This is a genomic window from Rhodococcus opacus (assembly GCF_012396235.1).
Lineage (GTDB): Bacteria > Actinomycetota > Actinomycetes > Mycobacteriales > Mycobacteriaceae > Rhodococcus_F > Rhodococcus_F opacus.
In genome coordinates this window covers 1-88,584 of sequence record NZ_JAAXPA010000035.1, presented here as the reverse complement: position 1 = coordinate 88,584, position 88,584 = coordinate 1, and the positions used below count along the sequence as shown (strand labels likewise).

Below are 88,584 nucleotides of genomic sequence, written 5' to 3'. Positions count from 1 at the left end.
GTCGGCGACGCAGGCGAAATCGTCTCCATCGAGCACTTCGGCGCCTCCGCCGACTACAAGACCCTGTTCCGCGAGTTCGGCTTCACCGCCGAAGCCGTCACCGCCGCCGCACAGCGCTCACTCGCACACGCCAAGCGCTCTCTGCACGCTCCGCCTCCGCTGACGAGCAGTCCTACCGCAGCGACCAGAGCGAACTGACTACGCACACAGTGCCTGACCCCACACGCAAACCTCTCAGTTCTGGTCCGTTGGTCGTGAATGTGACTTGGTGGAGCGGGGCTCCATCGAGATGCTCGGGGCGGAATCAGAGGTGATGAAAGGCCCTCGAGCGTGATTACCTGCCCGTTCAGTTCGTGGTGGTACCAAGGACCACATCATTGCTCGCCATGGGTGAACACCCTCGCACTGGTTCCGGACCCGCCGGGAACCCGTGAAGGCCGGCCCGCTGTTCCGTACCCAGCAAGCACCGTCAGGAATACCCTGGCAAGTACATCCCCTTTGCACCTCCCGGAATCTGCACCGCCCGGAATCGGACCGCCATGAACGATCGCCCGCCGAGTGATTCGACGGTCGCGTCTGGGCCGCCCACCGAACTGGGTCAGGACACTCAGCTGCCGTCGACGACGACGTCGGGCGCCGAATCGGTGTTCGTCGTGGAAAGCGGGGTCGAGCGCCTGGTCGCGGATTGGGAGTCTTCCGGTTCGCCGGCCGAGCTCACCGAATATCTCCCCGACACGGCTGCGATCAGGCGGGCCGCGCTGATCGAGCTGATCAAGGTCGACCTCGAGTACCGGTGGCTGCGGTCGGGGAGCCCGAAGCGCATCGCCGACTACTGCCTCGAATTCCCGGAGCTGCTCGCGGAACCACTGCCACCGGAACTCGTCTACCTGGAGTACCGGGTCCGCCGTCAGAGTGGCGCCGACGTCGATCCCGCCGAGTACGTCGCCGAGTATCCGCAGCAGGCGGCCCGGTTCGAGACCCTCCTCGAACACGACCGCCGCATGGACCGGCGGACCATCACCGCGGAACTCGGTCCGGGCGACGACCTCGACGTCGGTGAGCGCCTCGACGATTTCGACCTGATGATGGAACTCGGTCATGGCGCGTTCGCGCGGGTGTTCCTCGCCCGGCAGCGTTCGATGCAGCGGTGGGTGGCGTTGAAGATCTCCCGCAACATCGGCAACGAGCCGCAGACACTCGCGCAGCTCGACCACCCGTACATCGTCCGCGTCTACGACCAGCGGGTGCTGGAGGACCGCCGGCTGCGGGTGCTGTTCATGGAATACGTCCCCGGCGGCACGCTCCTCGACGTGGTGCGGCTGGTCCGCAAGACCCCGCCCGAGCAGCGATCCGGACAGCTGCTGCTCGATTCGGTCGACCGGATCCTCGAGGAGAGAGGCGAGATCCGGCCCGAGTATTCGAGTGTTCGAGACGAGATCGCCGCACTGTCGTGGCCGGAGACGGTCGCGTGGATCGGGTTGCGGCTCGCCGACGCACTCGACTACGCCCGGGCGCACGGCGTCCTGCACCGCGACATCAAACCGGCGAACGTACTGCTGGGACTCGAAGGCATCCCCAAACTGGCCGACTTCAACGTCAGTTCGAGCGACAGCGTCGAGAATCGCGGCGCCGGAGGATTCATCGGCGGCTCCGTCGCGTACATGTCGCCCGAACAGCTCGAGGTCATCGACCCGGGCACCCACCGAACCGCGTCCGACCTCGACACCCGCAGCGACATCTTCGCGTTGGGCGTCATGCTGTGGGAAATGCTGACCGGGGCCCGGCCCTTCCCGGACGACGACGGGACCACGTCCCCGCCGACGCCTCAGGCTCTTCTCGAGTCCCGACGCCGGGGCGTGGACCCGGAACGATCCGCGCTCCCCGAGGACTGTCCCGCCGCGCTGCGGCGCATCCTGGTGAAATCGCTCGCACCCGACCGGGACGACCGGTGGTCGAGTGGCCGGAAGCTGACACGGCAGTTCGCGCTGTGCCTCGACCCGCACGCCCGCGATCTCGTCGACCCGGCACCGGGAAGCCTGCGGTCCAAGATGTGGCGGTGGGCGCTTCCGATCGTGATCGCCGCCGTCGGCATCCCGAACCTGCTGGCAGCCGGATACAACTACTACTACAACAAGGTGCTGATCATCGCGACGCTGCCCGTCGAGGCGCAGCAGGATCTCGAGTTCGTGCACCTGGTGATCGGCGGGATCGCATTCCCGCTGGGCGCAGTGCTCATCGTCTACTGGTGTCGACTCGCGCTCACGGTGCCGCGAGGACTCCGAAACGGCAGAACCTACAGTTCCGAGGTGCTGGAGAAGGCGCGAGCCACGACGCTCGGACTCGGCCATCGCGCGGTCGTGGTCAGCTTCGGGTTGTGGGTCGTCGCCGGCGTCGCCTACCCGGTCGCCCTGGAGATCACCGCCGGCGGGATTTCGTTGGGCGCATACACGCAACTCCTCGCGTCCCTCGCCGTGTGCGGGGCGGTCGCGCTCGCCTACCCCTTCTTCATCCTGACGTTCTACGCGGTGCGGTGCCTCTACCCGATCCTGCTGTCGCACGGCGAGTTGCGCGGAAGCGACGGCCGCAACATCCGGGCCCTCGGCCGAGGCATGCCGCGGTACCTCGCCGTCGCGGCGGCCGTCCCGTTGATCGGGGTCGCCGGACTCAGCTTCGTCGGTGGAAACACCGGCGACGCCGTGAACGCGACGGTGCGCGCGCTGTGTCTGGGCGGCATCTTCGCCTTCATCGCCGTGTACCAGTTGTTCCGGCGGATCGAGAGCGATCTGCGCGCGCTCGAAAGGGTCGTGTGGCTGGAGGTGCCGGGTCGCCGACCGGGCGGCGGCGGTAGGAGCGCAAAAAGAAGGCCCCTGACGCTGCCGGGTCGGGGTCCGACAGCGCCATGGGCTCACTAGGTATGTCTCCCGAAGCCCCCTCCGCGTTACACCCCGCGTGTCGCACGCCCGGCGAGGCCGCCCATCGTCATGTCGTAGAGGACGGTGGCCAGCTCGTTTCGCCGGTCGCGGAGGTCACGGCGGAGGTATTCGAGGCTCACCTCCCGGTAACTGACGGTGAGCACCAGCAGCAGCGCGTCGAGGTCGACCCCCGGACCGATCGCGGACGGATTCAACGTCACATACGTACGCAACAGGTCGCGGCACCGTTCCTCGATGCGGACCGAACGGTGAGCGGTGAGGGCCACGTGCGGCGCGTCGTTGAGCAGCGAACCGAGGATGTCGCGATACCTGTCCAGGACTGCCAGAAGCTGGGACTGCAGGGCCGCGTCCTTCAGGAACGTGCCCTTCGCGACGGCGTGCTCGAGCTGCGTCCCGAACGTAGCCGTGGTTTCCTCCATGATCTTGTCGATCAGGACCTCGATGATCTCGTCCTTGTTCGCGAAATACTGGTACACCGACCCCTTCGAGATGCCGGCGGCCTCCGCGATGGCGTTCGTGCTGCAGCCGGTGTACCCCTTGGCCCGCAAAACCTGACCAGTTGCCGACAAGATGCGCGCGACCGTCTCCTGCGACCGCTGCTGAGAGGGGTCTTTTCGCTGGCCAGTGCCCATTCGCTGAACCCTCCCGATCTGCCCCACAATGCGACTTGTACCCGTCCGATTAGGTGGGGTGAACTGTAACTCACAGCCCCTCGAGCGGGGGCTGAGGCACAAAGACGCCCCCCTTCTCGACTACCGAATCGAGTGCACCGCAATGACAGAAACCCAGTCCCGGGAGTCGGCGCCCGGCTTCTCCGACTTCACGCCGCCGCGGCGGTTCGACATGGACTCGGAGTGGGGTCGCCGCTCGATGCGGACGCTGTCGCGGTTCGTGCACGGCGACCCGACGCCCACCCCGGCGGAGCGGGAACTTCACGCCCGGGCGGTGGTCCGTCAGGACGAGATCGGTGCCGCACTGGCGCGGGCCGTCCTCGTCGACAAGACCGTGACGATGGCCCAGTTCTCCCAGGCACTCTCCGACGGCATCGGCAGCGTGCCCGACGCGGCGCCGCCGCTGGTCGCCTTCTTCGACGCAGTGGACCGTCGGCCGTCGTGGGTCGACGACCGGCGCCTCGAGCACGGGGCCGCCGTCTGCCTGCGCAGCGGAATGACCGGACTCGACCTGCTCGCGACCGGTTCGCTGATGAACGGCTACCGCAGCGCCGCCACCTCCCGCCAACTCGTGGCCACCGGCAGGTTGGTCGGGGACGGCGCCGGTCAGCGCGTGGCCGAGACCGTGCGGTGGTGGTACGAGTGCGTCCTGCCCGGCGGCATGGATCGCGACCGCCGGGGCTGGCAGTTGTCCGTCCACGTGCGGTTGATGCACGCGTTCGTCAATCTGACCCTGCTGCAGGACGAGAGCTGGGACGTGTCCGACTGGGGCATGCCGATCAACCAGTCGGATCAGGCCGGGACGCTCGCCCTCTTCTCGACGACGTTCCTCGTCGGACTCCGGTCGCTGGGGGTGTGGGTCTCCGCCGACGAGGGCCGCGACGTCATGCATCTGTGGCGGTACATCGGCTGGCTGATGGGCATCGACGAGCACTGGCTGGTCGACGACGAGAACACCGGACGCCGCAACATGTGCCAGATCGGGATGTTCGCTCCCGGCCCCGACGAGAACTCGAGGGTGCTGGCCGACTCACTGCAGAAGTCGTGGGCCACGTTCCACTACCCGCACGCAGAGTCCCTGCGACGCCGGTTCAACCGCCAGCGCCTGCTCAGCATCCAGCGGATGTTCTCCGGCAAGCGCGGCATGCGAGAACTCGGATTGCCGGTCGTGCCCGCCTGGTTCGCTCCGCTGGCGCTGGTGGGGAACGGGACGCTGCACGGTGCGGCCCGAGTGAGTCCGGCCGTCCGCGAACGCGTCGGCCGACGCTCCCGGCGGCGAGTGGAGGCGTGGCTCGCCGCCAACGAGACGTCGTCGCGGGTTCAGCGGCGCTCGTAGATGCCGCGGACGTACGCCGCCTGCCCGGCATGCTGCAGATCGTCGGAGACGACGCTGATCAACCGGACACCGAGAGTGACTGGCGGATCCCAGTTCTCGTCGACGATCCGGTCGAGGTCGTCCGGCCCGATCGACTGGACGTAATCGACGGTGCGGTCGTGTACGGCATCGTGATACCCCCGCAGGAGGTCGGCGCCGGTCCGCACCTTCGCCACCTCGTCCGCGGAGTGCCCGTAGCCGATGTCGGCAACCGGGAACGGGAGGTCGAGGCGCTCCACCCACCCGCCGGACGTCCACACCTGCGCGGTGCCCGCGACACCGGCGACGTGGTCGTCCTGCACTCGCGTCAGATGCCAGATCAGCCAGGCGATGGTGTTCGCCTTCGCGTCCACCCGAAACGTGAGGGCGTCGGCGGGGAGATCGGCCAGCGTGGAATGCACGGTCTCCTGAATGCGATCGAAGGCGTCGGTCAACAGCGCGCTATGGTCCACGATCTTCCTTTCGTCGTGTTCACATCACGTTCCACTATGACCCCCCTCGGGCTCACAGAACCGGCACGACATGTCCCCAGTACCCCGGGCGGCCGCTGACCACCACGGCCGGGCTACGCCGGTGACGATCCGAACCGCCGAGCGTCACGGCTTCCGGAGAACGCGAGATCGCCCCCGCGAGCGGGAGGTACCCCCAGGATTGTGGGCCGGCGACGGCGGCGAGGGATATGGAACGAGCACAGGTTCCTTTCCGGAGTTTCGTGCTGCTGCCTGAGGTTTTCCCACTGATCGGCGTGTCGTTGATCTTCGACGTGTAAGCCCGCTGTCGCCGTGTCCGCGGGGGTCGATGTGCAGATCCCGAAGGCAACCCCGGCACCGGGTGTGGTGACGTGGTGGCGGCGATCGATGTCGCGGCTGCCGCGGTGGTGGATCGGTTCGGTGTGGGCGGGTTGGGCGGAGGTGTGAGGGTGTCGGCTGTGGTCGGCTTCTGTGTTCGGCCTCGAGTAGGGAGCTGAAGGCTCGGCTGCGGAGGAGATCGTGGCGGTTCCGTTTTCATGACACGGACCTTGCGATCACGGCGTCGAGGTACCGGCTCGCGGCGCCCTCGACGCGGGCGCCCTCGGCGACCATCGGCCACGCGCCGTCCATGCCGCCGACAATGGCCGCGCGGGAGAGGAACCCCTCCCAGAACGCCGGTGACCCGAACTCGCCGCGCCACTGCAGGGCGGGAAGGGTGACCCGGTGCAGGGTGTGCTCGTGGGTGGTCCCGATCGCGCCGTGCACCTGGTGGACGTTGCGCACCGCCACGGCCAGGGCCTGCGAAACGACGCTGCGCGCGACCGCAACGCGGAACTGGGACAGCTCGCCGTCGAGGTCGTCGGTGAGGGCGTCGGCGAGCGCGGTGTCCACGGCAGCGCGGGCCAGCACGGACTCGGCGGCGATGTCGACGACGAGGTTCTGCACGGACTGGAACTTCGCCAGGGCGCGACCGAACTGGCTGCGGGCGGTGGTGTGCTCAATCGCCGAGGCGAGCATGCCGTCCATCGCGCCGACGCACTGCAATGCGCGGGCGAGCGCGCCGCGCAGGACGTACGCCTCGACGGCCGCGGTGGATACGGGTGACCAGGAGATGCCCTCACCGACGGTGACAGAGCCGGTCGGCACTGCCGAGATGCCCTCAATGGTAGTGATCGTCAACCGGTCGGTTGGCACGTCCGCGAGCTCGTGGGTATCGCCGGCGGGGCGCACGCACACGACGGTGGCGGTGGCACCGGCCCACGGGACACCGTGCGCGGTCCCCGAGGAATCGAGCAGCGCGACGGTGGCGGTGGAGTCGGACGAGTCGTCGATCCCGGCGGCGCGCCGGAGCGGCCCGGCCAGCAGGTCAGTCTCGGCGTACGGGACGGCCACACCGGCGGAAGCCGCGGTGCGCAGGAGCGCGGCGGCTTCGGCCCAGCCGGCTCCGCTGCCCCCGGCGTCCTCGGGCGCGGTGAGCCGGGCGACGCCGACCTCCCGCAGTGTCGACCACACGGCGTCGGCGTCGGGCCGGACGTCGGGGCCGGAGAAACCGGAGACGACGTCGGAGAGCATCGCCTGCAGGTCCTCGTCGACGGAGAGGTCGACGGTCGTGGCGGTGGTCATCAGCGCATCCCCAGTCCCCGCGCGATGACGCCGCGCAGAATCTCGTTGGTGCCGCCGCGGAGCGTGAAGCCCGGGCGCTGGTGGAGGCCCGCGCGCAGCAGGCCGTGGATCTCGGCGACCGCGGCGGTGCCGTTCGTGCCGGCGAAACCGGGTGCCAGCTCGTCGCCGAGCCGGGTGGAGGCGGTGTCGACGATGTCACCCTCGGTGGCGGTGCCGAGCAGCTTGACGAGGGCTGCCGGGGTGTCGGCGGGTTCACCGCGCTGCAACGCGCCGGCGATGTTCTGGCTGAGGTTGTGCAGTCCGGCCATCCGGGCCACGGTCCGGCCGAGGTCGCTGCGCTCGGGCAGGGCTCCGGTGGAGATCGCACCGATCTCCGCGGCGAACAGGCGGAACGAGGAGAGGAACCGTTCAGGGCCGCTGCGCTCGAAGGCGAGCTCGGAGTTGACCTGTTCCCAACCGTTACCGAGGGTGCCGAAGACCATTGAGTCCGCCACGAAAACGTCCTCGAGGACGACCTCGTTGAAGTGGTGGTCCCCCGAGAGGGAGACGATCGGCCGGATGGTGACGCCCTCGCTGCGCAGGTCGACGATGAACTGACTCAGACCCGCGTGACGGTGCGAGGGGTCGAGCGGTTCGGTGCGGCACAGCGCGATGAAGGCCTCCGCGTGCTGGGCCCCGGAGGTCCACACCTTGGTCCCGGTGATCCGCCAGCCGCCGTCGACCTGAACGCCCTTGGTGCGGACACTGGCCAGGTCGGAGCCGGAGTCCGGTTCGGACATGCCGATGCCGAAGCAGCACTCGCCGGCGGCGATGCGGGGCAGGTACTCGTGCTTCTGCTCCTCGGTACCGTAGCGAAGCAGGGACGGGGCGATCTGTCGGTCGGCGACCCACTGCGCGGCGACGGGGGCGCCCACGGAGAGCAGTTCCTCGGTGACGACGAAGCGCTCGAGGTGGGTTCGGCCGCGGCCACCGAACTCCGTGGGGATCGTCATCCCGACCCAGCCGCGTTCGGCGAGGCGTCGGGTGAAGTCCTCGTCCCAGCGGGTGAGCCAGGTGTCGATCCAGGGTATGAGCCGCCCGGCGTCGACCTCCTCGGCGAGAAACGCGCGTACCTCGGCACGCAGGGCGTTCATCTCATCGGTCGCCACCGTGGTAGGTGGCGCGAGAGTCGAACTCATGGGACCTCCTGATGAGTCCTGCCCGGGCGGCGCCCGGGCGATCGGGGTCGACTGTGCCGCTGTTCGGGGAGTGCGCACAGTCAAATCAAGGGTCAGTCCAGACCGCGGGGTCGCCCTGCCGCGGAGGATGCCCCGCATCACTTGGAAAGTGTCCCAGAAACGCCAGAGATACACAATAGCGAAGCAGACTACGTATATACGCTATCTATTGAGCTCGGATGCCATTGCTACGCTTTCGCAATGACGGAAACTTCTCCGGCCGCCGGAGCCGTACCTTTCGAGCAGGTTCCCGAGCGTCCCCGCCATCGCATGATCGACCGGGTCGCGGCAATCCTCGAGCTCGTCGCCCGCTCCGGTGCCGGTCTCACCCTCACGGCCGTGGCAAAGGCTCTCAACGCCCCAGTGAGTTCGGTGCATGGGCTGCTCAACGGTCTCGTCGCCGTCGGCTACCTCGACGAGCGCGACCGTATCTACACCCTCGGTACAGCGCCCTACCTGCTCAACGTCATCGCGGGACGCCCCCCGGTCACGTCGATAAGTCACGAACAGCTCCAGCAAGTGCACGCCGAGGCCGGACTGACCATCGCGCTGTCCACCTCGGTGGGCGACGACCTGTTCTACGTTGACCACGTCTCCTCTGAACCGGAGTACGCGTACCTGGCGGAGAACCGCCTGCGGCGCTCCCTGCTGCGCACGTCCGCGGGGTGGCTGCTACTGGCCGACCGCGAGCAGCGCGACATCTGGGCCTACCTCAACTCCCGCCCGGTGGCCGACGCCGACTACATCGAGCAGTTCCTCTACGCCCTCGAGGCACTACGGGCCACCGGCGTGTGTGCAGCCCCGGGCGTGGCTGTCGAACGCGGTGACGGCGTGTCGGTGGCTCTCCGGGAACGCGGCCGAACCATCGCCACACTCGGTGTGGTCGGCGTTCGCGAGACGATCATAGAGCGGCGCGACGAGCTCGCTAAGATCTGTCTCCGGCACGCCGAGGAGTGGGGCTTTCGCTGACCGCTAGGCGCGCGACTCCGTGCGAATGCCGAGTGCACGAACGTTCTCACACACGTAGGACGAACGCGATCTCTCGTGTCGACGCCCCTGATACTTGCCGGCGCGTTTGCCCGGTGGACCTCGGTGTGATGCGCGAGCGCCCACAGAGCGGCCGACAGCTCGAGAGCAGTGACTCCAACGGCTGGTGCTGGGGCTCCCCCAACAGGAGAGCTTCGTGCCACTGAGGTCGTTCCCGGTGCGGCGAAGAACGCGCGGGGCGAGGCGACCCGCAGGTTAGTCGAGCACATCGGGTTCGCTCATACCGAGGGCGATCTCACGACGTTGATGGCGGTGACCAGGGGCAGGATCGACGCTGATCAGACGCGTCTCGAGCTGGAGCCGGAGTCGCAGGCCCGCGCGGCGGGGATGCGGTGGTGCGCTCGCGCTCCAGCGAGGTCCTGTGGGCCGACCTGGCCGGGACGTACTAGGCGCTGGGGTTCGATGAGATCGGCGATGAGACATTCAAAGTCGCTAGTGTGCGCCCGGACTGATCGAGCCGAACAGCAAACTCGACACGACCGGGCGCTCGAAGACATCGGCGTCCAGGCACCCCCCCGAAACACGATCAACGCCAACCTGCGGGGCTGTCGTTCATCGTCGCCTCCCGAACCTCCAAGGCCACCAGGGAACTCGAGGATCACTTCGGCCGCCGCGGTAACACTATCGCCGAAGGTGACACCGCGGAGCTGACCCGCTCGATGGGCCAGGGCCCTGACCGGCGCGACCGCAGGGTGGTGTGGCACTAAAAGTGGCAGCGCGCCAACGCGACCGGCGCACCACTAACGCGCAGATCGACCGCACCCAGTGCGTAGGCGACCGGGCAGAACCACTACGAAGGTAACGATCCGTCAAGGTCACCGGACAGAGCGTCATCCTGGATGAGGCATCAATCGAGCGGGCCCGCCAGTCCGCCGGCCACAAGGGCTACGTCACCGACATCGAGCCGACCGCGATGGTCGGAAAGGCGGTCGTGGCCGCCTATCACACCCTGCGGAAAGTCGAGCAGTTCTTCCGCCTCGCCAAGTCCGAACTGAAGGCCTGACCGGTCTTCCACCGCACCCGCGAGTCGATCGAGGCGTACCCGACCATCGTGCTCGCCGCTCCAGCCATCGCCCGCCCGCGCCGCGCGGCCAACGCAGCAAAACACTACTGAAGCGTCCGTGTTTTACGTAGTTATGAATTATTCTCTTTAGTTGCGGACTTGAAGGCTGAAGCCTATGGTGTACACCACATCCCAAGCGAGACTTGGTCGCAGTCACACAGGTTCCAGGTCTCGCTCCCCTCCAGCTCGTTCGGTCCTCTAATCACCTCCGATCAGAGGGCTACAGCGAGCGGCAACCCTGCCCCATCTCAGCGTTCGAAAGGTCCAAATCGATGACCGCAATCCACGCTCCAAAGAACGACCTGGCACAGTCTGCGGAAACACCTACCTATGACGTCATCGTTGTCGGTGGTGGTTTCGGTGGCATCTATCAGCTACGCCATCTTCGGGACCGGGGATTCTCTGTGATCCTCCTTGAAGCCAGTGGCGGTTTCGGCGGGGCATGGAGCCTCAATCGCTATCCGGGAGCAAGGGTGGACAGCCACGCACCGGTATATCAGTTCACTGACGAATACCTCTGGAAGGATTGGGACTTCTCGCAGATGTACCCCGATCATGAGGAAATGCGTAGCTATTTCAATTATGTTGATTCCAAACTGGACCTGAGCAAGGACAGTCGATTCAACACTAAGGTCGTGGGCGCGACGTTCGACGAAGAGCAGCGGATGTGGAACCTCGAAACACAGGACGGAGCCACTTTCCGGGCAAGGTTTGTGGTGTTCGCGACAGGGTCGACCACGGAACCCTACACACCATCCATCCCAGATATGGATGCGTACCAAGGAGAACTGGTTCACACCGCCCGATGGCGTTCCGATCTGGACATGACGGGAAAGCGCGTCGCGATTATCGGAACTGGCGCAAGCGCTGTTCAGGTAGTGCAGGAAGCAGGCCCAGTAGTCGAAAACCTCACGGTTTTCCAGCGCACTCCGAATATTTCGTTGCCTATGCAACAGAAGTACTTGGATGATGAGGAACAAGCCGCCCTCAAGAACAAAATGCCCGAGGTTGCCGCGAAATGTCGCGAAACCCACGCAGCGATCGACTACGACTTTGACCCCCGGAGCGGTGTCGAAACCCCAGAGGACGAGCGCAATGCTGTCTTTGAGCGCCTATGGAATCAGGGCGGATTCGCATTCTGGCTGGGAAATTTCTCGGACTATCTATTCAATGACAAAACAAATGCGCTGACATATGAGTTCTGGAAGAACAAGATCAAGCCCCAGATCAAAGACCCAGTCAAAGCAGAGCTGCTGGTCCCAGAAATCGCCCCTCATCCCTTCGGAGCCAAGCGGCCGGCCCTCCATCAAAACTATTATGAGGTGATGAATCAGACGAACGTCTCTCTTGTCTCCACCAAAGAGACCCCGATCGTCGGATTCACCGAAACTGGGATTCGCACAGCCGACGGAGTCGAGCACGGCGAGTTTGACATTATCGTTCTCGCTACAGGCTTCAACAACAACACCGGCGCACTAACCTCGATCGACGTTCAGAACGCGAATGGCGTCACTTTACGTGACAAATGGAGCCAGGGCGTAGACGCGTACCTCGGAGCAGTCACAGCCGGGTTCCCGAACGCCATTTTCGTCTACGGCCCCCAGAGTCCTGCTGCATTTGCGAACGGGTCCACGAACGCCGAGCTTCAGGGCGAGGTCATGGTCGACTTTTTCGAATTTCTTCGGTCAAACGGACTCACCCGTTTCGAATCGACAGTTGAAGCGGACAAAGCTTGGACCGCGCACATCAACGAGACCGACGACACGGCGCTATTCAATCGGGCGAAGTCTTGGTATAACGGGGGCAACATTCCGGGCAAGAAAATGCAGATGCTGCAGTATCTAAACGGCGTGCCGACATACTTGCAGTTCTGGCAGAAGGAAAAGGAGTCCGGATATACCGATGGGCTGACCGTGTCATGACTTTTCATCACTTGGTCGCTATATCATGGACCCGGCCGATCGATGACTCGAATATATCGGCTTTCGCAATTGCGCTTGATCAGCTGTCCGCCGAATGTGCAGAACTGCTACATGCCTACGCTCATGGAAGAGACATCAGTTCGCGCGACGTGAGCAGCGACTACGGGATTTCCGCTGCGTTTCATGATCCAACAGGCTATGCCGAGTACGACGTGCATCCTGCTCATATTCGCGCAAAGGAGCTGCTCTCCAAGTTCGCGGCGAAATACACCGTAGTGCAATTTGAGGCGTGACTAGCGCCTAGGTCTACCACCGAAAGGACAGGCAATGAAGAACCATTCACTGCAGACAATATCCAGTGGGCATGGCTACCTCGAAGCACCACGCTGGCACGATGGTCGACTATGGGCCAGCGACTTTTTTGGCAAGCACGTCCTTCATTTCGAAGAGGACGGCAGCCACACTGCATTCGCGACGCTCGAAGAGTCACCGTCTGGGCTCGGTTTCCTACAGGATGGATCGGTCTTAGTGGTCCTCTTGGATCCGACGAAGAAGAAGGTTGTGCGAATCGCGTCCGACGGATCCGTCAGCGAGTACGCCGATATCGCGCATATCGCCCGCGGAATGGCAAACGACATGCTGGTATCGCCGTCCGGACATGCCTACATTGGTAACTTTGGCTTTGACCTCGGGGCTGAGGATCCGAAGGCAACAACTTTGGCCCACGTAACACCCGAGGGCAACGTAAGCAGAGTTGAAGGCGATGCGACATTCCCGAACGGAGCTGCTCTTAGTGCGGACGGTCGAACTTTGCTCCTCGCGGAGACTTTCGGTCACCGGATTGATGCTTTTGACGTAAACGCCGATGGTTCTTTGACTAATTTCCGAGTGTGGGCACAACTCGACGAGAGCATGCACCCTGACGGGATTGCACTGGACACCGAAGGTGGCGTCTGGTTCGGCAATGGCCTGACCAACGGTCCGGAGAGCGGCTTCTATCGCGTTGAGGAGAGCGGCGAGATCACCGATTCCGTTCTGGTGCCTGACGCCTGGGCTGTTGCGTGCACGTTCGGCGGATCAGACCTGGATGTGCTGTACATGTTTTGCAATGCGACCACTCTCGAGCAGTTCGGTGAAGGTAAGTCACAAGGCACCGTCCGCACCGCGCAGGTGAATCGACGTGGCGTCGCACAGTAGGCCGGCCTGATCTCCCTAGATGTGGGCCGTCCGTACGGAGTTCGATCGGGCCCGAGACGGTCCGATCGGTACGGTGCCGAGCAGTCATCTAGTCATTCGCTTCAACTGTAGACGCTCCAGCGCTTTGCCCTTCGTTTGGCTGCCGCAGCGTATTGACCGTAATCGTCTTTCGCAAGCAACCTTGGAAGACAAGGTATATGACCACTTTAGAGAGGTTACATTATGCCCCCAGCCGGTGGCGCCGACCGCAGACAGTTTTATATTAACGGTCAGTGGCGAGAAGCTGTCGACCCAGAATTATTTACTATTGCAGAAGCAGCAACCGAGCGGCCGCTGGGCGTTGCCGCAATGGGTGGTCCTTCGGAGATTGACGAAGCTGTTTTGGCCGCGCGGGCGGCACTCGACAACGGCCCCTGGGGGCGTTCCACCCCGCACGAACGGGCCGAGACTATGCGGCGGTTCGCCGATAGCCTCGAGCGCCGAGGAGAATCCACCGCGCGCTTGGTCAGTCAGCAGAATGGCATGATTAGGCCTTTATCGATTATCAGTAACGCTGCGGCCCCGGTAGCGATACTGCGTTCAATGGCTGAGCTCGCCGAGGCACGGCCTTTTGAGACTCGCCGCCCCAGCAAGAAGGGGCACACCATTGTGCGGCAAGAGCCAGTCGGTGTTGTTGGTGCAATCGTTGCGTGGAACTATCCTCAGTTGCTGGCTATGGCCAAGATCGCTCCTGCTCTCGCCGCTGGGTGCACTATCGTTTTGAAACCAGCCCCCGAAACTGCGCTTGACGCCTACGTGCTCGGGGAAGCAGCGGAAGATGCAGGTCTGCCGCCTGGAGTCCTCAACATTGTTGCTGGTGGCGTCCGCGCGGGCGAGGCCCTTGTGGCTCATCCGGGTGTGGACAAGATTGCATTTACCGGGTCAACGGCTGCAGGGCAGGCGATAGGCGAGGCGGCAGGCCGGTCCCTTAAGAGGGTATCGCTCGAGCTCGGTGGCAAGTCGGCGGCCGTTGTGCTCCCTGATGCGGATCTGGATGTCTTCGCTAGGAGCCTGGACGACGCTGTGTTCAAGAACGGGGGGCAGACGTGCACCACAAACTCCCGTATCTTGGTTCCCCATAGTCGTTCCCGGGAAGTTCTAGATGTCCTGGCTGCCTATGTGGATGATCTGGCGATGGGGGACCCGCTTGACGACGCGGTCACTTTGGGCCCGATGGTGAGCGATCAACACCGAGAGCGAGTTAGAAACTATATCCGGCTTGGGGAGTCTGAGGGATTCCAGCTTGTCCGTGGCGGCGCCGAGCCGCCTGATGGCCTAACGCGAGGGTGGTTTGTTTCGCCTACTATTTTTGGAGGCGTGGACAATAACAGTCGACTGGCGCAGGAGGAGATATTCGGTCCTGTCATCTCCGTTATCCCGTACGAGTCCGAGGATGAGGCCGTTCGTATCGCAAATGACACCGTCTTCGGTTTGGGCGGGGTCGTCTTTACTGAGGATCACGAGCATGGCCTAGATATCGCGTCACGTATCAGGTCTGGCACAATGGGGATCAATTATTTTTCGATGGACATGGGCTCCCCCTTCGGTGGCGTGAAGCACAGCGGAATTGGGCGAGAATTCGGCCCTGAGGCGCTGGATTACTATCTTGAATACAGGTCCATCTATGTCTAGTCGCCTCGGAGCCTTCCGACCCCACTCCCTGTTCAATTGGATGCCTAGAGGCGTCATGATTTACCTTCCCCCTCGGCCGGCCCGACCCTTCAATACCCACCAGAATGAGCAGCCATGACCAACTCGACAGTCAACGCCCTTTCGGCCGACGCCTGGGACGCCTCTTCCAATTCAGCCGCGCTGCCTCCGCGGACTGGCGCGCTCACAGACATTCGCGTCGTCGACCTGTCGCGGGTGCTCGCCGGACCACTGTGCGGGCAGATGCTCGCTGACCACGGTGCGGACGTAACGAAAGTAGAGCCACCAGCCGGCGACGAAACCCGCGGTTGGGGCCCGCCGTTCGTCAGAGAAGACCACAGCACGTACTTCGACGGGCTCAACCGCAACAAGCGCAACATCAGCGTCGACCTACGAATCGAGGAAGGACAGCAACTCCTGCGCCGAATGCTCGCCGAGGCCGACGTCGTGATCGAGAATTTCAAGGCCGGGACGCTCGAGAGGTGGGGCCTGGGCGACGAAGTACTCGCCGCGGAGTTCCCGCGCCTCGTACACTGCCGGATCACCGGGTACGGTACCGACGGGCCGCTTGGTGGCGCGCCCGGGTACGACGCAGTGCTTCAGGCACTGTCCGGGCTGATGAGTATCAACGGCGAAGCTGACGGCGAGGCGATGCGGATCGGGATCCCGCTGGTGGATATCATCACCGGCCTCAATGCGATGAACGGCATCCTCATGGCGCTGCACGTGCGGCGCGAGACCGGGCGCGGGCAGCTTGTCGACCTCGCGCTGCTCGACAGCGCGGTGTCGATCCTGCACCCACACGCCGGCAAATGGTTCGCTACCGGCGTCGCGCCGGAACGCACCGGCGTCGCCCATCCCACCATCTGTCCTTACGAGACGTTCATCTGCAGTGACGGACCGTTCTTCATTGGTGCCGGCAACGACCGGCAGTTCCGGTCGCTCGCCAACGCGTTGGACGCGCCCGGGCTCGCCGAGGACCCACGGTTCACGACGAATACCGATCGTATGGCGAACGCAGTACAGCTGCGCAAGGTCCTCGGCGGACTCATCGGCGGTTGGCAGCGCGAGGCCCTGGCCGCCGCACTTCGACTGGCCGGTGTTCCCTCGGGGGCCGTGAACAACGTCGGGGAGGCACTCAACCTTCCGCAGGTGCGGCACCGAAAGATGGTGATCGAATGCGACGGGTACCGAGGCATCGGCGTACCAGTAAAGCTGTCCGAGTCCCCCGGTTCGGTGCGATTCGGCCCTCGCCACCGCGGCGCCGACACCGACGCTGTTCTCGCCGAGCTCGGACTTTCCGAGAACGAGGTTGCGTGTCTACGCGGCTCCGGGGTATTGCCGGAGTAGCGGGGCCGATTACTCGACGAGGGGAGCCCGCTGGCACCGTTCCCCAATGCGGGCCCTCACCGGTGAGCTCGCAAGGTCGGTGGGCTTCACTGACATGGTCGCCGCCCGAACGGTCCTAGCGTCCTTGAAGTCTCCGATCACGACCCTCGCTTCGAGCTGACTCGTCCAGTGATTGCGGTTGAGGCATTCCTTCCGCAGTCGGTTGTATAAGGATTCGATGTGTCCGTTGTTCCACGGTGTCCCTGGCGAGATCTAACAGGTACCGATCCGATCGGCAGAACTGTTGCAGCACAGTGGATACGAACTCCGGTCCGTTGTCCATCCGCAACACCAGCGGGGGTCCGCCCCACAGCGCGAACGCCTTGTCCAACTCGATCCAAGCGAGCCATCGCACCGGCCTGGAAGGTAAGCGATCATTGAAACCTTCGTCGCCCCGCACTGCCCATTCGTGGTCCCCGTCGAAGACACCGAGCAGCACCGCATGCTCGGGAGGCTCGAAGTAGCGGTCGGAGCCCGGTTCCAGCAGCACATGCTTCTCCGTGAGACGAACCTGCCCGAGCCCGTTGACTCGCAGAAGTCGCGCCGTCGGCCACCCCTCCCGCAGCGCCTCGGCGTCGTCGCGCAGTGCGGCGGGGCGGTCGAGGCCACCACGTGGAGCCGCGGCCAGTCGCGATCGAGTTCGATCATAGATTCACGCCCAATCTCGTAATGGTGTTTCACAATTGCTCAGACAACTCATGTTCGTACCGCGCGCTTTCGCCCATCAACCCTGAAGGCCCCGGAGAAGATGGTCTTATCCACAATGAAGAATGGCTATCTGACACTTACTTGACTGCAAGCTAAAGTGACACGACACACCAACCCTGTATCATCATATTCGTTGCACCCCAACCTTTTTAATCGATACTCAAGGCTGTTACCCTTGGCCGTGGCACGGTTCCCGCCGATCAACTGATCTCGATTAGCGAAGTGGTTTGTCGAGTGCCTTTCCCAACAAAAACCCTCAAGGAGCACGCTATGCCGCTGTTGCATGTGACCCAGACCCCCGGCCAATCCGCCGAAGCGAAGCGCGAGCTATTGAAAAAGCTGACCGCTGCATACGTGGATGCGACAGGAGCGAAACCGGCAAGTGTCTGGGTGACGATCGAAGAAGTGTCGAAGGACGATTGGGCCATCGGCGGTGAGACTCTGACCGAACGAGCCTCGAAGCCGGCCTGACTGACGTTCGGCGAGCGACTCCGACTTCTCGTTCGGCCACCTCGGTCGCGCGAGAGGCCGGAACCCACCCTCCGTTCTCACTGAACGTCGGCGCCCCGATCAACTGGACGTGGTGCCCTCCGCTCACCTGCTGAGCGTAGGGCACCACGTCGACTCGGCGGACTGCCACTGCGGCCTGGATCTAGGAGGAGATTCGACCTGAACCGATGAGTAGGTCTCAGCCATCGCCGAGACGAACTCCTCGGCAAACCTCACGTGGTCGGGATGTGTCATTTACGCGCGAAACTCGTCGATGCCATCAAATGTTGCGGAAACGGCGTAGTCGGCGTTGCCGTCCTTGATTCCGAGATCTCGGCCGTGCCGATACTGAACAATCTGCGGACGGCAGCCGAAGTCGGGACCAACAACTATAAGTCAGTCATCGTGACTGATTGACCCTCACACAAGGAGCAACTTTCATGGATGATCCCGTTCTCGTCCAGCGCGACGGTGTTATCGAGACCTGGACAATCAATCTGCCCGAAGAACGCAACCCGATCTCCGGTGAGGACGTGATCGACGCGCTCGTAGCGTGCGTGGCCGCTGTCAATGCCAGCCATGAGACCAGAGCAGTCATCGTGACGGGCGCCGGTTCCGCGTTCTCGGCCGGCGGTAACGTGAAGGACATGGCGGAAGGCCGCGGGCTCTTCGGAGGCAAGCCTCACCAGCAGCGCGAGGGCTATCGGAAGGGAATTCAACGTATACCTCGGGCGATGTACAACTGCGACGTCCCCCTGATTGCGGCGGTGAACGGCCCCGCAGTGGGCGCCGGCTGCGATCTCGCGCTCATGTGTGACATGCGGATCGCCTCCGACACAGCCTTCTTCGCAGAAAGTTTCGTCAAGCTGGGCATTATTCCCGGGGACGGTGGAGCGTGGTTGCTGCCACGCGCGATCGGCGCGGCTCGCGCTGCCGAGATGACGTTGACCGGGGACCGCGTCGACGCGGCGACTGCACTGGAATGGGGGCTGGTCTCCCGGGTCGTCGCCCCGGAGCAGCTGCTCGACGAGGCGCGCGGGCTGGCGGAGCGCGTAGCGGTCAATCCGCCGAACTCGGTGCGGATGGCAAAGAAGCTTTTGCGTGAATCCCAGCATCTGAGTCTCGATAGTTTGCTCGAGTTGTCCGCTGCCATGCAACCGCTGTCCCATCACACCGCCGACCACCGGGAGGCCGTCAGCGCGTTCTTGGAGAAGCGTCCGGGTTCCTTCACAGGTGAGTAGCACCTGCATCGCTCGAGGCTGGGTCGGTATCACCGGAGAATGACCGCCCAGCCGCCCGCGAGCTCAGTATGAGAACCACAACGAGCAGGATCTATCGAGGTTGCCAGGCCGGCTCCCGTCTCCCAGAGCACCTCGTGTTTGAGTAGCGGTCCCGACTTGATGGGCGAGAAGTTGGCGGCGGCCGGGTCGCCGAAGGCCCGCCACACCCAGTTGCGGCACACCGTCATCGGCAGGTGCCTCCCGGGAACGGCAGCGGCCCAGACGTTCCGGACACCGCGCCGGCAACTGATCGGACATCGGGCCGAGGGCATGGGGATCGGCGCTGGCGGTCCTACTACCCGATGAGGTGGTCCCGCTCTCTGTGTCAAAGCCGAACCTGTGGCTCCGGTTGTAGGGTGGAATTTGGTGGGTCAGGGAAGTGACTGGTCCGGTGTGCGGGGTGTCAGCCTGCCGCGCAGGGCGATAGAGCCGCCCCCAAGTGTCCTCCCGGGTCTGCCGCCAACTCTGTCGCCGAGTCGCGGAGAAGCTGCCGACAGGCGACGTCCGAGAGCCGCCTCTTCCAGCAGCGCAACGCTTCCCTGTGACTCTTTCCGGCGGCGCGTTTCCGTTTGGCAATAACGCGCGGCCGGGTGTGTCTCGACCGATCTGCGTAATAGCCATGGTGTGCAGGGCGCAGTTCGGTTGCCGGTCTCCGGCGCGGGAAAGACGGTGGCGCACGACGTCGCCGGAGAACGCCTCGATCGGGGCGGTGCCGGTGTAGCCGGCGAACGTGGCGGCGTGCCCACACAAGGGCTCGGACTCCCAGCTAAAGCTAGAGGGTCCGCCAGACCACCCCAGTTTGCCTCAAGAAGTAGCGAGCAAACGCAGGTCGACAGGTTGTCCGTCTGAGGGGAACGGCAAGGACGTGAAGTTGAGTGGGGCGACGTAGTCGGCGTCGACGTGCCAGTCGAAGCGCAGGAGGAGGTGATGCATGATTGCTTTGATCTCGGCGCCGGCGAAGTGCATTCCGAGGCATTTGTGCACGCCACCACCGAAGGGCTCCCAGGCATATCGGTGCACCTTGTCTTCACGTCGATGTTCCGCGAAGCGTTCGGGATCGAAACGCTCGGGTTCGGGCCAGTACTGCGACATGTGGTGGGTGAAATGTGGCACTACCGCCGCGTAGGTTCCCGCAGGCACGAAGTGCCCTTGCACCTGGGTGTCGTGAACCGCTCGGCGCGCCATGACCGGCACCGGAGAGACGATCCGGAGGCATTCCTTCATGACCAGATCGAGGCTGTCCAGTCCGTCGAGATCGGCATAACTCGGCGCCGGGGTCCCCAACGCGAGCGACTCCGCCCGGCATCTGTCCTGCCACTGCGGGTGTTGACCCAGGTACTGCATCATCGTGGAGATGGTGATCGTGGAGGTGTCGTGCGCGGCCATCAGGAGGAAGATCATGTGATCGACCACCTCTTCGTCGCTGAAGCGTTGTCCTGCTTCGGATTCGATGTGACAGAGCACGGAGAACAGGTCGTCCGTTTCGTGTGATCGACGCGCCGGTAGGTATTGCCGGAAGAAGTCTTCCAGGACTCGGCGTCCGTCTAGTCCTCGCTTCCACCTGGTCCCCGGGACCGGATAGCGGACCACTGAGGTTGCCGCCTGCACGCAATCGACGAAAGCCTTTTTCACCGAGGAAATCTCGCTCTCGGTAGACCCTTCCGCGCCACCCATGAAAATGTCGGTGGCGAGATCGAGAGTGAGCGTCTTGAGCGCCGTGTAGGCGCGGAATCCGTCGGCGGGAGTCCAGGCGTCGAGCGCCGAATCGATCGCCGGGTTGAGAACGTCGACGGTATTCTCGAGGCGCGATCGGGTGAAGGCTTGCTGCATGATTCGACGGTGTCGTAGATGTTCTTCCGAATCGAGAAGCATGAGGCCACCGTGAAAGAAGGGGCCGATCAGCACCGACCAGCCGTCACCGTTGACGAATGCCCGATCTTTGTTCTGCAGCACTTCCTGGCATGCGTCGGGTCCGAGGACTGCGACCCAACGCCGACCGACCATCGAGAACCAGGAGACCTCGCCGTAACGGTCCCAGTTCTTTTGCATCAATGCGAGTGGATCTCGGATGTATTCGAGTACGTGCCCGACGCCGGGCAGCCCCGATCGCCCCGAGACCGGTTGCAACTGCGACTGTGCGGGTGGAACGGCCAGGATCTTGGACATGACGAACCTCAACTCCCGTCTCATCTGACAGCGCGTCCTGTCAGATGAGCGTAGTCTGCGACATCGAGATCACGTCTGTCAATATCGATCCATGACTCCCCCTACGCCCCGTCGATACGCTGGCCTGAGCGGCGACCAACGTGCAGCACTGCGCCGCGAGAGTCTGCTCGAGGCGGGATTGGACGTGTTTGCAGCCACAGGCAAGGGCGGCGCCACCATGACCGCCATCTGCGCGCACGCCAAGTTGACGGAGCGATACTTCTACGAAAGTTTCACCAGCAGAGACGAACTCCTACAGAAGATCCTGGACGGCATCGCCGACGAGGTCCGTCAGGCCGGACTGGATGCGCTTCGAGCGAGCACTGGGACGATCGAACAACGCGTACGAAATGCCATCGCGTCGTTCGTCACCATCCTCACCGAAGATCCACGCAAGGGACGTGTTGCGATGATCGAATCCGCCGCGTCCGAACCTCTGCGCACCCACCGACGCGCAGCACTGCGGGGCTTCGCTCAGATGGTGGCGGACGAAGCCACGCGCATGTACGGAGACCGAGCGTGGCCACCACATCAAGGTGAAATCAACGGACTGCTGTTTGTGGGCGGCTTGGCCGAGCTGGTCACCGCATGGTTGAACGACGAGATCTCCATCACGCCCGGCGAGATCGTCGATGCGGCAACATATCAATTCACCTCCACCGCACACCGATGAGGGCGCGGCGCTTGGGCTCGTAATGTTGGCGACGGGACACAGATTGCGCAATCCGGCTTTACCTATCGAGGCAGACGCCCTCGATGCACAGGAAGGTCAAGGTCCTGACGCTGCGACGAAATGCTGTACACGGGGCTACCCAACACTTGCACTATGCGGCATCGATCAGTGTGCAGGGCCAGCGCTTGGGGCGCACTCGCCGACGGAGGTGCCTTTTCACTCCTTCAGAACGACCGGACCGTAGGTGTCGGCGTATTCGAGCGCGAGTTCCAGCTTCAGCCTGTTCGGTCCGACGGGGCGGCCGAGCAACTCCTCGGCGCGCTGGATGCGGTAACGCACGGTGTTCTTATGCACGCCGAGCGCCCGAGCGGCCGCGTCCGGACTGCGGTTCACGGTCAGATAGCCGCGCAGCGTGCGGCGCAGCATTGCGGAGGCTGCATCGGTACCGTCTAGGCCGCGCAGTTCACGGGAAACCAGCGCCCTCGCCGCGTCGGGATGGCCGTCGAGCAGGTGGACAATTTCGACGTCCGCATAGCAAATGAGGCGAGTCTCGGCCGGTCGAGATTCCGAGATATGTTGAGCAGCAATAGCTTCGGTGTGACTCTGCCGAAATCCCCGAATTCCCTTGCCCGGGTTACCAATCGCGATCCGGATCCCGTCCGGGATATCCGGACCGATGTCCAATGCGGTGAGATCCGGCTCGACTTCCGCCGCCAGCCATGCCCAGAGCCCTCGCGATCCGGACGGCACAGTAAGCATTTGCCGAGCCCCGATCGTGGCCGCAACCGCACGGGCGGCGGAGTCCAGAACGCCGATCCCGTCCTCGGCCTGATTCGACTGTGTGTCCTCGAGCCACAGCACAAGTGCGGTGTTATGCCCGAGCAAGGGGTAATTCAAACGATTCGAGGCTGCCACGGTATCGGCGATCTCGCCTCGGATGATCGCCTGCACCGTTTCTGCCTGCCGGGCGAACGCGCCGCTCAATCCCCGCTCTCGTTCCTCGCTGTAGGTATCCGCGAGTACCTCCAATGAGACGTTGAGCCAGTGATTCGCCCGCTCCAGTAGCCGAATCAGGACTTTCGGTTCCAGTACCGGGTCGGTGATGCGCTCACTTGCTGTTTCCGCGGCGAATCTCAGCAGAGCTTTCTGGCCGACTCGGTAGATCTGCATCAATACCCTCAGATGTAGGCCCCGTCGGGCGATTGTGCGCGCGAGACCATGTGCCGCGGGTGGGAGGTCCACCTCTGCGGAGTCTCCGGTGAGCCAGACCAGCAGTGCGCGCCCTTGGTCACGGGTGCTGGCATCGAGGTCCCGTCGCAACTCTCGGTCCGCGGAAACCTCGGGAACCTCGGCCACTATCACGGCGTCGAACCTCGCGACGAGACCATCCAGGGTGCCGGGCACCAGCGCCTCCGCAGCGAACTCCCGGAGCCAGGCAAGCACCATGTCGTCAGCGGACACGTCGATACCTCCTTCTAATTGGACCCAGAGCACAAATGACGAGGGCCCAATTGGCTGATTTCGCTAAGAAACGTGCGGATTGGTTGTGCAATTCTAATAGGAAGTGTCGTGCATCATAGGAGGCGGGGTTCACATGAGATCCGGAAGCAAGGCGCACACGAGGTGCGACGACATCGACGTGCACTGCCCCGCCGACGGCCGCCTCGTCGCGCGTGTACCGGACGAGAGTTCCGAGGCAGTGACCGATACCGTCCGTCGACTGCGCGCCCACCAACCCGAGTGGGAAGCGCTGGGGCCGAATGGAAGGGCCACGTGGCTGCGGAAGCTGCGGGACTGGCTTCTCGACAATGAGCGCCACCTCATCGACGTGCTGCGGTCCGAGACCGGGAAGCCACGCGCCGAAGCAGCCATCGAGCCTGCGCTCGCGTGCGACCTGATCAACTACTTCGCGGACAACGCCGGCAAGTTTCTCGCCGACGAGCGGGTGAAACCGCACGGGCCGCTGTCGATGACAAAGCGACTGATCAAGACCGTCCGCCCCTACCCGGTGGTCGGTGTGATCACCCCGTGGAACTTCCCGCTCGCGATGCCGGCGATGGACATCATACCGGCGCTGCTCGCTGGTGCGGCGGTGCTGCTCAAGCCGTCTGAGGTAACGCCGTTGTCAGCCGTCGAACTAGCTCGGGGATGGTCGGAAATCGGTGCACCCCTGGTCTTCTCGGTACTCACCGGCCGCGGCGACACAGGTGCAGCGGTAGTGGATTCGGTGGACTTCGTGCAGTTCACCGGCTCCACCCCGACCGGTCGAGCGATCGCCGTGCGGGCCGCAGAGCGGCTGGTGCCATGCAGTCTCGAACTCGGCGGCAAAGATCCGGCCATCGTGCTGGCGGATGCGGACCTGGACCGCGCGGCAGCCGGAATCGCTTGGGGCGGAATGTTCAACGCCGGACAGGTGTGCGTGTCGATCGAACGCGTTTACGTCGAGGCGCCCGTGTACGACGAATTCGTCGCGCGACTGGTGGCACTCGTCGGCTCGCTCCGACAGGGTGACGACGGCGACGGGTACCGGATCGATGTCGGTGCGATGGCTACACATGCCCAGCGTGACCTCGTTGCCCGACACGTCGCCGACGCTGTGGACGGCGGCGCCACGGCGCTGACCGGCGGCAAGGCCGGGAGCGCTGGCACCTTCTTCGAGCCGACGGTCCTCGTCGACGTGAACCATTCGATGGCCTGTATCCGGGAGGAGACGTTCGGGCCCACGATCCCGGTGGTGAAGGTCGCCGACGCCGACGAAGCCGCGCGCCTGGCCAACGATTCCGAGTACGGCCTGTCCGCGACGGTGTGGTGCGGAGATCGGGCCCGCGGCGAGGCGATCGCGCGCCGGCTCGAAGCCGGCGCGGTGAACATCAACGACGCCTTCTCCAACCTGTTCGCGCTGGGGTTACCGCACGGGGGATGGAAGCAGTCTGGTCTCGGCGCGCGATTCGGTGGTGAATATGGAGTTCGGAAGTACACCCGGCAGCAGGCGATCACGGTGCCGCGCGGACCCGCAATGAAGCGGGAGTTGCTCTGGTATCCGTACGCACCCGGCCGCGGTCGTTTCGTCGGCCGGGTGCTGCGCGCCCTCGTCGCGCGCGACCCGCGCCGCCGCCTGTCCGTGACAAGCCGCTCGAATCCCTGTAACGACGACAGAAGGACAGAAGGAAAATGACACAATCTCTGCACGGTCGCGTCATCGCGATCACCGGCGGTGCCCGCGGAATCGGGTTCGCGACCGCCACGGCCCTGACCAGGCTCGGCGCGAAGGTGGCGATCGGGGACATCGACGAGGTCAAGCTGAAGGAGTCCGCGACCGAACTCGGCCTGGTCAGCTACCGGAAGCTCGACGTGACGGACCCCGAATCGTTCGGGGCCTTCCTCGACGACGTGGAAGCAACGCTCGGACCTATCGACGTGCTCGTAAACAACGCCGGCATCATGCCCGCCGGCCGAATCGCGGACGAGCCCGATGCGGTCACCCGCCGGATCCTCGATATCAATGTCCTCGGGGTGATCACCGGTTCCAAACTGGCTGTTCGGCGAATGCTGCCGCGCGGCCGTGGGCACGTGGTCAACATCGCCTCACTCGCAGGCGAAATCTACACACCAGGGCTGGCCACCTACTGCGCCAGCAAATATGCCGTCGTCGGCTTCACGGACGCGGCCCGGGTGGAGCACCGCGGAACGGGAATCGAGTTTTCCGCGGTGCTCCCGTCTTTCGTCAACACCGAGCTGACTGCCGGCACCAAGGGGCTCCCTGGACTCGAGAACGCCGAGCCGGAGGACATTGCGCGTGCCATCGTGGCATTGATCGAATGCCCCAAACCGAAGGTGCGGGTGACCAAGCTCGTCGGTGCCCTCGCCGCGAGTCAGAAGTTCTTCCCTCGTCGGATCAGCGAAGCGCTCACCCGTGCGCTCCACACGGACAGAGTGTTTCTGGAAGACGTCGACATCACTGCCAGGCAGGCCTACGAAGAGCGGGCTCGTCACAGCTGAGCAGAGTTTCGGATGCAGGTCATGCAGGTCTCGAAGCCCCGGCCATGGGACGACTATCGGGTGTTGAGTGTCTCATCCGTCGTCGTCGACGGCCGGGGCGGCCTGGGAAGCCTTGCAGTAGCTCCGAAGCAGTTAGGAGATGCACACCACGGAGGCGGCGATTGGAGGGATAGTTGGCGAAGAAGAGGACGACCGGTCCGGAGCCGCCCGGGCGATCGCCCTCGACACCATCGCCGACCGATCTTCGACACCAACCCGTCTACGTGCGCGTCAACAGCTTCGGCACCGGACGCTCACACCGAGACGTGTCATCTTTCCTGGTCAGCGCGCTCTCCGAGAGCACGGTTTTTGCCGTCCATCCACCCGATCGCATGACCACACGGAGCGCTGAGATCTTTGGGGAGGCCGGCCTCCTTCCGGATCGACAGCAAACCGGCGGCGTAGCGCTGCGTCGTCGGCGCGCAGCGCCTCCCGGACGGGGTTCAGATGTGCTCGCTCAGTGCCCAGGACGGTGCCGTGTGGGGTGGCGACGGTGACGGGGTCGCCGTGGGTCGCAGTAGAGCGCAAGGTCACGTTCACGTCTGTGAGATGCGAACAAACGGCGAGAATGTTCCCGTGCGATCCGTTCGACTCGTGGCGACGCCGCGACTCTCCGGCGCCTCCAGCGCGCTTCCCTGCCGTTCGCGCAGACTTGCGTGACCTACGTAACAAGGGGCCGAAGCGGACTTCGCAAATCTGCCGAGCGGACGCTGACTGGGCGGTGAGCGACACAAGACCCTCGCGGGTTCCGTGTGCCGGCGAGGGGCTTGCAGAACCAGTGTGGTCCTGGCGAACTAGTTGTACTGACCACGGACGTTGGTGACGGCGTGCCGAGGTGACACAGAGTAGACCTCCGAGTGAAGTGCGAGCTGTCTAGGAACGCATCACTCACTCAGGAGGTCTTCGTGGTCCACCGTAATGCCCCGTTGTCCGAAACGGGTCGTCTGCGCCTTGCTCAATGTGTCATTGATGATGGGTGGCCGCTGCGGCGGGCTGCTGAACGGTTCCAGGTCGCGGTCACCACCGCAGCACGCTGGAGCTCTCGTTACCGCGCCGAGGGGCCGGCCGGGATGGCCGATCGCAGCTCACGGCCACATCGCAGCCCGAACCAGACCCCGACGCGCACCGAGCGGCGCATCATCAAAGTCCGCGTCATCCGCCGCTGGGGTCCGGCCCGAATCGCGTATCTGCTGGGTTTGAATGTATCGACAGTGCACAAGGTCCTGAGCCGCTACGGGTTGGCTCGACTGCGGTGGCTCGACCGCCCGACCGGACGGGTGATCCGTCGCATGCACTCACCGCACTGCGGCGATCTCGTTCATGTCGATGTCAAGAAACTGGGCAAGATCCCCGCGGCGGCGGGGATGGCGGAAGGTCGGTCGCTCCGCAGGCAGCCGCAATGCCCGAGCCGACAAAAGCAGCGGCGAGCTCGACAAGTACTACCGTCCGGTCCGCGGCTACCACTTCCTGCACACCGTGATCGACGCACACTCACGGTTGGCCTACTCCGAACTGTTGGGGCGACGAACGCAAAGCCACCGCCGCCGCGTTCTGGCTACGCGCCAACGCATGGTTCACCGAGCACGGCATCACTGTTGAAAAAGGTGTTGACCGACAACGGTTCCTGCTACCGATCACACGCGTTCCGAGACGCACTAGGCGAGATCAAGCATCGCCGAACCCGCCCCTACCGACCCCAAACCAACGGCAAAGTCGAACGCTTCCACCGCACCCTGGCCGACGAATGGGCCTACGCCCGCCTCTACACCAGCGACCTCGAACGCTGTGACGAGTTCCCGCGGTGGCTGCACACCTACAATCACCACCGCGGCCACACCGCACTCGGCGGCCAACCACCCGCCACCCGCATACCCAACCTCTCAGGTCAGTACATCTAGTCGGCACCATGACCATGGTCGTGTCGTGGACGGATCAGCATCATGAGTGGGCGACCGATTTCCGCCCGATCAATCTCCCCTGTGCCTGCCGGGCCTTTCTTCTGCTGTCCCCGGCTTTGGAGCGGAGCGGTCCGTGCTGGGATCGATGGTCAGGTCCGTGGTGTCGGCGAAGATTAGTCGACCATCGTCGAGGGCGATTGCCCATCGGTGTGCCGGCGCCCATTCGTGCCCGCGGCCCCCCGGCTCGGTCAGTGCCGCATAGTCCTCGACGACCTCGCCGGTAACGTCGGCCTCGGCGTTTCTGCGGACAAGCACCCGAGTGCCGATAGCCAGAGTGGGGCCGATCACCAGGCGGTTGCCGTTGTTCGTGGCCATTCTTTCGCACCTTCTGCTCGACGGACCCGGGCGATGGCTACCGCGGAGTCGGTCACAACTCTGATCCTTTGCTCCCACAGCCTATCTTGTGACCTCGAAGTAGTCTGTGGGAGATCGGGAGAGCGGGCATCCCGCGAGCCGATCCTCGCGGGATGCCCGCCGTCTACGGGGCGATCCAGATTGCCGGTCACCCAGCTGGGTCTGCGTCAGGCGATTTCGAATCGGTCGAGGTTCATCACCTTGTCCCAGGCGGAGACGAAGTCTCGCACGAACTTCTGCTGTGCGTCGTCGGAGGCGTACACCTCTGCGAGAGCGCGCAGTTCGGAGTTCGACCCGAACCCGAGGTCGACGCGGGTTCCGGTCCACTTCACCTCACCGGTGACGCGGTCGCGGCCCTCGTAGATCTGCGAGTCCGTGGACCTCGGCGCCCATGTCGTTCCCAGGTCGATCAGGTTCGCGAAGAAGTCGTTGGTCAGCGTTCCCGGCTTCGAGGTGAAAACACCCTCCTCCGACCTGGTGTTGTAGTTCGCGCCCAGCACCCGCAGGCCGCCGACGAGGACCGTCAACTCGGGAGCGGTCAAGGTCAGCAGGTTCGCCTACGATCCCCCCGAAAGTGCGAGCAGAGCAACGACCAGCATCCGCTTCTTGCCGACCTTGTCGCCGATGCGGCCGACGATTGGTGTGCACACCGAGGCGGATAGCAAATATGCAGTGAGAACCCACGTCACTGTGGCCTGGTCGGTGTGTAGCTCTGATTTGATCTCGCTCAGTACGGGCAATACGAAGGATTGCAAGAGCGCGAACACAAGAACTGACACGGACAGGACCACGAATGTGATGCGGTGGCGGGGACTGCTGTCGGCGGTCACGACGCTCCTAAGTACGGCGACAAGTTTTCACCGTACGCCGCCACAGCCTTCTGGCCCAGTACCTTTCGGTTCCGTTGCTGCAATGATCGTCACAGGATCGTTCCATTTCGAGCCGGAGCCAGCCACACCCCGCCGCTCCACCCGTTGGTTCAACTTTTTCGGCAACCAGAAACAGTCGCTAGTCTCGGAACTCACCTCACGGCAATGTGCTCACAGAATATTGCTGGCGTCGGCTGAATCGTGCCCTCAGCACGCCCATACCTTCAGCTCGAGGGTTCTGGCTTCAGGGGCACGCCGCTCGAGAGGATCGCTGAGGTCAGCGCGGCCGCCGGCTGCTCCGGCGCACGAGGATTGGGCAGTAATACCAGGTCGAGAGCAGGCAGCGCCGGAAGCCCGGTCGACGCGGGCAACTCCACAATGTCCGAGGACAGCAGTGACCGCGCGAACACCGCGATGCCGAGCCCGGCCCGAACCGCTGTGAGAATGCCGTTGACGCCTCGCGCCACACAAGTGATCCGACTGCGCATGCCTGCCGCCTCGAGCGCCTGCAGCTCGCCAACGGCCTGAGTCGTTTTCGGGGCCTTGGTGGAGCGGACTGTCGGGCACCGGTGCACTCGATGGCAAGTTCGCGAAGCACGCTTCCACGCGACGGTTGCGACTCCTGCGAATGACGGTCTTTAGCCAACCATGGTTATTCGTCACGCCGCCGACCCGATCGTGCCGATGGCATCGGGGTATTTAGAAGAGCATTCATCGAGCACGCAACAAGCTCGTCGGGGAGCTCGGCGTGTCGTGAAAGGTGCGGAATACGGACAAGATCGTTGAGTGCTGTGCGAACCGCATTCACCAGCGCGAGTGCGTCTGCCTCCGTGACTTCTGAACGTGAGGTTCGTAGCCATTTGACCCATTCGGCGAGGTCGTCCTGGCGGATTCGCCGATCACGCTCGGCAGCACTAGCGGGGAGGTTGAGGGCTTCGGTAACTGAAACCGCGAGCAGATCCGTGGCTTCGGTTGCGATACGAACATAACCTCTCACGAGGCCTTCGATGACCTGTTCATCGGAGGCGCTGTGATGCATGGCCCTGGAGCTCTCCAGGGCCATCCATTCCTGTACTCGGATGATCAAGGCGGAAAGGATGTCGGCCTTGCTGTCGAAGTACCTGTAGACGGCAGGGCCTGCGATGCCGAACTCGTCGAGGCTGACTCCACCGAAACCGCGCTCCCGGAACGCGCGCGCCGCTGCTGCGATGATCTGTTCGCGACGTGATGTACCTGGTCGTTCATTTGCGACTGGAGCCTCCGCCGCTGGCGCATCGCGGGACTCGGGTGACGCTGACGCGCATTCGGGGGTATTGATGGCTGCCAACGCAGCAGACACCAGCAGTGGGGACAGGCGACGCTGTGACAGTGACCGGTCGTAGTGCCCTGGGCTGGTGATGATGCTCACCGCCATCCACGCGCGTACGTCGGCACCGAATCTGCTCTTGGAGGGATCGGCTTTTTCAATGGCCCTTCGCACCGCGCCTCCGATGCGACGAGTACCCTCGCGCACTCGCTCGAAGTCATCGGCGGTGAGGTGCCGTGCTTCTCGCTGCCATAGGGGGCCGAGTCGAAGGCTCTCCAGTGATGCCTCGACCATCCGCGTCAATAACTCCTCTAAGCTGCAGACGCCGGTTTCGGAGCGCTCGGCGGATTGGGCTGCCATGAGCAGTCGGTCCTGGTCTTCGAGGACCACCTGCGACAGTAGATCCTGCTTGTTGGCGAAGTGCCGGTAGATCGCCCGTGCGGTGACGTCGGTTGCCTCAGCGATGTCTTCCATCCGCACGGCGTGAAACCCGTATTTCGTGAACAGTTCACTGGCGTTGTGGAGTATCTGCGCACGCCGGTCACGGGGTCGCCGGCGCGTGGCAGTGGACGCCTTCACAGTTTGCGATGCGGTCACGACGCCCCTTTCCTCCTCGAGGCCCATATGGGATGGACACGATGTCCGGACTGGCGGCGCAGCCGTTTAATACAGCCTTCTGACGATATACCGGCGGCGGACGGTCCCCCGGAGTATCCCGCACTGCCGCCGTTCGAGGGCCGATCGGACACAACGCCTCCTCCCACGCGGGGCGGCGCAGGCGCACTGCGCCCGAGCGTAGGTGAAGTCTCCACTACGGCCACAGTCCGAACAGTACACACAATTTGCGATAAGAGTCATGGACAATTTCCGTTACATGATGCTACCTGCTTGATTCGATGAAAGATACGTTCACCTGACATTTTCGGCTCAACACTCAGCGAAGCGCCCCTCGCGCACTGCCGCGGTTCACTCGCGGATCGGCAGCTCTTCTTGCTTGATCTTTGGGGCCTCAACAGGTCATATGCTTCCGAATGAACGAAAGATCAACCATGCATCCTCTGAGCTCTCCGGCTCTGAGCAGTTTCACATTTTCAGATACGAGCTATTGACATATCTACGGAGTGGGGCCTACTAATGTGAGCAGCAGCACACCAGTTTGGTGAAGCGAACCACTAGGGATCAAGGACATGCCGCCTCACGGAGGCGACCATCCGCACCCGGCCGGTCACAGCTTCTGCTTACGCCCGTTCGAACAAAGGAACTTCGATGAAGGATCTGCAATTTCTGCAATGGAAGACCGATCAGAAGGTAGGCACGGTCTGGCTTACCCGCCCGCCGGTCAACGCGGTCACCCGGGAGATGTACGCAGAGATCAAGTGGTTCTTCACCCACACGGAGGAGTACCTCCCCGAGGCTCGGGCGATCGTCTTGACCGGCGCCGGCAAGCACTTCTGCGGCGGCAACGATCTCACCGAATTCCAGACGATGACGCCGGAAAACGCCGGTGAGCGCATGCTTGCGGTCCGTGAAGCGTTCTGGTCGATCTACGATTGCCCGTTGCCGGTGATCGCAGCTGTCCACGGAGTGGCCGTGGGCACCGGATTGGCCCTGGCAGCGTCGTGTGATCTGGTCGTGGCAGCCAAGGGCGCCACATTCACGCTTCCCGAGGTCAACGTCGGTGTGATGGGCGGCGCCAAACATGCCTCACGCCTGGTACCGCAGCAGTTGGTCCGCTATCTGCACCTCACCGGCGAACCGCTGTCTGCCGAGGAACTCGCGCAGCAGGGCGGCGTCTTGAAAGTCGTCGATCCCGATCAGCTACTCGACGTAGCCTACGACGTGGCGGCCAAGATGGTCCGGCACTCCCCGGTCACGTTGCGGTTCGCCAAGCGCAGCCTCAATGCGATCGAATACCAGGACCTCAAGGGCGGCTACGAGTTCGAGCAGGGTCTTTCCGGCGAGTTGTCCGCTTACTCAGACGCCAAAGAGGCCGTAGCAGCATTCTTCGAGCATCGCGCACCGGCCTACACGGGAGCATGAGATGAATGCTGTTTCACCTATGCCGGTCGAGCAGATCACCGAGATCGCCGATCTGCGGCGCGAGGCTCGGAGGTGGCTTGCCGAAACAGAGATCCCCACCGTGCCGTTGGAGCTGGAGGAACGGTTCAACGTCCTTCGTCGATGGCAGCGCACACTATTCGATGCCGGATGGATGGGGCTGGGATGGTCACGTGAAGCCGGCGGACGTGGCCTCACCGCGCGGCACCAGCAAGTCTTCTCCGAGGAGCTGGCGCGCGCTCATGCACCCGCCCCGATCGGATTGATCGGCCTCGATGTGGTCGGCCCCTCGATCCACCGGTACGGTTCGCCCGAGCAGCGCTCCCGTTTTCTGCCGCCGCTGCTCGCCGGCGAAGACATCTGGTGTCAGGGGTTCTCCGAACCCTCTGCCGGCTCCGACCTCGCATCACTGCGGACCCGCGCTCTTCGCCACGGGGACAAGTACGTCGTCAACGGACAGAAGGTCTGGACCAGTTGGGGCAATCAGGCCAGTTGGTGCGCACTGCTGTGCCGCACCGACCCCGACGCCGAACCCAAGCACGCCGGCATCTCCTACCTCATCGTCGACATGAGTTCCCCCGGAATTACCGTCCGTCCACTCGTCCAGATGACAGGCGATGCCGAATTCTGCGAGGTCTTCTTCGACAACGTCGAAGTCCCGGTCGGCAACCTGGTCGGCAAGGAAAACGACGGCTGGCGAATTGCCCTCGACACCCTGTCTCAGGAACGTGGCAACTATGCAATGCGCCGACAGGTGGAGATCGGCTGGGGTGTCGAGAAGACGATCGACGGACTACGAGGCACCTCCCCGGAATCGACGACCAATCGTCGGATCAGCACCGCCATCGGAGAGTCACACGTGGCGCTGCGGGTATTGGATGCTCAGATCCGCCGAACTGTGCAACGCCTGATCGACGAAGAGGGACCACATCCGCTCGACTCGATCGACAAGCTCGTCCTCAACGACGCAGAGCAGGTAGTCGGTCGCGCCCTCGCCGATCTCCTCGGACCGTTCCGCCTCGACACCGAATCACAACCTCTCGGACTGAACGCCGCGCAGTTGATTCACGATCACTACTTCTCGCGTGCCGCATCGATCTACGGCGGTACATCACAGATCCAACGCAACATCGTTGCCGAGCGGCTGCTCGGCCTACCCAGGAGCTGATGATGAGTCTCACCGCACCTGACGTGGACCTCGTCACCCCGATCCGCGAATTCTTTGACCGCCGTGTCACATCCGACTACCGTCATGCCCTGCTCAGCGGCGGCGGCTGGGACCCGGATCTGATGGCCGAACTCGACGACCTCGGCTGGTTCGAGCTGACCCGCCCCGAAAACCGCGGTGGTCTAGGAATCGACCTGACCGCGGTCGCCGGTCTGATCGCCTTGGTCGGTGATCGGCTCGTACCCGGCCCCCTGGTCGAGCAACTGATCCTGCCGGCGTACCTCGACATTCCCGAAGGTTCGCTCGTCGCCTTCGCCGACCCTGCCGTCACCCTCGACTGGGCATCCTCGATCGGTTCCGTGCACATGGAATCGGGGCAGATCCAGGGAACGATCGAACTCGTACGCTTCGGCGCCGAGGCCGACTCGCTGGTACTGGCAGTCGACGGCCCGGACGGACCGGCGCTGCTGCTCCTACCGGGCAGTGACCCGGCGCTGGCGCTCACGCCGATCACCAGTTCTGATCCCACATCGCATTACGTGCGCCTGGAGATCGCATCGCGAACTGTCACCGACGCCGAGATCCTCGCCACCGGAATCGAAGCGGCCACACTCCTACGACAGATCCGGGCATGGTTCCGGCTTCTCACCGCGTGCGAAATCAGTGGTATCGCCCGCCGTATGCTCGAGAAAACTGTCGAGTACGTCGCGCAGCGCCAGCAATTCGGCAAGCCCGTCGGATCCTTCCAAGCCGTGAAACACATTGCGGCGTCGATGGCACAGGCGGCCATCTCGATGGAGGCACTCTGCGAGGCAACGGTTTCCGATATAGCCTCTGCTGAGGTTGATTTCGACATCGAGATGGCAACGTGGACGGCCAAGGCCTATGCCGCCGGCGCCGGACGACAGGTGGTCGAGGACGCCTTGCAGTTGCATGGCGGGATCGGCTTCACCACCGAATACGACCTACACTGGTACTACCGCCGCGTCCTCGCCCTGCGGACCTGGTATGGGGACGAGCACGAACTCCACGCACTCATCGGTTCGCGGCGCCTGACCGACGGAGTCGACCGATGATCACCGCAACTCACACCGATTCCGCGCGCCGCGACCGCTACCTCACCAGCGGCGAGTGGAGCCACAGCACGATCGATTCTGCTTTGGCCGAGTATGCACACCATCACCCCGATCGGCTGGCTGTGGTCGATGGCGATCGTCAGGTCAGTTATGCCGAACTCGACGCCATGATCCGCAGGTTGGCCGGAGTGCTACTCGAGCGTGGGATCCGGCCGGGCGACTCGGTGGTCTGGCAGTTGCCGAACTGGCTTGAAGCGATCGTCGTACATCACGGTGCGCTGCGGATCGGCGCCGTCTCCACCCCGATCATCCCGATCTATCGACATCGCGAAGTGCAGTTCATTCTGAAGCAATCGCGAGCGCGTATCGCGTTTGTGCCCGGCATGTTCCGCACCTTCGACCACCGCGGGATGTTCGACGAGCTGGCGCCCACGCTTCCCGACCTCGAGCATGTGATCACCGTTCGCGGTTCCGACAACGAGTTCGACCACCTCCTCTCGGGCGCAACTCCACTCGACAATCCCGTCGAGCACGCCAGCACCGATGTCGCATTGCTTCTGTACACATCCGGAACCACCTCCGATCCGAAGGGTGCTCTACACACCCACGAAAGCCTGGATTACGAGAACCGGAGCATCATCGAACTCTTCGATCTGACCGGCGAGGACATCGTGTACATGCCCTCACCGGTCGGTCACATCACCGGCATTCTGTACGGACTGCAGTTGCCGTTCATGCTCGGCAGCCATGTCGTGTTCCAAGATATCTGGGACCCCGGCGCCGGCCTGGAGTTGCTGCAACGCCGACGCTGCACGTTCGTCATCGGTGCCACACCCTTCTTGCACGGACTGGTACACCACCCGGATCGCGCCGAGTACGACATCGCCCTGCGGGTTTTTGGTTGCGGTGGCGCCGACGTACCCCCCGAACTGATCCGGCAGGCCGAGGAGCAGCTGGGCTGCACCGCGACCCGCATCTACGGATCGACCGAATTCCCGACTCTGTCCGGCGGAAACGCGAGCGATCCGCTGGACAAGCGCGCCACCACAGACGGGCGTCCTATCGGGTCCGCAGAAGCGAGGACTGTCGATGAGCACGACACTCCGGTCCCCCCGGGCGCGGTCGGCGACCTGCAGGTTCGCGGCCCTGACCTGTTCACCGGATACCTCGATTCGAGACTCAATGCGGATGCCTTCGCCTCGGATGGCTGGTTTCGGACCGGTGATCTGGCGGTGATCGACGAGGACGGGTACATCCAGATCACCGGTCGGCGTAAGGACATCATCGTCCGGGGCGGGGAGAACATTTCCGCCAAGGAGATCGAAGACCTGCTCTTCGAATATCCCGGTATTGCCGACATCGCGGTGGTCGGCATGCCCGACCCGATCATGGTCGAACGCATCTGCGCCTATGTGGTACCGAGCGACCAGGCGCATCCACCTGCGCTGGACGAGCTTACGTCGTTCCTGCGCGAACATCGGATGGCTACCCAGAAGCTGCCCGAGCGGCTCGAAGTCGTCGAACAACTACCGCGGACGGCGACAGGCAAGATCCAAAAGTTCGTCCTGCGTGACCGAATCCGAGTCGCTCTGACCTCCGACAACGCTGTCTGATCGCACTCCCCCATCTCCCTCGTACCCCTTCCGGAAGGAAATCCCTTGAACACCACACTCCTCGAGGAGCTCGACGTCCTCGTCATCGGCGGCGGCTTCTCCGGCGTCTACCAGCTCGACCGGCTGCGCACCCTCGGCTACAACGTCAAGATCTACGAGGCCGGCACCGGACTCGGCGGCGTCTGGCATTGGAATTCCTATCCAGGTGCACGCGTCGATACCTGGGCGCCGGTCTACCAGTTCTCGCGTGAAGAGCTCTGGCGCGACTGGAACTGGAGCGAGATGTACCCCGGTCGTGACGAGCTGGTTCGCTACTTCGAATACGTCGACGAGAAGCTCGACCTGAGCAAAGACGTCCGCTACGAGACCCGCGTCCTGGCAGGCCGATTCGACGAAGAAACCCATACGTGGACATTGGTTTCCCGCAACGAGCGCACCGGTGAGGAATTCACCACCCAGGCGCGGTTCGTGATCATGTGTCTCGGTGCCGGCTCCAAGCCCCTCTTCCCCAACATCCCTGGCCTCGAAAAGTTCGCGGGCGACTGCTTCCACACAGCACGCTGGCCACTGGAGGGCTACGACCTTGCGGGCAAGCGGGTCGCCGTCATCGGCACCGGAGCCAGCGGCATCCAGGTAATCCAGGAGGCCTCGAAGGTCGCAGATCATCTGACGGTGTTCCAGCGCACCCCCAACACCGCGCTTCCGATGAATCAGCGGGCGCTTGGTGAGGCGGACAATGCCGAGATGAAGAAGACCTATCCGGAGCGATTCGCCAATCGCAAGAACACCTGGGCCGGTTTCGATTATGACTTCCTCAAAGAGAACATCCAGGATCTGACCGAGGAACGTCGCAACGAAATACTCGAGGAACTCTGGACCAACGGTGGACTGCAGCCCTGGCTGGGTGGCTTCCTGAATGTCCTGTTCGACAAGGACGACAACGACATCCTGTACGCGTTCTGGCGGGACAAGACACGTCAACGTATCACCAGGCCGGAGCTGGTGGAACTGCTTGCACCGACCGAGCCGATCCATCCATGGGGCGTCAAGCGTGTCTCCCTGGAGCAGAACTACTTCGAGAGCCTGTGCCGTGACAATGTCGAGCTCGTCGATACCTCTGCCAATCCGATCCGGGAGGTCGCCAGTGACGCCATCGTCACCGCGGACGGTACCCGACACGAAGTCGATGTCATCGTGCTGGCCACCGGCTTCGACTCGGTCACCGGAGGCTTGACTGCCATCGATATTCGCGGCACCAGAAATGAGACCTTCGAGGAGGTGTTCCGCGGCGGCAGCCGGACAGCACTAGGCAAGGCGACAGTAGGCTTCCCGAATCTCCTGTACGTCTACGGACCCCAGAGCCCGAACGCATTCTGCAATGGTCCGACATGCGCCGAACTTGAAGGCGAACATCTGATCCAGATCGTCGAGCACATGCGGAACAACGGCTACACCCGTATCGAGGCCAAGCCGGAAGCCCAGCAATATTGGGGTGCGCATATCGCAGAGCTGACCTCGGCCACCCTGTTCCCGCTGGCCAAGTCTTGGTACATGGGCGCCAACGTGCCCGGCAAAACCGTCGAAATGCTCATGTATCCCGGCGGTCTTTCGGTATACCTCGAGATCCTCGAGAAGGCTGCTGCCGGTGGATATCAGGAGCAGTTCGAACTCGTCTGATCTCACCTGACCAGCCACCCCGATCGGAACCCGAGGGTAGACATGCTCATACATGTCGTGACATTCACCTTCAAGCCGTCCATCTCGACCAGTGAAATCGACGAATTCCAAAAGGATTTCAAATTTTTCGTCGACCAATACCGTACGCGCGCAATGTCCGACACGGTATCGACCTCGAACGCGACCGAACAACGCCAGCTACGCACTGGTTGCCCATTTCCAGGACGAAGCCGACTTCCAGCAGTATCTCGACCACCCTCTCCACAAAGGAGCCGATCCAGTCCACAATCGTGCCCAAGTGTGAATCCTGGCTCGGGACCCAATTCCTGACAGCCGAGTGACAATCACCCAGTACCTCAACCCGCACGGACTAAGGAGTTCACGCGATGGCTACCTACCAACCCACAGTATTCTCGACCGGGCATCAGTTTCTCGAGGCACCTCGCTGGCATGACGGAAAATTCTGGGCCAGCGACTTCTTCAGCGAACAGGTGCTCACCTTCGCCGAGGACGGCACCGCAACGCCGATAACCAAAGTGCCCGGCCGACCGTCCGGACTCGGTTTCCTACCCGACGGGACCCCCCTTGTCGTCTCGCAGAACGAGCGGTCGGTGTATCGCATCACCGCCGGCGGCAAGCTCGAGCAGTATGCCGACTTCAGCGCACTGGCTGGAGGGATCGGCAACGACCTGTATGTGTCACCGGCGGGCGACGCTTATGCCGGCAATTTCGGATTCGCGCTCGGTGAAGAGGATCCGAAGCCGACTCACCTCGTCCACATCCGGGCCGACGGCAGCGTCTCGCAGGTTCCTGGAGATCTGATCTTCCCCAACGGCTGCGCACGTACCCCCCATGGCACCCTGCTGGTCGCGGAAACCTTCCCGCACCGCATCAGCGCGTTCGACATGGCGGAAGATGGCGGTCTGACCAACCACCGAGTTTGGGCGCAGCTCGACGAATCGTTTCATCCCGATGGCATCGCCCTGGATAGTGACGGCGGCCTCTGGTTCGGGAACGCGTTGACCCTCGGCGCCGACAGTGGCTTCTATCGGGTCGTCGAAGGCGGCCAGATCACCGATAAGGTCGAGGTCACCGACACGTGGGCAGTGGCGTGCGCATTCGGCGGAGAGAACCTCGACACCCTCTACCTCTGCTGCAACACAACAACGCTCGAAGAGTTTCACGAAGGACGCTCGACCGCTCATGTTGCCGTCGCGCAGGTCGGGCGCACCGGAGTTCCGGCGTCCATCTGAACGTGAGGAGACAGGCGTGAACACCACGATCGTCACAGAAGGCCGCGGCGGGATCGGGCTTGCGACAGCGCGTACCCTTCAGAAGATTGTCCGAAGCGCCAGGTCGTCCTGGTGGACCTCGACGCTGGCGAGGCCCCCGGCCTACACCGATCGAGTCCTCGCGGCGGCCGGGTTCATCGCGGGCGATCTTTTCGACCGTCGATGCCGCTCACGCCGACCCGCCCGAAGCCCTCTCGTCGGGTATCCACCGACGCCGTCGCCCGATGTCTGCCCTCGAACACCGCCGGAGAAGCGCCGGATTACCGTCCGGCCAGTCAGGCAACATCTCGATCCCGGACGTGGCGGATCAGGCGCCCACGCCGGTCGCCGACGACGCTCGCGAACGAGACGGCGGATGTGATGACAGTTACTTTCGAGCGATACGCTTCGGTATCGTTCGCCATGTCGCTACCATCAATTGCACACCGTTTACAACCTCGTTAGAGGTGACCGAGTGTGGATCATCCGGGTTCGTCCCGGTCCCACCGATGTCGAGCCCAGGCATCAAATACACCGACACGCCCTGCGGACGTGGTGCCGCACCGATCATAGTCCCGGACCCAGGTCTGTCGCTGCCGCTACCCGACTGCCGCCTCCCGGGCATCAGAAGTGACACCGCGATGTGTCGAGGGGTCATGTCGCACAACACCTTCGGATGAAATGAACGACGCCGTGGTTGTTTCCCGGGAGGCCACGCCAACCCACACCGATCCGCCTGGCATACCGCGGCAACAAACCCACGTCCGCCAGCCACACCCGCGCGACCGCCCTTGCCGACAGATTTGGCCCTCCGCTCCACTCCGAAAGCGACCCATCCCGCTGTGCCTGATCATTTCCGCCACTCCCCCGACCGGGACTGGCAGCACCGCGCGTCCTGCCGCAGCACCGACACCAACCTGTTCTTCTCCCCCGACGGTGAACGCGGCCCCGACCGCGCCCGACGTGAGCGCGCCGCCACACAGATCTGCCAGGACTGCCCCGTACTCGCTCAGTGCCGAGCCCACGCTCTCACCGCCACCGAGGCATACGGCATCTGGGGTGGCATGTCCGAAAACGAGCGCACCCGCCACACCCGACGCACCCGCGTCCCAGCCCGCCACCGCGACGCCACACACGCTCCGGCACCACACCACCACCGCTCTCCCTGCTCGTGCACGTGACGAACACGTGCGCGGTGACATCGATCCCCCCGTCACGGCTCCGCCTCCGGAACCTGTGAACGTCTCTCTGCGAACCGGCAGACGGCACTCCTGAAGTCCCTATCCTCGACAAGGGACGTTCTCCCGCAAAGGAGTGACCATGAGCGGATCGATCGAATCATCTCCGCACGACGGTGCCCGTGTGCTCGTCGTGATCCTCTCCGCGGTGGTGGCGGTCGTGGGTTCGATCATCGGCTCAGGGGCGCTGGTGGGAACCCCGATCTCCCAGGTCGCCGACGGCGCCCTCGCCACCGACGCCACCGCAGTGGCCCCCGGCGGGCCCGCCTTCTCCATCTGGACCCTGATCTACCTCGGGTTCCTCGCGCTCGCGATCTGGCAGGCACTGCCCGCGCACCGCACCGATCCTCGGCAACGCCGCGCCGGGTGGTGGCTCGCCGCGGCGATGATCCTGAACGCGGCATGGATAGCCTGCGTGCAGTTCGAACAACTGTCGCTCAGCGTCCTGACCATTCTCGCGTTACTCGCAATGCTGGTCGTCGTGTTCGACATCCTGACCAACACGAAGCCGTCCAGTCGTGTCGAGGCGATCGTGGTCGACGCCACCGCGTTCGTGTACCTCGGCTGGGTGTGTGTCGCGGTGGTCGCCAACATCGCCGCCGCGCTGGCCGCCGCCGAGATCGATCCGTTCGCTCTCGGGGCCGATACCTGGGCCGTGCTCGTCCTCACCGTAGTCGCCGTGGTCGCCGTGGTCCTTGCCGTCGCCGGTCACGGACGCTTCACCGTCACAGCAGCCATCGTCTGGGGGCTCGTATGGATCGCCGTCGCGCGGACCACCGGCGACGGTTCCACCTCACAGCCCGCCGCCATCGCCGCGCTGGCGGCCGCCGCGCTGGCCATCGTCGCCACCGCGATCGCCCGGCTACCCCGCGCACGTTCCGGCGAGCCCACCGTCACGAACCCGTAATCGTGTAGTGCTTGGCAGGTCGACCACGAGCGATCCGTAGTGGCCGACAGGATTCCCCGATCACACCCGTCCTGACCGCCCCACAACTGCGCCCGCATCTTCTCCTCGAAACACTGGTCTACGGACGCCGAACACGGAACGTCCCCGACGAGAACGAAGTCGTCCTGTGCGGAGGTCAACCAACCAGGGGACGGTAACTCTCGAGCTCGAGAAGCGACGGCACGCATCCCGCTTCCGCCACGGCCGTCACCTCATCGAGGTAGGCCAGGACGGGCCGGATCGGCGGTCGAGGTCGTGCCCGGGTCGCAGAACTGGACCTCCAGACGATCACCGGCCGTGGTCGCCTCCCTGCTGACTGCACCGACATTCGAGTTGTACCGCGCAGTCCCGCTGTGCCGTTAATCGAGCCAGGCTCGGCTGCGCGACCATGAGCGAACAGGCAGACATCACGCTTGCGGCATTCGCCGAGCGCGCTCACATACGACTCGAGTCCAATTCCGGCTCCGCAGAGACGTTCTCGTCCGGTTCCGGTGCCGACGCGAGCTTGCTCGGCCACCAGATCTTCTGCCCGATGTCGACGGTGAGGGCGGGCACCAGGAGTGACCGCACGAGGAGTGCGTCGAGGAGCACGCCGAACGCCACGATGAAGGCGATCTGCGCGAGGAAGATCAGCGGAATGACGGCGAGTGCCGAGAAGGTCGCCGCCAGAACCACTCCCGCCGACGTGATCACTCCGCCGGTGACGGTCAGGCCGCGCAACGCGCCGCGCCGGGTTCCGATGCGCCGGGCCTCTTCCCGGACCCGGGTCATGAGGAAGATGTTGTAATCGATTCCGAGGGCGACGAGGAACACGAACGCGAACAGCGGGACCACGGGATCGGCACCCGGGAATCCGAAGATGTGCTCGAAGACCAGGGACGAGACGCCCAGCGTCGCAGCGAAGGACAGCACCACCGTTCCCATCAGCAGCAGCGGCGCGAGTAGCGAACGCAGCAGCAGGCACAGGATCGCGAACACCACGAGGATCACGACGGGGATGATCAGCGTGCGGTCACGCGTCGACGTGGTCTTGGTGTCGAGGTCCGTGGCGGTGGTGCCGCCGACCAGGGCGTCGGCGCCGTCGATCGGGTGGACGGCCTCACGCAGGCGGACGATGGTGTCCTCGGCCGCGAGGGAATCGGCCGGATCGGTCAGGGTGGCTTCGATCGCCACCCGGCCGTCCACCACCAGCGGGTCCTGCGTGCCGGGGGCGGACAGCACGGTGATGTCGCCGACTCCCTCGACCCGGGCAGCGTCGGCTACCGCATCGCGGGAGCCCTCGTTCGCGATGATCACCGCCGGCGAACCGGAGCCGGCGTCGAAGTGGTCGCCGAGAATCTGCTGGCCCGCAACGGAATCGACGTCGAGGAGGAACGTCTCCGACTCGGCGACACCACTCGCTTCGAACTGGGGCATCAGGAGCGCGAAGAGCACCAGCACCAGGCTCGACGCCACCCAGAACCGGCGTGGGTGCGCACCGATCCGTGCCGCGAGCGCGGCCCAGAACTTGTGGTCTGCGGCTTCGTCCTTCTCTGCGTGCCGTGCGTCGAACGCGGGCCGGCTCGGCCAGTACGCCGTCCGGCCGAGGAGTACGAGCACCGCGGGGAGGTATGTCATGGACGCGACGAACGACGCCGCGATGCCGATGGCCGCCACGGGCCCGAGTCCGCGGTTGGAGTTGAGATCGGACAGCAGCAGGCAGAGCACGCCGGCGATGACGGTGCCCGCGGAGGCGGCGACGGGTTCCAGCGTCGCCCGCCACGCGGTCCGCATGGCGCGGTACTTGTCCTGCTCGATCCGCAGTTCCTCGCGGTAGCGGGACACGAGCAGCAGGGCGTAGTCGGTCGCGGCACCGAAGACCAGGATGAACAGGATTCCCTGACTCTGGCCGTTCAGCGCGATCACACCGGCGTCGGCGAGCAGGTACACGAGGAGGCTCGACAGTCCCAGCGCGAAGACGGCGGAGGTGATCACCGCGAACGGAAGGATCGGACTGCGGTAGACGACGATGAGGATGAGGATCACGACGACACCCGCCACCAGGAGCAGCAGTCCGTCGATTCCCGCGAACGCCGAGGACAGATCCGCTACCTGACCGGCGGGTCCGGTGACGAGGACGGTGAGACCGTCCGGTGCGGCATCGAGCGCGTCCCGGAGTTCCGTGACACTGTCGCCGACCTCGCCGGCGCTGTCGACGGGCACGAACAGCTGCAGTGCCCGGCCGTCGGCGGACGGGATCGGCGGTGACACCTCGTCACCGAATCCCTCCGAACCGGCGAAGGAGTTCGCGGTGCCGGCGAGGAACTCGGTGTCGGCCGCGGTGATCCCCGACGTCCGTTCGGCGACGACGATCGCCGGCACGAACTGCGTGTCGGTGAAACCCTTCTGCGGCGCCGAGACCTCCGTGGCCTCGGCCGACGCGGGCAGGAACGACGTGCTGTCGTTCTGCTGGACCGAGGAGAGTTTGCCGGCGAACGGACCACCGAAACCGCCGACGGCCAGCCAGACGATCACCAGCAGGGCTGGCAGAATCCACCGCAGGCGACGAACCGGGCGCGGGCGGGCAGTTGTGGTCACGTGCTCTCCAATGCTGGACAGTTCGACGTCCGGATGTCCGGATTGCGATGTTCCTATTTTGTTCAGCCTGCTGAGCAAATTGCAAATGGAGGCGAAGAAATGACGGGCGACAGCATGGACGAGTGGCCTACCGGACGGCTGTTGTCCACGGCTGCGCGGCTGGTCGAGCACTCGTGGGAGGACATTCTCCGGTCACAGAACATGACCCACGCCGGCCTCATCTGCCTGCACACGATCGCCGACCGGCCTGCCTCGCAGCGGGACATCGCGAAGGTCTCGCGGGTGACGGACCAGACCATCAGCCGCACCATCGACCGCCTCGAACGCGCCGGGTACGTCACCCGGGAAACCGATCCACTCGACGAGCGGCGCAAGCGGGTCGCGATCACCGAGCCGGGCCGCGCGATCTACCGCCGCCTGCTCACCCTGGAGAAGGAGGATGCGGCCCTCACCGCCGCCGTCGGCGACGTGGGGCCGCTGCGCGAACAACTCCTGCTCCTCGTCCGGTCACTGGGACTTCCGCCCCGGGACTGATCGCCGTCGTCACACATTCGCAGGAAGGGCGATGACGACCTCTTGCTCGTGCGCCGGCAGATAGTGGACCGTCACCACCCGGCCGACCTGGACGTGCCCGACGCTGCGCGGCGGCAGGAACTTCTCGACACGGGTGGTGAACGTCGTGCCGTCGGGCCGGGAGACCGCCAGCCCGAGTTCGACCTTCGAATTCCCGTTGCGGATCTCGCCGGGCACGCTGAGCGACTGCACCACCGCCGGCGCGGGGATGCCGCGGGCCGCGATGTCGAGCTTGCCCGGGGTGGTGATCCCCTCACGAATCATGGATCGGTTCAACGCATCCTGGGCCGTCGACATGTCGCCCGAGCGATCGATCTCGACCTTGTCGGTGCGGTCCGGAAGATAGCGGACGGGCAGGACGACCCCTGGACGGAGAAGCGCCAACTCGGTCAGCGGCACGATCATCCTGGCGTGCGATTCGAAGATCCTGCCGTCGGCGCCCTCGACGCCGAGGTCGATCCGCACTTCCGGTTGATCGTTGAGCGTCATGCCGGTCTGGCGCACCGACCGCACCGTCCCGATCCCGACCGCGCCGTGCCGGAACGCGGCACTGTTCCGCCCCGTGAACACTGCCAGCACACTGTCGCCGGTGACGGCGAAACAGACCACGACCACGCTGACCGCGACGATCGGCCAGATCATCTGCGGGCCGACCCACGACAGCGCGTCGATTCCGTAGTTCGTCCGCCCCCGATCGCCGAGGCCGTACCACAGGTAGTAGCCGACCGACCCGACGAGAAACACCAGGGCGGCGGTACGCACGATCTTCTTCACGATGAGTCCTCTCCGTGCCTGAACTGGGTGGAAGAACGGGTGGGACGCGCGCGAACTCGACTCCCGCGCGCGTCCCGGGTGAGCCGGCTCAGCCGCCCACGACGGTCGAGCATGCGAACGTGATGTCGAACTTCGACGAACTCGGCGCGGTCGGGATGCTCATGTCGGGCGCCCCGACGCCTTCGCCGGTGATCGTGTAGGTGTCGCCGTCCTTCACGACCGTCGCGGAGCCACCGGGCATTCCCTGGCCGAAGCCGAGGGCGTACGGGAGGCCGTTCGACCCGCCCTTGCTGCCCGCGATCCCGACGGCCTGCACGGTGTCGGTGCCGGTGACGGTCGCGGAGACCGCCAGGTCGCCGTACGTCGCGTTGGCGGTGTCCGCCAGCGCCAACGCGAGGGTGTCGCCCTGCTTGGCGCAGGTGGCGTCGAAGTCGGCTTCCAGTGCCTTGCCGTCGACCGCGGCCGAGGACGCGCCTGCCTCGGACGCGGCGGCCGGGGACTGTTCGGAGCTTCCACCGCCGGAGTCGCTGTCGCTGGTGTCGCTGCAGCCCGAGACGAGCAGGGCGACAGCGGCCGCCGCCACGATGCCGGCGGTGTAGACGCGCTTCTGAGTCCGAACGATCTTGTTCATGATCCGTCCTTCACGTTTCGTGAGGGGCGCTCGGCGCCCGTCGTCGATTCCTTCGGCTCGCGGACTGGAGCCGATGTGAGAAAGGTAGGAACGTCTCGCGCCCTACCGATCCCAGATTTGTCGACGGGTCGACGGGGCATCCCTGCGGTAACCTGCTCGAATGCGGACTGGATCGAGGAGCTCAACGGCTGCTCGGCGACCGCGCGCGATGGTCCTCGACGAGCTGTGGCGCGAGCTGGACGGCGTCGAACCGCTCAGTGGGCCGGACGGCGGACCACTGAGCCGCACCGTGAAACTGATCCTCGATCCGCTCGTCATCCGCCCGGTGCAGAACCCGCTGTGCGCCGGGCCGATCGTCACGGCCGACGGGGCGCAGCTGCTCGCCACCCGGGTGCACGCCTCCGCCGACGTGCTCCGCGCCACCGCCGCCTGGTTCACGCTGCTCAAGCGGGTTCGCCGAGCGCTGCGCATCACCGACGGCAACCCCCAGGACCTGTACTTCCAACGCTGTTTCGAACTTGCGTCCGGCTCGGGCTCACCCGACCCGTTCCGGGACGAATCCGTCGCCGAGGACACGCTGCGCGACGTGCACGATGTCGCGGCCGGCCGCACCACTCAGGCGTTGAAGGCCCACGTCACCGACCCGGAACGGGCACGGGAACTGAACGCCCTGATCGACGTCGCGTGGGGACGGCGTCCGCTGTCGGGCGCGGCCACCGGCGACCACGCCGCCGCGATCGACGCGGTCCTCGACGCCTGTCCCGGCGCGCGCCTCGAGCAGGACGGTGACGACGGACGGCACGCACTCGACAGCCTGGTCGCCGGGCATGAAGGAACCCACCACGGCATCGCACTCTGGACAATCGAGGTCACGGCCCACCGGCTCGGCCTGACAGCGCATCCCGTGCCCGTGCCGCCGCGGCTGGGGTCATCGGCGTCCACGTCGACCCTCGGACTCCCGTTCGACCGATCCGTCTACGAACGCGTCTTCACGGTGCTCCGCGCGTCGACCGACCGTACGGAACTGCCACCGATCCACGAACTGGTCACCACCGAGATCGCCCGAAGTTGCTCGCCCTGGGCGCTTCTCGACGAATCCTTGCGGGTCGCGGCGACGACGGGTGCCGCGCTGGCGACCGGTCTCCGTCCGATCGGAACGCCGTCTTCTCCCGCGGCCACGGACACCACCGCCGTCCGGGTGATCAATGGTCGCTGGCAACGGGAGGCGTACGTCCTGCAGGCACGCCGCCTCGCGGTGAGGCCCGACGCCGCGTCGCTGCCCGCAGCGAATCCACTGACGGCCATCGCCGCCGAACTCCTCGAGCCGTGGCGGCCCTACCTCCGCCGCCTGTGGGTCCGCCTCCACGGCCGCGACGTGCGCGAGTTCGCCGTCCACGAACCCGACGAACTCTGGGACCTCCTCGACGGCGTGGCGCGATCGGTCATCCTCGACCACCGCACGCGGGTCAAGCAGGCGCTCAGCGCAATTCCGCTCACAGACGCGGCGAATGCTCCCGAATCGAGGGCGAGTTGACTACCGGCACCGTGCGGATCGAGCGCGCGCCCGACGGGGTCTGGATCATCACCCCCGACGACGCACCGAGCGTCCTCGACGACACCGCAGGCATCGACGTGGCAGTGCTGGAAGTCGTCGGCGGGCACCTGTCATGGAGTGTGCTCGCGGACCATACGGTCCCGGTCGCGGTGCTCGACGACGTTGCCTCGGCGCAGGACTGGGTGTGGGCCGTGTTCGGCGAGGAGGTGGCGCTCGCCGTGGCGGCCGGATCCGGACGTGACGTCACGGTTTCCCCGGCGCGCCCTCGGGTGGCCGACGGTGCACGGCGACTCGCGTACGCGCACTGGGCGGCGAGGTGGTGGCCCACCTCGACGATCGACGCCGTCCCACCACTCGACGAGGGGCTGTTGAACGGCGAGATCGCCACGCTCGTCGAGGAATGCGATCTGCTCGTCGACGGGGACGACTCCGTCGCGGCGACCGGCCCGGCGCTCGCCGACCGTCCCGGCCGGGCAGAGGACTACGCCCTCGCGGCCGGCGCCGCGGCGACGCTGCCGAGCACGCTCGTCCTGGCGCGGGGTACCACCGGATCCGACTGGCGCCGGTACCCACCCGGACTCGTCGACGCGTCCGAGCGTGCGGTGTCGTGGGTGATGGTGCGCGCCGCCGGGAACACGACCGTGCGGGTGAGCGTCGTTGCGGCACCGGGCCTCTCCGAACCCGTGCCGGAGCATGTGCGTCCCCACGCGCAGGTCGGCACGGCATCGGGCGCTGTCGATGTCGCGCTGCAACTGTCCGGGGATGCCTGGTTCGGCGAGTCGGCCGCACCGCAGGGCTCGGAATCGGGGGTGTCCGTGGACGTGTATCTGCCCGGGTTCGGTATGGACGGGCGGCCGGACGGTGGAGGTTCGGAGGTCCGGGAGCGGGTTCGGGCCCTGGTCCGCCGGCGGCTACGCCGGGCTGCGGAGACGGCGCCGGACGACGGGCCGGACTCACCTCTGCTCGCGGAGATAGCGGCGGCCGCCTCGGATTCGGACTTCTGACGTGGGAGATCAGACGCTCGGCCCGGACGCGGCGCGCGACCTCCTCGCGGCCGGCGCGGCAGCGTACTCCCGTGGAGAGGTCGCCGAGGCACTCCGGACGTTCGAGCGGGTCGCCCGCTCGACCACCGGCGATCTGCGGACGAGCGCGATCATCAACGCGGCCAGCATGTCCGACGAGCTGGGCGATCACACGAGGGCAGTCGACCTCTACCGGGAAGCCCTCGCGGTGATGCCGGCCGACGCGGCCCGGATGCGTCCCGCGGCGCTGGTCAACCTGTCGCAGGCCTTGCAGCACCTCGGCGACCTCGACGGTGCGCAGGACGCGCTCGAGCAGGCGCGGGGACTGCTCGCGGCAGCCGACGATCAGGGCGACCTGCGGGTCGCGTGCCTGCTGTCACTGACCGCGGTCGCGATGCACCGGCAGCAGTGGGCGCACGCGGCCGACATTGCCACCGAGTCCCTCGACGCGGCGCTGCGTTTCGCCCCCGCGCTGGCGGGCCACCCCCTCATGAACCTGGCCGCCATCCACTTCGAGACCGGGCGCTTCGACCTTTCCGACGACTTCGCCGGCCAGGCGCTCGACGCGTTCGAGACGGCGGGCGACGTCAACGCGGTCGCCGAATCACAGCAGAACCTGGGCATCATGCACGTCCGCTCGGGGCGGCCCGACGACGCCGAACCGCTGCTGCTGTCGAGCCAGACGTATTTCGAGCGCGCCGGGATCAGCCACCGGGCGGGAATCGGGTCGAAGGTGCTGGCCTTCCTCGCCGAGGGCCGCGGCGACACCGAACGCGCGTCGACACTCTATCGCTGCAGTCTCGACTACTTCCGGAGTTCCGGAGCGGTACTCGACGTCGCGGACGTCGAGACCCGCCTCGCCACCGTCGCCTTCGGTGAAGTGCGGCCCGACGAGGGAGAGACACTGCTCGCCGCCGCGTTCGACACGTACCGCGGGCTGGGGCTCGGGCTGCACTGCGCGCAGGTCGACTTCTGGCATGCAGCCCTCCTCGAATCCGCGCTCGCGGTGTCCGGCACCCCCGACAGCGCGGTGCGGGCACGAGCCACCGCGCTCGCGGTGCCCGCGGCGATCGCCATCGACGCCGTGCGGTGCACACTCCCGAACGGGCGTCAGCGCGAGCAGTGGAACCGCGAGATCGCCGATCCGGCGATGCAATTGGCGTTCCGTCTCGCCTACGCGTCTGGTGATGCGCACCTGGTGGCCGAACTCGTCGAAGCGCAGTGCGCGGGGACGACGGTGGACGTCGGCCGGGCCGGGCACCGCACCCCGGCGCGGCTCCCTCTGCAGTTGCCGGACCTTCCCCCGGCAGGCGCGACCGGCACCGAGGGTTCGTTTTTGCTCGGCGCCGCACTGGCCGGGGTCGCGGCCGGTGCCGGTCTGCCGGTGCCCCTTCCTCCGCGACTCGTCACGCCGGATGGACGGAATGTGCTGGGCACCGCAATCGCGGTCGCCGAGGAACGCTATGGGCGCGACGTCCGGGACAGCCGGGTGGTGCCCGCACGGTGACCTCGCCCGGGTGTCACGGTCGTCACACCGCACGTCCGGCGACTACCTCGGGCGGTGTGGGTGGAGTGCGGCACTGACCTGCAGCGCTGCCGATTCGGCGACCATTGATAGCCCCACCCAATCTATGGAATAGGTCTCATAGATTGGACCTATTCCAATGTGCTGGATAGCCTCGTCGTGTCGGCTTCCCCGTATCCACCGAATAGAGGTTTCAATGGCCCTGATCAACACGCAGATCAAGCCCTTCGCCGCCAACGCTTTCAAGGACGGCGCGTTCATCACCGTGTCCGCGGACGACATCAAGGACAAGTGGGCGGTCTTCTACTTCTACCCGGCCGACTTCACCTTCGTCTGCCCGACGGAACTCGGCGACCTCGCCGACCACCACGAGGAACTGCAGCGCCTCGGCGTCGAGGTCTTCTCGGTGTCCACCGACACGCACTTCACGCACAAGGCATGGCACGGATCGTCCGACACCATCGGCAAGATCAAGTACGCCATGATCGGTGACCCGACCCAGGAGATCAGCAAGAACTTCGAGGTCCTCCGCGAGAACGAAGGATTGGCCGACCGCGGCACCTTCCTCGTCGACCCCGACGGTGTCATCCAGTTCACCGAGGTCACCGCAGAAGGCATCGGGCGCAATGCCGCCGAGCTGGTTCGCAAGGTCAAGGCAGCTCAGTACGTCCGGTCGCACCCGGGCGAGGTCTGCCCGGCCAAGTGGGAAGAGGGCGAAGAGACCCTCGCCCCGTCGCTCGATCTCGTCGGCAAGATCTGACGCAGCCCAGTCGTACCGCAGGCACGGGCTCAGGTTTCCTGAGCCCGTGCGGGCGGTTCCCGGTGCTCAGCTCCCGTGGGGGCAATCGGTGTCGCACCAACACCTTCCGGACCACCTGAACCAGAATTTCCGGTTTCCGATCCCTTGTCCTCCCGATCGATGGAGTAGATCCTCATGCTCGAAGCCTCGCTTGCCGGCCAACTGAAGTCCCTGCTCGAAAAGCTGACCCTGCCGATCGAGCTCGTGTCCTCACTCGACGACGGACCCAAGTCTGTCGAACTCGCCGAACTGCTCACCCAGATCGCGGCGATGTCGGAAAAGATCACCTACGAACGCCGCGACGACGACACGAGACGTCCGTCGTTCGCGGTCCGCCGCAGCGGCACCGACATCGAGGTCCGCTTCGCCGGCATCCCCCTCGGTCACGAGTTCACCTCGCTCGCACTCGCTTTGCTCCAGGTCGGCGGCCACCCGTCGAAGGAGGCTCCCGAACTGCTCGAGCAGGTCCGTGACCTCGACGGCGACTTCCACTTCGAGACCTACTTCTCGCTGTCCTGCCAGAACTGCCCCGACGTGGTGCAGGCCCTGAATCTGATGTGCGTGCTCAATCCGCGCATCAGCCACGTCGCGATCGACGGCGCCCTGTTCCAGGACGAGGTCGACGGCCGCCAGATCATGGCTGTCCCGACGGTCTTCCTCAACGGCGAACTCTTCGGCTCCGGCCGGATGAGCCTGGAGGAAATCGCCGGCAAGCTCGACGTCGGTGCCGCCGACCGCGCCGCCGCGGCGATCGCGCAGAAGGATCCGTTCGACGTGCTCGTCGTCGGAGGCGGACCGTCCGGTGCCGCGGCCGCGGTATACGCCGCGCGCAAGGGAATTCGCACCGGCATCGCCGCTGAGCGCTTCGGCGGTCAGGTGCTCGACACCATGGCGATCGAGAACTTCATCTCCGTCCCCTACACCGAGGGGCCCCAGTTCGGGTCGGCGCTCGAGAATCACGTCCGTCAGTACGGCGTCGACATCATGAACACGCAGCGTGCCGCGAAGCTCGTGCCGGCCGCCACCGAGAACGGTCTCGTCGAGATCGAACTGGAAAGCGGCGCTTCTCTTCTCGCTCGCACCGTGATCCTGTCGACGGGTGCGCGGTGGCGTTCGATGAACGTGCCCGGCGAGGACACGTACCGGAACAAGGGTGTGACCTACTGCCCGCACTGCGACGGACCGCTGTTCAAGGGCAAGCGCGTCGCCGTGATCGGTGGCGGTAACTCCGGCGTCGAGGCCGCCATCGACCTCGCGGGCATCGTCGAGCACGTCACACTCGTCGAGTTCGACTCGGTGCTCCGCGCCGACGACGTGCTGCAGCGCAAACTGCGCAGCCTCCCCAACGCCGACATCCTCCTGAGCACGCTCACGACGGAGGTCCTCGGGGACGGTAACAAGGTCACCGGTCTGACCTACCAGGACCGCACGACCGACGCCTCGCACACGCTCGACATCGAGGGTGTCTTCGTCCAGATCGGCCTCCTGCCCAACACCGAGTGGCTGGCCGGGTCGGTCGAGTTGTCCGACCGCGGCGAGATCGCGATCGACGACCGCGGCCAGACGTCGGTGCCCGGCGTGTTCGCTGCCGGCGACTGCACGACCGTGCCGTACAAGCAGATCGTGATCGCCGCCGGTGCCGGAGCAACGGCAGCGCTGAGCGCGTTCGATCGGCTCATCCGAACGGGCGTACCCGCCGAGGATTCCACCGCCGCAACGGTCGGATAGCTCGGCCGAGGTCGACGAGCCGTGCCTGCATGTCAGGCACGGCTTTCGGCTTTCGGCTCGACCCGGGTGCCCGGTACGCACACCAGCGCCCGGGTGGTAAGGGATGCTGTGACAGTGCCGACTCACCTGTCTCACCCGCCGACCGCGATCGTCCGGATGGCCGACGCCGGCGATCTGTACACGTCGTGGCGGTGGACCCACGATTCTCACCCCGGCGGTGTCGGCGTCGCACCCGCCGTGCAGGTGGACGAAGCCCTCGCCGCACTGGCCCGGGCCCTGCCCGACCTCACGGATCCGCAGGGGCTGCACCACGCGCTGACGGCGGGCGGTTTCTCCGCTTACGAGCCGGAGCACGATCTGGCTCAGCTCCTTTCACGCACATTCCTTCCGTTCGGCCTGGCGCAGCAATTGCACGAGCTGTTCACCCGCGGTGTGCGCCCCCACCTCCGGATCCAGCCGTCGCCCCGCGTCGCGCAGGTGCCGTGGGAACTGATCGCACCCGACGCCGGGCTGCGTCTCGTGGACATCGCAGACGTCAGCCTGCTGGCTCCGCTCAGCATCGTCCACTCGCCCGGCCGACCGGTCCGAGCCTGGACGCACACCCGACAACTCCCCGTCGTCGCGGTGCTCGACCCCAGGGTTCCGGGCTTCCGCGCGGATTCGGCGCTCGGCTCGGTCCTGGGACGGATGGCCGCGGACAGTCCGCTGTCGCAGCGGGTCGCGACCTACGCCGGGGAGGGCCGGCTGCTCCCCGCCGTCGACGGACCGACGGAGTGTTTCCGCCGCGAAGACGTGGACCGGGAGTGGCTCGGCGCAGCGTTGCGTGACGGTGCGGGCCGCCTGGTGTACGTCGGACATGTCACCGCGGCGGCACCCGGATCCGGTCAGAGCGAGCACGCCGAACTACACCTCGCCTGCGCCGCGGACTCCGTCGGGTTCGCGGAGCCGACCCGTGCCCACCGGCCGTTGTCCGCGAAGGACCTGCTGCTGGGAACGCACACGCTCACGGCCGAGCCGATCCGCGGCACGGACCTGTGGCCGATCCCGAGCAGGGTTGCACTCATCGCCTGCGAGAGCGGTGGCGACCTGCGGTTCAGCGAGGCACTCGGATTGGTCTCCGCGATGATCGCCGGCGGGGCCGAACTCGTCACGGCCAGCCGCTGGGCCCTGCCCACCGACCTCGCGTTCCAGCGCATCGCCGGCGCCACATCACACTCGTGTCCTCTGCAGGACGCAATCTGCTCGATCGACGCGGCGCACGAACTGCCCGACGCGGTCGGCGCGCTCTGCGACTGGCAACGCGACCGGGTGGCCGCCTGGCAGGACGAGCGGACGATCGAGCACTCGCCGGTGCTGTGGGCGGCGTTCGCGACGGTCTCGACGCACTGATCCGCCTCGGCCGTCCGTTCCCCACAACGTGTCGGCCAGTCGTTGTACCGTCGTTGCTGTCGGTTCCGGCACGAAGAAGGAGCATGTCCCATGACCTCTCGGCTCAACCCCTACATCAGCTTCGACGGCAACGCGCGGCAGGCAATGGAGTTCTACAAGGACGTCTTCGGAGGCACCCTTGCATTGAACACGTTCGGTGAATACGGTGCGCCGGAGGGCGAGGGCGCCGACAAGATCATGCACGCCATGCTCGAGTCGGACAGCGGCTACACGATCATGGGTGCAGACACCCCGCCCGGAATGGAACACAACCCGGGAACCAACATCGCGGTGAGTCTGAGCGGAGACGACGGCGACGAACTCCGCGGCTACTGGGCCAAGCTCGCCGACGGCGGATCCGTGTCCGTGCCCCTGGAGAAGCAGATGTGGGGAGACGAATTCGGTGCCTGTACAGACAAGTTCGGCATTTCATGGATGGTCAACATCGCCGGCACACCCGGCTGATCGCAGCGCCGGGTAGTCCTGCAGATCGATGTCGGTAGCGAAGGAGTCGGTCAGCTTCATCATCAGGCCGAACAGGGTCTTGGAATTGAACGTCCAGTTGCGCAGCCTGATTCGAGTAGCCGACTTCGGCGCGAGAAACGGTCCGGCGCTGCCCTTGCGGGCGATCTTCGCGTACCCGTGCATCTGCTCGTTGTAGCGTCCGAACGCAACGCGGTGGTCGCCGTCGGCGGCGGCAAGCTCACCCGCCAGTACATACGCACCCACGAGGGCGAGTCCGGTCCCGAAGCCGCCCAGCGTGTTTCCGTACGCGGCGTCGCCGACCAGGGCCACGCGGCCGGCGGTGTACGTATCGGTCTCGACCCTCGCGATCGAGTCGAGGTAGAAGTCGGGCGCGTCGTCCAGGTGCGCGAGCAGCCGGGGCACGCGCCACCCCGAATCGGCATACGCGGTGGCCAGCATTCGTTTCTGCTGGGTGAGGTCGCCGCGGTCGTACTCGATCCGGCCGGAGGCGAAGACGAACAATTCCGGAGCCTTCGGTCCGCCGACGACGGCCATCCGTCCCGGCTCGTTGTACATCAGCCCCGTCCCGCGTTCCCGGTCCGGCGAGGTGTCGCTCGCCGAGCCGGTGGTCCCGACGACGGCGTAGTAGTACCCGAGGAATCGGACGAATTCGTCCTCCGGCCCGAACCGGTGACGTCGGACGGCCGAGTGGATGCCGTCGGCGCCGAACACCAGGTCGAACCGGCGTGCGTCCGACTTCTCGAACGTGACCTCGACACCTGACTCCGTGTCGACCAGTGCGGTGACGGAATCGCCGAAGAGGTACTCGCACGAATCCGCGGTGTACCGGTAGAGGATCTCGGTGAGGTCGCCCCGCAGGATCTCGATGTCGCCGCCGACGAATTCGCCCGGGATGGTCGCCAGGTGCTTGTCGCGTTCGTCGACGATCAGGAGGTCGGTCTTTCCGGTCTGACTGCGGAGCACGTCGTCGAGAATTCCCATCCTCTCCAACACTTTTCGGTGAACCTCCCCCTTGAAGTCGACGGCCTGGCCGCCGAGCTGGAGGTCCGGTGCCCGCTCGACGACGGTGACGGCGTATCCGCACCGACTGAGCCAGAACGCCAGGGCGGGCCCGGCGATGCTCGCACCAGAGATCAGGACGGTTCTGTTCGGCATGGGAGGCTCCAACGGATTAATTGTGTCTGACGGACACAATTCAGTGTATGGTAGACACTATTCCGGATCAAGAGTCGGCCGGAGGAGCGCAGATGGTCACCCAGCCCCGTACCGCCGAGCTGCTGTGGGGATCGTCGGAGAGACCGAAGCGGGGTCCGAAACCCGCGCTGAGCCTCGAACAGATCGTCGCCACCGCGATCTCGATGGCGGACGCCGAGGGCCTCGCCACGCTGTCGATGCAGCGCCTCGCCGAAGACCTCGGGTTCACCAAGATGTCCCTCTACCGCTACACCCCCGGCAAGGCCGAGTTGACCGCCCTCATGCTCGATGCCGCTCTCGGACCCGCGCCCGACCCGTCCGGGATCGACGGCGGCTGGCGCGGTGCGCTCCACGAGTGGGCACTCCGGATGTGGGCGGGCCTCCGGCGGCATCCGTGGGTGGTGGACGTCGCCGTCGGTCCGCGTGTGCTGGGCCCGAACGAACTGGACTGGCTCGAAACCGGCCTCGCAGCGCTGCGCGACACGGGACTCACCGGCGCGGAACGGCTGGACGCGGTGGTCCTGATCACCGGACACGTGCGCAGCCTCGTTCAGCAGGCAACGGCACCCGGCGCAGAAACCGACACACCCGAGAAGTCCCTGAACGCGATCATGACGGACATCCTCGCCGACCACGCCGACCGCTACCCCGAGGTGACAGCCGCGTTCGCGTCGGCCGGATCCACCTCCGGGCACGACGACGCGCTCGAGTTCGGCCTGGCCCGGATCTTCGACGGTCTCGCCGCCCTCGTCGCGGCCCGTGCCGAATAGCAGCGCGCGGGGCCCTCAGCTCGCCTGCGGTTTCAGGTCGCCGTAGTGGGTGTGCGCCTTGCCGGCGAGAAGCCACAGAGGCGCCGACGCGTCGTCGTCGGTCAGGTAACCCTTGTCGCGACCGTCGGCCAGGTACTGGGAGCGCACCCATTCCTCCATCGCCTCGTTCGACTGGTCGGGCAGACCGTAGATCTGCGCGACGGCGCGGTGAAGTTGTTCATCGTCGACGGTCATGCCCTGCGGCTGCTTTCGCAGGTTCAGCGCCTTGTCCGTCTCCCCCGCTCGGTGCAGGTGGACGATGTGGAAGGCCATCTCGCACACGAAAGGCTGGTTTCGGTTCACGATGCTCCTCTCCGTTCGTCACCCTCGATCGTCCCGCCCGAGTCCGTCCGGCGCCAGTGCGAACTATCGGCCGGTCCGCGCTCCCCGTCCGCCCCGCCGGTGTCCGGGGCCGAATAACGCGTTTCCACGGCGGATCTCGGTTGTGCTCGTGTGACGCCGACGGCGAATCAACGCGCGCAGTGTGGCCGAGTTCTGGTAGCCCACAGCGGACGCGATCGTGTCGACGCTCTGCTGCGTCGTGCGTAGGAGGAATATCGCCTGGTCGAGTCGGATCTCCTGAACGAACTCCACCGGCGACATGCCCAGCACTGAGGCGGTGGTGCGTTGCAGCGTTCGTTCACTCACCCCGATCGCGTGCGCGACCGAGTTGATCGGCAACGGTTCCGCGAGGTGATCGCGAATCCACCGTTCGAAGGCGGTCATCGTCGGATCGGCGGTGGCGAGCAGGGACGGCACCGCGAAGATCGCCTGCGAGGGCCGGTCGCCGATCAGAAGGTACCGCGCGACGAGATCTGCCAGCGCCGGGCTGTGCTGCTGGACGATCGCCAGCGCGAGATCGATGTGCGCGAACGCCGCCCCGGCCGTCGTCACCCGGTCGTCGTGGATGAGGGTGCGCCGCTCGTCGAGGTCGACGCGGGCATAGCGGGCTCGGAACGCCGGCCCGAGCCACCAACTCGTCGTCGCGGTCAATCCGTCGAGCACCCCTGCCTCGGCGAGGAAGAACGTGCCACTGCACGCCGCGGCGAGGGCGGCGCCGGAACCGCGACCCGCCGCGACCCAGTCGAGGGCGGGATGCCCACGCACCACGTCGACGATCCGATCCGGCGTCTTCACCCCCACGGCGGGCATGACGAGGACATCGGGCGGCACGGTGATCTCCGTCAGCGGGGTGGTGGCCAGCACGAGTCCGTGACCGGTGCGGACCGTCGGTCCGACCGCGACGGGGATGACGGTGAATGCCTGGTCGCCCGCCTCCGCGTCGTCACGCAGGGCATCGGCCGTCGCCAGGACGTCGAGCATGACGCTCAGACCCGAATCGAACATGCCGTCCACGGCGAGCACCGCGACACTCATGACGGAAACGGTAACAAAGGTGGCGCTTCCGCCGCCCCGCGTGCCGCTCGACGCCCATAGCGTCGGAGTTGAACGAAGTCGTACATCGACCGAGGAGGAGACATCATGACGATCGACAGAGGAATACTGGCACTGCTCGAGGCCAAGCCGGGCAAGGGCGAAGAACTGGCCGCGTTCCTCGAGCAGGGGCGCGCCCTGGCGGCGGAAGAACAGGGCACCGTCACCTGGTACGCGTTCAAGGTCAGCGACACGACGTACGGCATCTTCGACACATTCGAGAACGAGGAAGGCCGGCAGGCGCACCTGACCGGAGCCATCCCCCAGGCACTCGGCAAGGTCGGGCCCGAACTGCTCGCCACGGATCCCGACATTCGTCCCGTCGACGTCATCGCCGTCAAGTAGGGACGCCCCCGTCGCACGGTTTGCCTCCATCCCCCGTCGGGCACCCGAACACGGACATCGACCGACGAGAGGTGTGGTTCCCAGTGCGAGCAGTCACGTGGCAAGGCAAACGAAAAGTCAGCGTCGACACCGTCGCCGACCCGAAGATCGAACACCCGACCGACGCCATCATCAAGGTCACGACAACGAACATCTGCGGCTCCGATCTGCACCTGTACGAAACTCTCGGCCCGTTCATGGGAGAAGGTGACATTCTCGGCCACGAACCGATGGGGATCGTCGAAGAGGTCGGGACGGAGGCGGGCGACCTGAAGGTCGGCGACCGAGTGGTGATCCCGTTCCAGATCTCGTGCGGCGACTGCTTCATGTGCAACATGCAGCTGTACACGCAGTGTGAAACGACGCAGGTTCGCGAGCAGGGCATGGGAGCGGCATTGTTCGGCTTCTCCAAGCTCTACGGCGAGGTGCCGGGAGGACAAGCCGAGTACCTGCGTGTTCCTCAAGCCCAGTTCACCCACATCAAAGTCCCCGAGGGCCCGCCGGATTCCCGTTTCGTCTACCTGTCCGATGTGCTGCCGACGGCGTGGCAGTCGGTCGAATACGCCGCGATCCCCGAGGGCGGGTCGGTCACGGTGCTCGGCCTCGGACCGATCGGAGACATGGCGGCGCGCATCGCCCACCACAAGGGCGCCCGGGTCATCGCGGTCGACAACGTCCCCGAACGCCTGGCTCGCGCCAAGGCCCGGGGCATCGAAACCCTGGACCTGGACGAGCACGGCGGCGATCTCGCCGACGTCATCCGCGACGCGACCGACGGTCGCGGCACCGACTCGGTGATCGACGCGGTCGGCATGGAGGCGCACGGTTCACCGATCGGCAAACTCGCCCAGCAGATCGTCGGGTACCTGCCCGATGCGGTCGCGGCGCCGCTCATGCAGAAGGCCGGTGTCGACCGTCTCGGTGCGCTGTACTCGGCGATCGACATCGTCCGCCGCGGAGGCACCCTCTCCATCATCGGCGTCTACGGCGGCATGGCCGACCCGATTCCCATGCTCACCTTGTTCGACAAGCAGATTCAGGTGCGCATGGGCCAGGCCAACATCAAGAAGTGGGTCGACGACATCATGCCGCTCCTCGGCGACGACGACCCGCTCGGCGTCGACACCTTCGCCACTCACGAACTCCCCCTCGAACAGGCACCCCACGCCTACGAGATCTTCCAGAAGAAGCAGGACGGGGCGGTGAAGATCCAGCTCAAACCCTGAACGACGAAGACGCAGGCGGCGATGGCCGGGATCCCGTGACGGGTGGCCCGGCCACCGCCGCCGTTTTGCGCAAACCGGATAGACCTCTCCGTGATAATCCCGCTGACCAGCACGGATGCCGGAGAAATCCGCATCACGCCGGCGCAGAGCGGATTGCTCCTTTTAGCGATGCCCCTCACACTCATAAGCGAGGAAACCTGATATTCAGCGACCAGCTGTCGCAGGTCTTGCGTACGACCCAGCCCCAGTGAGGTGTCAAGGAGAGTCTTCGAACCGTCCGGTCGGGTAGTACCCGGACCGGCGCGTCCGGGGGCATACTTGGCCGACTCGGGGGTGTCCGCAGACGATACGGAGAAACTGATGCTCGACCGGCTGTACGCCGCTGTCCTCGCCGTCGCCGGGCTCGGCTACGGGGGATACATCCTCCTCGACGAGCTGACCGGAGGCTCGGACACCCCCGGAGAGGAAGACCATCACCTCCGCCGAGAACCCTCCGAGCAGGTGTCCACGGCATAACCGCACCTTCGTCACGGAACGCCGATGGACCGCTGCGGCAGGCAGTGGCCGGCTCACTGGTCGACGGTGAGGCCCTTCGCTTCGAGCACCTGGGCGAGATTGCTGACCTGGATCGGGGTTTCACCCTTCTTGTACCGCTCGATGTAGGCTGCCTCGGCGGCGTCGCGCTCACGGGAGGCGTCGATGGCGAACTGGACCTCGTCGCGCCGGACCACCACCACTCCGTCGCAGTCACCCTTGATCACGTCGCCGGGATAGATGATCTGGCCGCCGAACACCAACGGCTGGTTGACGGGACCGAGGGATTCCTTCACCGTTCCCTCGATGCACACGTGCTTGGAGAAGACGGGAAACCCGAGTTCGCGGATCTCCCGACTGTCCCGCACTCCGCCGTCCGTGACCAGTGCGCTGATGCCTCGGGCCACGCACGCGTTGGCCAGCACGTCGCCGAACTGGCCTGCAGGCTGGTCGCCGGAGGACACGATGAGCACGTCGCCGGGTTGCGCGTAGCTGATGGCGACCTGGAGCATGATGTTGTCGCGCGGATGGCAGACGACCGTGAAGGCCGTTCCGCAGAACGACATGTCGCGGTCGATGGGCTTGATCCCCGAATCCAGTGCACCCTTGCGCCCCTGGGCTTCGTGGATGGTGGCGGCCGAGAAGGCGCCCAGTCGGTCGATCGCGGCCTTGTCGGCGCGGTCGATCTTGGTAGTGACGTGAACCATGATGTCTCCGTTGGTCGGGTAAGAGCGGGTGGGATCAGCTGAGCGACGCGACGGCCTTCTCGACCGCGGCGACCGCATTCCGCAGAACGTCCTCGGACGTGGCGAACGAGACGCGGAAATACGCCTGGGCGCCGTACGCGGAGCCCTGAATGGTGGCCACCGACGCGTGGTCGAGGAGGAAGAGCACCACGTCCTGATCGTTCTCGAGCAGCGTGCCGTCGGGAGTCCGCTTGCCCACGAGGCCGGAGCATCCGACGAACAGGTAGAACGCGCCCTGCGGCAGTATGGGTTCCAGACCCTCGATGCGGGAGAACAATTCGAAGACGACATCCCGCCGTGCGCGGTAGCTCGCGACGGACGTGGTGACGAAACTCTGATCGCCGGTGAGCGCCTCGGCAGCGGCGGCCTGACTGATCGACGACGGGCAGGAGGAACTCTGCGACTGCAGCTTGTTGATCGCTGCGATCAGGCCCTTGTTCCCGACGCCGTACCCCAGACGCCAGCCGGTCATCGCGTAGGCCTTCGACACACCGTTGGTCACCAGGATCCGATCGCGGAGGTGCGGCGCGGCCGACAACAGGTTCGGAAGGGGTGAGTCGGTGAAGACGATCTCGTCGTAGATCTCGTCGCAGAGGACGTTCACGTGCGGGTTACGGTCAAGGACAGCTGCCAGGTCCGCCAGTTCCTGCTCGCTGTACACCGAACCCGTCGGATTCGACGGGGCGTTGAGGATCACCCATTTCGTCGCGGGAGTGATGGCGGCGGCGAGCTTCTCCGCGGTGAGCAGGAACCGGTCGGATTCCGGGCAGTCGACGACGACGGGTGTTCCGCCGTGGACGGTCACCATGTCGGGGTACGACACCCAGTAGGGCGCGGGCACGATCACCTCGGTGCCCTCCTCCACCGTCGCCATCAGCGCCAGGAAGATGACCTGCTTGGCACCTCCGCCGACGGTGATCTCGTTGTCCGCGAACTCGACCCCGGTCCGGGCGAGCATCCGCTTCGAGATCGCTTCCCGCAGTGCGGGAATACCGTTGACGGGGGTGTACTTGGTGAGACCGGATTCCATCGCTGCGACGGCTGCCGCCTTGATGTGGTCCGGCGTGTCGAAATCGGGCTCTCCGACCGTCAGGTCGAGGATCTCCCGCCCCGACGCTCGAAGCTCGCGAACCCGTTGCGCAGCTGCCACACTCGGCGACTCACGCATCTGGTCGACTCGTGCTGCAGGGACGAAGGTGGACATTGTTCCTCCTGGTAGAGGGCGTGGGAACGAAAGAAGCCGGGAAGTCGGGCGGTACCTTCACACCCAGGCTATCGGGGGCACATCACGCCTGTACAAGACCGATTACTTGTCGGGTGATAGCCGTTCGACATGGCTGGAATCAGAACGCCAGCAACACCTTCGCGGACGTGGACGCGTCCTTCGCGACGGCGAAGGCCTCGAGGCCGTCCTCGATGCCGAACTCGTGACTGATCACCGGTTCGACGTTCAGGCTGCCGTCCGCCAGAGCGGCGAGCACCGAATCGATCTCGTCGTTGAATCGGAAGGAACCGACGAGTTCGAGTTCCCGCGTGATGACGAGCGAGAGCGGCGCGGGCTGAAGACCGGTGGGGAGCAGTCCGAGCATGACGACTCGGCCGCCGCGCGTCGCGCCGCGAATGGCCGATTCGAGCCCGAAGCGGTTACCGGAGCATTCGACGACGACATCGGCGTCGACGGCCGCGATGCTCTCGGAGTCGGTGGCGTCGAGGGTCCGGTCCGCGCCGAGCGCCCGTGCAACAGTGAGGGGATACTCGTGCACGTCGACTGCGGTGATCTCGCGCGCACCGGCTCGGCGCAGGACCGCCACCACGAGGGCGCCGATGGGTCCGCATCCCACGACGAGTGCGCTCTTCCCCGACACGTCGCCGGCGCGGGCCACGGCATGCCACGCGACGGCGGTGGGTTCTGCGACGGCAGCGGTGCGCAGTGGAAGGTCCGGCGGCAGCGGCCGCAGCATGCGCGAGGGCAGAACTGCGTACTTCGCGAATGCCCCTTCGGTGTGGGGGAATTGCGCCGCACTGCCGAGGTACGTGCATCCCGGTGAGAGGTTCGGGCGGTCCGCGGGGAACCTGGCGCCGCGACCGCCGGGGGTGGCGGGGTGCACGGCGACTCGTTCACCCGCTGCGGGGCCGCCGCCGTCCGCCGCGGCCTGCACCACCGTTCCCACCACTTCGTGGCCCAGCAGCATCGGTGCCTTCAGAATCGACTCACCCGCCGCCCCGTGCGTCCAGTAGTGCAGGTCGGATCCGCAGATCCCGCCGTAGGCGATCTCGACGACGGTCTCGGACGGCTCGGGCCGGCGCAGCGGCACCGATTCGATGCGCAGGTCTCCCGCGGCGTGCGCCACCACCCCGAGGGTTTCGGCCGGAAGCGGGGCGCCGAACTCGCGCTGTGCAGTGTTCACCGCGGGTCTCGATCGTTGCGCCGGATGAAGTCGAGTCCACCCGGTACCTGGAACGTGGGCATGATTTCGATCAGGCCGAGATTGACGTGGCCCGGGGCGTCGATCGCGAACTCGATGGTGTCGGCGATGTCCTTGGTCGTGATGGATTCGAAGCCTTCGTAGTACGTCTCCCACGCCTCCTTCATCGCCTCCGGCGACCCGCCCAGGTTGCGTCCGAAGATCTCGGTTTCGACTCTGCCCGGGCAGATCTCCGTCACGCGGATGCGCTTGCCGATGGTGTCGTTTCGCAGCTGTCGCGAGATCTGGTGCACCGCAGCCTTCGTGGCGTGGTAGGCGGTGTGGCCGTAGAAGTTGTACAGGCCGGCGATGGAGCTGATGTTGACGATGTGGCCGAGGTCCCGCTCGACCATTCCCGGCATCAGCAGCCGGCACAGGTGCAGCACCGCACGGAGATTGACGTCCACCATGGCGTCGACCGAATCCGCGGAGGCGTCCAGGATGTTGCCGGTGGCCGACACTCCCGCGTTGTTGATCAGCACGTCGATCTCGAGCCCCTCGACGGCGGCGCTCAGTGCGTCGATGTCCGTGATGTCGACGGCGAGCGGGATCATTCCCGTCTTGTCCGCGACCTCGTCGAGCCGTTCCTTGTTGCGGGCCACACCGTAGACGGTCAGTCCGCGCTTGGTCAGGATCTCGGTGACCGCGGCACCCATTCCGGTGTTGGCGCCGGTGACCAGTGCCGTCCGGTAGTCGTTGAATGGCATAACGCTCCCTTGCCTTGCTGGTGGTGAAAGTTGGTACAGCCCGGTGGTCTTCGAGTGGTCAGGAGACCACCGGGCCGAGTCTGGATCCGTCAGAGCGTGTCGCGGAGAGGCACGTGCGCCCGGTCGGTGATGGTGCTGACGGCGATGAGGGTGCCCACCGCGGTGACGACGGCATAGACCGCGGGAACGTAGATTCCGAACTGAGGAATCAGCCAGGTCATGAGCAGGGGCGCCGTGCCGCCGAAGACCGCGGAGGAGATGTTGTAGCCCAGCCCGTACGCCGAGTACCGCACCCGGGTGGGGAAGAGCTCGACGATGAGGATGTGGATGACGGCGGTGTGACCGGCGAAGATCACCGCCATGATGCATGCGCCGACCACTGCGAGCACGAAGTTGCCGGTCGCGATCAGGGCGTAACAGGGGATGGCGCCGATGGCCATGGCGATCGCCGCGCCGGCGATGACCTTCTTGCGGCCGACGCGGTCGGAGAGAGCACCCATGAACGGAATGGCGATGCAGATCGCCACGAGGCTCGCCGCGGTCACGAGCAGGGCGGTGCCGGTCGAGAAACCGATGTTGTCGCCCTTGAGGAACGTCGGCATGTAAGAGAACAGCACGTAGTAGCCGGAGCCGTTCATCAGCGGGATGAACAGCGCGAGCAGCATCGCCTTGCGGTGCTCGGGGGTCGCGAACGCTTCCTTCAGCGGGTTGCGGGACAGTCCGCCTTCGGCCTTGAGCTTCTCGAAGTTCGGGGTGTCGCTGATGGCCCGGCGGATGTACCAGCCGATGATGCCCATCGGGATGGCGACGAGGAACGGCACACGCCAGGCCCAGCTGGCCGGTCCGCCGCCGTTGATCGCGGCCTCGTTGAGCCACGGTGACATCGCGAACGCCACGAGCGTGCCGGTGAGCAGGGCCAGGAAGGACGCGATCTGTGCGTAGCTGGTGATGAGTCCGCGCTTGCCCTCCGGCGAGTGCTCGGCGAGGAAGGTCATGGCGCCCGCCGCCTCACCGCCCACGGAGAATCCCTGCAGGATGCGCAGGAGGATCAACAACGCGGGTGCGGCGACGCCGATCGCGGCGTAGGTCGGGAGAATGCCGATTCCCGCGGTGGCGACGCTGATCAGCATGATGACGAAGACGAGCATCTTCTGCCTGCCGATCCGGTCGCCCAGGATGCCGCAGACGACTGCACCGAGAGGTCGCACGAAGAACGAGATCGCGTAACCGGCGAAGACGAGCATCAGCGCGTCACTCGACTTGGAGACGTCGAAGAAGACGATGGCCAGGGCGGTCGCCATGAAGGCGAAGATGCCGTTGTCGTAGAGCTCGACGAAGATGCCCACGCAGCCTGCGAGAACGACTTTGCGTAGCTGGCGGGGTTGCACCTCGTGTTCGGACGTGTGCCCGGCCGTGTCGGGTGAGATCGCGTTGGTCATGCTGACTCCATCTGGGGTACCGAGCTGTGCTGGGCGGATGTCGTTTCTGTGTGAAGGGGGATCCGAAGACTGGCGAACGCGTTCGCCACACGTGAGCGGAGGAGATCGATCGAGCGTCGTTGTGACCGGTACGCGTCCACGGCGTCGGGGACGGTCACCTTCCTGAACCGGACCTCCTGGCCGGGGCGTGCCTGGCCGAGCTGGGACAGAGCGGTGGCGGTCACGACCGCGAGCACCGGGTATCCGGCGGTCACCCCTCGTCCGCGATGCAGAACGAGGATCTCGTCGCCGGCGGGAACCTCGACCGCGCCGATCGGCACGCCGCGGGAGAGCACCTCCGTCGACCGGTCCCGCCGAGGGACGGGGCTGCCCGGATCGGTCGGCGTGAGGCGGAGACCGATGTGGTTCGAGTTGCCGCCGATGACGAAGGGGGTGTCGAACAATCGGGCGGAGGTCGAGCCGAATTCGTGGACGTCGGGACCATCCGTCACGTCGATGGTCCAGCATCCGGTGAAGGCCGCGGGCCGGGCGCCGAGCCGGAACAGCGGCATCCGGAAGTGCGGGTGGTCGATCGGCGGTCCGTCGACGTCGATGGCGACGGACTCGCCGACCGTCAGTTGCCGGCCGAAACCGAGAACCGAGTCGGGGGCGCAACTACCGAGCAGGTAGGGCGCGTCGATCGTTCCGTGCACGGCGAGGTAGACCCTGAGCCCGTCGCGGATTCCGCGGACGGTGAGTTCTTCACCTGCGGTCCACACGAACGGCTCCCACTGTGGGCGGGTGACACCCCCGACCTGCACCTCCGCCGGCGCTCCGGTCACGGCGACGAGCAGGTCGATGCTCGCGACGGCGCCGAAGTCCATGGCGACCAACTCGAGCAGGGGTGCCGTACGCGGGCTTCCGACCAGTGCGTTCGCCACGTCGGCGCTGTACTGGTCCGAGGCGCCGCCGGTCATCTGGCCGAATCGGGATGCTCGGAGCCGGCCGAGGTCCTGGATCGAGGTCAGGCCGGGTGTCGTGACGGTGATCGATTCAGCCATGACGGACCCCCTCGTACGTCGACCACTCGGCGGCGGTGATCGGAACGAAGAGGAACGTGTCGCCGGGCCGGAAGTCGGACAGTGGGTCCGTCGCCGGATCGACGATGGTCAGCGGTGTTCGACCGATCACCGGCCAGCCTCCCGGCGCGGGACGCGCGGACACGACGGCCTGCCTGCCCGCGACAGCGACCGCGCCGGCCGGCACGTGCGGCCGCGGAATCGTGCGGCGTGGGACGGGCCGCGGGAAGGCGGGGCCGTCCAGCATCGGGGCGCCACCTGGGGAACCGAAGCAGCGCATGGTCAGTGGGCCTGCGCCGTGCAGTCGGATCACCTCGGCGGGTGAGAGTTCGAGGTGTGCTGCAACCTCGTCGAGGTCGGGGCCGAATTCTCCCCCGTAGACGACGGGGATCTCGAACTGCCGCGGGCCGCGCGCCGCGGCATCCGCGGGGAGCTCGATCAGCCGTTCGACGTGTGCACGGATGGCGTCGTGGGTGGTTGCACCACAATCGAATTCGACCAACAATGCGTCGTACGTGGGGATGATGCCGGTGACCGCGACCTCGTCGCCGCGTGCGTCGAGCGCGGCGGCAACCGTGTGGACCACATGCCAGCGCTCCTCGGCATCCGCGGACAGCGACGTCAGACGTACCGCGGAGTCTCCACAATCCGAGAGGACGAACTCCCGGTGCGGCCGGATGCACGTCACGCCGGACACGACGCGGACTCCTTCTCTTCCTTGCCTGCGAGGACCTCGGTCACCGGGGCGATGACAACGCCCGCACGCAGGAGCGCCTCCCGGATCGCTCGCGCGTTGCGTACGGCGTCGGCGCCGTCACCGTGCAGCAGCACCGTGTCGGCCTCGATCGGGATGCGGGTGCCGTCGACGGCCTCGACGACACCCTCCGTCACCATCTGCACGGTGCGCGCCACCAGAGTGTCCTGGTCGTGAATCACGGAACCGGGTTCGGATCGCGGCACCAGGGTGCCGTCCGAGCGGTACGCGCGGTCGACGATGGCGACGATCGCGACGCGAACCCCCCGCTCACGGGCGTGGTCGGCGAGTTCACCGTCCTGGGCGAGCACGATCAGCCTCGGGTCGAACGCTTCCACCGCGTCGACGACGGCACGTGCGTAGTCCGCGCGCGTCGCGACGAGGTTTCCCAACCGACCGTGCGGTGCGATGTGCGAGAGCGTCGTGCCGTGTGATGTCGCGAAGGCATGCAGCGCGCCGAGTTGGTACAGAACGTCCGTGCGTACCTCGTCTGCGGTGAGGTCCATCGCGCGCCGGCCGAAGCCTGCCAGGTCGGGAAAGCTGGGGTGCGCGCCGATGCCGATTCCGCGGGCGACGCATCCTCGGACCGTCGCGTCCATGGTCCTGGGGTCACCGGCATGGAATCCGCACGCGACGTTGGCGGACGTCAGCACGTCGAGCAGAGCGTCGTCGTCGCCCATCGTCCATGCGCCGAAGCTCTCGCCGAGGTCGGCGACGAGATCGATCTTGACAGTCACGGTGCCTCCCATGGGGACCTGCAGTGGAACCGCTGGTGCAGTTCCTGTGAACTTTCGATGTAAACGGACGCTACGCAGGATCCGGTTCGGGCGGTTAATACCTGTTTTACGTGAGGCGATAACGAACGTCTATGGTGTTTGAACAGCGGCGATGCAAAAGGGAAGAACAGCGCCTCGCATTTGGCTACGGCGGTGTTTCCGCCCGGCAACCTTGTCGAAACCGCGGCGTGCTTGCGTCGCCGCATCGTCAGAAAGGCAGATCGCTCGTGGATACCCGACGCTTGTTCTCATTCGTCCGCATCGTCGACGCCGGAAGCATCACGCGGGCGGCCGACATTCTGCACATCGCCCAGCCGGCACTGAGCCAGCAGATGACGGCACTGGAGACGCACTTCGGTCAGCAGCTGCTGATCCGCAGCAAGCAGGGCGTGGAACCCACCGATGCGGGGCGCGCGCTGTACCGGCACGCACAGGTGATCCTGCGGCAGGTGGAGAGCGCGCAAGCCGAGGTGAGCGTCGTCGGTCGAGAACTGGCGGGCGGTGTCTCCGTCGGGCTCGCGCCCTACAGTACGGTGAGTTCCATCGCGTTACCGCTGCTCACCGCGGTGCGGTCGCGGTACCCCAGCATCCTTCTGCACATCAACGAGAACTTCGGCGGTGTGCTGAGCGAGGCCATGATGACCGGCCGCATGGACATGGCGCTGCTCTACGACGCCGGGCCGATCAAGGGCGTCAACTTCGAGCGTCTTCTCACCGAGGAGCTGATGGTCGTCGCCCCGGCAGGCACCGGTCTGCCCGGCGACACCGGGACGGCCGTCGCCATCAAGGACCTCGTCGACCTGCCGCTGCTGCTGCCGGGCCCGATGCACACCATCCGCAAAGTGGTGGAGCAGGCCTACGAACACGCCTTCGAGCACGCGCGAGTGGTCGGCGAGGTGGAATCGGTAACCCTGATGGCGCAGGCGGTCCGGAACGGTCTGGGCGCGACTGTATTACCGTTCTCCGTGGCACGCCGCATCATGAATGTGGAGAACCTGGAACTCCGCCGCATCGAACCGACCATCGAAGTCCAGGTCTCCCTCGGAACACCTGCCAATCAGCCGCTCTCGGGACCTGCCGAGGCGGTACGCGAGGTGTTGCGCAGTGTCGTCGCCAACTACATCCGGACCAGTTCGGAAGCCGACCGAGGCCTTCAGTAGCCCCGGCTCGGGTCGATCGGCGCCATCAAAGGCGCTCCGGCAGCGAAGCGTTCGACGTTGGTCGCGACGTGATCGGCAAGCAGCCGCGTCAGACCGGTCGCCGGATTCGCGACGTGCGGGGTGATGATGGCGTTCGGCAGGGTCCAGAGCGGGTGTCCGTCGGGAAGGGGTTCGGGGTCGGTGACGTCGAGTGCGGCCCCGCCGATCGACCCGGCCCGCAGTGCGTCGACGAGCCCCGCGGTGTCGACGAGGGAGCCGCGCGCCACGTTGACGATCCACGCCGTCGATTTCATCTGCGCGAGCGCGTCCTTGTCGACGATCTGCGCGGTCGCCGCCGTCGCCGGTGCGGCGATGACGAAATGATCTGCTCTGGACCAGACTTCCGACGCACGATCGGACGGCAGCGTCTCGACTGCACCCGGGACCGGGGTTCCCGAACGGGTCACGGCGAGCACCTGCGCCCCGAACGCGTCGAGCAGCGGGATCATCGCGCGACCGATGCCCCCGCACCCGACGATGGCGACCGTCGCCCCGCGCAGCGTGCCCACCTGCGGGTCGAATTCGGCCTTGCGCCAGGAGGTCGCGCGCACCTGCTCGGGGAGGGCACGGACCCCGGCCAGGAGCAGCAGGACTCCGTGTTCCGCGACGTTACCGGCGTAGGCGCCGGCCGCGGACGTCCACGTCCGCTCGGTGTCGACGATCCCCGCGGAGATCCACGGCTCCACACCCGCCGAGGGGAGTTGCACCCAGCGCACCGAATCCGGCAACTGCGCCGGGAACGTGTCGGGGCCCTGCGCCCACACCACGGCTTCGGCGTCGTCGAGCGGGGCGAGTATTCCTCCGCCCCGCTCGATCCCGCGCATCAGGGCGGTGTCAGGGTTCGGTCCGAGGTGAATTCGGGGCGTTGCGGTGTTCTGCATCATGGTCTTTCGAGTCGGTCGGGTGGGGATCACACGACGGCGGTCAGGCCGCCGTCGACGTACAGGATCTGGCCGTTGACGAAGTCCGACGCCGGCGACGAGAGAAAGAGCAGTGCGCCCACGAGTTCCTCGGTGCGCCCCCACCGCCCGGCGGGCGTGCGTTTGGTCAGCCATGCACTGAACTCGGCATCGTTCACGAGCGCCTCGGTGAGCTGGGTATCGAAGTATCCGGGCGCGATGGCGTTGGTCTGCAGCCCCAATGGTGCCCAGTCCGCACACATTCCGCGTGTGAGCATCTTCAGCCCGCCCTTGCTCGCGGCGTACGGGGCGATGCCCGCCCGGCCGAGTTCACTCTGGACGGAACAGATGTTGACGATCTTCCCGTGCCCGCGCCCGACCATCGCCCGCGCGAACTCGCGGCCGACGAAGAAGGCGCTGCTCAGGTTGGTGTCGAGCACGCGACGGAAGTCGTCGTCGCCGGACTCGAGCAGTGGGCTGCGGTGCTGGACGCCGGTGTTGTTCACGACGATCTCGACGGGACCGATCTCGTTCTCGACCCGCTGCGCGGCGGCGGCGACCTCCTCGGGAGCGGTGACGTCGAAGGCGCAGGTGTGGACTGTCGCACCGGTGGCGCGGACGATCTCGTCGCGGCTGCGTGCGAGGGCGTCGGCGTCCCGCCCGTTGAGCACGACCTCCGCACCGGCCTCGGCGAGTCCGTTGGCGAGTGCGAAGCCGATTCCTCGACTCGACCCCGTGACGAGCGCGATCTTGCCCTCGACATCGAAACTCCCGTGCGAACTCACTGTGTGACGACCTTTCGTTCTTCGTGCAGGTATTCGACGGCGGCCCGTGCGATCGCGTCCGGCGCCGGAGCGACGTCCAGGACCACTCCGAACTCGTCGGCGTCGAGCGGCTCGAGGAGCGCGAACTGGGAATCGAGCAGGGCAGGTGGCATGAAGTGCCCGTTCCGCGCCTGCATCCGGCCGTGGATGACCTCCCGCTCTCCCGTGAGGTGGACGAACAGTACCGGGTCGGAGACGTCGCGGAGGATGTCCCGGTAGCTCCGCCGTAGCGCCGAGCACGCCACCACACCACGGCGTCCCTGATCGGACAGTTCCCGCAGTCGGTCACGGACGACTGCGAGCCACGGCGCCCGGTCGTCGTCGGTCAGCGGGATACCGGCGGCCATCTTCTCGACGTTCGACGGTGGATGCAGATCGTCGGCGTCGAGGAACCGGTGGCCGGTCAGTTCGGAAAGTTGCTGCGCGACTGTCGTCTTCCCGCAGCCGGTCACCCCCATCACCACGATGTGGGGTCGCTGATCGCCACTCATGAAATGTTCCTGTCCGCCGGTATGGAGAGATGCAGTTCGAACATGCCCGACCGGACAACAGCTTGGCAATGGCGGAGGGGATACCGGTTGACGTTGCCGTCATAGCGAAGCGCGAGGGATACGGATGCTACCGGCTCACGAGTTTGACCGCCGCGGCCTCGATGGTGTCCTCCGAGAGCAGGACCTCGAGTGCGGCATCGCCGAGCGGGATGAAGCTGTCGTCGCTCGTGACGCGTGCGAGCGGCCCGGTGAAGCCGTCGTCGACCAATGCCGCGACCACGCCTTCGGACACTCCCCCCGATGTGCGGGTCTCGTCGACGACGAGCACCCGGCCGGTGGCGTTCGCCTCCCGGAGGATGTCGTGCACGGGTAGCGGTGCGAGCCACCGCATGTCCACCACACGCACGGCGATGTGTGCCTTCTCGAGCCGGCGCGCGACCCGCAGGCTCATCCGGACCCCGTTGCCGAACGTGACGATGGTCAGGTCGGTGCCGTCACCGTACGTGCGGGCGGAGCCGATCGGCACATGGTTCTCGGCCCGCTTCGCCGGATCCGGATACGCGGCCAGCCACTGCTCGTCACCGTCCTCGTACAGATCCCGGGTGTGATACAGCGCAATGGGTTCCAGATACACACACACCGCCCCCGCGGTCCGCGCGGCCGCCGCGCACGTGTGCATCATGGCCGCGGCGTCGTCGGGGCGAGCCGGGGAGGCCACGACGATGCCGGGGATGTCGCGCAGGGCGGCGACGCCGTTGTCGTTGTGGAAATGCCCACCGAACCCCTTCTGATACCCGTATCCCGCGACCCGCACCACCATCGGATTGCGGTACTGACGGTCGGAGAAGAACTGCAACGTCGCACCCTCCCCGCGGATCTGATCGGCGGCATTGTGTAGATACGCCAGGTACTGGATCTCCGGGATCGGCAACAGTCCGGACACCCCCGCGCCCAGCGCGAGTCCCAGGATCGCCTGCTCGTCGAGGAGCGTGTCGAACACGCGCGCCGACCCGGCCCTCTTCATCAGACCCCGGGTCACCCCGTAGACCCCGCCCTTGCGGGCCACGTCCTCACCGAACACCAGCGCCTCGGGGTAGCGGGCCAGCACGTCGAGCAGTGCGCGGTTGATCGCGAGACCGGTGGTGAGCCGACCTTCATCCTCGGGAAGCGGGGATCCGAAGAAGTGCGCGCGACGGTCCGAGTCGACGCGCTCCGGCACGGCCGCGGCCGCCTCGACGGCACTGTCGGTGAGCGGTTTCATCACCGCCGCGGGACTGTCCAGTTGAGGTAGCTCACCGACCTGCTCGGCCAGTTCGAGGACCTCGGCACGCTTCTGCTCGTAGAGGTCGAGGGCATCAGTGGGGCTCAGGTGTCCTCGCTCGACCAGCAGTTTCGCCGTGCACAGCACTGGGTCGCGGTCGAAGTCGGCGGCGATCTCCGCTGATGTCCGGTACGCGGTCTCGACATCGGAGCCGGCATGCCCCATCAACCGGACGGTGCGCAGGTGCAGGAACGCGGGCTTCCGGTGCCTGCGGACCCAGTCGGCGGCATCTCTCGCCGTCGCGTACGCCGCCGGCAGGTCGGAGCCATCCGCCTCGAAGTACTCGAGCCCTGCCCGGTCACCGAAGTTCGCGGCGATCCAGCCCTGCGGAGTCCTGGTGCTGATCCCGATTCCGTTGTCCTCGCACACCAGCAGCAGCGGCAACGGCAACCCCTGGTAGGCGGCGTGCACTGCGGTATTGATGGCACCGACGGCGGTGGAGTGGTTCGCGGACGCGTCCCCGAAGCTACAGACGGCGACCGCGTCGGCCGACCACGGCGAGGGCACGTGCAACTTCTCCGAGCGGGCGATGGAGAAGGCGACACCGACAGCGCGCGGGAGATGCGAAGCGATGGTCGAGGTTTGGGGAATGATGTTGAGGTCGCGGCGGCCGAACACCTTGTGCCTACCACCCGAGATCGGCTCCTCCGTCGCGGCCACGAGTCCGAGGAGGACGTCGCGCAGCGGATCGCTGCCATCCACCTGCTGCGCCCGCGCCAGGAAGAAACCGCCCGAACGGTAATGCAGCAGAGCGGGATCGGTGGGCCGTAGCACAGCCGCGACGGCGGCGTTGCTCTCGTGCCCGGACGAGCCGATCGTGTAGAAACCCTTGCCCCGCGACCGCAACCAGCGGGCCGCCAGATCGAGATGCCTGCTGCCGAGCTGGGCGTCGAAGAGGTCCAGAGCGCCCCGCACCGACAACGGGAACGGCGGCTGAATCGGATCCTCCGGACCGACGCCGGGGCGGCTCTCCCCGGGGATCAGCCCCGACACGACAGAGGTGAAGTAGTCGTCGATCTGTTCGGCCATCCCTAGATCATCCTGTGGCGCGGATCAGCGGGCAAGAGTCGCAGAATCAGAGTCTCGATGCCTCACCGAAAGGTCGACTGGTCCTTGCGCCGGGTCGCGACCGTCACCATGACGAATACTGGGGTCGCGGTGTCTCTGCGGGCGCTCCGCCTCCGGCTCCGATGTTCGAGCACATGACGTTCGGCGACACTGGAGTGGAGTCGCGGGATGGCAACATGTCATCGGCAGGTAGTGGGCGCGCGACGGCACCACTATCTGCCGGGACAGACCTCCGGGTCCGACTCCGCGAACCTACTGCACATTCGAGAGGCCACTGTGATCATGACCAATTCCCCCGCTGGTGAATACACGCTGGTGCGCGGTCGATGATCACGACGAGAACCAATGTCGCCGTAATCGGTACCGGCACCATGGGCTCCGCAATCATGTGGCGACTGTCGGAGCGCGGTATTCCTGCCGTCGGTCTCGAGCAGTTCACTCCCGGGCACGATCGTGGCTCCGGACACGGCGAGTCGCGCATCTTCAGAACTGCATATCATGAGGATCCCGCGTATGTCCCGATGCTCCGAGCCGCACTCCGAGGTTGGCGGGAACTCGGTGAGCAAACCGGCGAACCCGTCCTGACGATGACCGGGGGCCTCAGTATCGGCCCGTCGACCGGCGTGATTGTGGGTGGCTCCCTCGAAGCGGCCAAGGTGCATGCCCTCACACAGGAGATTCTCGACCCGGCCGAGTTCAGTGCCCGGTTTCCCACTCAGCGATTGCGTGAGGGAGATACGGCCATCTGGGAGAAGGACGCCGGCGTGATAAGGCCGGAGTTGGCAATCACCGGTGCCGTGCGCCGTGCGTGCGAACTGGGTGCCTCCGTGCGTCCCGAGAGCCGCGTCCTGGGTATCGAGGACGGTCCCGGTGACACGGTGCTCGTGCGGCTCGACGAAGAAGTCATTCGAGCCGACCGCGTCGTGGTCGCGGCCGGCGCCTGGATTCCCGGCCTTCTCCCAGAAGCCCAGCTCCCCATGACTGTGGAGCGCAAGATCCTCGCATGGTTCCCAGCCGAAGATCCGACGCAGTTCGGGCCGGACCGGTTCCCAATATTCCTGAGGGACAGCCCGGAGGGTACGTGGTACGGCTTCCCCACCATGGACGGCAAGACGGTTAAGATCGCGCTCCATCTCGGCGGGCGCGAGACCGACCCTGACGAGCTGGATCGGGTGGTCCATGACGAGGACACCGCTCCGTTGCGGGACCTCGTTCGTCATTACCTGCCGGGATTGAGTTCACGCCCCGTTCGGGCCGCGGTGTGTATGTACACGAACACACCCGACGGGCACTTCGTCATCGGAAATCCACCCGCCTACAGGAACGTGACAGTCGTTTCCGCGTGCTCTGGTCACGGTTTCAAATTTGCACCGGTGATCGGGGAGATCGCCGCCGATCTCAGTTGTGGCTCGACCCCCGAATTCTCCTTGGAGCTGTTCGACGTCAACCGATTCGCGGATTGACGCACCGGAATCAGGCGTTCGCGCGGTTGCGATCGAGGGGGGAGGGCCGTCGGCCCTCCCCCCCTCGCCGGCTAGGCGGAGAAGTACACCGGGGGTGTCGTCGAGTCGAGTGCCAGTGCCACAGCCGCGCGGGCAGCGACGGGACCGACCAGGTTTCCCGTCCCGTTGTACCCACCGATGGCGATGACACCGGGAAGAACCTCGGAGCAGAGGGGTCGACCGTCGGTGGTGTAACTCACGGACGCACCCCATCTCCGAACGACGTCGACGGGCTTGCCCGCCATACGTTCCGCTACTCGTTCGATGTAGCCCTGGACATCCGGAGTGGGTGAAGTGTCGAATGTCCACTCGGTGTCGACGAAACGGTCTCGCCCGCCCCCGACGAACAGGCGCCCATCCTTCGCTTGCTGCGCGTAGTCGTATCCCCAGCGTCCGTACACAGGACACGGCAGGCGTTCGGGCAGCCCCGGCGCCGTCCCGAGCATTTGCAGGCGTGCCGTCCGGACGCGCCCCTGCAAGACCGGGAGGACCTGTTCGAGTTTGCCGTCCACCGCGACAATGACGACAGGCACACTGACCGAACCGTGTTCTGTTGTCACCCTTCCACTTTCCACGGCGGTGACAGCCGAATGCTCGTACAGGTCGGCCCGCCCCCGAAGGAGTGACGCCAACCCCAGAGCTCGACGGGAGGGGTTCATTGCCGCGTCGTCGGGCAGAAACAGGCCGCGCCCGAGCTCGCCGTCGTATTCTTCGACAGCGATGTCGTTGTCACGCAGCACCGTTTCCAGTGCTGCGCAATCCGCGAGTTCCGCCACACGGTCGGCGGCCTCGGCGTCGTCGACAGGTTCGCCGGGCAATCCGGCGAGGCGAATGGAACCCGTCCGTGCGATGACCTCCGGACCCAGCAACTCGGCAAGCCGGTCCAACTCGAGAAGAGTTGCGCGATAGAGATCGACCGACGACGTCCCCCAGGTCGTGAGGGACGAGTGGAGGAACGTCGCCGGGCCGCCCAGGAGGAAGCCGCCGTTGCGCCCCGCCGCGCCTGCCGCGACCCGCCCGGCGTCGACGCCGACAACCTGCAGCCCCCGTTCGACCAGGGCGCCGATCGCCGCGAGACCCGACCCGCCGAGGCCGACGACACACACGTCGGCCGTGACGTTCTGTTCCAACACCGGAAGACCGTTCCACGACGCGACCACCGGGTCGTCGTCCCAGGCGCTCACCGAGTCCCACTGGGTGACGGGTCGAAAATTCATCATCGCATTCCCTATCCTTCATCTCGCGACGTTCCGATGTCCGAGGAAGTTGACGCCTTGCGCGAAGCCACGACCGGGCAAGTCTATGTGGCACTGCGGGCGACGAGATAGTCACAGACGACTTTTCCAGCGGGGCAACGGTCGCAGCCGGGACCGGTGTCACGAAATGTTGCGGCGGTGTCGCTCGTCGAACCGGTGGATCTCGTCGATGACGGTCTCGACGATGCGTGACCCGGCACCAGTGACGGAGGTCGCGACCGCGAGTACGCCAACCGCACTGGGCTTGTCGGCCGGGTGGGGTGTCCACGCGGGGACCATCCCGCGGCGGCGCCGTCGGACCGGGAGCAGCACATCAGATTTCCGGCGTCGTCGACGACGCTGACGGCGACGTCGGCGTCGTCGACGACGCTGACGGCGACGGCCGTGTCGAGTGTCGCGGCATGGCGCCGCGCGAGGTCGAGGGCGAGTTGTGCACGTGCTGCGGTGAGTGTCATGGCGTTCTCCGATGATGAATCCGCGGACGGTGCGGCTCAGCTCACCTTCTTGATCAGGTCGGCGAGCTCGGCCAGTTCGACGGCGTCGAGGTCGGTCAACGGCGCGCGGACGGGGCCTGCGGGTCGGTCGATCACCGTCATGCCTGCCTTGATGATGCTGACCGCGTAACCCTGCTTCTTGTTGCGCAGGTTGCAGTACGGGATCACGAACTCGTTGAGCGCGTTGATGACGAACGCGTTGTCTCCGCTGCGGAGTGCGTTGTAGAAGTCGAGCGCGAACTTGGGCACGAAGTTGTAGATGGCCGAGGAGTACGTGGTGACGCCGAGTGCGAGATAGGGCAGTGCGAACATCTCGGCGGTGGGCAGTCCGCCGATGTAGGTGAGCCGGTCGCCGAGACTCGCGTAGATGCGGGTCATCTGCTCGATGTTGCCGACCCCGTCCTTGAACCCGACCAGGTTCGGGCAGCTGTCCGCGAGTTCCGCGACGGCGGCCTCGGTGTAGACGGCGTTGGCGCGACTGTAGATTGTCACACCGAGAGTGGTTGCGGCACACACCTCTTTGACGTGGGCGACGAGACCGTCCTGGCTCGCCTCGGTGAGGTATGGGGGCAGCAGCAGGATGCCGTGCGCGCCGACACTCTCGGCCGACCGGGCCATCTGCACGGCGGTCGCAGTGCCGTAGCCGGCGGGCGCGATCACCGGGAGACCGTCGGGTGCCTCTTGCACTGCGGCGCGGACCACCTGCTCCACCTCGGGCGGGGTGAGCGAGAAGAATTCGCCCGTGCCGCCCGCGGCGAACAACCCGGAGGCGTCGAACTGTCCGAGCCAGCCGATGTTCTCGCGGTACGCGGCCTCGTCGAACGAGTGGTCATTCTTGAAGTGGGTGACCGGGAACGACAACAGACCGGAGCCGAGCTTGTGGGCGATCTCGTGGGGGGACGCAGTGGCCATGGGTTTCGTTCTCCTCGTTCGCAATCGCGTCACCGTCGGTGCGCGCTGTGTCCCCAAGGCTAGGAGCGTCAACCATTCAAGTCCAACACTAGTTCTGGATCTTTTGATACCCAAAAGGTATTGCGCTCCCTGGACGAACGGGAAGCTCGTTCGATCTGACGCAACGAGCGTCCCGTTCGTTCAGGAGAGGTCGAGGGCGGCGCGGACGATGCTGTCGGTGTCGATGCCGTGGTAGCGGTAGACGTCGTCGAGGGAACCGACCTGCCCGAACTTGCTGACACCGAGCGCAGCACAGGGAACGTGGTTGATCCCGGTCAGGTACGCCAGGGTGTGCGGGTGCCCGTCGAGGACGGTCACCATCGGTGCCGCCCGGTCGGCGGGGAACACCTGGTCGAGGATCCAGGACGGGCCGTCGGCGAGTCCGCGGCGGGCCTGGACCGCCTCGAACAACAACCCGGGACTGGTCACGCACACGACGTCGGCCGCAATCCCCTGTTCTGCCAACCGGTCGGCGGCGGTGAGGGTTTCGGTGATCATGGCGCCCATGCCGACCAGGGTGACCGCCGGATGGTCGCTGTGCCGGAGGGTGTACGCGCCGGCGACCACCTGACGGCGGCGGCGCTCCCGGGCGGCGGGATCTGACGGCACCGCGGCCAGGGTCTGATCCACCGGGCGGGTCGACAGCCGCAGATACGACGAGGTGCCATCGGGCCGGCCCAGCCGGCTGATGCTGTCGAGGAGCGTCCACTCGACGTCGATCGCGAACGCGGGTTCGTAGCTGACGCAGCCGGGCTGTTCGAGGCCGATCGACGGGGTCTTGATCGACTGATGCGCCCCACCCTCCGCGGCGAGGGTCACCCCGGACGGGGTGCCGACCAGGATCGACTGCCCACCCGCATAGATCCCATAGGACCAGGGCTCGAGGGCGCGTTCGACGAACGGGTCGTACATCACCCCGATCGGGAACAGCGGCTGCCCCCACCGGCTCCATGTCGCGCCGAGCTCACCCATCAGCCCGACGAGGTTCGTCTCGGCGATGCCGAGTTCCATGTGCTGCCCGGTGGGCTTTTCCCGCCAGTGCATGATCGTCTCGGCGTCGTCGTCGAACCAGTTGCGGCGCTCGTGCGGCGACCACACCCCGACCTTATTCAGCCACCCGGCAAGGTTCGTGGTCGAGGACACGTCGGGGCTGACCGTGACCACCCGTTTCGCAGCGTCGGGGGACTCCCGGGACAGGTCCAGCAACGCCCGGCCCAGCGCGGCCTGGGTGGTGGACGTCCCCGACGGGGTGCGGCCGATGTCCGCCGGGACCGCGGGCGGTGTGCCGAATTCGACCTTCTCCCGCCTCAATCTGTCTGCGGTCGCGGCGCACACCCGGCCCGCCGCACTGCCGGGCTCGAACCGGGCCCACGGGTGCGCCGGGTCCATGCCCAGCTCGGCGGCCAGCTGTTCGTACTGCTCCACCGTCAGCAGCGACGAATGGTTCTGCGGATGCCCCTGCGTCGGCAGGCCGCGGCCCTTGATCGTGTAGGCGATGATCACCGTCGGGCGGGTGTCGTCGATCTGCGCGTACGCGGCGCGCAGGGCGTCGAGGTCGTGGCCGCCGAGGTTGCGGATCGCCCGCAGCAGGGTGTCGTCGTCGAGGTCGGCGATCAGCGACGCGATCGCGGCCGCATCGGGGCCGTCCCCGGGCAGCCGCACCCGCACCTGCTCGGCACTGCACCGCAGCAGCCGCTGGTATTCGGGGTTGGGCATGTCCAGGATCCGGGTCCGCAGTGCCGGCCCGCCGGTCCGGGTGAACAGCGACTCGAGCAGGGTCCCGAACTTCACGGTGATCACCTGCCACCCGGCGGCAGCAAACATGGCCTCGAGCCGGCCCGCGGCGATGTTCGGCACCACCCGGTCCAGGGACTGCCGGTTCAGGTCGACGATCCACACGATCTCACCGAGTTCGGCGACGGAGGTGTCGAGGATCGCCTCCCACACCGCGCCCTCGTCCAGTTCGGCGTCACCGACGAGGGAGTACTGCCGGCCCGTCCCCGCCGAACCGATCTGGGTGTTCACGTAGCGGCGGGCGATGGCACCCCAGATCGGGGCCGTCGCACCGATCCCGACCGAACCTGTCGAATAGTCCACCGGATCAGGATCTTTCAACCTGCTCGGGTACGACTGCAGGCCACCGAACTCCCGCAACGTCGTCAGATACTTCTCGTCCAGCTCACCGAGCAGGTAGTTGATGCCGTGCAGCACCGGCGAGGCATGGGGTTTGACCGACACCCGGTCACCTGGCCGGAGCTGCTCGAACCACAACGACGTCATGATCGAGACCATCGACGCGCACGACGCCTGATGGCCGCCCACCTTCAATCCTGTCGGATTCGGGCGAACCCGGTTGGCGTGGTGGATCATCGATGTCGACAGCCACAGCACCCGCTTCTCGATCTCCACGAGCGCTTCCGGGGTGGCCGCGCGCGGGGTGAGCTGCGCCGTGTGGTTGTCGATCGTACGGGCGTCGTTCATTGCTTCGTCCTTGCCTGTGAGTTCCTGGCACCGAATCCGATCCTCCTCGGCCCAGTTCGTGAGCGAGGCGGATCGGCGGTGACGGGCAGGCGGACCTGTGGGAACCGACCTCACCGCATCTTCGAGGTCTCGTGTGCAGATCTCACACAACAGTCGACCACCGGAACGCACTTTGAGCAATACCGAGCGTCACGTTTGAGCATCCTGCGCATGTTCGGAGCAGCCGCCGTGGTCGGCGGTTGGCAAAATGCCCAGCACGACCGCCGCCGCTACCTCCGGCGCTACCCTGACCGGGAGGGCACCGCACCGCGCACACCGACCCAGGGGGAAAGCTTGACCACCACACCAGACCGTGTTCGCACGGCGTTCCCGGAGATCAGCTCGCGTGCGTGGGAGCACCCGGCGGATCGGGCGGCGCTCGTCACCCTGCGCACCTTGAAGGGGTTCGACACGGTCTTCCGGACCATCTCGGGTCTGTTGCAGGAGCGCCAGCACCGGCTGATGTACCTGGCCACGTCCGTGCGCGTCGACGAACGGCAGTTCAGCGATCTCCACGACCTCCGCAGCGACTGCGTGCGCATTCTCGGCGCCGACGAAACGCCTGAGCTGTTCGTGCTGCAGACCCCGGTCGTGAACGCTTTCACCATCGGCATGGACCGTCCGTTCATCGTGGTCACCACCGGACTGCTGGACGTCATGAATTACGAGGAGCAGCGGTTCATCATCGGCCACGAACTCGGGCACGCGCTGTCCGGGCACGCGGTGTATCGCACGATCCTCATGCATCTGATGCGCTTGGCCGGGACCATCGGCTGGATTCCGATCGGCGGGTGGGCGCTGCGCGCGATCATCGCCGCGCTCATGGAATGGCAGCGCAAATCGGAACTGTCCGGCGACCGTGCCGGATTGCTGTGCGGGCAGGACGTCCACACAGCCCTCCGCGTGCAGCTGAAACTGGCAGGCGGCTCTCGGGTGAGCGAGATCGACACCGACGCCTTCCTGGCCCAGGCCGCGGAGTACGACGCCAGCGGCGACCTGCGCGACGGTGTCCTCAAGCTCCTCAACATCGAATTGCTCACCCATCCGTTCTCGGTGCTGCGTGCCGCCGAGTTGAAGAAGTGGGTGGACAGCGGCGCCTACGCAGCCATCCTGCGTGGCGAATACCCGCGTCGCGGCGAGGATGACGATGCCAAGATCAGCGAAGAATTCCGTAAGGCCACGAAATCGTACAAACAGAATTTCGACACCTCGAACGACCCGCTGATCCGCATGCTCCGCGAGATCGGCAGCGGACTGGGCACCACCGTGGACGCCGTCGGAAACGGCGTCGGTGACGTCGCGGCGGACATCAAGGAGCGGTTCACGCACTGGCGCAGGAATTCCGACGGCAACAAGGATTCCGACGGCGACAGCTAGCCGCGAATCCACCGGAGGTAGGGCGCGGTTTCGCGCGCCCGACCGATCCGGTCAGTCGGCCATCGCCTCGGCCAGCTCCTCGACCTCCTGGATGACCGGTTCGGGCACCCGCACGGGGCCGGGCGTGTAAGTGACCGACCGCAGTCTGCCGGTGAATCGGAACGTTCCGCGGCGTTCGCGCAGATCCCACACGACGGGTCCGCGGGCGTCGACGCCCACCGAGATCCCGGTCCACGGCGCCATGCCGACCAGCTGGAACTGGTCGTCGAGGGTGGCCACGCCGGTGGTGACCCCGGCCGAGTCGGTGAGGGCGACGGTGAAGTTCCACCGGACGGATTCGGTGGCCTCCCCCCGCACCTGCACGCCCACCAGTTCCGCGCCGAGGGGCGCGGAGGTGTGTGCGACGCGGCCGTAGCTGTTGACCGCGAATACGATCCGGCCGTCCTCGACGTAGAGGACGTATCCGCCGTGCGGGTCACCGTGGGCGACGAGGACTCCTTCGTCGCCTGCGGCGATCGGGTGGGTGGCGACGTCGATGGTGAAGTCGCGGTACTGAATCAGCACACTGGACCGATAGCGTTCCAGAGTCGGCGTGCCTGCGAGGATCTTCACCGGCTCCGCGAGGCGACGCTCGTCCGGTCGCCGCTGCACGGCCTTGCGGTCGTTGAGGATCGGGAACACGGTGTTGTGCCACGCCGCCCGATCCCACGCCTCGGCGAGTTCGCGCACCTTCTCGGGGAAGAGATGCGCGACGTCCGCGGTCTCGGCCGGATCGGATTCCACGTCGAACAGTTGCCATTGTGGATCGTCGACCCGGGTCGGATCCGTGTGCAGCGACAGCAGTTTCCAACCGTCTCGGTAGAACCCGCGGTGACCGCCGAACTCGGCGTACTGCTCCGTGTGGGGTGTGGGCTGCGCAGCGTCCCGCAGGATGTCGGCGATGCTGACACCGTCACGCTCCTGGGCGGGAAGCCCGTTCCGGTGGCTCGGAGTCTCGAGTCCGGCGAGATCCAGGAGGGTCGGGGTGATGTCGGTGACGTACGAGTAGTGCTTGCGCAATCCGGTGTCACCGTCGGCGCGCCCGAGACCGGTAGGCCAGGACAGCAGGAACGGCACCCGGACACCACCGGCGAACGTCTGACCCTTGTAGAATCGGAACGGGGTATTCGACGCCTGTCCCCAGCCGCGCGGGTAGTGGACGCCGATCTTCTCCGAGCCGATCAGTTCCTCGTCGTGCGGAACGTCGCGCACCCAGTCCGACGGGACCGGCCCGTGCACGAATTGACTGAAGTACGACCGTGTTCCCGCTGCGCCACCCTCGGCGGTGCCCCCGTTGTCGGACGTGAACACGATGATGGTGTTGTCGGTCTCGCCGAGTTCGTCGAGGGTGTCGAGTACCCGGCCCACGCTCTGGTCGATGCTGTCGACCATCGCGGCGTAGACCTCCTGGTACCGGGCGAACCGCAGCTGCTCCTCTTCGGTGAGCTCGTCCCACGGCGGCGCGTCGTAGCCGGGTTCGGTGTTGCGTTCGGTCATCTGGGTGCCGGGCGGGAAGAACCCTGCCTCGAGCTGTGCGTCGAAGCGGTTGCGTCGCACTGTGTCCCAGCCCTCGGTGTAGCGGCCGCGGTACTTGGCGAGGTCTTCGGGCTTGGCCTGGTGGGGTCCGTGCATCGCGATGTGCGAGAAGTACAGGAAGAACGGCTTGTCGGCGTCGTGGGCGCGCAGGCTGTTGATGCGCGAAATGGCCTTGTCCGTGATGTCGTCGGTGACGTAGTAGTCCGACGGATACTCCTCGACGTCGACCACGGAGTTGTCCGAGATCAGCTCGTTCGGGTAGTAGAACGAATTCAACCCTTCGAGCGAACCGTAGTAGCTGTCGAATCCACGCTGCAGGGGCCAGGAGTCGCGGGTGCGGCCCGGCGCGAGGTTGGTGTCACGCGCGAGATGCCACTTGCCGACCGCGTGCGTGGCATACCCGTTCGCGCGCAGAATCTCGGCGAGGCTGAGCGCGTCGTCGGCAAGTTCCATTCGCAGTCCGGGGAAGCCGGGATCGAAGTTGGCGACGCTGCCGTAGCCGGCGCGGTGCGGGTTCAGGCCGGTGAGCAGCGCCGCGCGAGCGGGTGAGCAGACCGAGGTGGTGTGATAGTTCGACAGCCGGTAGCCGCTGTCGGCGAGCCGGTTCAGGTTGGGGGTGTCGATCTCGGAGCCGAACGGTCCGATGTCCGAGTAGCCCATGTCGTCGATGAGGATGACCACGATGTTCGGTGCACCGGCCGGGGCTTTCGTCTCCGGCGCCCACCACGGCGTCGACTCCGCACTCGTCCGCCCGACATACCCGCCGAATCCGTCGTACCCTCGCGCACCCGGAGGGAGCTGCTGCTGACCTGCAACACCACGGATTCGGTCACTTTCCACTTCGGGCACGCGTGCAACCCCTTCACTCACGGAGACAGATTCCCCACATATGTGGGGAAATCGTACGGTCGCTCGTGATGGCGGTGAGTGGTTTGAATCACGAAGATTTCAAGCCACGTTCAGCAGTCGGCTGTGACCTGAATCGCCCGAAACCAGATGGAAAACGTGATCTGCGCTATGAAAGCGGCGACTTTTACACCGGCGTAAGAAATCCAGGACAAGCTTTGCGAAGGCTTGTCCACCGGCGGTCGTCGGTGTCGGCAGGCTCTACAGAATGTGCTCCTGCCCACGTGTGACCGTCCAGAAAGCTGTACCACTGTGCTCCAGCTCATCTCGATACTCGCCTTTCTCCGAAGGGTCGGCTCCACCGCTCTGCCGTCAGTGCACGCCGCGTTGCTTCGCTTCGCGGGGTACCTGGTGCCGATCGCGCAGACGGCGGTCACCGCGGGGGCGGCGTGGTGGGTGTCGGTCGAGGTGGCCGGACACGAGCAGCCGCTGCTGGCTCCGTTGGCGGCGGTAGTGTGCCTGAGCGTCGCGCGGGGTGCCCGCAGTCGTCGGGCCGGCGAGTTGATCGCGGGTGTCACCATCGGAACGATCGTCTCGGACGTCGTCGTGCGGTACATCGGCAACGGGCCGTGGCAGATCTGCCTCGTGGTGGCTGTGGCGATGTCTTTTGCGGTGCTCCTCGACGGTGGTTCGGTGATCGTCCTGCAGGCAGGTTCGTCGGCGGCGTTGGTCGCGGCCATGGCATCCGCGACCGCCGCGCACCCGTTCGACCGTGTCGTGGACGCACTGATCGGGGGTGCGCTCAGCCTGGTGGCGCTGTCTGTGTTGCCCACCGACCCTGTGCGGCGGACGCGCCGGTGCGCCGCCGCTGTGCTGGACAGCGTGGCCGCAGCCCTCCGGCAGACGTCGAAGGGACTCGCCGCCGGCGACATCTCCGCGCTGGAGGATGCTCTCGCACTTGCCCGTTCGACGCAGTCGACCATCGACAGCATGCGCGTCGAACTCCGCTCCGGATCCGAGGTGGCCCGGATCTCACCGATTCACTGGCGGGGGCGACGCCGCATCGGCCGGCTGGCATCGATTGCCGACCCGATCGACAACGCCGCACGCAACACCCGGGTCCTGGTGCGGCGCGCCCTGATCGCCACCTACGACGGCGAACGAGTCGACCCGCAGTTGGCGGACGCCATCTCCGAGCTGGCGCACCTCGCCGACCGGATGCGGCTGATGATTCTCGCGACTCCCGCGAAGAAGCCCAACGAAATCCAGATCAGCGACGAACTCGAGCGATTCGCGCGCTCACTGCCGCAGCAGGAGATCTCGGCAGGGTTCTCCGCAGCGGTCGTCTCCGCGCAGGTCCGGTCCATCGTCATCGACTTCTTCGAAGTGTGCGGCATCCCCCGCGCCGTCTGCCGGCCGATGCTGCCCCGCCCCGCCCACTACGCGGGCGCCGCGTAGAGCAAGACTCAGGACATCTCGAGCCGGCACTGTTCCGGCGCGCGAGAGTTGTCGATGACGCAGAACCGGTTGCCCTCGGTGTCCTCCAGCACGACGAAGTCCGATTCCTCGGGGTACCGGTCCCACGGCACCCGCTGCGCGCCGAGACCGACGAGCCGTTCGATTTCCGCGGCCTGATCCGTGCTGTCGCGGGCGTGCAGGTCGAGGTGCAGTCGCGGTTCGGGTTCCGCGTCCTGTTCGCTCTGCTGGATCGCCAGCAGTGACCGGCCGTCGGGCTGCGTCAGGTTGGTGAAGCCGTTGTCGCCGACGGGCGGGAGCGCAGTCAATCCGAGTGCCTCGGTCCAGAACCTGGTTGCACGCCGAACGTCGCGTGCCCCGATCACGGTCGTTCCCAAGATGAGCATGAACCGAATTTATCCGCTGTGCCGGGCCGGGGGTGGACGATGTGGGGTGTGGATTTCGAGGACCTGACATTGCGACCCCTTGCCGAACGGTTGTGCCGCGTCGACGGCGTCGTCGGCGTCACCCTCGGCGGCAGCCGCGCCCGAGGGACACACACGGCGGAATCCGACTACGACCTGGGCGTCTACTACCGCGGGGCCCTCGACACCGACGGGCTGAACGACCTCGCGCGGGAGTGGGCGGGCGTCTCGGCATCGGCGACCCGGACGGGTGAGTGGGGACCGTGGGTCGACGGTGGTGCGTGGCTGTCGATCGACGGCCGGGCGGTCGACTGGCTGTACCGCGACCTCGACCGGGTGACCGCGGTGTGGCAGGACACCCAGCAGGGTGTGTACGGGTTTCACGCCCAGACCGGTCACCCGTTCGGGTTTGCTGACTTCGCCTACGTGGGCGAACTCGCGTCGGCGGTGATCCTCGCCGATCCGTCCGGACGGATCGCTGCGCTCCACACCGACATGCAGCACTACCCGGACCTCCTGCGTGAAGCCCTGGTGCGGCGACTGTGGGAGGCGGACTTCGTCACCATGCTGGCCCGCAAGGCGATCCCGCGTGCCGATGCGACGTATGTGGCGGGTTGCCTGTTTCGCGCGGTGTGCCTGTGCGCCCACGCCTTACACGCACATGCCCGGCGCTGGGTGATCAACGAGAAGGGCGCCGTTGCCGCCGCCGGTGCCCTGCCGAACGCACCCACCGACTTCACCGCTCGCGCTCACGCCGTCTTCGGTCGGCTCGGAACGACGCCCGACGAACTGACCGCCGCCCTCACCCTGGCCGAACAACTCGTCGACGACACCCGGAACGCCTGTCCCCTGACGTGAGCGTGCGAACCCTCAACCGTTCTCCCCGAACCGCCCGCGGGCCTCGACCGGAATCAGCGGCTTCTCCGCCCGCGCCTTGATCTGCTGGACCGCCCACGTATTGCCGTCGGGATCGGCGAATCCGAAGAAAGTTCCCCCGTCACGCTCGTCGAACACGGTGATCTCGCTGACCTCGACACCTCGATCGAGCAACTCCTGGCGGGCCGCGGCGGCGTCCGCGACCACCAACTGCAGTCCCCTCATCGATCCCGGTGCCATCTCCGACTGAGACGGGAGATCGCCGATCACGATCGAGCAGCCCGAACCGGTGGGGGTCAGCTGAACGACGTGCATGTGCTCGTTGGCGGTGTCGTGGTCGAGATGGAAGCCGAGCTTGTCGCGGTAGAACGCGACGGAACGATCGATGTCGCTGACGGGCAGCACGACCACTTCGAGTGTCCAGTCCATGATGCGAGTTCCTCCGTATCGGTGGGGAGCGAATTGCTCCGCATCAGATGGTGGCGCATCGGGGACGTCGTTGCCGTCGTTCTGCCCAGAACTCGGGGTTACCAGCCGCGCAACCGGTCCGGGGTGACGCGGACGAGCGTCGAGTAGTCCTGTCGGAACTTCTCGGGCGTGTAGTCCAGACCGGCCATGTGCTCGCGGTACTTCTCGACGTAGGTCTCCCACTCCTCCGGCGACGGACCGTCCGCGTCGACGTGGGCCTTCCCGGTGAACACCGACACGTCACCACCCGTGGGGCTGCTGTTGAAATTCAGCGCGACCTGCGGATTCCTGCCGATGTTCGCCAGCTTGGCGGTAGCCGGTCGACTGAAAATCAGGAACTCGGTGCCCGACCAGCTGAACCACACCGGGGTCGGAACCGGCGTGTCCTTGCGACCGATGGTCGTCAGCCACACGATGGCTTCGTGGCCCAGCCGGTCGGCAACGGATTCGGTGATCGCGGACGCTGAAAGAGTCATTGCGTTCTGCTGTGTCGTTTCCGATGTTGACTTCCTCTCGGCCGTGAACGACCGAGAATCCCCTCGGGACTCGCGTCTCGAGGTTCCTGTTTCACCGACAGTCGCCTCCCCGCACGTTATGTGCGGGGCGGTCTCACACCGTCTCCGCAGGCTGCCACCGTCAGTCCGACGGCCAAAATGTTCCTTGCCGCGTTCACATCCCGATCGTGAACGGCGCCGCATCGGCACGTCCACTCCCGCACGGTCAGCGGCATCGTCGAGGCGATTGCCCCGCACACCGAGCAGGTCTTCGACGACGGATAGAACCGGTCGATCACCACCACCCGCCGCCCGCACCAGTCGGCCTTGTACTCGAGCATCGACCGGAACTCGGACCAACCCGCATCCGAGATCGCCCGAGACAACGACCGATTC

At 65.6% G+C, this 88,584-nt stretch carries 78 protein-coding genes and 3 pseudogenes; 41 read left to right on the top strand and 40 right to left on the bottom strand.

Annotation, left to right across the window (positions count from 1 at the left end; translation table 11 throughout):
* Window positions 1-198 (top strand): hypothetical protein (locus tag HGB39_RS33005; protein WP_168442987.1); only part of this gene is annotated, 198 nt, incomplete at its 5' end.
* Between the two features lie 341 nt (window positions 199-539).
* On the top strand, window positions 540-2,912 hold the full coding sequence (locus HGB39_RS33000; protein ID WP_064079808.1) for a serine/threonine-protein kinase: 2,373 nt from the start codon (window positions 540-542) through the stop codon (window positions 2,910-2,912).
* A gap of 26 nt (window positions 2,913-2,938) precedes the next feature.
* Here HGB39_RS33000 and HGB39_RS32995 read toward each other — a convergent pair whose 3' ends face one another.
* A complete protein-coding gene (locus tag HGB39_RS32995; protein ID WP_037206876.1) occupies window positions 2,939-3,565 on the bottom strand; it encodes a TetR/AcrR family transcriptional regulator in 627 nt (208 codons plus the stop codon).
* A gap of 142 nt (window positions 3,566-3,707) precedes the next feature.
* On the opposite strand from HGB39_RS32995, the gene HGB39_RS32990 reads away from it, so the two are divergent.
* On the top strand, window positions 3,708-4,940 hold the full coding sequence (locus HGB39_RS32990; protein ID WP_005564486.1) for an oxygenase MpaB family protein: 1,233 nt from the start codon (window positions 3,708-3,710) through the stop codon (window positions 4,938-4,940).
* Here the strand turns inward: HGB39_RS32990 and HGB39_RS32985 are convergent.
* The 3 genes from HGB39_RS32985 to HGB39_RS32975 all read right to left on the bottom strand — a co-directional run bounded on the left by HGB39_RS32985 (window position 4,925) and on the right by HGB39_RS32975 (window position 8,250).
* A complete protein-coding gene (locus HGB39_RS32985; protein WP_005564483.1) occupies window positions 4,925-5,431 on the bottom strand; it encodes a mycothiol transferase in 507 nt (168 codons plus the stop codon). The genes HGB39_RS32990 and HGB39_RS32985 overlap by 16 nt on opposite strands.
* A gap of 552 nt (window positions 5,432-5,983) precedes the next feature.
* Window positions 5,984-7,072, bottom strand: a complete 1,089-nt coding sequence (locus HGB39_RS32980; protein ID WP_005564481.1) for an acyl-CoA dehydrogenase family protein — start codon at window positions 7,070-7,072, stop codon at window positions 5,984-5,986.
* Window positions 7,072-8,250, bottom strand: a complete 1,179-nt coding sequence (locus HGB39_RS32975; RefSeq protein ID WP_043788660.1) for an acyl-CoA dehydrogenase family protein — start codon at window positions 8,248-8,250, stop codon at window positions 7,072-7,074. The genes HGB39_RS32980 and HGB39_RS32975 overlap by 1 nt, the downstream gene beginning before the upstream one ends.
* A 240-nt stretch (window positions 8,251-8,490) precedes the next feature.
* Here HGB39_RS32975 and HGB39_RS32970 point away from each other — a divergent pair, with 240 nt between their 5' ends.
* The 7 genes and pseudogenes from HGB39_RS32970 (at window position 8,491) to HGB39_RS32945 (ending at window position 16,557) form a co-directional block, all read left to right on the top strand.
* Window positions 8,491-9,258: an IclR family transcriptional regulator gene (locus HGB39_RS32970; protein ID WP_043788657.1), complete on the top strand. Its 768-nt coding sequence runs from the start codon at window positions 8,491-8,493 to the stop codon at window positions 9,256-9,258.
* Window positions 9,259-9,869: 611 nt separating this feature from the next.
* Window positions 9,870-10,414 (top strand): annotated as a pseudogene (locus tag HGB39_RS40545) (IS1634 family transposase); the annotation flags it as partial.
* Between the two features lie 257 nt (window positions 10,415-10,671).
* The gene (locus HGB39_RS32965; protein WP_005564477.1) at window positions 10,672-12,321 is read left to right on the top strand and encodes a flavin-containing monooxygenase; all 1,650 of its coding nucleotides are present in this window, start codon (window positions 10,672-10,674) and stop codon (window positions 12,319-12,321) included.
* Window positions 12,318-12,614, top strand: a complete 297-nt coding sequence (locus HGB39_RS32960; RefSeq protein ID WP_005564476.1) for a Dabb family protein — start codon at window positions 12,318-12,320, stop codon at window positions 12,612-12,614. Before HGB39_RS32965 ends, HGB39_RS32960 begins: the two co-directional genes overlap by 4 nt.
* A gap of 34 nt (window positions 12,615-12,648) precedes the next feature.
* The gene (locus HGB39_RS32955; protein ID WP_037207674.1) at window positions 12,649-13,518 is read left to right on the top strand and encodes an SMP-30/gluconolactonase/LRE family protein; all 870 of its coding nucleotides are present in this window, start codon (window positions 12,649-12,651) and stop codon (window positions 13,516-13,518) included.
* 222 nt (window positions 13,519-13,740) lie between these two features.
* Window positions 13,741-15,189, top strand: coding sequence for an aldehyde dehydrogenase (locus tag HGB39_RS32950; protein ID WP_043788653.1), 1,449 nt, complete (start codon window positions 13,741-13,743; stop codon window positions 15,187-15,189).
* A 114-nt stretch (window positions 15,190-15,303) separates the two neighbouring features.
* Window positions 15,304-16,557: a CaiB/BaiF CoA transferase family protein gene (locus tag HGB39_RS32945; protein WP_005564474.1), complete on the top strand. Its 1,254-nt coding sequence runs from the start codon at window positions 15,304-15,306 to the stop codon at window positions 16,555-16,557.
* A gap of 9 nt (window positions 16,558-16,566) precedes the next feature.
* Here the strand turns inward: HGB39_RS32945 and HGB39_RS40390 are convergent, their stop codons facing one another.
* The gene (locus HGB39_RS40390; RefSeq protein ID WP_081276421.1) at window positions 16,567-16,809 is read right to left on the bottom strand and encodes an integrase core domain-containing protein; all 243 of its coding nucleotides are present in this window, start codon (window positions 16,807-16,809) and stop codon (window positions 16,567-16,569) included.
* Between the two features lie 765 nt (window positions 16,810-17,574).
* Here HGB39_RS40390 and HGB39_RS32935 point away from each other — a divergent pair.
* Complete coding sequence (locus tag HGB39_RS32935) at window positions 17,575-17,775, top strand: tautomerase family protein (RefSeq protein WP_005264727.1); 201 nt, start codon at window positions 17,575-17,577, stop codon at window positions 17,773-17,775.
* 458 nt (window positions 17,776-18,233) lie between these two features.
* Window positions 18,234-19,034, top strand: coding sequence for a crotonase/enoyl-CoA hydratase family protein (locus tag HGB39_RS32930; RefSeq protein ID WP_005564471.1), 801 nt, complete (start codon window positions 18,234-18,236; stop codon window positions 19,032-19,034).
* A gap of 63 nt (window positions 19,035-19,097) precedes the next feature.
* On the opposite strand, the gene HGB39_RS39205 is transcribed toward HGB39_RS32930, so the two are convergent.
* Window positions 19,098-19,823: a transposase gene (locus HGB39_RS39205; RefSeq protein ID WP_247607570.1), complete on the bottom strand. Its 726-nt coding sequence runs from the start codon at window positions 19,821-19,823 to the stop codon at window positions 19,098-19,100.
* 54 nt (window positions 19,824-19,877) lie between these two features.
* A complete protein-coding gene (locus HGB39_RS32920; protein ID WP_005564470.1) occupies window positions 19,878-21,239 on the bottom strand; it encodes a cytochrome P450 in 1,362 nt (453 codons plus the stop codon).
* 91 nt (window positions 21,240-21,330) lie between these two features.
* Between HGB39_RS32920 and HGB39_RS32915 the strand changes: the two genes are divergently transcribed.
* A complete protein-coding gene (locus HGB39_RS32915; protein WP_043788646.1) occupies window positions 21,331-21,951 on the top strand; it encodes a TetR/AcrR family transcriptional regulator in 621 nt (206 codons plus the stop codon).
* A 216-nt stretch (window positions 21,952-22,167) separates the two neighbouring features.
* Here the strand turns inward: HGB39_RS32915 and HGB39_RS32910 are convergent, their stop codons facing one another.
* A complete protein-coding gene (locus tag HGB39_RS32910; protein WP_064079807.1) occupies window positions 22,168-23,412 on the bottom strand; it encodes a PucR family transcriptional regulator in 1,245 nt (414 codons plus the stop codon).
* Between the two features lie 133 nt (window positions 23,413-23,545).
* Here HGB39_RS32910 and HGB39_RS32905 point away from each other — a divergent pair, with 133 nt between their 5' ends.
* The 3 genes and pseudogenes from HGB39_RS32905 (at window position 23,546) to HGB39_RS32895 (ending at window position 27,887) form a co-directional block, all read left to right on the top strand.
* Window positions 23,546-25,126 carry an aldehyde dehydrogenase family protein gene (locus HGB39_RS32905; protein ID WP_005565977.1) on the top strand — a complete coding sequence of 527 codons (1,581 nt, stop codon included), beginning with the start codon at window positions 23,546-23,548 and terminating at the stop codon, window positions 25,124-25,126.
* Window positions 25,123-25,950: an SDR family oxidoreductase gene (locus tag HGB39_RS32900; RefSeq protein WP_005264721.1), complete on the top strand. Its 828-nt coding sequence runs from the start codon at window positions 25,123-25,125 to the stop codon at window positions 25,948-25,950. The genes HGB39_RS32905 and HGB39_RS32900 overlap by 4 nt, the downstream gene beginning before the upstream one ends.
* 944 nt (window positions 25,951-26,894) lie before the next feature.
* Window positions 26,895-27,887: pseudogene (locus tag HGB39_RS32895) on the top strand (IS481 family transposase).
* Between the two features lie 69 nt (window positions 27,888-27,956).
* On the opposite strand, the gene HGB39_RS32890 reads toward HGB39_RS32895, so the two are convergent.
* The 5 genes and pseudogenes from HGB39_RS32890 to HGB39_RS32870 all read right to left on the bottom strand — a co-directional run bounded on the left by HGB39_RS32890 (window position 27,957) and on the right by HGB39_RS32870 (window position 31,073).
* Window positions 27,957-28,262 (bottom strand): hypothetical protein, encoded by a 306-nt coding sequence (locus HGB39_RS32890; protein ID WP_005565974.1) that lies wholly within the window; start codon window positions 28,260-28,262, stop codon window positions 27,957-27,959.
* Between the two features lie 206 nt (window positions 28,263-28,468).
* Window positions 28,469-28,858: pseudogene (locus HGB39_RS32885) on the bottom strand (catalase/peroxidase HPI); the annotation flags it as partial.
* Window positions 28,859-29,131 carry an MFS transporter gene (locus tag HGB39_RS32880; RefSeq protein ID WP_005565970.1) on the bottom strand — a complete coding sequence of 91 codons (273 nt, stop codon included), beginning with the start codon at window positions 29,129-29,131 and terminating at the stop codon, window positions 28,859-28,861.
* 263 nt (window positions 29,132-29,394) lie between these two features.
* On the bottom strand, window positions 29,395-29,658 hold the full coding sequence (locus HGB39_RS32875) for a type 2 periplasmic-binding domain-containing protein (protein WP_005565968.1): 264 nt from the start codon (window positions 29,656-29,658) through the stop codon (window positions 29,395-29,397).
* 164 nt (window positions 29,659-29,822) lie between these two features.
* Window positions 29,823-31,073: a TetR/AcrR family transcriptional regulator gene (locus HGB39_RS32870; protein ID WP_169695632.1), complete on the bottom strand. Its 1,251-nt coding sequence runs from the start codon at window positions 31,071-31,073 to the stop codon at window positions 29,823-29,825.
* Between the two features lie 669 nt (window positions 31,074-31,742).
* Between HGB39_RS32870 and HGB39_RS32865 the strand changes: the two genes are divergently transcribed.
* The 8 genes from HGB39_RS32865 (at window position 31,743) to HGB39_RS32830 (ending at window position 41,484) form a co-directional block, all read left to right on the top strand.
* Window positions 31,743-32,516 carry an enoyl-CoA hydratase-related protein gene (locus tag HGB39_RS32865; RefSeq protein ID WP_005264718.1) on the top strand — a complete coding sequence of 258 codons (774 nt, stop codon included), beginning with the start codon at window positions 31,743-31,745 and terminating at the stop codon, window positions 32,514-32,516.
* Between the two features lie 19 nt (window positions 32,517-32,535).
* The gene (locus HGB39_RS32860) at window positions 32,536-33,702 is read left to right on the top strand and encodes an acyl-CoA dehydrogenase family protein (RefSeq protein WP_005565967.1); all 1,167 of its coding nucleotides are present in this window, start codon (window positions 32,536-32,538) and stop codon (window positions 33,700-33,702) included.
* A gap of 2 nt (window positions 33,703-33,704) precedes the next feature.
* Window positions 33,705-34,778 carry an acyl-CoA dehydrogenase family protein gene (locus HGB39_RS32855; RefSeq protein WP_231137737.1) on the top strand — a complete coding sequence of 358 codons (1,074 nt, stop codon included), beginning with the start codon at window positions 33,705-33,707 and terminating at the stop codon, window positions 34,776-34,778.
* The gene (locus HGB39_RS32850) at window positions 34,775-36,391 is read left to right on the top strand and encodes an AMP-binding protein (protein ID WP_005565919.1); all 1,617 of its coding nucleotides are present in this window, start codon (window positions 34,775-34,777) and stop codon (window positions 36,389-36,391) included. The genes HGB39_RS32855 and HGB39_RS32850 overlap by 4 nt, the downstream gene beginning before the upstream one ends.
* Window positions 36,392-36,436: 45 nt before the next feature.
* Complete coding sequence (locus HGB39_RS32845) at window positions 36,437-38,068, top strand: flavin-containing monooxygenase (protein ID WP_005565918.1); 1,632 nt, start codon at window positions 36,437-36,439, stop codon at window positions 38,066-38,068.
* Between the two features lie 386 nt (window positions 38,069-38,454).
* The gene (locus HGB39_RS32840; protein WP_005264713.1) at window positions 38,455-39,321 is read left to right on the top strand and encodes an SMP-30/gluconolactonase/LRE family protein; all 867 of its coding nucleotides are present in this window, start codon (window positions 38,455-38,457) and stop codon (window positions 39,319-39,321) included.
* Between the two features lie 860 nt (window positions 39,322-40,181).
* Complete coding sequence (locus HGB39_RS32835; RefSeq protein ID WP_005561037.1) at window positions 40,182-40,520, top strand: WhiB family transcriptional regulator; 339 nt, start codon at window positions 40,182-40,184, stop codon at window positions 40,518-40,520.
* Between the two features lie 139 nt (window positions 40,521-40,659).
* A complete protein-coding gene (locus HGB39_RS32830) occupies window positions 40,660-41,484 on the top strand; it encodes a TspO-related membrane protein (protein WP_043787077.1) in 825 nt (274 codons plus the stop codon).
* Between the two features lie 474 nt (window positions 41,485-41,958).
* Here the strand turns inward: HGB39_RS32830 and HGB39_RS32825 are convergent, their stop codons facing one another.
* On the bottom strand, window positions 41,959-44,100 hold the full coding sequence (locus HGB39_RS32825; protein WP_155755961.1) for an MMPL family transporter: 2,142 nt from the start codon (window positions 44,098-44,100) through the stop codon (window positions 41,959-41,961).
* Between the two features lie 99 nt (window positions 44,101-44,199).
* On the opposite strand from HGB39_RS32825, the gene HGB39_RS32820 reads away from it, so the two are divergent.
* Window positions 44,200-44,634 carry a MarR family winged helix-turn-helix transcriptional regulator gene (locus HGB39_RS32820; protein ID WP_005571446.1) on the top strand — a complete coding sequence of 145 codons (435 nt, stop codon included), beginning with the start codon at window positions 44,200-44,202 and terminating at the stop codon, window positions 44,632-44,634.
* 9 nt (window positions 44,635-44,643) lie between these two features.
* Here the strand turns inward: HGB39_RS32820 and HGB39_RS32815 are convergent, their stop codons facing one another.
* Both HGB39_RS32815 and HGB39_RS32810 read right to left on the bottom strand, forming a co-directional pair.
* Window positions 44,644-45,447: a hypothetical protein gene (locus HGB39_RS32815; protein ID WP_005571445.1), complete on the bottom strand. Its 804-nt coding sequence runs from the start codon at window positions 45,445-45,447 to the stop codon at window positions 44,644-44,646.
* Window positions 45,448-45,535: 88 nt separating this feature from the next.
* The gene (locus HGB39_RS32810) at window positions 45,536-46,078 is read right to left on the bottom strand and encodes a lipoprotein LpqH (protein WP_005571444.1); all 543 of its coding nucleotides are present in this window, start codon (window positions 46,076-46,078) and stop codon (window positions 45,536-45,538) included.
* A 208-nt stretch (window positions 46,079-46,286) separates the two neighbouring features.
* Here HGB39_RS32810 and HGB39_RS32805 point away from each other — a divergent pair, with 208 nt between their 5' ends.
* The 7 genes from HGB39_RS32805 (at window position 46,287) to HGB39_RS32775 (ending at window position 54,600) form a co-directional block, all read left to right on the top strand.
* Window positions 46,287-47,612 carry a hypothetical protein gene (locus tag HGB39_RS32805; protein ID WP_005571443.1) on the top strand — a complete coding sequence of 442 codons (1,326 nt, stop codon included), beginning with the start codon at window positions 46,287-46,289 and terminating at the stop codon, window positions 47,610-47,612.
* Window positions 47,609-48,637: a hypothetical protein gene (locus HGB39_RS32800; RefSeq protein WP_064079912.1), complete on the top strand. Its 1,029-nt coding sequence runs from the start codon at window positions 47,609-47,611 to the stop codon at window positions 48,635-48,637. The genes HGB39_RS32805 and HGB39_RS32800 overlap by 4 nt, the downstream gene beginning before the upstream one ends.
* 1 nt (window position 48,638) lies before the next feature.
* A complete protein-coding gene (locus HGB39_RS32795) occupies window positions 48,639-50,162 on the top strand; it encodes a tetratricopeptide repeat protein (protein WP_005564374.1) in 1,524 nt (507 codons plus the stop codon).
* A gap of 214 nt (window positions 50,163-50,376) precedes the next feature.
* The gene (gene ahpC, locus HGB39_RS32790) at window positions 50,377-50,940 is read left to right on the top strand and encodes an alkyl hydroperoxide reductase subunit C (RefSeq protein ID WP_005250059.1); all 564 of its coding nucleotides are present in this window, start codon (window positions 50,377-50,379) and stop codon (window positions 50,938-50,940) included.
* Between the two features lie 174 nt (window positions 50,941-51,114).
* Complete coding sequence (gene ahpF, locus HGB39_RS32785; protein WP_005261514.1) at window positions 51,115-52,707, top strand: alkyl hydroperoxide reductase subunit F; 1,593 nt, start codon at window positions 51,115-51,117, stop codon at window positions 52,705-52,707.
* A gap of 114 nt (window positions 52,708-52,821) precedes the next feature.
* A complete protein-coding gene (locus HGB39_RS32780; protein ID WP_005261512.1) occupies window positions 52,822-54,096 on the top strand; it encodes a CHAT domain-containing protein in 1,275 nt (424 codons plus the stop codon).
* A 90-nt stretch (window positions 54,097-54,186) separates the two neighbouring features.
* Window positions 54,187-54,600: a VOC family protein gene (locus HGB39_RS32775; protein ID WP_005261503.1), complete on the top strand. Its 414-nt coding sequence runs from the start codon at window positions 54,187-54,189 to the stop codon at window positions 54,598-54,600.
* Here HGB39_RS32775 and HGB39_RS32770 read toward each other — a convergent pair.
* Window positions 54,565-55,776, bottom strand: coding sequence for an FAD-dependent monooxygenase (locus HGB39_RS32770; RefSeq protein ID WP_005567613.1), 1,212 nt, complete (start codon window positions 55,774-55,776; stop codon window positions 54,565-54,567). The genes HGB39_RS32775 and HGB39_RS32770 overlap by 36 nt on opposite strands.
* Window positions 55,777-55,868: 92 nt before the next feature.
* On the opposite strand from HGB39_RS32770, the gene HGB39_RS32765 reads away from it, so the two are divergent.
* The gene (locus tag HGB39_RS32765; RefSeq protein WP_005567614.1) at window positions 55,869-56,585 is read left to right on the top strand and encodes a TetR/AcrR family transcriptional regulator; all 717 of its coding nucleotides are present in this window, start codon (window positions 55,869-55,871) and stop codon (window positions 56,583-56,585) included.
* Between the two features lie 15 nt (window positions 56,586-56,600).
* Here the strand turns inward: HGB39_RS32765 and HGB39_RS32760 are convergent, their stop codons facing one another.
* Both HGB39_RS32760 and HGB39_RS32755 read right to left on the bottom strand, forming a co-directional pair.
* Window positions 56,601-56,927, bottom strand: coding sequence for a hypothetical protein (locus HGB39_RS32760; protein ID WP_005261491.1), 327 nt, complete (start codon window positions 56,925-56,927; stop codon window positions 56,601-56,603).
* A 63-nt stretch (window positions 56,928-56,990) separates the two neighbouring features.
* Window positions 56,991-58,001 (bottom strand): GlxA family transcriptional regulator, encoded by a 1,011-nt coding sequence (locus HGB39_RS32755; protein WP_005567616.1) that lies wholly within the window; start codon window positions 57,999-58,001, stop codon window positions 56,991-56,993.
* A gap of 105 nt (window positions 58,002-58,106) precedes the next feature.
* On the opposite strand from HGB39_RS32755, the gene HGB39_RS32750 reads away from it, so the two are divergent.
* From HGB39_RS32750 to HGB39_RS32740, 3 genes are all read left to right on the top strand, one after another.
* Window positions 58,107-58,403 (top strand): putative quinol monooxygenase, encoded by a 297-nt coding sequence (locus HGB39_RS32750; protein WP_005261488.1) that lies wholly within the window; start codon window positions 58,107-58,109, stop codon window positions 58,401-58,403.
* An 83-nt stretch (window positions 58,404-58,486) separates the two neighbouring features.
* Window positions 58,487-59,668 (top strand): zinc-dependent alcohol dehydrogenase, encoded by a 1,182-nt coding sequence (locus HGB39_RS32745; RefSeq protein WP_005567617.1) that lies wholly within the window; start codon window positions 58,487-58,489, stop codon window positions 59,666-59,668.
* 333 nt (window positions 59,669-60,001) lie between these two features.
* On the top strand, window positions 60,002-60,184 hold the full coding sequence (locus HGB39_RS32740; RefSeq protein WP_005567618.1) for a hypothetical protein: 183 nt from the start codon (window positions 60,002-60,004) through the stop codon (window positions 60,182-60,184).
* 53 nt (window positions 60,185-60,237) lie between these two features.
* Here the strand turns inward: HGB39_RS32740 and HGB39_RS32735 are convergent, their stop codons facing one another.
* From HGB39_RS32735 to HGB39_RS32700, 8 genes are all read right to left on the bottom strand, one after another.
* A complete protein-coding gene (locus HGB39_RS32735; protein ID WP_005567619.1) occupies window positions 60,238-60,909 on the bottom strand; it encodes a 4-carboxy-4-hydroxy-2-oxoadipate aldolase/oxaloacetate decarboxylase in 672 nt (223 codons plus the stop codon).
* Window positions 60,910-60,943: 34 nt separating this feature from the next.
* Complete coding sequence (locus tag HGB39_RS32730) at window positions 60,944-62,152, bottom strand: aspartate transaminase (protein ID WP_005567621.1); 1,209 nt, start codon at window positions 62,150-62,152, stop codon at window positions 60,944-60,946.
* Between the two features lie 139 nt (window positions 62,153-62,291).
* A complete protein-coding gene (locus HGB39_RS32725; protein ID WP_005567624.1) occupies window positions 62,292-63,356 on the bottom strand; it encodes an L-idonate 5-dehydrogenase in 1,065 nt (354 codons plus the stop codon).
* Window positions 63,353-64,120 (bottom strand): SDR family oxidoreductase, encoded by a 768-nt coding sequence (locus HGB39_RS32720; protein ID WP_005567627.1) that lies wholly within the window; start codon window positions 64,118-64,120, stop codon window positions 63,353-63,355. Before HGB39_RS32720 ends, HGB39_RS32725 begins: the two co-directional genes overlap by 4 nt.
* Before the next feature lie 89 nt (window positions 64,121-64,209).
* Window positions 64,210-65,559 (bottom strand): MFS transporter, encoded by a 1,350-nt coding sequence (locus HGB39_RS32715; RefSeq protein ID WP_005250039.1) that lies wholly within the window; start codon window positions 65,557-65,559, stop codon window positions 64,210-64,212.
* Entirely contained in the window at window positions 65,556-66,599 is a 1,044-nt protein-coding gene (locus tag HGB39_RS32710; protein ID WP_005567630.1) for a 5-oxoprolinase subunit C family protein, read from the bottom strand. Before HGB39_RS32710 ends, HGB39_RS32715 begins: the two co-directional genes overlap by 4 nt.
* On the bottom strand, window positions 66,592-67,314 hold the full coding sequence (locus HGB39_RS32705) for a 5-oxoprolinase subunit B family protein (protein WP_005567632.1): 723 nt from the start codon (window positions 67,312-67,314) through the stop codon (window positions 66,592-66,594). Before HGB39_RS32705 ends, HGB39_RS32710 begins: the two co-directional genes overlap by 8 nt.
* Complete coding sequence (locus tag HGB39_RS32700) at window positions 67,302-68,120, bottom strand: LamB/YcsF family protein (protein WP_005567635.1); 819 nt, start codon at window positions 68,118-68,120, stop codon at window positions 67,302-67,304. Before HGB39_RS32700 ends, HGB39_RS32705 begins: the two co-directional genes overlap by 13 nt.
* 269 nt (window positions 68,121-68,389) lie before the next feature.
* On the opposite strand from HGB39_RS32700, the gene nac reads away from it, so the two are divergent.
* Complete coding sequence (nac, locus tag HGB39_RS32695) at window positions 68,390-69,307, top strand: nitrogen assimilation transcriptional regulator NAC (protein ID WP_005250035.1); 918 nt, start codon at window positions 68,390-68,392, stop codon at window positions 69,305-69,307.
* On the opposite strand, the gene HGB39_RS32690 is transcribed toward nac, so the two are convergent.
* From HGB39_RS32690 to HGB39_RS32675, 4 genes are all read right to left on the bottom strand, one after another.
* Window positions 69,301-70,230, bottom strand: a complete 930-nt coding sequence (locus HGB39_RS32690; RefSeq protein WP_005567637.1) for a D-isomer specific 2-hydroxyacid dehydrogenase family protein — start codon at window positions 70,228-70,230, stop codon at window positions 69,301-69,303. The genes nac and HGB39_RS32690 overlap by 7 nt on opposite strands.
* A gap of 26 nt (window positions 70,231-70,256) precedes the next feature.
* Window positions 70,257-71,030, bottom strand: coding sequence for an SDR family oxidoreductase (locus tag HGB39_RS32685; protein WP_064079911.1), 774 nt, complete (start codon window positions 71,028-71,030; stop codon window positions 70,257-70,259).
* Complete coding sequence (locus HGB39_RS32680) at window positions 71,027-71,560, bottom strand: gluconokinase (RefSeq protein WP_005254592.1); 534 nt, start codon at window positions 71,558-71,560, stop codon at window positions 71,027-71,029. Before HGB39_RS32680 ends, HGB39_RS32685 begins: the two co-directional genes overlap by 4 nt.
* 127 nt (window positions 71,561-71,687) lie before the next feature.
* The gene (locus HGB39_RS32675; protein ID WP_005567639.1) at window positions 71,688-73,910 is read right to left on the bottom strand and encodes a thiamine pyrophosphate-dependent enzyme; all 2,223 of its coding nucleotides are present in this window, start codon (window positions 73,908-73,910) and stop codon (window positions 71,688-71,690) included.
* 365 nt (window positions 73,911-74,275) lie between these two features.
* On the opposite strand from HGB39_RS32675, the gene solA reads away from it, so the two are divergent.
* Entirely contained in the window at window positions 74,276-75,412 is a 1,137-nt protein-coding gene (gene solA, locus HGB39_RS32670; RefSeq protein WP_005567640.1) for an N-methyl-L-tryptophan oxidase, read from the top strand.
* A gap of 71 nt (window positions 75,413-75,483) precedes the next feature.
* Here the strand turns inward: solA and HGB39_RS32665 are convergent, their stop codons facing one another.
* From HGB39_RS32665 to HGB39_RS32650, 4 genes are all read right to left on the bottom strand, one after another.
* The gene (locus HGB39_RS32665; protein WP_064079910.1) at window positions 75,484-76,671 is read right to left on the bottom strand and encodes an NAD(P)/FAD-dependent oxidoreductase; all 1,188 of its coding nucleotides are present in this window, start codon (window positions 76,669-76,671) and stop codon (window positions 75,484-75,486) included.
* Window positions 76,672-76,751: 80 nt separating this feature from the next.
* Window positions 76,752-77,162: a heme-degrading domain-containing protein gene (locus tag HGB39_RS32660; RefSeq protein WP_247607568.1), complete on the bottom strand. Its 411-nt coding sequence runs from the start codon at window positions 77,160-77,162 to the stop codon at window positions 76,752-76,754.
* A 36-nt stretch (window positions 77,163-77,198) separates the two neighbouring features.
* On the bottom strand, window positions 77,199-78,113 hold the full coding sequence (gene kdgD, locus HGB39_RS32655) for a 5-dehydro-4-deoxyglucarate dehydratase (protein ID WP_005560844.1): 915 nt from the start codon (window positions 78,111-78,113) through the stop codon (window positions 77,199-77,201).
* Window positions 78,114-78,293: 180 nt separating this feature from the next.
* A complete protein-coding gene (locus tag HGB39_RS32650) occupies window positions 78,294-80,633 on the bottom strand; it encodes a thiamine pyrophosphate-binding protein (RefSeq protein WP_210753128.1) in 2,340 nt (779 codons plus the stop codon).
* Between the two features lie 333 nt (window positions 80,634-80,966).
* Here HGB39_RS32650 and HGB39_RS32640 point away from each other — a divergent pair, with 333 nt between their 5' ends.
* Window positions 80,967-82,049: a M48 family metallopeptidase gene (locus tag HGB39_RS32640; protein ID WP_037203354.1), complete on the top strand. Its 1,083-nt coding sequence runs from the start codon at window positions 80,967-80,969 to the stop codon at window positions 82,047-82,049.
* Between the two features lie 51 nt (window positions 82,050-82,100).
* On the opposite strand, the gene HGB39_RS32635 is transcribed toward HGB39_RS32640, so the two are convergent.
* Window positions 82,101-84,473 carry an arylsulfatase gene (locus HGB39_RS32635; protein WP_005254604.1) on the bottom strand — a complete coding sequence of 791 codons (2,373 nt, stop codon included), beginning with the start codon at window positions 84,471-84,473 and terminating at the stop codon, window positions 82,101-82,103.
* Between the two features lie 309 nt (window positions 84,474-84,782).
* On the opposite strand from HGB39_RS32635, the gene HGB39_RS32630 reads away from it, so the two are divergent.
* The gene (locus tag HGB39_RS32630) at window positions 84,783-85,928 is read left to right on the top strand and encodes an FUSC family protein (protein ID WP_005561707.1); all 1,146 of its coding nucleotides are present in this window, start codon (window positions 84,783-84,785) and stop codon (window positions 85,926-85,928) included.
* 8 nt (window positions 85,929-85,936) lie between these two features.
* On the opposite strand, the gene HGB39_RS32625 is transcribed toward HGB39_RS32630, so the two are convergent.
* Window positions 85,937-86,332 carry a VOC family protein gene (locus HGB39_RS32625; protein WP_005561705.1) on the bottom strand — a complete coding sequence of 132 codons (396 nt, stop codon included), beginning with the start codon at window positions 86,330-86,332 and terminating at the stop codon, window positions 85,937-85,939.
* A gap of 39 nt (window positions 86,333-86,371) precedes the next feature.
* Here HGB39_RS32625 and HGB39_RS32620 point away from each other — a divergent pair, with 39 nt between their 5' ends.
* On the top strand, window positions 86,372-87,208 hold the full coding sequence (locus HGB39_RS32620) for a nucleotidyltransferase domain-containing protein (protein ID WP_043787356.1): 837 nt from the start codon (window positions 86,372-86,374) through the stop codon (window positions 87,206-87,208).
* Between the two features lie 12 nt (window positions 87,209-87,220).
* Here HGB39_RS32620 and HGB39_RS32615 read toward each other — a convergent pair whose 3' ends face one another.
* The 3 genes from HGB39_RS32615 to HGB39_RS32605 form a co-directional block, all read right to left on the bottom strand.
* Window positions 87,221-87,655 (bottom strand): VOC family protein, encoded by a 435-nt coding sequence (locus HGB39_RS32615; protein WP_005561701.1) that lies wholly within the window; start codon window positions 87,653-87,655, stop codon window positions 87,221-87,223.
* Between the two features lie 98 nt (window positions 87,656-87,753).
* Window positions 87,754-88,170 carry a TIGR03667 family PPOX class F420-dependent oxidoreductase gene (locus HGB39_RS32610; protein WP_005254612.1) on the bottom strand — a complete coding sequence of 139 codons (417 nt, stop codon included), beginning with the start codon at window positions 88,168-88,170 and terminating at the stop codon, window positions 87,754-87,756.
* A gap of 116 nt (window positions 88,171-88,286) precedes the next feature.
* Window positions 88,287-88,584 (bottom strand): RNA-guided endonuclease InsQ/TnpB family protein (locus tag HGB39_RS32605; RefSeq protein ID WP_168442986.1); only part of this gene is annotated, 298 nt, incomplete at its 5' end.

Coding starts and splice junctions, on each gene's coding strand:
- HGB39_RS32970 (WP_043788657.1), top strand. CDS start 8,491: ATGACGGAAACTTCTCCGGCCGCCGGAGCCGTACCTTTCGAGCAGGTT.
- HGB39_RS32620 (WP_043787356.1), top strand. CDS start 86,372: ATGTGGGGTGTGGATTTCGAGGACCTGACATTGCGACCCCTTGCCGAA.
- HGB39_RS32625 (WP_005561705.1), bottom strand. CDS start 86,332: ATGCTCATCTTGGGAACGACCGTGATCGGGGCACGCGACGTTCGGCGT.
- HGB39_RS32955 (WP_037207674.1), top strand. CDS start 12,649: ATGAAGAACCATTCACTGCAGACAATATCCAGTGGGCATGGCTACCTC.
- HGB39_RS32855 (WP_231137737.1), top strand. CDS start 33,705: ATGAGTCTCACCGCACCTGACGTGGACCTCGTCACCCCGATCCGCGAA.
- HGB39_RS32690 (WP_005567637.1), bottom strand. CDS start 70,230: ATGATGCAGAACACCGCAACGCCCCGAATTCACCTCGGACCGAACCCT.
- HGB39_RS32820 (WP_005571446.1), top strand. CDS start 44,200: ATGACGGGCGACAGCATGGACGAGTGGCCTACCGGACGGCTGTTGTCC.
- HGB39_RS32875 (WP_005565968.1), bottom strand. CDS start 29,658: ATGCGCAGTCGGATCACTTGTGTGGCGCGAGGCGTCAACGGCATTCTC.
- HGB39_RS32905 (WP_005565977.1), top strand. CDS start 23,546: ATGAGATCCGGAAGCAAGGCGCACACGAGGTGCGACGACATCGACGTG.
- HGB39_RS32755 (WP_005567616.1), bottom strand. CDS start 58,001: ATGAGTGTCGCGGTGCTCGCCGTGGACGGCATGTTCGATTCGGGTCTG.
- ahpF (WP_005261514.1), top strand. CDS start 51,115: ATGCTCGAAGCCTCGCTTGCCGGCCAACTGAAGTCCCTGCTCGAAAAG.
- HGB39_RS32975 (WP_043788660.1), bottom strand. CDS start 8,250: ATGAGTTCGACTCTCGCGCCACCTACCACGGTGGCGACCGATGAGATG.
- HGB39_RS33000 (WP_064079808.1), top strand. CDS start 540: ATGAACGATCGCCCGCCGAGTGATTCGACGGTCGCGTCTGGGCCGCCC.
- HGB39_RS32750 (WP_005261488.1), top strand. CDS start 58,107: ATGACGATCGACAGAGGAATACTGGCACTGCTCGAGGCCAAGCCGGGC.
- HGB39_RS32765 (WP_005567614.1), top strand. CDS start 55,869: ATGGTCACCCAGCCCCGTACCGCCGAGCTGCTGTGGGGATCGTCGGAG.
- HGB39_RS32710 (WP_005567630.1), bottom strand. CDS start 66,599: ATGGCTGAATCGATCACCGTCACGACACCCGGCCTGACCTCGATCCAG.
- HGB39_RS32675 (WP_005567639.1), bottom strand. CDS start 73,910: ATGGCCGAACAGATCGACGACTACTTCACCTCTGTCGTGTCGGGGCTG.
- HGB39_RS32805 (WP_005571443.1), top strand. CDS start 46,287: ATGGTCCTCGACGAGCTGTGGCGCGAGCTGGACGGCGTCGAACCGCTC.
- HGB39_RS32810 (WP_005571444.1), bottom strand. CDS start 46,078: ATGAACAAGATCGTTCGGACTCAGAAGCGCGTCTACACCGCCGGCATC.
- HGB39_RS32700 (WP_005567635.1), bottom strand. CDS start 68,120: ATGGGAGGCACCGTGACTGTCAAGATCGATCTCGTCGCCGACCTCGGC.
- HGB39_RS32720 (WP_005567627.1), bottom strand. CDS start 64,120: ATGCCATTCAACGACTACCGGACGGCACTGGTCACCGGCGCCAACACC.
- HGB39_RS32995 (WP_037206876.1), bottom strand. CDS start 3,565: ATGGGCACTGGCCAGCGAAAAGACCCCTCTCAGCAGCGGTCGCAGGAG.
- HGB39_RS32735 (WP_005567619.1), bottom strand. CDS start 60,909: ATGGTTCACGTCACTACCAAGATCGACCGCGCCGACAAGGCCGCGATC.
- HGB39_RS32775 (WP_005261503.1), top strand. CDS start 54,187: ATGACCTCTCGGCTCAACCCCTACATCAGCTTCGACGGCAACGCGCGG.
- HGB39_RS32860 (WP_005565967.1), top strand. CDS start 32,536: ATGCCGGTCGAGCAGATCACCGAGATCGCCGATCTGCGGCGCGAGGCT.
- HGB39_RS32920 (WP_005564470.1), bottom strand. CDS start 21,239: ATGTCCAAGATCCTGGCCGTTCCACCCGCACAGTCGCAGTTGCAACCG.
- HGB39_RS32930 (WP_005564471.1), top strand. CDS start 18,234: ATGGATGATCCCGTTCTCGTCCAGCGCGACGGTGTTATCGAGACCTGG.
- HGB39_RS32865 (WP_005264718.1), top strand. CDS start 31,743: ATGAAGGATCTGCAATTTCTGCAATGGAAGACCGATCAGAAGGTAGGC.
- HGB39_RS32990 (WP_005564486.1), top strand. CDS start 3,708: ATGACAGAAACCCAGTCCCGGGAGTCGGCGCCCGGCTTCTCCGACTTC.
- solA (WP_005567640.1), top strand. CDS start 74,276: ATGATCACGACGAGAACCAATGTCGCCGTAATCGGTACCGGCACCATG.
- HGB39_RS32665 (WP_064079910.1), bottom strand. CDS start 76,671: ATGATGAATTTTCGACCCGTCACCCAGTGGGACTCGGTGAGCGCCTGG.
- HGB39_RS32730 (WP_005567621.1), bottom strand. CDS start 62,152: ATGTCCACCTTCGTCCCTGCAGCACGAGTCGACCAGATGCGTGAGTCG.
- HGB39_RS32610 (WP_005254612.1), bottom strand. CDS start 88,170: ATGACTCTTTCAGCGTCCGCGATCACCGAATCCGTTGCCGACCGGCTG.
- HGB39_RS32830 (WP_043787077.1), top strand. CDS start 40,660: ATGAGCGGATCGATCGAATCATCTCCGCACGACGGTGCCCGTGTGCTC.
- HGB39_RS32890 (WP_005565974.1), bottom strand. CDS start 28,262: ATGGCCACGAACAACGGCAACCGCCTGGTGATCGGCCCCACTCTGGCT.
- HGB39_RS32945 (WP_005564474.1), top strand. CDS start 15,304: ATGACCAACTCGACAGTCAACGCCCTTTCGGCCGACGCCTGGGACGCC.
- HGB39_RS32850 (WP_005565919.1), top strand. CDS start 34,775: ATGATCACCGCAACTCACACCGATTCCGCGCGCCGCGACCGCTACCTC.
- HGB39_RS32980 (WP_005564481.1), bottom strand. CDS start 7,072: ATGACCACCGCCACGACCGTCGACCTCTCCGTCGACGAGGACCTGCAG.
- HGB39_RS32915 (WP_043788646.1), top strand. CDS start 21,331: ATGACTCCCCCTACGCCCCGTCGATACGCTGGCCTGAGCGGCGACCAA.
- HGB39_RS32840 (WP_005264713.1), top strand. CDS start 38,455: ATGGCTACCTACCAACCCACAGTATTCTCGACCGGGCATCAGTTTCTC.
- HGB39_RS32900 (WP_005264721.1), top strand. CDS start 25,123: ATGACACAATCTCTGCACGGTCGCGTCATCGCGATCACCGGCGGTGCC.
- HGB39_RS32650 (WP_210753128.1), bottom strand. CDS start 80,633: ATGAACGACGCCCGTACGATCGACAACCACACGGCGCAGCTCACCCCG.
- HGB39_RS32935 (WP_005264727.1), top strand. CDS start 17,575: ATGCCGCTGTTGCATGTGACCCAGACCCCCGGCCAATCCGCCGAAGCG.
- HGB39_RS32715 (WP_005250039.1), bottom strand. CDS start 65,559: ATGACCAACGCGATCTCACCCGACACGGCCGGGCACACGTCCGAACAC.
- ahpC (WP_005250059.1), top strand. CDS start 50,377: ATGGCCCTGATCAACACGCAGATCAAGCCCTTCGCCGCCAACGCTTTC.
- HGB39_RS32770 (WP_005567613.1), bottom strand. CDS start 55,776: ATGCCGAACAGAACCGTCCTGATCTCTGGTGCGAGCATCGCCGGGCCC.
- HGB39_RS32950 (WP_043788653.1), top strand. CDS start 13,741: ATGCCCCCAGCCGGTGGCGCCGACCGCAGACAGTTTTATATTAACGGT.
- HGB39_RS32615 (WP_005561701.1), bottom strand. CDS start 87,655: ATGGACTGGACACTCGAAGTGGTCGTGCTGCCCGTCAGCGACATCGAT.
- HGB39_RS32660 (WP_247607568.1), bottom strand. CDS start 77,162: ATGACACTCACCGCAGCACGTGCACAACTCGCCCTCGACCTCGCGCGG.
- kdgD (WP_005560844.1), bottom strand. CDS start 78,113: ATGGCCACTGCGTCCCCCCACGAGATCGCCCACAAGCTCGGCTCCGGT.
- HGB39_RS32680 (WP_005254592.1), bottom strand. CDS start 71,560: ATGAGTGGCGATCAGCGACCCCACATCGTGGTGATGGGGGTGACCGGC.
- HGB39_RS32965 (WP_005564477.1), top strand. CDS start 10,672: ATGACCGCAATCCACGCTCCAAAGAACGACCTGGCACAGTCTGCGGAA.
- HGB39_RS32960 (WP_005564476.1), top strand. CDS start 12,318: ATGACTTTTCATCACTTGGTCGCTATATCATGGACCCGGCCGATCGAT.